The organism is Halomonas litopenaei, assembly GCF_003045775.1.
Lineage (GTDB): Bacteria > Pseudomonadota > Gammaproteobacteria > Pseudomonadales > Halomonadaceae > Halomonas > Halomonas litopenaei.
In genome coordinates this window covers 1-91,652 of record NZ_PXNS01000008.1, presented here as the reverse complement: position 1 = coordinate 91,652, position 91,652 = coordinate 1, and the positions used below count along the sequence as shown (strand labels likewise).

86 protein-coding genes, 4 tRNA genes, 1 pseudogene and 1 riboswitch are annotated in these 91,652 nt (G+C 64.6%); of the genes and pseudogenes, 50 read left to right on the top strand and 41 right to left on the bottom strand.

Annotated features, from left to right (window positions below; translation table 11 throughout):
• Window positions 1-169 precede the first annotated feature (169 nt).
• Window positions 170-844, top strand: coding sequence for a 2-dehydro-3-deoxy-6-phosphogalactonate aldolase (locus tag C6W88_RS14850; protein ID WP_045995289.1), 675 nt, complete (start codon window positions 170-172; stop codon window positions 842-844).
• Complete coding sequence (locus C6W88_RS14845) at window positions 841-1,749, top strand: 2-dehydro-3-deoxygalactonokinase (RefSeq protein ID WP_045995290.1); 909 nt, start codon at window positions 841-843, stop codon at window positions 1,747-1,749. The genes C6W88_RS14850 and C6W88_RS14845 overlap by 4 nt, the downstream gene beginning before the upstream one ends.
• Window positions 1,750-1,853: 104 nt before the next feature.
• Here the strand turns inward: C6W88_RS14845 and C6W88_RS14840 are convergent, their stop codons facing one another.
• Window positions 1,854-2,717, bottom strand: a complete 864-nt coding sequence (locus C6W88_RS14840) for a LysR substrate-binding domain-containing protein (protein ID WP_108133019.1) — start codon at window positions 2,715-2,717, stop codon at window positions 1,854-1,856.
• Between the two features lie 121 nt (window positions 2,718-2,838).
• Between C6W88_RS14840 and C6W88_RS14835 the strand changes: the two genes are divergently transcribed.
• Entirely contained in the window at window positions 2,839-3,759 is a 921-nt protein-coding gene (locus C6W88_RS14835) for a DMT family transporter (protein ID WP_231498661.1), read from the top strand.
• Window positions 3,760-4,039: 280 nt separating this feature from the next.
• On the opposite strand, the gene C6W88_RS14830 is transcribed toward C6W88_RS14835, so the two are convergent.
• The 10 genes from C6W88_RS14830 to C6W88_RS14790 form a co-directional block, all read right to left on the bottom strand.
• Window positions 4,040-4,363, bottom strand: a complete 324-nt coding sequence (locus C6W88_RS14830; protein ID WP_108133018.1) for a hypothetical protein — start codon at window positions 4,361-4,363, stop codon at window positions 4,040-4,042.
• A gap of 353 nt (window positions 4,364-4,716) precedes the next feature.
• Window positions 4,717-5,202: a gluconokinase gene (locus tag C6W88_RS14825; RefSeq protein WP_331281211.1), complete on the bottom strand. Its 486-nt coding sequence runs from the start codon at window positions 5,200-5,202 to the stop codon at window positions 4,717-4,719.
• A 198-nt stretch (window positions 5,203-5,400) separates the two neighbouring features.
• Window positions 5,401-6,258, bottom strand: coding sequence for a nitrilase-related carbon-nitrogen hydrolase (locus tag C6W88_RS14820; protein ID WP_108133016.1), 858 nt, complete (start codon window positions 6,256-6,258; stop codon window positions 5,401-5,403).
• Window positions 6,259-6,318: 60 nt separating this feature from the next.
• Entirely contained in the window at window positions 6,319-6,495 is a 177-nt protein-coding gene (locus C6W88_RS21515) for a hypothetical protein (protein ID WP_156088604.1), read from the bottom strand.
• Between the two features lie 140 nt (window positions 6,496-6,635).
• Window positions 6,636-7,385, bottom strand: a complete 750-nt coding sequence (locus tag C6W88_RS14815) for an SDR family oxidoreductase (RefSeq protein ID WP_108133015.1) — start codon at window positions 7,383-7,385, stop codon at window positions 6,636-6,638.
• A gap of 154 nt (window positions 7,386-7,539) precedes the next feature.
• Window positions 7,540-8,847, bottom strand: coding sequence for an MmgE/PrpD family protein (locus C6W88_RS14810; protein ID WP_108133014.1), 1,308 nt, complete (start codon window positions 8,845-8,847; stop codon window positions 7,540-7,542).
• Between the two features lie 274 nt (window positions 8,848-9,121).
• The gene (locus C6W88_RS14805) at window positions 9,122-10,015 is read right to left on the bottom strand and encodes a glycine betaine ABC transporter substrate-binding protein (RefSeq protein WP_108133013.1); all 894 of its coding nucleotides are present in this window, start codon (window positions 10,013-10,015) and stop codon (window positions 9,122-9,124) included.
• A 45-nt stretch (window positions 10,016-10,060) separates the two neighbouring features.
• Window positions 10,061-10,792 (bottom strand): ABC transporter permease, encoded by a 732-nt coding sequence (locus tag C6W88_RS14800; protein ID WP_108133012.1) that lies wholly within the window; start codon window positions 10,790-10,792, stop codon window positions 10,061-10,063.
• 4 nt (window positions 10,793-10,796) lie between these two features.
• Window positions 10,797-11,957, bottom strand: coding sequence for an ABC transporter ATP-binding protein (locus C6W88_RS14795; protein WP_108133011.1), 1,161 nt, complete (start codon window positions 11,955-11,957; stop codon window positions 10,797-10,799).
• 187 nt (window positions 11,958-12,144) lie between these two features.
• Window positions 12,145-12,810, bottom strand: a complete 666-nt coding sequence (locus tag C6W88_RS14790) for an ABC transporter permease (protein WP_045995115.1) — start codon at window positions 12,808-12,810, stop codon at window positions 12,145-12,147.
• A 428-nt stretch (window positions 12,811-13,238) separates the two neighbouring features.
• Here C6W88_RS14790 and C6W88_RS14785 point away from each other — a divergent pair, with 428 nt between their 5' ends.
• The 7 genes from C6W88_RS14785 to C6W88_RS14755 all read left to right on the top strand — a co-directional run bounded on the left by C6W88_RS14785 (window position 13,239) and on the right by C6W88_RS14755 (window position 20,131).
• Complete coding sequence (locus tag C6W88_RS14785; RefSeq protein WP_045995116.1) at window positions 13,239-13,700, top strand: SUF system Fe-S cluster assembly regulator; 462 nt, start codon at window positions 13,239-13,241, stop codon at window positions 13,698-13,700.
• A 79-nt stretch (window positions 13,701-13,779) separates the two neighbouring features.
• Window positions 13,780-15,222, top strand: a complete 1,443-nt coding sequence (sufB, locus tag C6W88_RS14780) for a Fe-S cluster assembly protein SufB (protein ID WP_108133010.1) — start codon at window positions 13,780-13,782, stop codon at window positions 15,220-15,222.
• 75 nt (window positions 15,223-15,297) lie between these two features.
• Complete coding sequence (gene sufC / locus C6W88_RS14775; RefSeq protein ID WP_045995118.1) at window positions 15,298-16,050, top strand: Fe-S cluster assembly ATPase SufC; 753 nt, start codon at window positions 15,298-15,300, stop codon at window positions 16,048-16,050.
• Entirely contained in the window at window positions 16,047-17,393 is a 1,347-nt protein-coding gene (gene sufD, locus C6W88_RS14770; protein WP_108133009.1) for a Fe-S cluster assembly protein SufD, read from the top strand. The genes sufC and sufD overlap by 4 nt, the downstream gene beginning before the upstream one ends.
• A gap of 2 nt (window positions 17,394-17,395) precedes the next feature.
• On the top strand, window positions 17,396-18,637 hold the full coding sequence (locus tag C6W88_RS14765) for a SufS family cysteine desulfurase (RefSeq protein WP_108133008.1): 1,242 nt from the start codon (window positions 17,396-17,398) through the stop codon (window positions 18,635-18,637).
• An 86-nt stretch (window positions 18,638-18,723) separates the two neighbouring features.
• Window positions 18,724-19,296, top strand: a complete 573-nt coding sequence (sufT, locus tag C6W88_RS14760; RefSeq protein ID WP_045995121.1) for a putative Fe-S cluster assembly protein SufT — start codon at window positions 18,724-18,726, stop codon at window positions 19,294-19,296.
• A gap of 58 nt (window positions 19,297-19,354) precedes the next feature.
• Window positions 19,355-20,131, top strand: a complete 777-nt coding sequence (locus C6W88_RS14755) for a SanA/YdcF family protein (protein ID WP_071211162.1) — start codon at window positions 19,355-19,357, stop codon at window positions 20,129-20,131.
• A 100-nt stretch (window positions 20,132-20,231) separates the two neighbouring features.
• Here the strand turns inward: C6W88_RS14755 and C6W88_RS14750 are convergent, their stop codons facing one another.
• The 4 genes from C6W88_RS14750 to C6W88_RS14735 form a co-directional block, all read right to left on the bottom strand.
• Complete coding sequence (locus C6W88_RS14750; RefSeq protein ID WP_045995122.1) at window positions 20,232-20,708, bottom strand: hypothetical protein; 477 nt, start codon at window positions 20,706-20,708, stop codon at window positions 20,232-20,234.
• Window positions 20,709-20,996: 288 nt separating this feature from the next.
• Complete coding sequence (rimK, locus tag C6W88_RS14745) at window positions 20,997-21,911, bottom strand: 30S ribosomal protein S6--L-glutamate ligase (RefSeq protein WP_045995123.1); 915 nt, start codon at window positions 21,909-21,911, stop codon at window positions 20,997-20,999.
• A gap of 33 nt (window positions 21,912-21,944) precedes the next feature.
• Window positions 21,945-22,382, bottom strand: coding sequence for an ATP-dependent zinc protease family protein (locus tag C6W88_RS14740; protein WP_045995124.1), 438 nt, complete (start codon window positions 22,380-22,382; stop codon window positions 21,945-21,947).
• A gap of 91 nt (window positions 22,383-22,473) precedes the next feature.
• Window positions 22,474-23,511 (bottom strand): DUF3549 family protein, encoded by a 1,038-nt coding sequence (locus tag C6W88_RS14735; protein ID WP_045995125.1) that lies wholly within the window; start codon window positions 23,509-23,511, stop codon window positions 22,474-22,476.
• Window positions 23,512-23,990: 479 nt separating this feature from the next.
• Between C6W88_RS14735 and C6W88_RS14730 the strand changes: the two genes are divergently transcribed.
• The 5 genes from C6W88_RS14730 (at window position 23,991) to C6W88_RS14710 (ending at window position 27,244) form a co-directional block, all read left to right on the top strand.
• The gene (locus C6W88_RS14730) at window positions 23,991-24,737 is read left to right on the top strand and encodes an amino acid ABC transporter substrate-binding protein (RefSeq protein ID WP_045995126.1); all 747 of its coding nucleotides are present in this window, start codon (window positions 23,991-23,993) and stop codon (window positions 24,735-24,737) included.
• A gap of 17 nt (window positions 24,738-24,754) precedes the next feature.
• Window positions 24,755-25,429 (top strand): amino acid ABC transporter permease, encoded by a 675-nt coding sequence (locus C6W88_RS14725; protein ID WP_045995127.1) that lies wholly within the window; start codon window positions 24,755-24,757, stop codon window positions 25,427-25,429.
• Window positions 25,426-26,175: an amino acid ABC transporter ATP-binding protein gene (locus C6W88_RS14720; RefSeq protein ID WP_045995128.1), complete on the top strand. Its 750-nt coding sequence runs from the start codon at window positions 25,426-25,428 to the stop codon at window positions 26,173-26,175. Before C6W88_RS14725 ends, C6W88_RS14720 begins: the two co-directional genes overlap by 4 nt.
• Before the next feature lie 183 nt (window positions 26,176-26,358).
• Complete coding sequence (locus tag C6W88_RS14715; protein WP_108133007.1) at window positions 26,359-26,703, top strand: YqcC family protein; 345 nt, start codon at window positions 26,359-26,361, stop codon at window positions 26,701-26,703.
• Between the two features lie 40 nt (window positions 26,704-26,743).
• Window positions 26,744-27,244 (top strand): gamma-glutamylcyclotransferase family protein, encoded by a 501-nt coding sequence (locus C6W88_RS14710; protein ID WP_108133006.1) that lies wholly within the window; start codon window positions 26,744-26,746, stop codon window positions 27,242-27,244.
• 299 nt (window positions 27,245-27,543) lie between these two features.
• Here C6W88_RS14710 and C6W88_RS14705 read toward each other — a convergent pair whose 3' ends face one another.
• Both C6W88_RS14705 and C6W88_RS14700 read right to left on the bottom strand, forming a co-directional pair.
• Window positions 27,544-28,185, bottom strand: a complete 642-nt coding sequence (locus C6W88_RS14705; RefSeq protein ID WP_108133005.1) for an OmpW/AlkL family protein — start codon at window positions 28,183-28,185, stop codon at window positions 27,544-27,546.
• A 266-nt stretch (window positions 28,186-28,451) separates the two neighbouring features.
• Entirely contained in the window at window positions 28,452-29,060 is a 609-nt protein-coding gene (locus tag C6W88_RS14700; RefSeq protein WP_108133004.1) for an OmpW/AlkL family protein, read from the bottom strand.
• 299 nt (window positions 29,061-29,359) lie between these two features.
• On the opposite strand from C6W88_RS14700, the gene C6W88_RS14695 reads away from it, so the two are divergent.
• Entirely contained in the window at window positions 29,360-29,680 is a 321-nt protein-coding gene (locus C6W88_RS14695; RefSeq protein WP_108133003.1) for a hypothetical protein, read from the top strand.
• 143 nt (window positions 29,681-29,823) lie between these two features.
• Here C6W88_RS14695 and putP read toward each other — a convergent pair whose 3' ends face one another.
• From putP to C6W88_RS14675, 4 genes are all read right to left on the bottom strand, one after another.
• On the bottom strand, window positions 29,824-31,302 hold the full coding sequence (gene putP, locus C6W88_RS14690; protein WP_045994400.1) for a sodium/proline symporter PutP: 1,479 nt from the start codon (window positions 31,300-31,302) through the stop codon (window positions 29,824-29,826).
• Window positions 31,303-31,511: 209 nt separating this feature from the next.
• The gene (gene putA / locus C6W88_RS14685; RefSeq protein WP_108133002.1) at window positions 31,512-34,703 is read right to left on the bottom strand and encodes a bifunctional proline dehydrogenase/L-glutamate gamma-semialdehyde dehydrogenase PutA; all 3,192 of its coding nucleotides are present in this window, start codon (window positions 34,701-34,703) and stop codon (window positions 31,512-31,514) included.
• A 180-nt stretch (window positions 34,704-34,883) separates the two neighbouring features.
• On the bottom strand, window positions 34,884-35,708 hold the full coding sequence (locus C6W88_RS14680) for an AraC family transcriptional regulator (RefSeq protein ID WP_108133001.1): 825 nt from the start codon (window positions 35,706-35,708) through the stop codon (window positions 34,884-34,886).
• A gap of 68 nt (window positions 35,709-35,776) precedes the next feature.
• The gene (locus tag C6W88_RS14675) at window positions 35,777-36,148 is read right to left on the bottom strand and encodes a hypothetical protein (protein ID WP_045994420.1); all 372 of its coding nucleotides are present in this window, start codon (window positions 36,146-36,148) and stop codon (window positions 35,777-35,779) included.
• Between the two features lie 385 nt (window positions 36,149-36,533).
• On the opposite strand from C6W88_RS14675, the gene C6W88_RS14670 reads away from it, so the two are divergent.
• Complete coding sequence (locus tag C6W88_RS14670) at window positions 36,534-37,457, top strand: YeeE/YedE thiosulfate transporter family protein (protein WP_108133000.1); 924 nt, start codon at window positions 36,534-36,536, stop codon at window positions 37,455-37,457.
• Between the two features lie 115 nt (window positions 37,458-37,572).
• Here the strand turns inward: C6W88_RS14670 and C6W88_RS14665 are convergent, their stop codons facing one another.
• From C6W88_RS14665 to C6W88_RS14640, 6 genes are all read right to left on the bottom strand, one after another.
• The gene (locus C6W88_RS14665; protein WP_045994404.1) at window positions 37,573-37,980 is read right to left on the bottom strand and encodes a DUF1090 domain-containing protein; all 408 of its coding nucleotides are present in this window, start codon (window positions 37,978-37,980) and stop codon (window positions 37,573-37,575) included.
• A 231-nt stretch (window positions 37,981-38,211) separates the two neighbouring features.
• Window positions 38,212-38,285, bottom strand: a tRNA-Gly gene (locus C6W88_RS14660).
• 164 nt (window positions 38,286-38,449) lie between these two features.
• A complete protein-coding gene (locus C6W88_RS14655) occupies window positions 38,450-39,703 on the bottom strand; it encodes a methyl-accepting chemotaxis protein (protein ID WP_108132999.1) in 1,254 nt (417 codons plus the stop codon).
• A gap of 355 nt (window positions 39,704-40,058) precedes the next feature.
• Window positions 40,059-40,403 carry a branched-chain amino acid transport AzlD family protein gene (locus C6W88_RS14650; protein WP_108132998.1) on the bottom strand — a complete coding sequence of 115 codons (345 nt, stop codon included), beginning with the start codon at window positions 40,401-40,403 and terminating at the stop codon, window positions 40,059-40,061.
• Window positions 40,400-41,125 carry an AzlC family ABC transporter permease gene (locus tag C6W88_RS14645; protein ID WP_108132997.1) on the bottom strand — a complete coding sequence of 242 codons (726 nt, stop codon included), beginning with the start codon at window positions 41,123-41,125 and terminating at the stop codon, window positions 40,400-40,402. Before C6W88_RS14645 ends, C6W88_RS14650 begins: the two co-directional genes overlap by 4 nt.
• The gene (locus tag C6W88_RS14640) at window positions 41,122-41,688 is read right to left on the bottom strand and encodes a helix-turn-helix domain-containing protein (RefSeq protein WP_108132996.1); all 567 of its coding nucleotides are present in this window, start codon (window positions 41,686-41,688) and stop codon (window positions 41,122-41,124) included. The genes C6W88_RS14645 and C6W88_RS14640 overlap by 4 nt, the downstream gene beginning before the upstream one ends.
• A gap of 116 nt (window positions 41,689-41,804) precedes the next feature.
• Between C6W88_RS14640 and C6W88_RS14635 the strand changes: the two genes are divergently transcribed.
• Window positions 41,805-42,479, top strand: coding sequence for a metallophosphoesterase (locus C6W88_RS14635; RefSeq protein WP_108132995.1), 675 nt, complete (start codon window positions 41,805-41,807; stop codon window positions 42,477-42,479).
• A gap of 545 nt (window positions 42,480-43,024) precedes the next feature.
• Here C6W88_RS14635 and C6W88_RS14630 read toward each other — a convergent pair.
• A complete protein-coding gene (locus C6W88_RS14630; protein ID WP_045994411.1) occupies window positions 43,025-43,447 on the bottom strand; it encodes a CBS domain-containing protein in 423 nt (140 codons plus the stop codon).
• Window positions 43,448-43,497: 50 nt separating this feature from the next.
• The gene (locus C6W88_RS14625; RefSeq protein ID WP_108132994.1) at window positions 43,498-44,964 is read right to left on the bottom strand and encodes a dihydrolipoyl dehydrogenase; all 1,467 of its coding nucleotides are present in this window, start codon (window positions 44,962-44,964) and stop codon (window positions 43,498-43,500) included.
• A 194-nt stretch (window positions 44,965-45,158) separates the two neighbouring features.
• Between C6W88_RS14625 and C6W88_RS14620 the strand changes: the two genes are divergently transcribed.
• From C6W88_RS14620 to C6W88_RS14585, 8 genes are all read left to right on the top strand, one after another.
• Window positions 45,159-45,785 carry a YqaE/Pmp3 family membrane protein gene (locus C6W88_RS14620; protein WP_108132993.1) on the top strand — a complete coding sequence of 209 codons (627 nt, stop codon included), beginning with the start codon at window positions 45,159-45,161 and terminating at the stop codon, window positions 45,783-45,785.
• Between the two features lie 90 nt (window positions 45,786-45,875).
• The gene (locus tag C6W88_RS14615; protein ID WP_108132992.1) at window positions 45,876-46,745 is read left to right on the top strand and encodes a DMT family transporter; all 870 of its coding nucleotides are present in this window, start codon (window positions 45,876-45,878) and stop codon (window positions 46,743-46,745) included.
• 121 nt (window positions 46,746-46,866) lie between these two features.
• A complete protein-coding gene (locus tag C6W88_RS14610) occupies window positions 46,867-47,748 on the top strand; it encodes an NAD(+) kinase (RefSeq protein WP_108132991.1) in 882 nt (293 codons plus the stop codon).
• Between the two features lie 13 nt (window positions 47,749-47,761).
• Window positions 47,762-48,748, top strand: a complete 987-nt coding sequence (locus C6W88_RS14605; protein ID WP_108133024.1) for a metallophosphoesterase — start codon at window positions 47,762-47,764, stop codon at window positions 48,746-48,748.
• 271 nt (window positions 48,749-49,019) lie between these two features.
• A complete protein-coding gene (locus C6W88_RS14600; protein ID WP_045994416.1) occupies window positions 49,020-49,865 on the top strand; it encodes a rhomboid family intramembrane serine protease in 846 nt (281 codons plus the stop codon).
• 9 nt (window positions 49,866-49,874) lie between these two features.
• A complete protein-coding gene (locus C6W88_RS14595; RefSeq protein WP_045994422.1) occupies window positions 49,875-50,171 on the top strand; it encodes a YeaC family protein in 297 nt (98 codons plus the stop codon).
• Window positions 50,155-50,991 carry a DUF2797 domain-containing protein gene (locus C6W88_RS14590; RefSeq protein ID WP_375038064.1) on the top strand — a complete coding sequence of 279 codons (837 nt, stop codon included), beginning with the start codon at window positions 50,155-50,157 and terminating at the stop codon, window positions 50,989-50,991. Before C6W88_RS14595 ends, C6W88_RS14590 begins: the two co-directional genes overlap by 17 nt.
• Before the next feature lie 51 nt (window positions 50,992-51,042).
• On the top strand, window positions 51,043-51,723 hold the full coding sequence (locus tag C6W88_RS14585; protein WP_108132989.1) for a glutathione S-transferase family protein: 681 nt from the start codon (window positions 51,043-51,045) through the stop codon (window positions 51,721-51,723).
• Between the two features lie 118 nt (window positions 51,724-51,841).
• On the opposite strand, the gene C6W88_RS21670 is transcribed toward C6W88_RS14585, so the two are convergent.
• The 4 genes from C6W88_RS21670 to C6W88_RS14565 all read right to left on the bottom strand — a co-directional run bounded on the left by C6W88_RS21670 (window position 51,842) and on the right by C6W88_RS14565 (window position 56,704).
• Window positions 51,842-52,300, bottom strand: coding sequence for a hypothetical protein (locus C6W88_RS21670; protein ID WP_197037127.1), 459 nt, complete (start codon window positions 52,298-52,300; stop codon window positions 51,842-51,844).
• Window positions 52,301-52,314: 14 nt separating this feature from the next.
• Window positions 52,315-53,631 carry a sulfite oxidase gene (locus C6W88_RS14575; protein ID WP_108132988.1) on the bottom strand — a complete coding sequence of 439 codons (1,317 nt, stop codon included), beginning with the start codon at window positions 53,629-53,631 and terminating at the stop codon, window positions 52,315-52,317.
• 191 nt (window positions 53,632-53,822) lie between these two features.
• The gene (locus C6W88_RS14570; protein ID WP_108132987.1) at window positions 53,823-54,956 is read right to left on the bottom strand and encodes a PA0069 family radical SAM protein; all 1,134 of its coding nucleotides are present in this window, start codon (window positions 54,954-54,956) and stop codon (window positions 53,823-53,825) included.
• 179 nt (window positions 54,957-55,135) lie between these two features.
• Entirely contained in the window at window positions 55,136-56,704 is a 1,569-nt protein-coding gene (locus tag C6W88_RS14565) for an arylsulfatase (RefSeq protein WP_083970615.1), read from the bottom strand.
• Window positions 56,705-57,333: 629 nt separating this feature from the next.
• Here C6W88_RS14565 and gltS point away from each other — a divergent pair.
• The 15 genes from gltS (at window position 57,334) to C6W88_RS14490 (ending at window position 72,452) form a co-directional block, all read left to right on the top strand.
• The gene (gene gltS / locus C6W88_RS14560; protein ID WP_108132986.1) at window positions 57,334-58,542 is read left to right on the top strand and encodes a sodium/glutamate symporter; all 1,209 of its coding nucleotides are present in this window, start codon (window positions 57,334-57,336) and stop codon (window positions 58,540-58,542) included.
• A gap of 437 nt (window positions 58,543-58,979) precedes the next feature.
• A complete protein-coding gene (cobT, locus tag C6W88_RS14555) occupies window positions 58,980-60,014 on the top strand; it encodes a nicotinate-nucleotide--dimethylbenzimidazole phosphoribosyltransferase (protein ID WP_108133023.1) in 1,035 nt (344 codons plus the stop codon).
• A 58-nt stretch (window positions 60,015-60,072) separates the two neighbouring features.
• A complete protein-coding gene (gene cbiB / locus C6W88_RS14550; RefSeq protein ID WP_108132985.1) occupies window positions 60,073-61,053 on the top strand; it encodes an adenosylcobinamide-phosphate synthase CbiB in 981 nt (326 codons plus the stop codon).
• On the top strand, window positions 61,050-62,243 hold the full coding sequence (gene cobD / locus C6W88_RS14545) for a threonine-phosphate decarboxylase CobD (protein ID WP_108132984.1): 1,194 nt from the start codon (window positions 61,050-61,052) through the stop codon (window positions 62,241-62,243). The genes cbiB and cobD overlap by 4 nt, the downstream gene beginning before the upstream one ends.
• Complete coding sequence (locus C6W88_RS14540) at window positions 62,240-62,860, top strand: bifunctional adenosylcobinamide kinase/adenosylcobinamide-phosphate guanylyltransferase (RefSeq protein ID WP_108132983.1); 621 nt, start codon at window positions 62,240-62,242, stop codon at window positions 62,858-62,860. Before cobD ends, C6W88_RS14540 begins: the two co-directional genes overlap by 4 nt.
• Before the next feature lie 13 nt (window positions 62,861-62,873).
• Window positions 62,874-63,659, top strand: coding sequence for an adenosylcobinamide-GDP ribazoletransferase (gene cobS, locus C6W88_RS14535; RefSeq protein ID WP_108132982.1), 786 nt, complete (start codon window positions 62,874-62,876; stop codon window positions 63,657-63,659).
• The gene (locus tag C6W88_RS14530) at window positions 63,611-64,249 is read left to right on the top strand and encodes a histidine phosphatase family protein (protein ID WP_108132981.1); all 639 of its coding nucleotides are present in this window, start codon (window positions 63,611-63,613) and stop codon (window positions 64,247-64,249) included. The genes cobS and C6W88_RS14530 overlap by 49 nt, the downstream gene beginning before the upstream one ends.
• The gene (locus C6W88_RS14525) at window positions 64,201-64,716 is read left to right on the top strand and encodes a bifunctional adenosylcobinamide kinase/adenosylcobinamide-phosphate guanylyltransferase (RefSeq protein ID WP_108132980.1); all 516 of its coding nucleotides are present in this window, start codon (window positions 64,201-64,203) and stop codon (window positions 64,714-64,716) included. Before C6W88_RS14530 ends, C6W88_RS14525 begins: the two co-directional genes overlap by 49 nt.
• Window positions 64,717-64,829: 113 nt before the next feature.
• Window positions 64,830-65,108, top strand: a riboswitch (cobalamin riboswitch).
• A 152-nt stretch (window positions 65,109-65,260) separates the two neighbouring features.
• A complete protein-coding gene (locus C6W88_RS14520; RefSeq protein WP_108132979.1) occupies window positions 65,261-67,180 on the top strand; it encodes a TonB-dependent receptor domain-containing protein in 1,920 nt (639 codons plus the stop codon).
• Complete coding sequence (locus tag C6W88_RS14515; protein ID WP_308812424.1) at window positions 67,177-68,094, top strand: cobalamin-binding protein; 918 nt, start codon at window positions 67,177-67,179, stop codon at window positions 68,092-68,094. The genes C6W88_RS14520 and C6W88_RS14515 overlap by 4 nt, the downstream gene beginning before the upstream one ends.
• Window positions 68,072-69,091, top strand: a complete 1,020-nt coding sequence (locus tag C6W88_RS14510) for a FecCD family ABC transporter permease (RefSeq protein ID WP_108132978.1) — start codon at window positions 68,072-68,074, stop codon at window positions 69,089-69,091. The genes C6W88_RS14515 and C6W88_RS14510 overlap by 23 nt, the downstream gene beginning before the upstream one ends.
• 8 nt (window positions 69,092-69,099) lie before the next feature.
• Window positions 69,100-70,005, top strand: coding sequence for an ABC transporter ATP-binding protein (locus C6W88_RS14505; protein WP_108132977.1), 906 nt, complete (start codon window positions 69,100-69,102; stop codon window positions 70,003-70,005).
• Window positions 69,947-70,597, top strand: coding sequence for a cob(I)yrinic acid a,c-diamide adenosyltransferase (gene cobO, locus C6W88_RS14500; RefSeq protein ID WP_108132976.1), 651 nt, complete (start codon window positions 69,947-69,949; stop codon window positions 70,595-70,597). Before C6W88_RS14505 ends, cobO begins: the two co-directional genes overlap by 59 nt.
• Window positions 70,598-70,650: 53 nt before the next feature.
• Window positions 70,651-72,114, top strand: a complete 1,464-nt coding sequence (locus tag C6W88_RS14495; RefSeq protein WP_108132975.1) for a cobyric acid synthase — start codon at window positions 70,651-70,653, stop codon at window positions 72,112-72,114.
• Window positions 72,115-72,212: 98 nt separating this feature from the next.
• Complete coding sequence (locus C6W88_RS14490; protein WP_108133021.1) at window positions 72,213-72,452, top strand: DUF2188 domain-containing protein; 240 nt, start codon at window positions 72,213-72,215, stop codon at window positions 72,450-72,452.
• Window positions 72,453-72,515: 63 nt separating this feature from the next.
• Here C6W88_RS14490 and C6W88_RS14485 read toward each other — a convergent pair whose 3' ends face one another.
• Both C6W88_RS14485 and C6W88_RS14480 read right to left on the bottom strand, forming a co-directional pair.
• On the bottom strand, window positions 72,516-73,340 hold the full coding sequence (locus C6W88_RS14485) for an alpha/beta fold hydrolase (RefSeq protein ID WP_108132974.1): 825 nt from the start codon (window positions 73,338-73,340) through the stop codon (window positions 72,516-72,518).
• Window positions 73,341-73,517: 177 nt separating this feature from the next.
• Window positions 73,518-74,273 carry a glycerophosphodiester phosphodiesterase family protein gene (locus tag C6W88_RS14480; RefSeq protein WP_108132973.1) on the bottom strand — a complete coding sequence of 252 codons (756 nt, stop codon included), beginning with the start codon at window positions 74,271-74,273 and terminating at the stop codon, window positions 73,518-73,520.
• A 246-nt stretch (window positions 74,274-74,519) separates the two neighbouring features.
• On the opposite strand from C6W88_RS14480, the gene C6W88_RS14475 reads away from it, so the two are divergent.
• Window positions 74,520-75,173, top strand: a complete 654-nt coding sequence (locus tag C6W88_RS14475) for a hypothetical protein (protein WP_045994595.1) — start codon at window positions 74,520-74,522, stop codon at window positions 75,171-75,173.
• 299 nt (window positions 75,174-75,472) lie between these two features.
• Here C6W88_RS14475 and azu read toward each other — a convergent pair whose 3' ends face one another.
• Window positions 75,473-75,967, bottom strand: a complete 495-nt coding sequence (gene azu, locus C6W88_RS14470; RefSeq protein WP_108132972.1) for an azurin — start codon at window positions 75,965-75,967, stop codon at window positions 75,473-75,475.
• Window positions 75,968-76,252: 285 nt separating this feature from the next.
• Between azu and C6W88_RS14460 the strand changes: the two genes are divergently transcribed.
• A complete protein-coding gene (locus C6W88_RS14460) occupies window positions 76,253-77,230 on the top strand; it encodes an NADPH:quinone reductase (RefSeq protein ID WP_045994597.1) in 978 nt (325 codons plus the stop codon).
• Between the two features lie 161 nt (window positions 77,231-77,391).
• Here C6W88_RS14460 and C6W88_RS14455 read toward each other — a convergent pair whose 3' ends face one another.
• Complete coding sequence (locus tag C6W88_RS14455) at window positions 77,392-78,357, bottom strand: MurR/RpiR family transcriptional regulator (RefSeq protein ID WP_108132970.1); 966 nt, start codon at window positions 78,355-78,357, stop codon at window positions 77,392-77,394.
• A gap of 155 nt (window positions 78,358-78,512) precedes the next feature.
• Between C6W88_RS14455 and C6W88_RS14450 the strand changes: the two genes are divergently transcribed.
• The 3 genes from C6W88_RS14450 (at window position 78,513) to C6W88_RS14440 (ending at window position 82,710) form a co-directional block, all read left to right on the top strand.
• Entirely contained in the window at window positions 78,513-79,847 is a 1,335-nt protein-coding gene (locus C6W88_RS14450; RefSeq protein WP_108132969.1) for an aspartate aminotransferase family protein, read from the top strand.
• 98 nt (window positions 79,848-79,945) lie between these two features.
• A complete protein-coding gene (locus C6W88_RS14445; RefSeq protein WP_045994599.1) occupies window positions 79,946-80,506 on the top strand; it encodes a carboxymuconolactone decarboxylase family protein in 561 nt (186 codons plus the stop codon).
• A gap of 164 nt (window positions 80,507-80,670) precedes the next feature.
• A complete protein-coding gene (locus tag C6W88_RS14440) occupies window positions 80,671-82,710 on the top strand; it encodes an SLC13 family permease (protein WP_108132968.1) in 2,040 nt (679 codons plus the stop codon).
• 60 nt (window positions 82,711-82,770) lie between these two features.
• Here C6W88_RS14440 and C6W88_RS14435 read toward each other — a convergent pair whose 3' ends face one another.
• The 4 genes and pseudogenes from C6W88_RS14435 to betI form a co-directional block, all read right to left on the bottom strand.
• The gene (locus C6W88_RS14435) at window positions 82,771-85,221 is read right to left on the bottom strand and encodes an acyl-CoA dehydrogenase (protein WP_108132967.1); all 2,451 of its coding nucleotides are present in this window, start codon (window positions 85,219-85,221) and stop codon (window positions 82,771-82,773) included.
• A gap of 355 nt (window positions 85,222-85,576) precedes the next feature.
• Window positions 85,577-87,244 (bottom strand): annotated as a pseudogene (gene betA / locus C6W88_RS14430) (choline dehydrogenase); the annotation flags it as partial.
• 78 nt (window positions 87,245-87,322) lie between these two features.
• Window positions 87,323-88,792, bottom strand: coding sequence for a betaine-aldehyde dehydrogenase (gene betB / locus C6W88_RS14425; RefSeq protein WP_108132966.1), 1,470 nt, complete (start codon window positions 88,790-88,792; stop codon window positions 87,323-87,325).
• Window positions 88,793-88,953: 161 nt separating this feature from the next.
• Window positions 88,954-89,574: a transcriptional regulator BetI gene (betI, locus tag C6W88_RS14420; RefSeq protein ID WP_181248622.1), complete on the bottom strand. Its 621-nt coding sequence runs from the start codon at window positions 89,572-89,574 to the stop codon at window positions 88,954-88,956.
• Window positions 89,575-89,896: 322 nt separating this feature from the next.
• On the opposite strand from betI, the gene C6W88_RS14415 reads away from it, so the two are divergent.
• The 4 genes from C6W88_RS14415 to C6W88_RS14400 all read left to right on the top strand — a co-directional run bounded on the left by C6W88_RS14415 (window position 89,897) and on the right by C6W88_RS14400 (window position 91,595).
• Window positions 89,897-90,778 (top strand): choline ABC transporter substrate-binding protein, encoded by an 882-nt coding sequence (locus C6W88_RS14415; RefSeq protein ID WP_231498662.1) that lies wholly within the window; start codon window positions 89,897-89,899, stop codon window positions 90,776-90,778.
• A 227-nt stretch (window positions 90,779-91,005) separates the two neighbouring features.
• Window positions 91,006-91,082: transfer RNA gene (locus tag C6W88_RS14410), tRNA-Met, on the top strand.
• Between the two features lie 315 nt (window positions 91,083-91,397).
• Window positions 91,398-91,473 (top strand) — tRNA-Asn (locus tag C6W88_RS14405).
• A gap of 46 nt (window positions 91,474-91,519) precedes the next feature.
• A tRNA-Asn gene (locus C6W88_RS14400) sits at window positions 91,520-91,595 on the top strand.
• Window positions 91,596-91,652: the final 57 nt, after the last annotated feature.

Sequence of the window (91,652 nt, the reverse complement as noted above, 5' to 3'; positions counted from 1 at the left end):
CCTTTATCGCCCTGCAGCTATGCGTACTCGCGGCGCTGCTGGTGTGGCCCGAGATGGCCATGTGGCTAGTCAACTAGGTCTGAACCCTGACGGCGAAGGGCGGCAACAGCCGCCCTTCGCTTTATCATGGGGCTGAGTTTTCCTTCTTTTCGACTTCGAGGACTTTGCGATGAACGACGCTCAACGTCGCGTGCTGGACGCTGCCATGGCCGAGACGCCGCTGGTGGCGATCCTGCGTGGTATCACGCCGGACGAGATCGAGCCGGTCTGTCACGCCCTGGTCGAGGCCGGTTTCCGGCTGATCGAGATTCCGCTCAACTCGCCTGAGCCCTGGGTCAGCATCGAGCGCGCCGTGGCCTGTTGTCCCGACGACGTCTTGATCGGTGCCGGCACGGTGCTCGACGAAGACGATACCGCTCGGCTTGCCGAGCTCGGGGCGCCGTTGATGATCACCCCCAACACGGAGGCCGAGCTGGTGGCGCTGGGCGCCGAGCGTGGGCTTGCGCCGATGATCGGCTGCATGACCCCGACCGAAGCCTTGGCCGCGGCGCGGGCAGGGGCGACGGCACTCAAGCTGTTCCCGGCGGCACGCCTGGGTACCGGCTACTTCAAGGACATCAGTGCGATCCTGCCCAAGGGCCTGCCGGTGCTGGCGGTGGGCGGTATCGATCGCTCCAACATGGCCGAGTGGCATGCCGTCGGCATCGCCGGCTTCGGTTTCGGCAGCAACCTCTACAAGCCCGGACGCAGCGCCGTCGAGGTGGGGGAGATCGCACGCGAGCTGGTGGCCGAATGGCAGCGTCTGGCGGCTGACCAGGCAGGCCAGCAAGGGGGTGGCGCATGAGCCGGCGGCTGATCGCCATTGACTGGGGAACCAGCAACTTTCGGGCCTTTCTGGTGGACCGCGACAGCGGCGAGTGTCTCGATAGCGTGCGCTCGGATGCCGGGCTCAAGTCGTTGAGCACGGACGAATTCCCGCATTACTGCGAGGCCCAGGTCGGGGCCTGGCGAAAGGGCGGTGAAGTGCCGGTCTACCTGTCGGGCATGGTCGGCTCGGCGCGGGGCTGGAGCGAAGCACCGCAGCTCGAGGTGCCGCGTTCGGCCACCGACCTGGCCGACAATGTCGTAGCGGCGCCGGGGCTGGACAACGCCTGGATCGTGCCTGGCCTCAAGGTGGTGCGCGAGGATCACGTCGACGTGATGCGCGGCGAGGAGATCCAGGCCTTCGGTGCACTGGCGCTGCTGGGCTTGTCCGCCGGGGTCTGCTGTCTGCCGGGCACCCACAGCAAGTGGGCCCGTCTGGAAGGAGAGCGGCTGATCGACTTCTCCACGGTGATGACCGGCGAGCTCTATCATGCGGTGCGGTTTCATACCCTGCCGGGAGAGCCGGCCAGGGGCAGCGACGCCCACGACGCCGATGGCTTTGCCCAGGGGCTGGCGGCGGCGGACCATCCGGCGGGCTTGATGCACGCCCTGTTCGAAGGCCGAAGCCGCCACCTGTACGCAGGACTTGGCGCCCACCAGGTGGGCAGTTTTCTGTCCGGGGTGCTGATCGGTGCCGAGGTGCTGGCCCAGCGCGAGCATCTGCTGGACCACCAGGGCGCGGTGGTACTGGTCGGCTCGTCCAGTCTCAATCCGCTCTACCGCCAGGCGCTGGAGCGCCAGGGCATTCGCGTCGAGGAAGTCGACAGCGACAAGGCTACCCTGGCCGGGCTGGTTGCCTTGGCCGAACGCCACCGCGCGGGCTGATCGCAGGCAGCGGACGGACGCTGGCGGGGACGTCGGTACGGCCCTTTCCGGGCCTGGGAGCGACGCCCTGCGAGGAAGGGGGGAGTCGAGTCCAGCGTGCTCTGTCAGCTGGCCAGTTGAGTCGATAGCCAGGGCAGCAGGACTTCACTGGCTTCTCGCTGACGCGAGTCGGGATACACCAGATAGAAGCCCTGCTGGTCGTCGTCAAAGGCGCACAGTTCGACCAGCTCGCTACGTTCGAGGTGCGCGGTTGCCAGCAGTCGAGGGGCCAGCACCAGCCCCTGGCTCGATACCGCCGCGTCGATGGCCAGGCTGGTGTGGCTGAAGCGCAGTTGGCGTGCTTCTTGCTGCCCCGGCAATCGATCTGCGAAGCGGCCCCAGAGGCGATGCACATCGCTGCAAAGCGTTTGCGTCGACAAGTCCGTCAGGTCGATCGTGCCGCCTTGCCTTGCCAGGTAGTCCGGACTGCAAAGGGCGCAAAGCCCGATGCCGGCGAGACGGTGATGCTGCAAGCCTTCACCGAACGGTGGGCGGCCCATTCGGATAGCGAAGTCGACACCGTCGACAAAGAAATCCGCCAGACGTTCGCTGGCCTCGAGTTCCAGGTTGACCTCCGGGTAGGTGTCGCGAAACAGCGGGAGACGAGGCAGCAGCCACTTGCTGGCGAAGGAAGGGGTGACGCTGATCTTCAGCGGGCCTGCGCCAGCGAAGAGCTGTCGCGTGGCCTCATCGATCATCGCCAGTGCTGGCTTGAGTCGGCGGTGGTACTGCTGGCCCTTGCGAGTCAGGACCAATCCCCGCGCCTGGCGGACAAACAGGGCGACGCCCAGGTCGTCTTCGAGCTGACGGACACGTTGGGCCACGGCACTCTGGGTCAAGGTCAGTTCTTCTGCGGCCCGCCGGAAGTTCAGGTGGCGTGCCGCAGCGTCGAACATGCGCAGGGAGTCGAGCCTGGGTTGTCGTGTCATCGCGCCATCAGCCTGTAGTTTTTCTACATCCTGAAGCAAGGAGATAACGTTTTCGGCGTGAGGTCAATGCCGCCATCCTTGAACGAATCACAACGCACTTGATTCGCCGCAAGGAGGCCTCATGGCCAGACCGTACACGCTCATGACTGACCGTACCCGCTTGGCAGCGAGTGCCTATCTGGCGTTTATCGCTCTCGGGGTGATCTGGGGCAGCAACTTCGTGTTCATGAAATGGGCCTCCGAGTGGATCACCTCCTCTCAGGTTGCGCTGCTGAGGGTGGGCTTTGGCTTCCTGCCGATCCTTATTGTCGGCCTGGTCACCCGTTCTCTGCATTGGTCGCACCTGCGCCATTTGCATCACTTCGTGGTGATGGCGCTGTTGGCAACGGTGATCTACTACGTTGCCTTCGCTCAGGGGACTGCGCTTCTGCTGTCCAGTCTTGCCGGCATGCTCAGTGGTGCCATCCCGCTCTTTACCTTTGTCGCCGCCTGGCTCTTCCTGCGCAGCGAGCCGCTGAACCCTCGCTCCATTGGCGGTACCTTGCTGGGCTTTTTCGGCATTCTACTGATTGCCAGTCCTTGGGGAATGTCGGTCAATGAAGTGTCACCCGCCGGCGTTGGTTATATGGTGCTTGGGTCCGCCTCCGTGGGACTGTCGTTCGTTTACGCGCGCCGTTTCGTCAGTCCACTGGGATTACCACCACTGGCACTGGCGACCTATCAGACGGGCCTCGCCCTGCTTGTGCTATTGCTTGGCGTCGACCTTGGCGGGGTGAGCACGCTGTTCGACCATCCTCGCGCAGCCTGGGCGATGGCGGTCGGGCTTGGACTGCTCGGGACAGGGGTCGCCTATGTCCTTTACTACTTCATCGTCGATCGGTTGGGGGCGGTCGTAGCCTCGGGAGTGACCTATCTCCCGCCGGTCGTGGCGTTGATGATTGGTGTTCTGCTGGTGGGGGAGCCGGTGCGAGCACTGGATCTGGTAGCGATGGTCGCCATTCTGGCAGGGGTCGGTCTTCTACAGTCCGGTCGTCGCCAGTGACAGGCGCTGCACCTGTACAGCGCTTGCCGCTTGAACGGCAGGAAGACAGGGAGGCATATCCTCGTCTGGAACAGCATCTTGGCCGGACGGTGTGCCAGGTCCAGAAACCCAGATTCAGAAACCCAGGTCTAGAACCCCAGGTCTAGAACCCCAGGCATCAAGGACCGGTGACCGCTGGAGCTGCAGGACGGTCCTTGATGTCCGCTGGTGCTTGATGCCTTTCTAGACTGTTGCCCAGTGCCTGGTGAGAGATGGTCATACAAGGCGCGGCCGCCAGGCTTCAGGACGGGCGGAACTCGCCACTGGCGGTGGAGGACAGACCGTCAAAGGCACCATGACCGACAAAGGTCATGTCGTTGAAATCCAGCACGTAGCGCAGCGCCAGCTGTTGCTCCTCGAGCCCGTAGACGAAGATCCGGTGCTCATCGACCGGGGTCGCCAGGTAGGCGCAGCTGATGTCCTGGCACTCCTGGTTTGATGAGGCGTCACCCAGGGAGGTGCCGCCCAGACGATGGCGCATGCGAGTGGCATTCTCGAAGACGACGCCCCAGGTGGTGCCGTCACAGCTGAATTCAAACGTCTTGCCTACCATTGGATCTGTCATGGGAGCCTCCTGTCTGCTGATATCGACGCGCTGACGAGTTACGTACTGACCAGCGACGCGCTGATGTCGACGTTCCATTGTCGACGGCCGTTTGTTGCCGCGATTTACCGTGATTTACCGTGATTTGCCGGGATGCGGTCAACGCTGTTCGCCGTCGGTGCTGGTGGTCGACCAGAGTTGCAACATGACGACTTGGTGACAATTCTACGGACTTCATTACTGCTGCATGGGCGAGAAACTTTGCCTGTGCGGTATCACCGAGAAAAAAGCTGACAGTAGCCTGTGAGGGAAGGGCGACGCCGAGGTCAGGTGGGGTCTCCCTGCAACAGGTCGTTCAGCGCTGGCATCCAGGACTACCGGCGGCGCGCCAGCTGTGCCAGGAAGTCATCGATGATGGCATCGGGTGTCATCTGGATGTCGCAACGGATGGCCTCGTCATCGCCTGGCATTTCCAGGGTGGCGAGCTGACTCTTGAGCATATGCTCGCCGGCGAAGAAGTGCTGGCCACGGCTGTTCAGCCGCTCCAGCAGGACCTCGTGGCTGCCATGCAGATAAAGAATCTCCAGCGCGGGTGCTCCTTCGCGCAGCAGGTCCCGGTACTGGCGCTTGAGCGCCGAGCAGCCGATGACAAGCGATTGCCCCTGCTCGTGGTGCTTCCGGTAGAGCCCTGCCAGGGTGGCAAGCCAACCCTGACGATCCTCGTCGGTGAGCGGTTCACCGCGGGACATCTTGGCGATGCTTTCGGGGCTGTGATGGTCATCACCGTCGATAAACGGCGCGCCGGTTCGATCGGCCAGCAGTTTGCCGATATACGATTTTCCCGAACCGGAAACGCCCATGACGAGCAGGCAAGAAGGAGAGGGAAGGCCGCTGGATTGAGCCGATGTTGTCATAGGTGGCGCCGAAAATTGTCTGCAAGATGGAAGCGTTATCCTAGCATTTTCACCTTGAGAATTCTCGGCGCCTGGCGTCTCGATACCGTTGTCGAAAGCGCTGTCGATACCGTTGTCAAAAGCGCTACGCGAACCGGCGCTCTATCAGCGATAGCCGTTCATCAGTTCGCGAATCAGGGGGCTGTCGGCGTCACGCAGGGTCGGCAGTTCGAAGCGTGCCCTGGCGATGGCGGTACGTGACAGTTCGGCGCAGATCAGGGTCTCGCGATCCTCGGCCTCGGCCAGGCTCTCGCCGCGTGGGCCGAGGATCCGCGACCCACCCCAGAAGTGGCTGTCGCCTTCGGGTCCATAGCGGTTGGCCATCAGCACCGGCGTGCCGTAGGTCATGGCGTAGAAGCGCACGTTGAGTGCCCAGTTTTCCTCGTTGGAAAAGTCCTCGGAGACGATGCCGGAGGCCGAATTGATCGGTGCGCACAGTACCGTCGGCCGTGCCAGCAGGGCGGCATGCACCAGCGCCGGATTCCACAGGTCGGCGCAGATCATCGAGGTGGTGCTCCAGCCGGGGCGTACCGCCACCTCGGTCAGCCTGGCGCCATGGCTGAACCACTTGCCTTCCTCGAGTCCGCCGTAGGTGGGCAGGTTGAGCTTGCGGTGGACCGCCGCGATGCGACCGTCCTGAAGGATCGCCAGGGCGTTGTAGATCTCGCCGGGGCTCGCTTCCTCGACGAAGCCGACGATGACCTGCATGCCGGCGGCCGCCTTGGCCAGCTGGACCAGCCGCGGGTCTTCCGATGGCATGGCCACCTCCAGCACCCGCGGGCCCAGGCCGTAACCGGTCAATGAGAGCTCGGGAAAGACCAGCAATTCCACGCCACGACGGCGGGCGTCATGAATCACGTCGAGGTGATGGGCGAGATTGGCCTCGACGTTACCAAGGCGCGCGTTGATCTGGGCGCAGGCGACCTGTAGCTGGTCCTGATGCTGCGTGGCCTGATGCTGCATTGCTGGAATTCCTGAGGGTGGGGGAAGGGCGCCACAAGGTGCCGCAATTTGCCCGGCGGATCAACGTTCCTCACTGCTGTCGCTGTTGTCTCTGCTGCGTCCGGGCGTTGCGTCGCGGATGGCATCGCTTTCGTGGGGCGGCTGCAGCTTGCGCTTGAGCAGGCGAAAGCCGATCCAGTGGATGACGGCCAGCCCGACGAGGACCGCGGCGATAAGGAGATAGAAGCGAGTGTCCATAGAAGCGGCTCCGTTTGAGGCCCCGGACAACCCGGGGCCGAAATAATGCCTGACAGCAACATCTTCTATACGCCATTGAGACAGACGGCGAGACGACCTGGGTCAAGCGCCGACGAAAGCAGGCGCTTGTCAGACGAGCCTTAGCGCCCTCCGGCGGGGTCGATAAAGGCCCCAGTGACATAGGAGGCCGCGTCGGACAGCAGCCAGACGATGGCCTCGGCGACCTCTTCCGGACGACCGGCACGCCCCAGCGGACAGCCGGGCCCGAGTTCAGCCAGCCGCTCCGGTCGACCTGCCCGGGCATGGATATCGGTCTCGATCAGCCCTGGACGTACGGCATTGACGCGAATGCCACGGGGGCCCAGTTCCTTGCTCAAGCCGATGGTCAGCGTATCCAGTGCGCCCTTGCTGGCGGCGTAGTCGACGTACTCGTTGGGTGAGCCCAGGCGAGAGGCCATGGAGCTGACGTTGACCAGGGCACCATGGTCGACCAGAGCGCGCGCGGCTTCCCGGGCGACCAGCAGGGCGCCGAGCACATTGGTGTCGACCACCTGACGCAGGCGCTCCACTGACATGTCTGCCAGTGGCATGGAGGACGCTACGATACCGGCGTTGTTGACCACCCCGGTGATCGGGCCCAGGCGTTGTCGCGTACTGGCGAACAGCGCCATCACCTGGGCCTCCTCGACCACGTCGGCCTGAAGGGCAATGGCGCCGTCTTCGCCGGTCAACGCCTGACAGGCTGCCAGGGTGTCCCGAGCGGCAGCGTCATCGCTGCGGTAGCTGAAGGCGACTCGCGCACCGGCACGGGCGCAGGCCAGGGCGGTGGCGCGGCCGATACCGCGGGAGCCGCCGGTGATCAAGATGACGTCGGAGGGGGCGAATGGCATGTCGAATCCTCGGGTAGCGGTCTCATCTGCCTATCCTTGGCGCTTTCTCGGCGCTTGTCACCCTTGCCACCTTTGTCACCCTTGGCACCTTTGTCACCCGAGCCACCTCCCGTCATGTTCGACACCCTGGGCTCGCGTGTTCAAGCTCGCGCGTTCAAGGTTGTCCCAGCAACCTCAGCAGATCGCCGATGGGGCGTGTTTCCAGGGTGCCGACGACCTCCTCGATCTCCTTGGCGCGTGCACCCAGCACCGGGCTTGCCAGGGCCTGAAACTTGGCCGCGATCTCGCCATCGCTCAGCGGATTGTGGGGGTTGCCGCGGGCTTCCATGGCGGGGCTTTGAATACGTCGACCATCGCGCAGGTGCAGCGTCGCGCTGGCCCAGCGCTCGGCCGGAAAGCGTGCGTTGCAGTCATCGCATTCGGTGATCGTCACCCGCCGTGACAGCGCCACGAGATCGTCGTCACCGAGATCCCGGCTGATGGCGGCGACGTCGATGGTGCCTCGATCGAGAGCGCAGGCGACCGACCAGGGCAGGCTGTACTGGGCCTGTTCGGTCGTGGTCGGGGCGATGGTGTGCAGGCGTCTGGCCTCGTGGAAGGTGGTGATCTCGATGCGTTCGATATTGTCCACCTGGCGTTCGGTGGCGGGTATGGCGAGTACCGCCTCCACCGCCGGCTGGGCCCAGCGGCATACCGGATAGGCCTTGAAGTACTGCTGTGACAGGTAGTCACGCCGTCCCAGATCACCCCATACCGCGGCTTGCTGCTCGTCGCACAGGGTCACCGCCGGGGCGCCGGTGAAGCCGTCCTCGGCCAGCAGCGTGGCCGCGACGCCGGCCTGGGCACCCCAGCCGCTGCCATCCTTGAGCATGGTGGGGTGATCGATGCAGCGCATCATCTGGCTGCGTGGACCATAGAATTCGGCGATGCCGAGGGCGTGTTCCAGCTGGGCCGGGTCGAGGCCCTTGAGGCGCGCGGTCACCGCTGCCACACCGAGGGCATTCCAGGCCCCCGAGGTGTGGTAGTCGGGGCTCGAGGCGTGCAGCGCGATGCCGGCCCGGGTGGCGATCTCGTAGCCCATCGCCAGCAGGCCGAGAAAATCCCTGCCGCTGACCTTGTCGATCTCGGGCAGCGCCAGCAGTCCCGGCAGGATGGCGACGCCGGCGTGGCCCTTGGTCAGCACCTGACCGTCGTGGGCGTCGAGTGCATCGATCAGCCAGGCACCGTGCAGGGCGACGCCGGTAGCCGACGCCGTTGACGACGCGAACAGCAAGGGGCGATCCCCCGCGTGCTGCACCCTGACGTAGCGGCGTGCGTGCTCGGCCAGGGCAGTGTCGGTGGCGCCGGCGGCGACGCCGATCAGGTCGACCAGGCAGCGCTTGGCGTGGCGGCACTGAGCGTCATCGAGGCGGTCGAGGGGAGACGTGAGGATCCAGTGGATGACGTCCCGGGAAGTGCTCATGGGGAGGTCCTTTGTCGAACATGGGGAGCAGCAAGGGAGGAGGTGGGGCGACCGGTTGTTGCTGGTTGAGTGCCCGGTTGCCGCACGCTGGCGAGCTAGGGCTTGTCTGAAAAGTGCCTGCGCTCGGTAATACGGCGTTAAAAATCGGATCAACATGCTCATTTACACCCCGTAAACTGCGCTGTCTCACCGATTTTTGCCTTGTCTAACCTTCGCTCGTCGACTTTTCGGACAGCGCCTAAGAAAAAGGCCCCCGAACGGGGGCCTTGAAGGGTCACAGCAGGTCGTTGTCCTCGAGGAAGGACTCGGCGACGTCCTCGATGGTCTCGCGCTCGACGTCCACTCGGGCGTTGAGGCTCGCCATGGTGTCGTCATCGAGCAGCGCCGACAGCGCGTTCATCTGCTCTGCGAGCTCCGGGTTGGCGTCCAGGGTGTCCTGGCGGACCACTGGGGTCAGGGCGTAGGCCGGGAAGAAGCCCTGGTCGTCTTCGAGGATCTGGAAGTCGAAGGCGGGCACACGACCGTCGGTGGCAAACACCAGGCCGATATCGACCTGGCCGTCGCGCAGCGCCTGATAGACGAGGCCGGAGTCCATGCGCTTGACGGCGCCACGCTCGACGCGGAAGTCGTAGGCGCGCTGCAGCGGACGCCAGCCGTCTTCGCGGGCGTAGAACTCGGCGTTCATGGCAAAGGCAAGCTCTTCACCGTCATTTACCGCGGACGCCAGGTCGGACAGCGTACTGATGCCCGTTTCCTCCACGCTCTCGGCGCGCATGGCCAGGGCGTAGGTGTTGTTGGCGGCGGAAGGCTCGAGCCACACCAGGCCCTTCTCGCCGTCCAGTTCCTTGACGCGCTGGTAGGTCTCGTCGGCGGACAGCGATTCGGTGACGTCGTTGTAGTTGATCAGCGAGGTGCCGGTGTACTCCCAGTAGAGGTCGATCTGGCCGTTTTCCTGAGCCTGGCGCAGTACCGCCGAGCCCATGCCGGCGCGGGTGTCGACGTCGTAGCCGAGCCCGTCCAGATACTGGGTGGTCATGCTGGCCAGCAGTTGCTGCTCGGTGAAGTTCTTGCCACCGATCACGATCTCGTCGGCACTGGCGGTCGTCGTGGCGGTAGCCGTAGCGGTAAACAGGGCCAGGCCGGTCAGGGTGGTCATCAGGGTCTTCATGCGAATATCTCCTTGCAGGGTGTCGTTGTTGGAAAGCCCAGGTGTTCAGGCCCGCGCCGGATTGACGCCGCGCGGCACCACGATGAAGGCCACGCCGGCCACCAGGGCGTCCACCAGGATCGCCAGCAGGGCGGTGGGGATGGCCCCGGACAGCATCATGATCGGATCGTAGAGATCGATGCCGGTGAAGATCAGCTCACCCAGTCCGCCTGCGCCGATCAAAAAGGCCAGGGGCACCGTGCCGATGTTGATGGTCAGGGCGGTACGGATACCGGCGAAGATGACGTAGAGGGCATTGGGCAGTTCCACCTTGAGCAGGCGCTGGGTCGGTGACATGCCGATCCCGGCAGCGGCCTCCTTGAGCGCCGGTGAGACGCCCTTGAGTCCGGCGTAGGTGTTGCGCGCGATGGGCAGCAGGGTGGCCACGAACAGGCCAAACACCGCCGGCACGGTACCGATGCCGAGAAAGCTCATGGACAGCGCCAGCACCGCCAGGGTGGGGATGGTGGTGCCGACGTTGAGCACCTGCATCATCGATTCCGCGGCCTTGGCCATGCTCGGGCGCGACAGCCACACCCCCAGCGGGATCGCGACCAGGATCGCCAGGCTGCCCGACAGGAAGGTCAGCCACAGGTGCTGGACCACCAGATACTGGACGTCGGGCAGGTACCACAGGAAGTCATCGATGGCGCCGCTGGCCTGGGCCCATACCCCGAGCAGGAAGATGACAATCAGGGCAAGGACGAGTCCGGCGCTTTTCAGGCTTCGAATCAGCATCGGCTCACTCCTTGGGCTCGGCGGCCACGGCGGACGTCTCGCGCTGCTTGGTACGGAAGCGGGCGCCCAGGTGGTGGGTCATGGCGCGCTGGGTGATCTGCCCGCAGACGCGGCCCTCCTCGTCGACGCAGGGCAGCCAGGTGATGTCCTGGGCGAACATCAGCGAGGCCACCTTGCGCAGGTCGTCGTCGAGACTCACCGTGGCCGGCACGTTCTGGAAGTGGTCGCGGCAGTAGCCCTTGGTGGTGCGGGCGAGGGAGCGGCTGATCAGGCCCACCGGCTGGCGCTTGTCGTTGATCATCAGGATCGAATTCTGGTAGCCGAAGTCGTCGATGCGCGCGAGCGCCGTGGTCAGGGTGTCCTCGGGCTTGACGGTACCGATCTCGTCGCTGACCACTTCGGCGACCTTGACCAGATTCAGCCGCTTGAGCGCGCGGTCCTCGCCGAGGAAGGACTCGACGAAGGCATTCTTCGGCGCCGCCAGCAGGTCGTCGGGGGACGAGTACTGCACCAGCTTGCCCTCGCGGAACACCGCGACCCGATCCCCCATCTTGATCGCTTCGTCGATATCGTGGCTGACGAACATGATGGTCTTCTTCAGGTCCTGCTGCATCTTCAGGAATTCATCCTGGATCACCGCCCGGTTGATCGGGTCGATGGCGCCGAAGGGCTCGTCCATCAGCATCACGGGGGGATCGGCGGCCAGTGCCCGGGCCACACCGATGCGCTGCTGTTGACCACCGGACAGCTCGGACGGATAGCGCTTGAGAAAGGCGTCGGGTTCCAGCGCGATCATGTGCATCAGCTCGCGGGCACGCTCCTTGTAGCGCGCCTTGTCCCAGCCCAGCAGCTTGGGCACCACCGCGATGTTCTCCTCGATGGTCATGTTGGGGAACAGGCCGATCTGCTGGATGACGTAGCCGATGTTGCGGCGCAGGTCCTGGGTGTCCATGCCGGTGGTGTCATCGCCATTGATGAACACCTTGCCGGAGGAGGGCTTCACGATCCGGTTGATCATCTTGAGAGTGGTGGTCTTGCCGCAGCCGGAGGGGCCGAGCAGGATGCAGATCTCGCCGCTGGGGACCTCCATGTTGATGTGGTCGGCGGCGACGACCGCGCCCTTGGGCGTATCGAAGACCTTGGTCAGGTTTTCCAGACGAATCATGAGCAAATCCTTGTATGCAAGTCGGCGTCGGCGAGCTCCGGGTCGTCGATGGGCGTCGACGGTGCCGCTGTCGAGGCGGCGGCTCACCTGTTGTCGTGTCGACGTTCCGGCTGCGCTCGGGCGGTGTGGCGTGCAGGACGCGAGCCGCCGCAGCGGTATTTTCCCGACGCTGCCGGAACACAAATGGTCAGGCGGCGTTGGCGGCGCCTTCCATGCCCTTGGGCGTGAAGCGCTTCTGCACCGCCAGCAGGCCGTAGTCGACGATAATCGCCAGCAGGCTGACCGCCACCGCGCCGACGATCAGCTGGCGCGGGTCGGACTGGGAGATACCACGGCTGATAAAGGTGCCGAGACCGCCGGCGCCGATATAGGCGGCGATCGCCATGACACCGATATTGAGCACCACGGCGGTGCGCACCCCGGCCATGATCACTGGCACCGCCAGTGGGATCTCGACCATCCGCAGGCGCTGGCGGTGGCTCATGCCGATGCCACGGGCAGCCTCGCGCAGGGCCGGGTCGACGTTGTTGATGGCGGTGTAGGTGTTACGAATGATCGGTAATTGGGAGTACAGCAGCACCGCGATCACCGCCGGCAGGTAGCCGATGCCCTGACCGATCAGCGACAGCACCGGAATCATGATCCCGAACAGCGCGATGGAGGGCACGGTGACGATGATCGACGCGGCGTAGAGCACCGCCTGGGCGACGCGCTCGTTGCGGGTGATGGCGATGCCGATGGGCACCCCGGTGAGGGTGGCGATGCCGACGGCAACGCCCACCAGCGAGATGTGCTCGAGGGTCCGGGACAACAGCAGGTCGGCGTTGTCCAGGGCGTACTGAATCAGTTCCAAGGCAATAGCTCCTGTCGAGGCCTCGCGGCGGGTGAGTCGGGCCTGTGAACGACCCTGGGCCAGGACACACGTCATCGGCTCGGCCTGACAAGAGGCGAGGCGTTGCGTTCACTGGCCGTTGATACGGCACAAGCTTAGCAGAATGAAGTATCTATTTGGTTTGTTCATGAATGACGATCTGCAATGACGGGAATTGATGGATCTGATGCTTGGGGTGAGGCTGTCAACCCGGACGCATAGTTAAAGTAAATGAGAATGATTGGTTTTATTGTGTCTATCGGCGGCGATCGTGCCGAGAACGTGAGGACTATCGACGTGATAGATGTGTGCCGCTCTTCACATGGAGGTTATACAGGACTAAAATGGTCCCCAATCGAAGCAGGGGCTGAGCCCTGCACCGACGAGGGGAACTCCCCGAGGAGATGGGCATGCTGAAGCTTTCCCGGTTGACGGACTATGCGGCGGTGGTGATGGCACAGATCGCACGTCACCCCCAGCAGCCGCACGCCGCCGGAGAGCTCGCCGAAGCGGTGCAGTTGCCTCACCCCACGGTGAGCAAGACGCTGAAGATGCTGGTGCGCGCGGGACTGCTGGTGTCCCGGCGCGGCGCCCAGGGTGGCTACTACCTGGCGCGTCCTGCCTCGGAGATCACCGCCAGCGACATCATCGCGGCCATCGAAGGGCCGGTGGCGGTGACCGAATGCAGCCACGCCGATGGCGAATGCGACCTGGCCTCCACCTGCGGGGTGGCCGACAACTGGCAGCGAGTGTCGCTGGCGATCCGCGAACTGCTCGACAGCATTACCCTGGCGCACCTGGCCGACAGCGCGCCGCTGAAGCTGCCGATTCGCCTGCCGATCCAGAGCATCAGCCTGGCGGCGGAAGCCTGACCAGCGCCTCATCGACATCGACTTCATTACCCTGGGCGGGTAACGCCCGCCGACCGAACCGTCCGGGAGGGGACACATCATGGCAAGTCAGGAAATGGAACAGCTCGTCCGTCGCGAATATAAAGAAGGATTCGTGACCGACATCGAGAGCGACACGATCCCGCCGGGGCTGGATGAAGACACCATCGCCTTCATCTCCAAGAAGAAGGGTGAGCCGCAGTGGATGCTCGATTGGCGCCTTGACGCCTACCATCAGTGGCTGAAGATGACCGCGCCGTCCTGGGCCCATCTGGACTATCCGCCCATCGACTACCAGGCGATCTCGTATTTCAGCGCGCCCAAGCGTGAGGAAGACAAGCCCCAGAGCCTCGACGAGGTGGACCCCAAGCTGCTCGAGACCTACGAGAAGCTGGGCATCCCGCTGCATGAGCGTGCGGCCCTGGCTGGCGTCGCCGTGGACGCGGTGTTCGACTCGGTGTCGGTGACCACCACCTTCAAGGACAAGCTGGCCGAGGCCGGCGTGATCTTCTGCTCCATCTCCGAGGCGATCCGCGACTACCCGGAGCTGGTCAAGCAGTACCTGGGTACCGTGGTGCCGACCAGCGACAACTACTTTGCCGCGCTCAACTCGGCGGTGTTCACCGACGGCTCGTTTGTGTTCGTGCCGGAAGGCGTGACCTGCCCGATGGAACTGTCCACCTACTTCCGCATCAACGCCGCCAACACCGGCCAGTTCGAGCGCACCCTGATCGTGTGCGAGAAGGAGGCCCAGGTGTCCTACCTGGAAGGCTGCACCGCACCGATGCGTGACGAGAACCAGCTGCACGCCGCGGTGGTGGAACTGGTGGCGCTGGAAGACGCCAGCATCAAGTACTCCACGGTGCAGAACTGGTATCCGGGTGACGAGGACGGCAAGGGCGGCATCTACAACTTCGTCACCAAGCGTGGCGACTGCCGTGGCGACCGTTCCCACATCAGCTGGACCCAGGTCGAGACCGGCTCCGCCATCACCTGGAAGTACCCGTCCTGCATCCTGCGTGGCAAGGACTCCATCGGCGAGTTCTACTCGGTGGCGGTGACCAACGGTCGCCAGCAGGCCGATACCGGCACCAAGATGATCCACCTGGGCGAGGGCTCCAAGTCCACCATCGTCTCCAAGGGTATCTCCGCCGGGCGCTCCAACCAGTCCTATCGTGGTCTGGTCAAGGTCGGCCCGCGGGCCAAGGGCGCGCGCAACTTTACCCAGTGTGATTCGCTGCTGATCGGCGATACCTGCGGTGCCCACACCTTCCCGTACCAGGAGATCGGCAACTCGACGGCCACGGTGGAGCACGAGGCGACCACCTCCAAGATCGGCGAGGACCAGCTGTTCTACTGCCAGAGCCGCGGTATCTCCGAGGAAGACGCGGTCAACATGATCGTCAACGGCTTCTGCAAGGACGTCTTCCAGGAGCTGCCGATGGAGTTTGCGGTCGAGGCAGAGGCGCTGCTCAACGTGACGCTCGAAGGCGCGGTGGGCTGACCCCCGGCGCTATATACCACCCTTATTCGTTTTTCTCCCGCCGCCCGGCGCGGCGGGCATCGCAAAGGTGTCTACATGCTCGAAGTCAAGGATCTCCACGTCACCGTCGAGGGCTCTGAAATCCTCAAGGGTCTGACCCTGTCCATCCAGCCTGGTGAAGTGCACGCCATCATGGGTCCCAATGGCGCCGGCAAGTCGACCCTGTCCGCCGTCATCGCGGGCAAGGACGGCTACGAGGTGACCGCGGGCTCGATCACCTTCGAGGGCAAGGATGTCCTCGAGATGGAGATCGAAGAGCGCGCCCAGGCCGGTCTGCTGCTGGGCTTTCAGTACCCGGTGGAAATCCCGGGGGTCAAGAACATCTACCTGCTCAAGGCGGCGCTCAACGCCCAGCGCGAGGCGCGCGGCGAGGGCGAGATTCCGGCACCCGAGTTCATGAAGCTGATCAAGGAAAAGGTGTCCTTCATGAAGATGGACAACAGCTTCCTGCAGCGTGCCGTCAATGAAGGCTTCTCCGGCGGCGAGAAGAAGCGTAACGAGATCCTGCAGATGCTGGTGCTGCAGCCCAAGCTCGCGATGCTCGACGAGATCGACTCCGGCCTCGACATCGACGCCATGAAGGTGGTGGCCGATGGGGTCAACTCGCTGCGCAGCGAAGATCGCGGCATCCTGCTGGTGACTCACTACCAGCGCCTGCTCGACTACATCGTGCCCGACCACGTCCACGTGCTGGTGAACGGCCGGATCGTCAAGAGCGGCGGCGCCGAGCTTGCCCATGAACTCGAATCCCGTGGCTACGACTGGGTCGTAGAGGAGCCCGCTGCATGAGTGATGTGCAACGCTTTCTCGATCGTCTGAACGAGCGCAGCGAGGCGCGCCGCGGCGAACCCACCTGGATCGCCGCACGGCGCCAGGCCGGTGCGGCCCGCTTCGAGGCGATGGGCTTTCCCGATCGCCGCGTCGAAGAGTGGAAGTACACCGACGTGCGCGCCATCAGTCGCACCGACTTCCAGCTCACAGGCTCTGCCGAGTTTTCCCAGGCCAGCGCCGCTGCCCTGACGCTGCCGCTGGACGCCCACCGTCTGACCTTCGTCGACGGCGTCTTTTCCAGCGCCCTGTCGGACCTGTCCGAGCTGCCGGGTGGCGTGCAGGTGCAGCCGCTGTCCCAGGCCCTTGAAGAGAACCACGAGGCCGTCGGCGGCCCGCTGGGGCGCCTGACCGGGGTCGAATTCTCGGCCTTCTCGGCGCTCAACACCGCCTTCTTCGAGGAGGGCGCGCTGGTGCGCCTGGCGCCCGGCACCGTGGTCGACAAGCCCATCGTGCTGCAGTTCCTGTCCCGGGCCAACGAGGCGCCGGTGATGAGCCACCCGCGTATCCTGATCGAGGCGGGCGGGCGCAGCCAGGCCACCGTGATCGAACACCATGTGGGTGAAGAGGGCGCCGCCAACTTCACCAACCTGGTGGAAGAGGTGATGCTCGATCGTGGCGCCAACCTGACCCACTACAAGCTGGTGGAGTCGCCCGAGCAGGACCTGCACGTGGCCAGTATCCACGTGGAGCAGTGCCGCGACGCTCAGTTCACCTCCTTCAACATCACCCTCGGTGGTGGACTGGTGCGCAACGACCTGGTCAGCGACCTCAATGGCCAGGGCGCCGAGGTGACCTTCAATGGTCTGTTCTACGGCCAGAATCGCCAGCACGTGGACAACCACACCCTGGCCAACCACAACGCGCCCCACACCTTCTCCCACGAGAACTACAAGGGCATCCTCGATGACCGCGCCCACGGCGTGTTCAACGGCAAGGTGATCGTCAAGCGCGACAGCCAGAAGATCGAGGCCGACCAGAGCAACGCCAACCTGCTGCTCTCCGATCGTGCCCAGATCGACACCAAGCCCGAGCTCGAGATCTACGCCGACGACGTCAAGTGTTCCCACGGCGCCACCACCGGTCAGCTCGACGAGGAAGCGGTGTTTGCCCTGCGTACCCGCGGGCTGGACGAGGCCACCGCACGTGGACTGCTGACCCTGGCCTTCGCCGGTGAGGTGATGGATCAGGTGAATCTGGACGCGGTGTCCGAGCGGGTCGAGCTGACCGTGGCCGGCAAGCTGCCCGAGCGCTTCCACCTGGCCGGTCTGGTGGAAGCCGCCGTGGCCCTCAACGAGGACTGAGCATGACCCACTTCAGCGATCTGCTGCTCGATGTGGCGAGGGTGCGCAAGGACTTCCCGATCCTCGATCGGGAGGTCCACGGCAAGCCCCTGGTCTATCTGGACAACGCCGCCACCAGCCAGACGCCACGTCAGGTGATCGAGGTGTTCGATCACTACTACAGCCAGATGAATGCCAACATCCATCGTGGCCTTCACACCCTGGCCGACGAGGCCACGGCGGCCTTCGAGGGCACCCGGGAGACCGTGCGTGCCTTTGTGAACGCCGCGAGCACCCGCGAGATCGTGTTCACCCGTGGCACCACCGAGGCGATCAACCTGGTGGCCCAGAGCTGGGGGCGCGCCAACCTCGGTCCCGGTGACGAGGTGCTGATCTCCCAGCTCGAACATCACTCCAATATCGTGCCCTGGCAGCTGCTGGCGGCCGAGCGCGGCTTCACCATCAAGGTGATCCCGGTGGATGAGCGTGGCGCGCTGGATCAGGACGCCTACCGTGACCTGATCGGCGAGCGCACCCGGCTGGTGGCGGTCAATCACGTCTCCAACGCCCTCGGTACCATCAACCCGGTGGCCGAGATGGCCCGGGTCGCCCATCAGCACGATGCGCTGATTCTGGTGGATGGCGCCCAGGCGGCACCCCATGAGCCGATCGATGTTCAGGCCATCGGTGCCGACTTCTACGCATTTTCGGGGCACAAGGTCTATGGTCCCACCGGCGCCGGCGTGCTCTACGGCCGCGAGGCGCTGCTCGAGGCCATGCCGCCCTGGCAGGGTGGCGGCGAGATGATCGCCACGGTGTCCTTCGAGACGCCGACCACCTTTGCCGCCATTCCCCACAAGTTCGAGGCGGGCACGCCGGCCATCGCCGAAGTGATCGCCCTGGGCCGTGCCATCGAATGGGTCAATTCGATCGGCCTTGAGCACATCAGTGCCTGGGAGCATCGCCTGCTCGAGCACGCCACCGAAAGCGTGGCGGCGGTGGATGGCCTTCGCGTGCTGGGCACCGCGCCGGACAAGGCAGGCGTCTTGTCCTTTGTGGTCGACGGCGTGCATAGCCAGGATATCGGTCTGCTGATCGACCAGCTCGGCGTGGCGATTCGTACCGGCCACCACTGCGCCCAGCCGCTGCTGGCCCAGTTCGGCGTCGATGCCACCTGTCGCGCTTCCTTTGCGGCCTACAACACCCCGGAGGAAGTCGACGTGCTGGTCGAGAGCCTCCAGCGGGTGATCAGCATGCTGCGCTGAAGCAGCAGGGCGGCTCGGGGCGGCGCGTACCGCCTCGAGCCCTGGTTGGCAAGGGAGTCATTCGGCGTACCCGCCTAAGGAATTGCATGAGCGAACACGATCAGATTGCTCAACTGAGCAAGGGCCAGCAACTGCCGTTGCAGCGGGACGTGGAGGTCATCTCCATTCCCTTCGGCAAGACGGTGACACTTGACGAGGACAGCATCGTCTCGGTGATGCAGGCCAAGGGCAGCACCCTGAGTGTTGCCTACGAGGGACGTCTGTACCTGATCGAGGGATCCAACCTGGACGCGGTGGGCCTCGAGCCGATGCCACGCCCGACACTGGACCCCGAGGCCGACGATGCGGCGATCGAGGCGTTTGTCTGGGATCAGCTCAGGACTTGTTTCGATCCCGAGATCCCGGTCAATATCGTCGATCTGGGACTGGTATACGGTTGTCGTATCGAGCGCCTGATCAGTGGTGAGCGCATCGTCACCATTCGCATGACTCTGACAGCCCCCGGTTGTGGCATGGGCGATGTGATCGCGGCGGATGCGCGCAACAAGATTCTGGGAGCACCGCAGATTTCCAAGGTGCATACCGAGATCGTCTTCGATCCCCCCTGGAGTCGTGAGATGATGAGCGACGAGGCCAAGCTGGAACTTGGCATGTTCTGACCCGGCCCTCTCTGGCCCGCGCAGCGGGTCCTGACCTCCGCTGTCAATTGGAATCGTCATGCGCGAGCCGCTGTTCACGATGTTTCGTCGCCTGCTGCTGTGTCTCGGTAGCCTGGTCCTGTTGCTCGCCCTGGCCTTCGTCGCGGCCAACGCCTGGGTGGTGGCCACCACCCGCGATCGCATCGCTCCTCGCCTCGTCGAATGCCGCCCCCACCAGGTCGGCATCGTCTTCGGCACCTCCCACTGGACCCGCAGCGGTACCCGCAATCCCCACTTCGAAGGGCGCATGATCGCCGCCGCCCGGTTGATGAACGAGGGACGTCTGCGCCACCTGCTGGTGTCCGGTGACAATGCCACCCGCTACTACAACGAGCCGGTGACCATGTGGCGCGATCTCAAGGCGCGTGGCGTGCGCGAGGTCGACATGACGCTGGACTACGCCGGTTTCAGCACCTTCGATACCCTGGCCAGGGCCCGCGACGTGTTCGAAGTGGAGCGCGCGCTATTGATTACCCAGGACTGGCACCTGCCGCGGGCGCTGTTCATCGCTGATGCCCTGGGACTTGAGGTCGAGGGCTGCCCGGCGCCCGAGAGGGAGGGTTCTCGCTGGCTGATCCTGCGGGAGTGGGTGGCCCGGGTGGCGACTCTGGGGGATCTCTACCTGTGGCAGCGCGAGCCGCGCTTTCTTGGCCCGCTGGAGCCTTTGAAGATCGCGGCGCCGGCAGCTCGCATCGAGGCTCGGAGTCTTCACGAGATCATCGATGAGGTGTTGACCAGAGGCGACGCCAGTGTGGCGCCATTGCTGCTGCGCACGCCCGACGCCGACAAGAACTGAGAGCAGTCGCTTTCCCCAGGCATCCGCTTCACCAATAAAAACGCCTTGCCGGCAGAGCCTGGCAAGGCGTTTTCGTGGATTGGCGTTGTGGTCGGCGGCGTCAGCGTTTGACGGTTCGACGGCCTGCGCCACGCTTCTGGGCGGTCGACTTCTGCAGGTCGTAGAGCTCGCGAATCAGCGCGCGGCAACCCTTCCATACCTCTTCGATTACCGGCTCGATGGGGCCCGGCAAGGGATGGGTAAACAGGGTGGAGAGGGACTGCATCAGCACCCGCTCCTGCTCGAGCAGCTCGTTGATCAACACCTGTGAGTCGTTGCCGACAAAGCTCTTGAGACGACTCCACAGCCACATGTAGTCGTCGCGTTCGACGTCGGCATCACGCGGCAGCAGGTCGAGGTGTTCGCGCGCCAGCTCCTGGAGCTCGCGCATGGTCTTCTGGCGCGTCTCGAAGTGGGGCTCCAGAGCGTCGCGCAGCGAGGGTCGCAGGCGCTCGAGATTGTCCTGGAAATAGTCGACGCTGTCGGCCAGGGCCTCCAGCAGGCTGTCCATCGCCACCTGGCGATTATCGAGAAACATGCGCGTCACCTCCTCCGGTGACGCAAATTGTGGGGCTCCAGCAGGAGTTTTGCCACCCCTAAAGTGGCAAATATTTATGATTCTTGCGGTGGGGTGGTCGATCGCTTCGACCTTGGTCGAAAAGCGCTGACAAAGTTGGCCCGGTTGCGGCGAGATATCGTCGTCGGCGAAGGGCCGCCTCGCGCTTGTGAGCGGTAAGTGAGCGCCAATGACAAGACGGGCGACCGTACTATCGGTCGCCCGTCGGCGTCATCCTTTACGGGGCTTTTATCTTGAGCCCTTGCCACTTCAGCCCTTGGGTTTGGCCGGCGTACGGGTCCGTGGACGCGCCGTGGCGCTCTTTTCCAGGTGTTCGATGACCAGGCCGGCGATGTCCTTGCCGGTGGCGCTCTCGATGCCCTGCAGGCCGGGCGAGGAGTTCACCTCCATCACCACGGGGCCATGGTTGGAGCGCAGCAGGTCGACACCGGCCACGCGCAGCCCCATGGACTTGGCCGCGCGGATGGCGGTGGAGCGTTCTTCCGGGGTGATACGGATGACGCTGGCGCTGCCGCCGCGGTGCAGGTTGGAGCGGAACTCGCCTTCGGCCGCCTGGCGCTTCATCGCTGCCACCACCTTGTCGCCGATGACAAAGCAGCGGATGTCGGCGCCCTTGGCTTCCTTGATGTACTCCTGAACCATGATGTTGGCCTTCATGCCCATGAACGCCTGGATCACCGATTCCGCCGCCTGGTTGGTCTCGGCCAGCACCACGCCGATACCCTGGGTGCCTTCCAGCAGCTTGATCACGAGCGGGGCGCCCTTGACCATGGTGATCAGGTCCGGGATGTCATCGGGGGAGTGGGCGAAGCCGGTCACCGGCAGGCCGATGCCCTTGCGAGACAGCAGCTGCAGTGAGCGCAGCTTGTCGCGGGAGCGGGTGATGCCGACGCTGTCGTTGAGCACGGTGACGTTCATCATCTCGAACTGACGCAGCACGGCGCAGCCGTAGAAGGTGACCGAGGAGCCGATGCGCGGGATGACGGCGTCGAAGGGCTCGAGTTCCTCACCCTTGTAGTGAATCGACGGATGGTGAGAAGCGATGCTCATGTAGCAGCGCAGCGTATCGACCACCCGGGCCGTATGGCCGCGTTGTTCGGCGGCTTCCACCAGGCGACGAGTGGAGTAGAGATTGCGGTTGCGGGACAGCAGCGCGATATGCATGTGCGAGTCTCCAGGTCAGGGGCGGTGGATCCGTCAGGGTTCGCCGTGCAGAAAGGTAGCGCCGGGCGCCACCAGCAGGCGGCGCAGTGCGCGGCGACCGAGAAGCATGGGGTGGCGCATGTTGCGCCGGTCGGTCAGGGATAGCTCGACGGGAAATTCCAGATCCCCCATCTGCATCTGGGTGCGAATAAAGTAGCGCCACTCGGCCTGGCCGTTGGAGCTGGTAACCTTGCGCCGGTCATGCAGGTGCATGCGGTACTGATGTGACGGACTGTCGGGGCCGCCGGCACGGGTGACGAAGCTGACCCACAGGATCTCGTCCTCCTCGAAGGACTCGATCTCCTCGGCGTGCAGCGCCGAGGTGCGAGCGCCGGTGTCCACCTTGGCACACAGATGCAGGTGCATCTGCGGCAGGATCACCATCTCGCGGCGACCGACGACGGCCTGAGCCTGAAAGGGCAGGTCCTTCATGTCTTCTCCTTGTCGCGGGATGCTGCTTGTTATTCAGGCGACGTCCGTTGTCGAACTGTCAGTGGCAACGAACGTCACACGGGCAAGCGAATCAATGACCGCCTGTGCCCTTGACCGCCGCCAGTCGGCGAGCGGTGGCGGAGTCCTTCGGGGCCTGACGCAGCGTCATCAGTACCGGCAGACGCAGCCGGGGGATCTGCGCCAGGTCCCTCGCAACGGCCAGGAAGTCGGCCCCGTCGCATTCGGCGACCCGCTCCAGAAACAGCGGCAGGCGCTCGGCGTGCTCCAGGTGTTGCCAGCCCCGTGCGGCGATTGCCGCGAGGGTGTCCGGGCCGCAGGCATCGCTATCGGCCAGCAAGGCGTCGAACCAGTCACCGGCCAGGCTGTCGGGCGCGTTGCCCACGGCGCGTACACAGGCGCAGAAGGTCTCGATGTCGCCCTGGCTGGCCGCCTGTTCGCCGCGCTGACGCAGCGCCTCTGCAAGCTCTGCTGATAGTGCTACATGTTCCAGACAGTAGCATAGCGATGTCAGCACTTCGCTGTGCAGCTGCGGGATAGCGGCTACCAGCGAGGCCTCAGTCTCGGGGGTGAGACGCGCCACATGGTCGGCTAGCCCCTGCAGGCCCAGCGCCTGCCAGTCGTGGCCACCCTGGCCCGACAGGAAGGCTTCGACCGGCTCAAGGTGCTCGCTGGCGGGACGCTCCAGATCGGCGCTGGCTCGGGCGTGCAGCATCGCCTGAAAGGTCAGGGAAGGGGTGAAGGCCAGCGGGTTGTCCTTCATCAGGTTGTCGATCTCGCCGCCGTCGGACTGCTCCAGCGCTTCTGCGCTGCGGCCCAGGGTGGACAGCAGGCGCTCGAGGAAGGCGTCCCGCTGGGCGGCATCCAGAAGGCCCTGTTCGTCCACCGGCAGCGCCAGGAACCAGATCAGCGGGTCGCTCATGTCACCCAGGCGAAACACCAGCGCCAGGCGGGCACGACCCTGCCAGGGTTCCGGCCAGGGGACCTGGCCGCTCTCGAAGTCTGCCAGGGTCTCGAGCGCGCAGGGGTGCACACGCCGTCCCATATGATAGAGACGCACCTCGGCACCGGTCAGGGTGAAAAAGTCGTGAAGACGATGGATCGCTTGCATGGCCCCTCCGAAAGATCAGCGTGCACTCTATCGTGCCGCTCGAGGAGTGTCAGCCGTCCACGGCGGAAATTTGTGCATCCCTCGCACTGTATTTTGCTGCACCGCTGGTGAATTTTTGATCAAGCTCCGCAAAAGAGCGTCAGAAGCGGCTCGCCGTCATCTGTCAAAGGGTTATCCACAGGGACATTCAGCGCTTCTGTGAATGAATGATGGTGGGGATAAGTCGGTGAGGTGACAGTTAGCCGACGGCTGTCGGCGGTTGGTCCCGGAAAGGACGGTCGCAATAGCAGGAGGCTATGGTTCACCCTGGGATTTTTCACTGCGTCTGCTATCGATTTGGAATATAATGGCGGTCGTTTATTCCAAATCATGCTGAGCCATCGAGCAGCCCAGGGTTGAAGTGGCGATGGATGCCTCCACCTGTCACCCTCCCGGGCCATGCCGCACTGGCCGCCCCAATCGTTTTCAAGGAGCCGTCCATGGTTCGTCATCTGGCTGTTTCTCTTGCCGCCGCAGGTGCCATCGGTCTCGCTGCCGGTGCCCACGCCGACACCCTGAAAGTCGGCATGTCCGGTGGTTACTTTCCCTTTACCTTCGTCGAGCAGGACACCCTCAAGGGCTTCGAGGTCGACGTGATGGAAGCGGTGGCCGAAGAGATGGGCACCGAGGTGGAGTTCGTCACCGCCAACTTCTCAGGGTTGTTCGGCATGCTCGAGTCCGGGCGCATCGACACCATCGCCAACCAGATCACCATCACCGAGGAACGTGAGCAGAAGTACCTGTTCACCTCGCCCTATGTGTATGACGGTGCTCAGGTGGTGACCAAGGAAGGCAATGACGAGGTCTCCGGTGTCGAGGATCTGGCGGGCAAGACCGTGGCCGTCAACCTGGGCTCCAACTACGAGCAGTTGCTGCGCGAGCTGCCCTACGCCGACGAGATCGATATCCGCACCTATGAGAGCAACATCGAGCAGGACACCGCGCTGGGTCGTGTCGATGCCTTCGTCATGGATCGCGTCAGCGCCACCCAGGTGATCAAGGAAAAGCCGCTGCCGCTGGCGCTAGCCGGCAAACCGTTCTCCGAGATTCGCAATGCGCTGCCGTTCCGTCAGGACGACCAGGAACTGCGCGACGAGGTCGACCAGGCGCTAGACACCCTGCGTGAAGATGGCACCTTGAGCGAGATCTCCGAGCGCTGGTTCGATGCCGATATCACCACGCCCTGAGCGGTGATCGACTCTCCATGAGCATTCTCGACCTCGACTACATGGTTGGGCTGGTGCCCATCCTGCTCAGCTACCTTCCCCTGACCCTGGGGATGGCGCTGGCCGGGATGGCGCTGGCTCTGGTGCTGGCCTGTGGCCTGGCGGTGATCCGGGTACTCAAGATCCCGGTTCTCAACGGCCTGACGCTGTGGTTCATCTCGTTCTTTCGCGGTACGCCGCTGCTGGTGCAGCTGTTCCTGTTCTACTACGGGTTGCCCCAGGTGCTGTCGTTTCTGACCACTATCGATGGCATCACCGCCACCATCATGGGGCTGACGCTGCACTTCTCGGCCTATATGGCGGAGTCGATCCGCGCCGCCATCGTCGGCGTGGATCGCAGTCAGACCGAGGCGGCGCTGTCCATTGGCATGACCAACGGCCAGTTGATGCGCCGGATCGTGCTGCCCCAGGCCACTCGCATCGCGGTGCCGACGTTGATGAACTACTTCATCGACATGATTAAGGCCACCTCGCTGGCGTTCACCCTGGGCGTCACCGAGTTGATGGGGGCGACCCAGAAAGAGGCCGCCGGTAGCTTCCTGTACTTCGAGGCCTTCATCACCGTGGCGCTGATCTACTGGGCCATCGTCGAGGCACTGGCCTGGCTGCAGCGGCGCCTGGAATCCCGACTCAACGAGGCCTATCGTCGATGATCAAGCTAGAGCGACTGACCAAGCGCTTCGGTGATACCACCGTGCTTGACGGTATCGATCTGGAGATCCAGCAGGGCGAGATCATCGTGGTAATCGGCCCCTCCGGGACCGGCAAGTCGACGTTGCTGCGCTGTCTCAACTTTCTCGAGCAGCCCGATGGTGGCCGATTGACCTTGGGTCCGCTGAATCTGGACCTGACCCAGGCCAGCAAGTCCGAGATCCTGGCTGCCCGTCGACACACGGCCTTCGTGTTCCAGAACTACGCGCTGTTTGCCAACAAGACGGCGCTTGAGAACATCGCCGAGGGCCTGATCGTGGTCAACCGCTGGCCCAGGGCCAAGGCCCACCAGCGAGCGCGTGAGATCCTCGAGCGCATCGGCATGTCGGACAAGGCGAACGCCTATCCGGCGTCGCTGTCCGGGGGCCAGCAGCAGCGGGTGGGGATCGGCCGCGCCATGGCCGCCCAGGCCGAGGTGATCCTGTTCGACGAACCCACCTCATCGCTGGATCCCGAGTGGGTCGACGAGGTGCTGGCACTGATGAAGCAGTTGGCGCGTGAACGCCAGACCATGCTGGTGGTCACCCACGAAATGGCCTTTGCCCGTGACGTGGCCGACCGGGTGGTGTTCATGGAGGGCGGGCGCATCGTCGAGCAGGGGCCTCCCTCGGAGCTGTTCCATGCACCGCAGGACCCGCGTACCCGGGACTTCCTGCGCAAGGTACTGCCCGCCGCCGAGCCCCTGTAGGCCGAATCGCTCATCCAGCCGGCGAGATCCTCGTTCGAGAAAGTCTGCACGTCGAGTCGTGCCCTTCGAGGTGCCGCGTTTGCAGCGGATCCTCAGGCGGCGCGTGTTGCTGCCGGGCTGGCCCTTGCTGGTCCGGCACGCGACAATGACGTGCACCAAGCCCATTTTCAAAGCGGAGGCATCATGCCCACCGAACCTTCCGTCCACGACGCCCTGGGCGCGGCCCTGCGCGAGCTCGAGGCGACCATGAAGGCCGCCAACATGTGGCGTATGGACAAGCCGGAGGCCGCCGCCTTCAACAGTCGGCAGCCGTTCTGCATCGATACCATGTCGCTGCCCCAGTGGCTGCGCTTCGTGTTTATCGCCAGGCTCGATACCCTGGTCGAGCAGCGTGCGCCCCTGCCCGCCAGTTGCGATGTGGCCCCGGCGGTGGACGCCTACCTGATCCAGGAAGGCGCGCGCGCCCAGGACCGGATGCTGTTGCAGAAGGTTGTCGAGGATATCGATCGGCTGATCACCGAAAACTGAATCGCCGGTAACGGAAGAAGTCCCCAGCGAGGAGAAGGCGATGCCCTGGTACTTTGCCTATGGCAGCAACATGAACATTGAGCGTGTCGCTGCGCGCATCGGCGAGACCCGGCGTGTGCTGGCCGGCAGCCTGGAAGGCTACGCGCTGCGCTTCAACAAGGCCTCCCGGGTGCCGGGCATTGCCCACGCCAATGTGGTGCCGGCGCCAGGCGATCGGGTCGAGGGCGCGCTGTTCGAACTCCTCGAACCCGAGCAGATCCGGCAGATGGATCCCTTCGAAGGTTACCCGCACGAGTACGACCGTCATCGTCTGCCGGTGATTACCGAACAAGGGCCGATCGAGGCCTGGGTCTATATCGCCGGCGCCGAACGCCAGGGGGAGGGGCTGCGGCCCGCCCGCGAGTACCTCGAGCACCTGCTGGCCGGTCGTGACTTCCTCAGCGAGGGCTATCACCAGGCGCTGGCGGCGGTAGAGGCCGTCGAGCACCTCGACGATGCCACTCTGGGGCGACTGGGGCTGTCACGTTATCATCCCCGCTAAGGCTTGTACGAAAAGTGCCTGCGCTCGGTAATGCGGCGTTAAAAATCGCGTCAAAATGCTCATTTACACCTCGTAAACTGCGCTTTCTTACCGATTTTTGCCTTGTCTAACCATCGCTCGCCGGCTTTTCGTACTAAGCCTAGGCCTCTGCTTGCCCTGTTACCGCAGCCCCTCCCTCGAGAATTGCAGTGGCAACTGCCACGCGAGCGACCACAGAAGCCATCTTGTGACGGTGACAGCACAGCGCCCGCTCCTGCCAGGCAGGAGCGGGCGCTGCGTGTTAGCGGTCGAGCCCTGGATCAGAAGCGGTAGCTGATACCGGCCATGATCACGTAGGGGTCCACCTCGATCTCGCCGATGTCCTCGCCGTTGAGGTCGACGTCGCTGTCGATATCCAGATACCACACCGCCATGTTGGCCGCCCAGTGGTCGTCGATGACCAGGTCGAGGCCCGCCTGGCCGGCCCAGCCCCAGGACTCTTCCAGATCGAGATCGGCACCGTCCAACGCGATATCCTCGTCGGAGAAGTGGGTGTAGTTGACCCCCAGGCCGACGTAGGGCTGTACCCGCGCCTCGGTGCCACCGAAGGGGTAGTACTGCACGGTCAGAGTCGGCGGCAGGTGCTCGACGCTGGCGCCGATATCGCCTTCTGCCGTACTGAGGTCGACGTCGTGCTCGAAGGGCTCAGCGGCCAGCAGTTCGACGCCGAACTTGTCGTGGAAGCGATAGCCCAGGGTGAAGGCGAAACCATTGTCGTCATGGACGTCGGTGTCCATGTCGCCACCCAACAGCGGGCCGTTGTCGGAGTCGGGCTTGACCTTCGCCACCCCGATGCGGGTGTAGATGTCGCCCTTGCCGTAGGCGGCAAAGGCCTGGCTGCTGATGAGGGCGCTGCCGGCGATGGCGGCGACCAGGGCGGTGGTGATCAGGGGATGGCGCATGGTGTTCTCCTTGCGTACTGGCAAAAGTCGGCGAGCCATTCGGCGAGCCCGATTGCCAAGCAGTGTATGCCGCATCGAGAACGTGGTTATTGATCTACCTCAATACCTCCTTTGGTCGACAAAAATGAACCGGCAACGCACCAGAAAAGGCGCCTGGCAAAGCCAGACGCCTTCGATGCTGCGGTTGGAATGCGGCGCGATCGAGCTGACCGTTCAACCGCTTATTTCAAGATCGCGCAGGCGTTTTCTCAATACAGCGCAAGCGCTTAGAAACGATAGGTGACGCCGGCACCGATGGTCATCGGATCGATCTCGGCCTCGCCGACATCGTGGCCGTTGACCTCGATATCGGAATCGACATCGGCGTAGCGGGCGTAGGTGCCGACCAGCAGGTTGTCGGTGACGCTGAGGTCGAGACCCACCTGGGCTGCGGCGCCGTAGGAGCTATCGAGGTCGGCGTTGAAGCTCTCGTCGGAGAAGTGGGTGTAGTTCATGCCCACGCCAACGTAGGGGTGGACGCGAGCGTTTTCCACGCCGCCCAGCGGGTAGTAGTTGAGCATCAGGTTGACCGGGGTACGGTCGACGCTGCCCACATTACCGCCGTTGACCGCGATATCGTGCTCCATAGCCTCGGAGCCGTTGAGCTCGACACCAAACTTGTCGTGGAACAGGTAGCCGGCGCCGTAGGCGAAGCCGTTCTCCTCGGAGACATCGAGATCCTGGTTGGCGATATCGCCGTTGTCCGAGGTGGGATCGGCTTTCTCGAAGCCACCGCGCACGTAGATGTCACCTGCCTGATAGGCCAGGGCAGACTGGGCGGCGAAGGTGGTGGTAGCGAGCAGGGCTGCGGTGCCCATCAGTCGAGTCATGTTCATGCGGGACCTCCTTGATGATCCGATGGCATCCTTCCCGAGGGAAGTAACCTTGTACGCTTCGCAGTTTACGAACAGTGTTTCTAAATGTCTTGTAGAAATATTTAATTGGCCAGATAGCAGTAACTAGCCAGAATTTATGGAACTAAATCGACTTGGGCGGGTAGGTAATGTAAATGCTGTACAATTTTTTTGCACATTGTGGCGTAGACATCGATGCGCGCTTGTGCACTGCATAAACGCTCGCCGTCCGGCGATAAATCGTCTTCACTGTGGGAGAAGACTCCGGAGGAGAGTGCGGGATGGTGGCCAGACGAAGGCGTGAGAGGTTGCTCGGCATGTCGCCGCTGCCCTGGGGCGGGGCGGCACTGGTGCTCGCACTGACCGCTCTGTTGGCGGTGTGGCTGCTGCTGGAACCCTGGCTGATTCGTGATCTCCCGACGCCGGCGAGGCTGGCCATGGTCGTTCTGGGCGTGTGGGCGCTGGGCGGGGGGTTGTCCATGCCGCTGCACTTCTCACCGGTACCCGGCTGGTGGCGTCTGGCGGGGGCCATGCCCTGGTATCCGCTGGCACTGGTCAGCTTTATCGTGCTGCTGCTGTGTCGCTACGCCGGCCTGTTTTGAACGGGGCTGATGTGCACGGCTAAGGTGGGCAGGGCGGTTCGACCGTCAGTGAGCGTTGAGCGCCAGGTGCGTGCTGGATGTGTCCCGTAACGAAGAAGGCCGCCCGAGGGCGGCCTTCTTGCGTGGCAGACGATCACTGACGATCAGGCGTCTTCCAGGGTGTCGAACTGCTCGGTGATCTCCTTGCTCGGCTCGGCGGTCATCAAGCTCACCACCACGATGGCGATGTAGGCGAAGATCACGCCGGGCACGATCTCGTAAAGATCGAACAGCCCGCCGGACATCTCGGCCCAGGCCACCACGGTGATGCCACCGACCACGATACCGGCCAGCGCACCCCACTGGTTCATGCGACGCCAGTACAGCGACATGATCAGTGCAGGACCGAAGGCGGCGCCGAAACCGGCCCAGGCGTAGGACACCAGTCCCAGTACCGTGGAGTCCGGGTTCATCGCCAGCAGGTAGGCGATGACGGCGATGCCGATGACCGCAAAGCGGCCGACCCAGACCAGCTCGGACTGGCTGGCGTCGGGGCGGAACAGCGCCTTGTAGAAGTCATCGGTCAGGGCAGAGGACGACACCAGCAGCTGGGAGTCGGCGGTGGACATGACCGCAGCCAGGATGGCGGCGAGCAGCACACCGGCGACCAGCGGATGGAAGATGGCGTTGACCATGACCATGAAGATGGTCTCGCCGTCACCCAGGTCGCGGGTCATGTAGACCAGGCCCAGCAGACCGACCGCCATGGCGCAGACCAGGCACAGGCCCGACCAGGTCACGGCGATGCGGCGGGCGGCGGGGATGTCGGCTTCGGAGCGGATGGCCGCGAAACGCGCCAGGATGTGCGGCTGGCCGAAGTAGCCAAGGCCCCAGGCCAGCGAACTGATGATGCCGATGGCGGTCAGGGTTTCACCGGTGGACGCATCGACGAACCAGCTCAGCATGTCGGGGTTCTCGGCCAGGATCTGCTGGCCACTGCCGCTGAAGCCACCCAGTTCGGTCAGGGCGATGACCGGCACGACCAGCAGCGCCGCCGCCATCATCAGACCCTGGATCAGGTCGGTCCAGGAGACCGCCAGGAAGCCGCCAAAGAAGGTATAGGAGATGATGGCCAGCGTACCGACGGTCACCGCGATGGTGTAGTCGAAGCCGAATACCGTCTCGAACAGCTTGCCGCCGGCAACCAGGCCGGAGCTGGTGTAGAACAGGAAGAACAAGAGGATGAAGACCGCCGAGATCACCCGCAACAGCGGTGCCTTCTCGCGAAAGCGCTTGGCGAAGAAGTCCGGCAGGGTCAGGGCGTCATTGGCCTTGAAGGTGTAGACGCGCATGCGCCGGGCGACGATCAGCCAGTTGAGCCAGGTGCCGATCAACAGGCCCACGGCGATCCAGGAGGCCGACAGACCGCTGACGTAGGCCGCACCGGGCAGACCCAGCAGCAGCCAGCCCGACATGTCCGAGGCGCCGGCAGATATCGCCGACGTCCAGGGGCCAAGCGAGCGGCCACCAAGGATATAGTCGGACAGATTGGTGGTGCGCTTGTAAGCAATGATACCGATGACCAGCATCAATATCAGATACAGCGCGAACGTGATGCCAATGGTGGCGTTGTTTTCGACCATGGGAGCGTTCCTTGTGGTTTTTGTCGTGGGTGGTTGGCGTTCTCAAGTCACCGGCCCTGTGTCGAGCGCGATGATCTCCCCGTGTGGGCGCGGTCGTCACGCGCGTCCCTGCGATCCGGCGCTCCCCTCGGGGTAGTGGGTGAGCGCCGGTTGCCGACGGTGCGCCGACCGTCGGGTGAGTGCGTTGGACCAGCAGGCCAGGGCCTGACTTACTCGTCCCCTAGCGCCAGCAGCGAGGCGTTGCCGCCGAGTGCCGCCGTGTTGTTGGTCACCGTCTTCTCGGTGGCGAAACGCAACAGGTAGTTGGGGCCGCCGGCCTTGGGACCGGTGCCGGAGAGCCCCTGACCGCCGAAGGGTTGAACGCCTACGACAGCACCAATGATATTGCGGTTGATGTAGACGTTGCCAACGCGCACTTTCCGCGCTATTTCATCGGCAAAGGATTCGTTGCGGCTGTGCACGCCGAAGGTCAGGCCATAACCACGCGCGTTGATCGAGGCGATCACCTTGTCGAGCTCGTTGGACTTCCAGCGCACCACGTGCAGCACCGGGCCGAACTGTTCACGCTCGAGCGCATCGATACCATCGATGGTGAAGGCCGCCGGGGCGACAAAGGTGCCTTCACTGGTGTGCTCGGGCTTCAGCGGCGTTTCGCTGATCAGACGTCCTTCACCCTTCAGCCGATCGATATGCGCCTGCAGGTTCTTGCGCGCGTCCTCGTCGATCACCGGGCCTACGTCGGTGCCGAGGTCGCGTGGGTCACCCACGTGGAGTTCGGCCATGGCGCCGTCGAGGATCTGTAGCACACGGTCGGCGACGTCGTCCTGCAGGTAGAGCACCCGCAAGGCCGAGCAGCGCTGTCCGGCGCTCTGGAAGGCCGAGTGGATGACGTCGGCGACGACCTGCTCGGGCAGGGCGGTGGAGTCGACGATCATCGCGTTCATGCCGCCGGTCTCGGCCACCAGTGTCGGCAGCGGCGCATTCTCACGCTCGGCCAGGGCGCGGTTGATGATCTGGGCGGTATCGGTACCGCCGGTGAAGACCACCCCGGTGATCCGCGAATCGCCGGTCAGCACGCTGCCCACGGTGGGGCCGTCGCCGGGCAGCAACTGCACCACTTCACGCGGCATGCCGGCCTGGTACAGCAGCTCGACCACCCGGTGGGCAACGATCGACGTCTGCTCGGCGGGCTTGGCCAGCACGGTATTGCCGGCCACCGCGGTGGCGACCATCTGGCCGCAGAAGATTGCCACCGGGAAGTTCCACGGGCTGATCGCGGCGAACACCCCCTTGCCGCCCATGTGCAGACGATTGGACTCGCCGGTGGGGCCGGGCAGCTCGGTGGGCTCACCGAAGATCTCCTCGGCGCGCACCGCATAGTAGCGACAGAAGTCCACCGCTTCGCGGATCTCGTCGACGCCGTCGGTCAACAGCTTGCCACCTTCACGCGAGCACAGCGCCATCAGCTCCGCCAGGTGCTCTTCCATCAGGTCGGCGAAGCGCCTCAGGATGTCGGCGCGCTCCTTGACCGGGGTGACCTCCCATGCCGGGAAGGCAGCCCAGGCCGCGTCCACCGCCCGCTCGGTCTGTTCGCGGGTGGTCCACTGCACGCTACCGACCACCTGGCGACGGTCGTAGGGACTGGTGACTTCGTGGGTCTGGGCGGGGTCCTCGGCGACCTCGAAGGCCAGCAGCGGACGCGCCTGGTAGCGGGTATCCATGTGCTTGCCCATGGCCTCCATCAGCGGCTGGTACTGGCTGTTGATGGTCAGGTTGACGCCGCGGGAGTTGGGGCGGTGCTCGCCATAGATGTCGCGAGGCAGCGGAATCTGGGGATTGGACAGGCTGTCGAACTGTCGCAGTGTCTCGATGGGATGGACGCACAGCGACTCCACCGGCACCTTGGGGTCCACCAGCTGATGCACGAAGGAGGAGTTGGCACCGTTCTCGAGCAGTCGGCGAACCAGGTAGGGCAGCAGGTCCTTGTGGGCGCCCACTGGGGCGTAGATACGGCAGTAGGTGCCTTCAGGTGCACGCTTTAGCGCGGCATCGTAGAGTGCCTCGCCCATGCCGTGCAGGCGCTGGAACTCGAAGGCTCGGCTGGTGTGGTTGGCCTGCTCGAGGATGGTGGTGATGGTATGGGCGTTATGGGTGGCGAACTGCGGGAAGATGCGACCCTTGGTGGCATCGGACAGCAGGAAGCGCGCGCAGGCCAGGTAGGCCACATCGGTGGAGGCCTTGCGGGTGAACACCGGATAGCCGTCGACGCCGAGCTGCTGGGACTCCTTGATCTCGGTGTCCCAGTAGGCGCCCTTGACCAGACGCAACGGGATCTCGTCACCCTGGAAGTCGGCCAGACGGTTGAGGTAGTGCAGCACCGGCAGGGCGCGCTTGGAGTAGGCCTGCACCACCAGACCGAAGTGGCCCCAGCCGCGGCAGATGTCGCTCTCGTAGACGGCGCGGAAGACCTCCAGCGACAACTCCAGGCGGTCGACCTCCTCGGCGTCGATGGTCACCGCCACGTCATTGTCCCGGGCCAGCTTGGCCAGCTCCTTGACGCTGCCCACCAGCTCCTCGAGGACCTGTTCGCGGCGGCCAAACTCGTAGCGCGGGTGCAGCGCGGACAGCTTGATCGAGATCGACGGTGCCGGCGTCCTGTCGCCCAGGTTGCGGCTGGTCTTGCCGACCTGGCGGATGGCGGTGGCGTAGTCGTCGAAGTAGCGGCCGGCATCACGCCGGGTACGGGCGGCCTCGCCCAGCATGTCGTAGGAGTAGGTATAGCCCTTGTCGAACAGCGGCTTGGAGCGCTTGAGCGCTTCGTCTATATCACGCCCCAGCACGAACTGCTTGCCCATCACCTTCATGGCTTCGACCATGGCCCGGCGAATGACCGGCTCGCCCATGCGGTTGACCATCTTGTTGATGAAACCGCTGGGCTTGCCATCCTTGGGCTTGTCCAGGCTCACCACCCGGCCGGTCATCAGAAGGCCCCAGGTGGAGGCGTTGACCATCCAGGACTCGCTCTTGCCGAGGTGGGCCTTCCAGTCGGCCGGGCCCAGTCGATCTTCGATCAGTGCATCGGCGGTGGCCTTGTCGGGGATGCGCAGCATCGCCTCGGCCAGACACATCAGCATCAAGCCTTCGTGGGTATCCAGGCTGTACTGCTGCAGCAGCTCGTCGATGGTATCGACGGCGGTGTCCATCTCGCGCACTTCGCGCACGAGAGAAGCCGTCTTGTCGGCGACGCGCTCGATGTGCTCGTCCTTGCCATCGATCAGCTTGATCAATTCACTTACGAAGGCGTTTTCTTCGACCACGTAGTGATCGCTGATGCGCGCAAAGAGTGTATCCAGATCCTGCTGCCAGGTGGAGTTGTCGAGCATATTGTTGGCGTTGAGCATGTCAGTCCCCAAATGGTGAACCGCCGCGGGCGGAGAAAGGGCTTGCCGCAAAGTCGATCGCGGACGTGCAGTCGCGCAATCCGGGCATGTTGGCAAGACTAGGTTGCATGCCTCTTCCATGCTTGCCAAATGCACCGAAGGATTTGGCAAATCCACGGGCGTTATCGACTAACCCTAGCTTTAATGTGCCGATTTGGCAGTCAGATGGTGGAGATTCGGTGACGAAATCTCGCTGACATGACGTCGGGTCTGGCTGGGGGGATGGCCATAGTGCTTGCGGTAGGCGCGGGACAGGGCGCTCTGATGGGCGAAGCCGGTGAGGGCGGCGATTTCCGACAACGGCAGGCGACTGCGCATCAACAGCTGACGTGATGCCTCCAGGCGTCGACGCATCACGTATTGCCAGGGTGACATGCCCGTCTGGGCGCGGAAGCGTTCGGTAAAGTGGGTTTCGCTGAGGCAGGCAAAGGCTGCCAGGTCGGCGACCTTGAAGCGGCGCGCCAGGTGATCGTCGATGTAGCGATCGAGCGCGCGCAGGTCGATGCGCCGGTGGTGCATCTCGCCGGTTTCATCGCCGGCCAGACGCGCATGCAACGAGCCCAGCAGGGTGGTCGCCAGGCGCTCCTGATGCAGGGCAGGGACGGGGCCCTCGAGCGCCAACTGGTTCATTTCGGCCACCACGAAACCCAGGAACTGTTTCAGAGGTGCGTCCAGGGTGAAGAAACGTGGCGCGTCGAACAGCCTGGCCAGTTCATGATGATGGCCGGTGAGCGCCAGGGCGTCATCGGGAAGGTCGAGGATCAGTTGGCGGTTGTTGCCGGTGCCGGCGTAGTAGTGGAGGTGGTTGGCGGGCACGATGCAGCCGCAGAATGCCTCGATGGTGCCGCCAAGGCCTTCGATGTCGAAGTCGGCGCGCCCGGCCAGGGCGATCACGATCTGATGGTAGTCGTGGGAGTGATGCCGGGTCGCGGTGTCCAGAGGGATCTGCCTGATGGCGCTGCTCATCGGGGGGCTCCCGCAGGCGGTAACGAGGACGTCATCATACCCGATGGGTACAGGATTCTCACTGACTGTCAGTCCCCCCTGGGCTGCTCCCTGAGGCGGATACGAGCGGCCAGGTGGTCGCGCAGTGCACGCAGGTCCTCCTGTCCGGCGCTGTCCAGCAGGGCCTTGCCCCGGGTCACCCGGCCAAAGCGCCCGTGTTCATCGACCAGGCTGCGAGCGCGGCGTCGGACGCCGTCCAGGTACTCGTCGTGGCGGATCGGATAAAGGATGACGGCATTCCATTCATCTTCGCCAACTGTGCTGTCGAGAGCACGGTCGAACAGGTCAAGCAGGTGCTGTGGCTCGGTGCGGTATCGTGGCGTGCCGGACAGCATCAACACCGCGAGCACCGCGACGAAGACGACCAGACAGACGACGAACACGAGCAGAAACAAGGACAAGGTCATGGCACGGTAGATCGCTTGAAACGGGAAAGGACGGCTGATCGCAAGGCTCTCACATCCAGCCGCACATGTCGCGGGTCCCGATCTGCGTTGACGCTGGTGTGGTGGCAGGGGCGTTCATTGCATATTGTTACATTATGGATGGATGTGAGGCCGCACGACCTCGAGATCGTCGTCGGGGTGACGGCCTGTCCGGCCATCCGCCGCGACACCAGCTCTGACCCCCGTTCTGAACAGACAGGAATGCAGAGAGGAATGCCGAAAGTAGAGGCACACCGGGCAATAGCATGGCGTGCCGGCCAGTATCGCACCATCGCCGGCCATGATCGTCAGATAGTGTTCCGCCCTTGTATTTCCGGAACCGTGTAAACGAGGAGATGTGATGGCTCTGTTGGTCTCCCTGCTGCTGGCTGTCGCGCTGGGGTGGCTCGCCCAGCGTACCGGTCTTTGCATGGTGCGTGCGGTTCAGGGGATACGCATGTGGCGGCCGGGTCTGTTGCTGACCATCGTCGGCTGCGGCGTCTGGTTCTGGCTTGCCAGCCCCCTGTTCATCCATTTCCCTCTTGGCGAGGTGCTCAGACGTCACGCGATCGGGTGGCCCTTCGCCGTCGGTGGGCTGCTGTTTGGCCTGGCCGCGGCGGTCAATCATGGCTGTTCGATCTCGACCCTTTCCGCCCTGGCGCGGGGGCAGTGGCACATGCTCGCCACCATTCTGGGCTGGGTTCTGGGGTGGTGGATGCTGTATCTGGGCGCCCCTGATATCTCCTACACCCGTCTGACGACGACCTTCACGCCGGCTTGGTGGCTGGTACTGAGTATCGTCGCAGTCTCGCTGCTGGCGATCTGGCGGCTGTCGCCGGCTCACCGCCGTATCTACGCGGGTGTCATGGTGTTCGGCGCGGTAGGCGGTCTGTTGGGCGTGCTGGAACCACTGTGGTCACCGAGCCAGTTGATTCGAGACGTCACCGAGCGGCCGCTGGCGATGGACATGGCCGTCGCCTGGCCTAGCCTCGGACGCGTCCTGATCAGCGTCGCGATCCTGGCGGGAATGCTGGTAGCGGCGCGAGCCCACTTCCGACCGGGCGAGTATCAGGGGTCCCTGGGGCGCTGGGTGAAGCATCTGCTGGCCGGAATCGTGATGGGCATCGGCGCCTCGCTTGCGCTGGGTGGCAACGATCTGCAGTTATTGATCGCGCTGCCGGCCGGCTCGCCGGGAGCGGTCGTCGCCCTGGCCTGCATGATCGCCGGCATCTGGATAGGGCTCGCCGTCGAGGAGCGCTGGGAGCGACGCCAGGACCGGGACTAGGCGCGGCCAATGGCGGTCGGCAAGCATCCCGACAGCCGATTGTCAGACTGGCGGTGCTACCAGCGCTTGACGCTCTGCGGCTGGCACTGTCCCTCGAATGTCAGCCGTACAAGGTTCAGCTGGCCGACGGCAGCAGCACCTTGAGCGCGGCGATGCGAGCGTTGAGCACCTCGATGGCGACCTCGAGAGCCTCGCGTTTACGCGTTATCTGGCCGATATCACCTTCGTCGAAGGCCTCGTTCAACTCCTGCTGGCGCTGTTCCACCATCTGCTGACCCTCACGTACGCGTGACTCGGCCTGGCTGAGCACGTCTTCGCTGGTGCAGCCGCTTCGGACACCATCCAGGGCGAGTTCCAGTTCATTCACCCGTGCGGTGTCCTCGGCATGACGAGCGAAGGCGAGGTCATGCTCGAGTGCCTGCGCGCGCTGATCGCAGCTATCCCTCGAACCATCGGCCATGGCAAGTGTGCTCAGCAGCAGCCAGACAGGCGTCAGCAGCAGGGTGTGGCGATAAAAAGGCATACGGCGTCCCCACGACTTTATGATTGTGGCGCCAGCCTAGCGTGCGAAAACCGAGCTTGAACAGGGGCCCATCGAAGGGGGGGCGTAGTCTTTAAGTATGAGGCCGATTCAGCGGTAGCGGCATGAATGGCGACATGCCGGGGCCCGCAGTACCCGGGACGCTGAACAGGCAAGGCCAAAGCACGAGACAGTGCTCGAAAACGACGCCTGATCGCAGGATGGGGGGAGGTCTGGAGCGGGTGAAGGGAATCGAACCCTCGTCTTAAGCTTGGGAAGCTTCTGCTCTACCATTGAGCTACACCCGCAAGGCGTTTTTGATAGTAATCTCCGTTGGTTACGCCTTGCAAGCAAAAGGCTCGCGCGGCGTGATTTTCGTCAACCGGACGAGCCCGGAGCCACGCCGCAGTCATCTGGCTTGTGGTGGCGACAATGACTGCGGTGCGGTAGTGGTGCCCATCACACGCCACGATCAGAGCTTGCGAATCGCCGCCGAGACGTTGTGGGCGCCGTCCAGGATCTCGCGTATCACCAGTTGCGCCTCGCCGACCCGTTGCTGGCTGAGGTCACTGCGGGTGGCCACCTCGGTGATTTTCTGGTTGGCCAGTCGAATGCGTTGGTTGTTGTCGTTGAGCACCTGGGTGATCTGCTCGGCGGCGCGGGTGGAGCCCTGGGACAGTTCGCGAACCTCCTGGGCCACCACCGCAAAGCCGCGGCCATGCTCGCCGGCACGCGCCGCTTCGACCGCCGCATTCAGCGCCAGCAGGTTGGTCTGCTGGGCGATCCGCGAGATGGAGTCGGTTATGTTGTTGATCGCTCGCGTCTGCTCCTCCAGGGCGGCCACGATGGCTTGGGTCGCCTTGATCTCGTCGGCGGCCTGGCGCGACGACTCGACAGCCTCTTCGAGCTGGACCAGACCATTGTCGGCGATGGTCTCGGTCTGCTCCGCGGTGACTCGGGCGGACTCCACGGCACTGCGAGCGGCATCTTCGGCCTCGACAGAGCGGGTGATGTCGGTGGCAAACTTGACGACGCGTGTCACCCGGCCGGTTTCGTCGATCACCGGGTTGTAGGTGGCCTCGAGCCAGACGGTGCGCCCACTGGCGGTTATGCGTCTGAAGCGTCCCTGCTTGAAGGTGTTGGCGGCCAGTTCCTGCCAGAAGTCGGGGTGATCTCGATAGAAGGTGTCGTCGCAGAACATCCTGTGATGCCGTCCAAGGATGTCGTCGAGACGATAGCCCATGGTGGTCAGGAAGTTGCCGTTGGCACGCAGTATTTCGCCTTCCGGTGTGAATTCGATCACCGCCATGGACGCGTCGAGGGCGCTGAGCACAGCATCCTGACCGGACGCCGCAAGGCGATCGTCGGTGACGTCATTGGCAATCTTGAGAATGTAGTGAATCTTGCCTCGAGCGGAGCGCACAGGAAGGTAGGTCGCCTCCAGCCATAACGGATTGCCATTGGCGTCGATGCGGCGAAAGGTGCCGGTTTTCGACTGGCCGTCCGCCAGCCCCCGCCAGAATGCCTCGTAGGCGGGGTCCTGATGCACCTCTGGCGGGCAGAACATGCGGTGGTGCTGGCCGCGTATCTGATCGAGCCGATAGCCGACGGTGGCAAGAAAGGCATCACTGGCTTCGCGGATGGTGCCGTCGGGACGAAAGACAATACAGGCGGTGTGGCTATTCAGTGCGCGATACAGGGCGCTTATTCTTCTGGCCGATACCATCAAGTTACCTCGGGAGTGGAAGGTGCTGGGAGCAAGGTCGAAGCAGGTTCTTGTTTTTTCTTTTTAAAATGCCTTTTCCATCCTGGAGCCGGCACTGGAGCCGAACGAGTATCGGCCGATATCGCGCGAGCTTTAGTATCTTGCGCGCATAAATGAGGGAGAGCGCCTGGCCGCGCAGGAAAAGCCTGCGGGTCAAACGATGGAACACGGCGAGTTGGGGGCAGGAAGGCAGCGGCCCGCCACCATTCGGTGCGGGCCTGACGGAAATAGGCACAGGGAAAGGAAAAGGCAAGACCGCTTGGGTTGCGGACAGCAATACCCGGTAGGCCTTTTCGGGTCAGCGTCGACTTGAGTGTCAGAGCGAACCGGCCAATACCAGCGTCAGTCCGTAGGCGGCCACGCCGGCAGCGACCGGCCAGCCCAGCGATCGCGTTCGATACCATACCGCCAGCGTCGCCAGTACCCCCACGCCAGTGGCGCTCCAGCTGGCGATGCTCGGCTGTGCCGGTACCAACGAGACGCCCAGCACGGCGGCGATCATCAAAGGCCCCAGCACCGACAGCCACTGCGGCATCGGTTCGACGCTGTCTTCCGTCTGGCGCTCGGCGAGACGACGGCGCATCCATATCAGGGGCGCCATTCTCATCAGCAGGGTGCCCAGGGTGGTCGCTACCACCGCCATCCACAGCATAGTGGTCATGATCGACTCCTTGTGACCGGTGAACGTTTGACCATAAAGAAGCAAAGTGCGCCGCACAGAGCCGCCAGGGGGATGCCGGCATTGGCCACCCCCAGCACCGCCAGCAGGGCGCCTGCGGCGATGGTCACCAGGGTCGCCAGGCCCCAGCGGAAGCTGGACAGGCGAGGCACCACCAACACGAGAAACAGGGCAGGCAGGGCAAAGGGCATCACCTCTCCCAGCAGCGGCCAGCGTTCCACCACCCATTCGCCCCCCAGTGCACCCACGGCGGTACCGGCGATCCAGGCCAGCCAGGCCAGCAGGGCGGCGCCGGTGTACCAGCCAAGCCGAGCCGCCTCCGGCAGTTGCGGCAGACGCGTCAGCGCCAGGGCGAAGACCTGGTCGGTCAGGCCGTGCATCAGTGCAGGCCACCAGCGGCTCGTGGTCATCGAGGCGGCAAGGTTCGGGGCGTAGACCACGTGACGAACATTGATCAACAGGGTCATGGCGACCACCAGCCACAGAGGGGCGCCACCTGCCACCATGCCGACGAACACGAACTGGGAGGCGCCAGCATAGATCAGGGTAGAGATGGCGACGGCTTCCCAGGCACTGAAGCCCGCCTGGACGGCGACCAGGCCAAAGGAGATGGCGATGGGGATATAGCCGCCGAGCAGCGGGATCGCCTCGCGGACGCCGGTCACCCAGGGGCTGGCACGCAAAGGAGTCGTCGTGGTGGTCATCGAGAGGTTTCCGGTGGATGGTAGACGATGGTCAGGATGGCGGAAGTGGCCTCGTTGTCGGACGCGTAGAGGTGTGGACGATCCGCCGCGAAGGTGACGCTCTGGCCCGGGCCCAGGGTGTGGCTCTCGTGCTCGGGGCCGGTGGTCAACCGGCCGGAGATCACCGTGACGGTCTCGTGCACGCCAGCGGGGTGGGCTTCGCTGAGCCGATAGACGTCAGGGTCCAGGCGCATCCAGTAGACGTCGACGGCCGGTTGGCTATCGCCCTGATCGATCAACTGGACCTGCACGCCCTGGTCATCCAGCGCCGTGGTCACTGGCTTTATCAGGGTGCCGAAAGGCACCTCGAGACAGCTCGCCAGGCGCCACAGGGTGTCCAGGGTAGGGTTGCCGTTGCCCTGCTCCAGCCGAGACAGATTCGACTTGGCGACACCGGCGTCGCTGGCCAGGCGGGATAGCGACCAGCCACGCAATTGGCGCAGATGCTGAAGATGCCGGCCGAGTGCTTCGGCATGCAGCGTGTCGTCGCTTGAGAAGCTAGCTTGGGAGAAGGGCTCGATCATGAGGTTACTGTTCGGTTGAGCTGTTGTTCCATTTATCGAACGTTCTGTAAAAGGAACATAGGACGAATGTTGCGATGGCGTCAAGCCTGAGTTTGCACTGAGGCGGGAGAAGACTCATGCGCTGTACCCGTCATGGACCAAACCGCAAGGGGCGTGATTACGTCGTCGGTGACGTGCACGGCCAGTACGCCCAGTTGATGGAAGCGCTGGAGAGGGTCGACTTCGATGTCGCCCGGGACCGGCTGTTCTGCGTCGGTGACCTGGTCGACAGGGGAGAGGCATCGCTCGCCTGTCTGGCGCTGGCGCTCGAGCCCTGGTGCTTTGCGGTGATGGGCAATCACGAACAGATGGCGATCACCGCCCTGGCCGAAGGCGGAGGAATGGCCTGGGATCTGTGGCAGCGCAATGGCGGCAACTGGGTCTTTCTCGATGGTGTCGAGGAGGCCCGTAGCACCATGAACGCCGCCCGCCCGCATCTTCCGCTGGCTCGGGAAATCTGTGCGGGACAGCGTCGCCTGGGCGTGGTGCACGCCGATCCACCCGACGACTGGGGCCAGATCGAGCAGACCCCGGCCGAGCACCTGCTATGGTCGCGGCGTAGATTCCGACGTGACAGCGGCGGCAGCCTGGACTCGACCCGCGTCGAGGGCGTCGATGCGGTGGTGGTGGGGCACACCATCGTCGAGGCACCGCTGTGGCTTGGCAATGTTCTGCATCTGGATACCGGTGCCTGTGCCGGCGGGCGCCTCACCCTGGCCGCTGTCGACGACATCCTTGATGCCATTCCCTGATCGACCTGGCCGGCGGTGCCCATTGATAGCCGTCGCGTAGTGGCAGCGTCGAGCTCTTGCCACAGACCTTGGAACCGACGCAGAACGCTGTGGTCAGTAGGGCGCTTCTCTCACCGCTGTGCACCGCCGGGCCCAGGGGAGGAAAAAAAATTTTCGATGAAAGGAGAACTTTTCTGGTGACGACTGTCATATGTGGTACAGACAGCATGCGCGATGGCAGTCGTTAGCAGTGTTGATCTGGTTTGCTAAATCGATCGTTGCGCCTCATGGCTTCCATGGGGCGTTTTTTTTGCTTTGGCAAAGGCGCTCTCCCTCTCTTCCCTATCCTGTGGGCCGAGGCATATCAGACATGCTCCATGAACGCCCTTACGGTTTGCACAAGCGCCAGGGGCATCTGGAGGATCGGGGAGGCCGATGCACGGCGGTGTGCCAGGCGATGGAGCCAGGCAGTGGTGTCAGCGTTGGCGCTACCGACAGCACGCACACCGCCGGCATCGTGATGCCGGCGGTGTGCGTCTACAGAAGGTGCTACGCAACAGGAGGGGTCAGGCGCTTCGTTGATGGCGTCGCATGGTGAGCACGGCGGTAAGCACGTCGCGGCGGGTGACGATACCCACCAGTCGGCCCTGTTCGGTGACGGGATACACCTTGGGTTTTGCTCCCAGCATTTCCTGGGCCAGGTCGACGATGCTCTTGGTGGGAGACACCGACAGCACCTCGTTACGCATCATTTCATGGACCAGCGGTGCCTCGTGATCCAGATAGAGGCTCTCGATCACCTTGCCCAGCACGTCCTGCTCGGAGATGAAGCCGATCAGGTGATCGCCGTTGTCCACCACCGGGGCCCCTGGCAATCGGTGCAGAGCGAGACCTTCCGCCAGGGTGGAAATGGAGGTCTTGCCGCTGACGCGGTAGCAGTCCTTGGACATGATGTCCCGGACGATCGATGGAGGTGCCTTGTGTGGCATAACCGCTCTCCTTTGAAGCGGCCCGGCGCCATGCGTCGGGCCCTTGACCGTCAAGCGCCTGGACCGCACTCCAGGCAGCGTTCGGTGATCGCCGGACCCCTGCGCAGATTCACGTTGAGGTCCCTCAGTGCTGTTCTCAGGCCTTCTTCGACCACCGGGTGGTAGAAGGGCATTTCCAGCAGGCGATCCACGGTCAATCGTTGGTCGATGGACCAGGCCAACAGGTGGCCCAGGTGTTCCGCCCTTGGGCCGAACATTTCCGCGCCGAGAAGAATTCCCGAGCCGTGCTCTGCGTAAAGCCTCAGCATGCCTCGGTTCTGCCGCATCACCGTGGACCGTCCCTGATCCTCGAACGAGACCTCGCCGATGGCCACGTTGGTCAGTTGTTCATCCCGACGCTTGAGTTCAGCGTAGCCTACTCCAGCGCTTGCCATCTGCGGATCGGTAAACACCACCGCCAACGGAGTACGCCTGCGACCGGCGCGAATATCCGGGTAGCGTCCGGCGTTTTCGCCTGCGATGCGTCCCTCGTCGGACGCCTCGTGCAGCAGGGGAAGATCCTGGTTGGCATCACCGGCGATAAAGATCGGTGCGGGCGAACCGTCATCGAAGCGACACTGCATGGTCAGCCGGTCGAATACCGGCACACCGCGGTCGTTGAGTTCCAGCCCGGTCTTCGGCAGGTCCAGCTTGTCCACGTTGGGCCGGCGTCCGGTGGCCGCCAGCAGGTAGTCGAAACGCTCGGTCTTCTCGGTGTTGCTGTCGCGACAGTGGAAGGTCACCACCACCTGATCGCCGTCCCGGTCGACCTTCTTGACGGTGGCGTCGGGGTCCAGCGGAAACCCTGTGTTGAATTCCTTGTCGGCGAGGGCCTTGAGATCGGGGTCGCCGAGAGGACCGATGGCGCCGCCGACGCCGAACATGCGCACTCGCACGCCCAGGTGGTGCAGCGCCTGACCGAGTTCGAGGCCGATGACGCCGGGCCCGAATACCACCACCGACTCGGGCAGGTCATCCCATTCGAACAGGTCGTCGTTGATGATCAGGCGATCCCCGGCGGCATTGAGAAAGTCGGGCCAGGAGGGGCGGGAGCCGGTGGCGATGACGATGCGCTTGGCCTTGATACGCGTATGGTCGCCCACCACCAGGGTGTTGGCGTCTTCGAAGCGAGCGGCACCGACGATGCGGTCGTCTTCCTCGATGCGGGCCATCGAACTCAGTACGCTGCCGACGAAACGATCCCGCTCCCGCTGGAGGCGTTCCATGACTGCGGGGCCGTCGACGCTGACGCCGCTGACCTTGACCCCGAAGCCCTCGGAGTCACGTGCCTGCTGGGCCACGTCGGCGGCGGAAATCAGCAGCTTGGACGGCATGCAGCCGACCCGTGCGCAGGTGGTGCCGTAGGCGCCGGATTCGATCAGCACCAGCTTGTCGGTATGTTGTCGCGCCGCGTGCCAGGCACCAAGGCCGGCGCTTCCTGCTCCGATAATGGCGATCTCGACCTGTCTTTCCTGCATGATGTCTCTCCTGGGAGCTGAACATGGCGCTGTGGGGAACCCGTGGGGGTGACCTCTATCAAAACAGTAGGACAGTTGAGGCGGGTTTCTCTATCAATCAGGCGTTGCTGTTACATCAAAGCCTGTATTGGCACACTGAAATGGGCCATCGGAGATACCGGTGGCGTCATTCGACCCTGGAGGTAAGTTCTCTGATGGACGCGCGAGAGTATCTGGCCCGCAAGGGGCTCGACGGTGAGCGAGACAAGGAAAGGCCCAACACCCTCGAGGAAAAGGCCTGGGACCGAGCGCGGGAGTCCCACGACCATCGTCCCAGGGCCGGGACACCCCATGACTGGGAAGACTGGGAGCGTTACCACGATGTCCTGGCCGAAGGCGCGGAAAGCCTGGAGCAGAAGATTGACGCCGAGGCCCATCGCCAGGCCCAGGAGCAGGCAGCGCGTGACGCGCAGCCGCAGCGTGCGCAGGCTGGGGCGATGGATAACACTGCAAATAGCCCTGCGCATAGCCCGGCAGATAGCCCGGCGGTGGAGCACTTCACCCCACCGCCTGCGCCCGAGCAGAAGGAAGGCACCGATGCGCATGCGTCCAGAACCAGTGACGAGACCGTGACATCCTCGCCCCAGGTGGCGTCGGCGTTGATGGCGTCGCCAGCGGCCCGGCTCGCCTTGATGGTGCTGGTGCTGCTGATGCCCCCGCTGGCGGTGGCGGTAGCCGAAGGTGGTTCGCGCCGGATCGCGATTGCGTTCCTGCTGACCCTGCTGGGCTGGCTGCCTGGGGTGGCGTACGGGGCCTGGTGGTTGAAGCAGGTCAATCATTGAGGCGAGCAGGGCTCAGAGGGGGCAAGCGTTGGGCCGGAGAGGGTGTTCGCGTATACTGCCGTAAACCTTTTTGACTAGTGGGAGTTTACGGTGGGCTATCTGGTGGTGGTCACCGCCCTGTGGGCGTTCTCGTTTTCGCTGATTGGCGTCTATCTGGCCGGTCAGGTGGACAGCTATTTCGCGGTGATGATGCGGGTGGGGCTGGCGGCGCTGGTGTTCCTGCCGTTGTTGAAGCCCGGCCTGCTCGATCTGCGCCACAAGCTCGCGCTGATGGCACTTGGTGCCGTCCAGCTTGGCATCATGTACATCTTCTTCTACCAGTCCTTCGTGCTCCTGTCGGTGCCGGAAGTGCTGCTGTTCACCATCTTCACGCCGCTGTACATCGCCCTTCTGGATGACCTGGCGTTTGGTCGTTTCACGCCCTTCCATCTGGTCACTGCAGGGCTTGCGGTGATCGGCGCGGCGGTCATTCGCTACAAGGGTGTCAACGACGACTTCTGGCTGGGATTCCTGGTGGTGCAGGGGGCCAATCTCTGCTTTGCCATGGGGCAGGTCGGCTATCGGCGCCTGTCGGCGGCACTGCCCCCCTCGTTGCCTCGCCACCATGTATTCGCCTGGTTCTACCTGGGTGCGGCCTGCATCGCGCTGCCGGCCTTCGCGCTGTTGGGAAGCACCTCGGGGCTGCCGACGACACCCCTGCAGTGGGGGGTGCTGCTGTGGCTGGGACTGGTCGCCTCGGGGCTCGGCTACTTCCTGTGGAACCTGGGCGCCGTGCGGGTGGATGCCGGCGCCCTGGCGATCATGAACAACATGCTGATTCCTGCTGGCCTTGCGGTGAACCTGGTGATCTGGAACCGCGAGGCTGATCTGGTTCGTCTGGCCATGGGAGGCGCCATCATCGCCGGTTCGCTGTGGCTCAACGCCTGGTGGCAGCGGCGTCACAGGACGGCGCCGGTCTAATTCATCGTCAGTCTGGGTGATCATCGATCTGGGCCATGCGTTGGCCTGAGGCGCCGGGCGCGGTTTGCTCCGCCAGGCCCCCCTCGCCATAATGAGCGGTCGCCAAGGGAAGGATGCGTGGATGCAATCGTTCAAGAACATCGGACTGATCGGGCGCCTGGGCAGCGCCAAGGTGGTCGAGACCCTCAAGCGGCTGATTCGTTTTCTGGATGACGCCGGCTACCACGTGATCGTGGAAGACCGTACCGCCTCGGCGTTGCTGGAACGTGGCCACGCCGAGGCCAGTCGCCGCATGCTCGGCGAACTATGTGATCTGGTGATCGTGGTCGGGGGCGACGGCAGCCTGCTGGGCGCGGCCCGCACCCTGTGTCGCAGCGGAACCCTGGTGCTGGGGGTCAATCGCGGACGGCTGGGCTTCTTGACCGATATCTCGCCGGATGAGCTCGAGGCCCGTGTCGGTGAGGTGCTGGCGGGACAGTACGAGGTCGAACAGCGCTTTCTGCTCGACGCCGAGCTCTACCGCGGGGATTCCCTGGTGGGCAGCGGCGATGCCCTCAATGAAGTGGTACTGCACCCGGGCAAGGCGGTGCGGATGATCGAGTTCGAACTGTTCATCGATGGCCAGTTCGTCTACAGCCAGCGCAGCGATGGCCTGATCATCGCCACGCCGACCGGTTCCACCGCCTACGCCATGTCCGGCGGTGGCCCTATCATGCATCCGAAGCTCGACGTGGTGACGCTGGTACCGATGTTCCCGCACACCCTGTCGAGCCGGCCCATCGTGATCGACGCCGGCTGCGAGATACGCTGTCATATCGGTGAGACCAACCAGACCTATCCCCACATCAGCTGTGACGGCCAGACCCGTGCCGTGGCCAAGCCCGATGATGTTCTGGTGATCCGGCGCAAGCCCCAGAACGTTCAACTGGTGCACCCTCTGGGTCACAACTTCTATGACGTCCTGCGCAGCAAGCTGGGCTGGAGCAACAGGCTGGGAGATTGACGTGAGCAGGCGACTGGACGGCTACGACCTGATCGGTGACGTTCATGGCTGCGGCGCCACCCTGGCGGCGCTGCTGGAACGGCTGGGGTATCACCTGCGCGGCGGTGTCTATCGTCACCCCCAGCGCAAGGCGATCTTCCTCGGGGACCTGATCGACCGTGGCCCGCGTATCCGCCTGGCGGTCTCCATCGCCAGACGCATGGTGGAAGAGGGCGAGGCCTATATCGTGCTGGGCAATCACGAGATCAATGCCCTGACGTACACCCAGAAGGCCCCGCCTGAGCACGGCAGGGAATGGCTACGCCCGCATACACCGCGTCACAACCGCATCATTCGTGAAACCCTCGAGCAGTACCATGACCACCCTCAGGAGTGGGATGATGCCCTGGCATGGTTTCGCCAGATCCCCCTGTGTCTCGAGATCGACGGCATCCGGGTGGTCCACGCCTGCTGGGACGACCGCCTGATCGAATCCTTCAGGCAGCTCCGGCCCGACGGCTGTCTGGACCACGACTTCCTGCTCCAGGCCTCGAGCCCGGGTACCGAAGAGTCGAGGATCCTCGAGCGCCTGACCCGCGGTGGTTCCATCGACCTGCCCGGGGACACGGTCATCCATTCCGGAGACGGTTTCACTCGACGAAGCTTTCGGACCCACTTCTGGGCACGAGACCCTCGCACCTGGGGGGACGTGGTGTTCCAGCCGGACAATCTACCGGGAGACCTCGAGGACCGGCCGTTGAGCGACAGCGAGCGGGCCAGCCTCAGCTACTATGGCCCCGACCAGCCTCCGCTGTTCATCGGCCACTATTGGTGCGAAGGCGTCCCGGCCTTGCCGGCACCGAATATTGCCTGTCTCGACTACAGCGCGGTGAAGTTCGGTCGACTGGTGGCCTATCGCTACAGCTTTGAATCCCGCCTCGACGCCAACCACTTTGTATGGGTGCCGGTGCCCAGGGACGTGCGTGCGAGGCCCTTGCCCCGAGAGATCGTCTTCGATTGATACAAAACGTTACATTAAAGTCTAGCACCCGACTGAACCCTTTATCAAAAGCGGCGTCTGAGTAGGTGTTCCCTTGAATGATCCCTTGCTCTTGTCCGGCGGCCCCCTCCGCCGGACTTTTTCTGTGTGGATGAAAAAGACATCCTGCCATGCCCGGCTTGCCGTCGGGCCTTTCGCCCATCTGCGCCGCGTGTGACCGCTGCCCCTACCGGCCAACGTCATTTCAGGCCATCATCTCTGGGCCGCCACCCTTTTTCGCGCTGGAGACGCCATGTTCCGGGTCATGCTGATCCCCCACGATATCGATACTCGCGAGCTGCGACAGGCGCTCTGGTCGCACCGCATCGGACACCGTATCACCGACGAGGACGACGGCCAGGTACTGTGGCTGATGGACCCGAAACAGCAGGACGCTCTGGCCGAGGTGATCACTCGCTGGCAGCGGGGAGAGGCGATACCCGCGCCGAGTGCCTCGAAGCCGAGACCGGCACGTCACTGGTGGCCGCTGCTGCGCCAGCATCCGGTCACCTTGTCGGTGCTCGGGCTGTGTCTGCTGGTGTTTGGTGCCATCGCTGTGTGGGGAGACATGGTGCTGGCGTGGCTGGCGATCGTGCCTGTGGGCATCCGTGGCGGGGCGCTGGCCGTCGGCAGTATCCCCGATGCGCTGGCGGCGGGGCAGGTATGGCGCCCGCTGTCGCCGATCTTTCTGCATTTCGGCTGGATGCACCTGATCTTCAACATGATGTGGTTGTGGTATTTCGGCCGTCAGGTGGAGACCCTGCATGGCCCATTGCGCATGCTGACGCTGGTGGTGGTGGCGGGGCTTGCCGGCAACCTGGCCCAGTACGCCACCGGCACGGTGCTGTTCGGTGGCATGTCGGGCGTCGACTTTGCGTTGCTTGGCTACGTCTGGTTGATGTCCCGTCGCGCGCCGGCCAGCGGCTTCTTCGTGCCGCAGATGCTGGTGCTGTTCATGCTCGGCTGGATGGTCTTCACCATGACCGACGTCGCCGGGCTGGTGGGCTTTGGCAATGTGGCCAACGAGGCGCACCTGGGCGGTCTGCTCGTGGGGCTGGTGCTGGGCTGGTATCATTCCCGCAAATCACGTCTTCACTAGAGCGATGCCATGAGCGACATGACCTTCGAGCGAATGATTTCCCAGATGACGCCGTCGATCTACCAGAGCCTCAAGCAGGCGGTGTCGCTGCGCAAGTGGCCGGACGGGCGAATGCTGACGGCCGAGCAGATCGAGCTGTGCATGGAAGCCGTGATGCGCTACGAGCACGACAACAATGTGCCCGAGGAGAGCCGCATCGGCTACCTGGAGCAACGCACCTGCGGCGCTGGGCCCGGTGGGCCATCGAGCAGTGCCGGGGTTTCCGAAGACATGGCGGGGCTCGCCCGGGATGCCAGTCGTGACTGAAGTACTTGCCCACGGATGTCTGTCCAAGATGGGGGTCGAACCCGACTCCCCCGCGCGTTACACCCTCAAGGCCGGCGAGAACCGTCTGCCGCTCAACGACTACCTGGGCCGCACCCTGCGTCTCGAGTGGAGCGGGGCGATCGCCTGTACCCACTGTGGGCGTGCGACCAGGAAGAGCTTCGGGCAAGGCCACTGCTATCCCTGCTTCAAGCGCCTGGCCCAGTGCGACAGCTGCATCATGAAGCCCGAGCTGTGCCACTTTTTCGAGGGGACCTGTCGCGAGCCCGAGTGGGGCGAGCGGTTCTGCTTCCAGCCTCACGTCGTCTACCTGTCCAACGCTTCCGGGCTCAAGGTCGGGATCACCCGCAATACGCAGATGCCGACGCGCTGGCTCGACCAGGGCGCGATCCAGGCGTTGCCGATCCTCGAGGTGGACAGTCGTCAGCAGTCTGGCTTCGTCGAGGTGCTGTTCAAGAACGAGGTGTCGGATCGCACCAACTGGCGGGCGATGCTCAAGGGGCAGGTCGAGGAACTGGATCTGGCCGCAGAGCGCGACCGTCTGCTGGAGAGGCTGTCGGCGGGGCTGGGCGATCTACGTGAGCGCTTCGGCGCCGATGCTATCCGTCCCCTGGACGGCAGCCCACGACGCTTCGACTACCCGGTACTGGAGTACCCCACCAAGGTCACGTCCCACAACCTCGACAAGAATCCGCGAGTCGAGGGCACGCTGATGGGAATCAAGGGCCAGTATCTGATCTTCGATACCGGAGTGATCAATCTTCGCAAGTACACCGGCTACGAGATGTCGCTGGCGGCTTGATCAACGTCACCGGCAGCGACAGGCGCTGTCAGCGACCCAGGGAGCGCTGTCATGTACGTGCTGCATATCGCCAATCGACAGACGTCGTCGTGGTCGCTGAGGGCCTGGCTGACCTTGCGCCAGCTCGAGATTCCCTTCGAGCTGGCCTTTCACCCCTTCGATGAGCAGGGCAACAGTCACGCCGACTTTCGTCGGTTTTCGCCCTCGGGGCGAGTGCCCTGTCTGCATCATGACGAACGGGTGGTGTGGGACTCGCTGGCCATCATCGAATACCTGGCCGAGCGTCATTCTGGGATCTGGCCTGAGCATGTGGACGCCAGATGCTGGGCCAGAAGTGCCTGTGCCGAGATGCATTCAGGTTTCAGCGCGCTCAGGCAGCAGTGTGCGATGCACTGCGCGCTGCGCGTACGCTTGAACGAAAAGACGCCCGAGCTGCTGGATGACCTGCATCGGCTGAACGAACTGTTTGAAGACGGCTTGACGCGCTTTGGTGGACCTTACCTGTGCGGCGAGCGGTTTACCGCCGCAGACGCCTTTTTCGCCCCCATCGCCTTCAGGATGCGAACCTACGACCTGCCCATGGGTGGCCCGTCTCGCGACTACCTCGAGCGACTCCTCGCCTTGCCCGCCATGCGCCAATGGCAAAGCGAGGCGGTTTGCGAGCCGTTCCGTGAGTTACCTCTCGAGGCGCAGATCCTCGCCAGCGGCACTGTACTCAAGGACTTGCGCTGAAGGATCTGCGCTGAAGGATCTGTGTTAGGGCATCTGACTATCTGTCAGAGCATACGGTGCCCGATTCCGCTGTCGCAGAACCGGGCCGATCAGCCGCCTTTCGACCGCGTCCGTTGTTTCAACCTTCTGCGCTGGTCTCGCTGGCCTGTGGTGCCGGCGGCATCAGATGCTTGGGCAGGTTCTGCCGCCTGGCATCGGTCCTCGGGCCGTAGTGGGTCGACAGGTAGTCGAGGATGGTGGCTTCCATTTCGGGATTGAACTGCCACAGGCCCTGAGTCTCCTGCATCCAGTCGATCAGGTAGGCCCAGTGCTCGCGTGACCCCCTGTTCTGGGTGACCAGGGCGGCGGAGTGGCAGACGGTGCAGTTGCCCTTGACCGTCTGCCAGCCCTCGGCCATCACGAACCCGCTGTCCGGATCGGTCTCGAGGGGGGCATCTGTGGCTTGCCCAGAGGCCTCGCCTGTCGATTGAGCCAGGCCAAAGGGGCTGAACAGCACTGCGCCGAGCAGCAGGCCGGTCATCAAGATCGGGCGGGCCGACGACCACGCCCTATGCCTTCTGGTGGTACGAATTCCCATGCCAGTCTCCTCCCTCAGCCGACCTGAACCGCGATGCGGTGACAGGCGTTGTTGAGGTAGCCCTTGGGGTTCCAGCCGGGCACCACCATGGGCTGGGACTGGCCGTTTTCGTCCACCGCCCGGGCCCACACCTCGTAATAGCCTGGCTCGGGGAACTCGACCTGGGTGGTAAAGCGCTGCCAGGCGAGGCGATTGGGTGCGTCGTTGAGGCTGGCCTTCTGCCAGGTGGCACCGAAGTCGATTGAGGTGTGTACCTCGGATACCGACAGATCCCCCGCCCAGGCGTGGCCGCGCACCTCCATCGGCTGGCCCTGGGCGTGCTCGATCCCTGATCGCGGGTAGGTGATCAGGGACTTCACCGGCATCGACTGGATGGTGACGAAGTCTTCCTTGGCCACCTCAGTGCCCGGTGCCACCGGGTTCGCCGGCACGCTGTAGGAGGGAGGCGCCATCTTGGCCCCATCGTGCTTCTGGTTGCGTACGGCGATCTGCTTGAGCCACTTGCCCGAGACCGAACCCGGCCAGCCGCCGCACACCAGGCGCAGCGGGTAGCCGTTCTGGTAGGGAATGTCCTCGCCGTTCATCGCCCAGGCGATCAGCGACTCGTCCTCCAGGGCCTTTTCCATCGGCACACCGCGAGAGATCGCTTCCTTGTCGGCGGCGCCGCTGGCATGGCGATCGGCGCCGTAGTAACCGATATAGACGGCGTCGTCGGCGATGCCACAGGCCTCCAGCACATCGCGAAGTCGTACCCCGGTAAAGGTCGGGCAGGCCACCGCACCTGTGGTCCACTGGTTGCCGCTGGCGGCGGGGACGTACTCGCTGCGACCATTGCCGCCGCACTCTACCTGAAGTTGGTAGGTGTGCTCGGAGAAGCGCTCCTTCAGCTCGGCGATGGTGAAGGTGGTGGGGTTCTGGCACGACTCGCCGGTGATTTCCAGCGTCCAGGTGGCGGGATCGATCTCGGCTCGCTCTGGGGGCAGGCCGTTGTTGCGCACGAACATGTAGCGCGCCGGGGTAATGTCATCGTCGAGCAGATGGGCCGGTGTCTCGGCGTTGATCGGACGGTCGTTGAGGACCCTCAGCCCCTCCTTGCCCTCGATCTCGAAGGCTTCGTCGCTCTGGGCCAGGGCTGCGGGTATCAGGCCTCCCGGCATGAAGCGTGCGAAGGGAATGCTGGCGCCGAGTACCGCGCTCATGGCCAGCAGGCTGGAGCCGGTGAGAAATCCGCGACGGCTGACGGGATCCACCTGCCGCCCCCACAGCTTGCGATCGGCGTCCACGGGATCCTTGGCGTAGAGGGCGTGCAGGCCCTTGGTCTGGCGGCGCATGCAGAACTCCTTATATTTTAATTGTAGGTCGTTATTCCAGAGGATCCTTGTAGCGTAGGTGGTGGCACCGGCGGCAGCCAGGGACAGTTGGAAGGCGGCAATGGGACCAGCGCTGGCGCATAGCGGCCTGGAGGCGGTGGCGTCTCGCGAGGCTTTATCCGAAACGTCGACGAGCGAAGGTTGGACAAGCCTCAGAATAGTGACCCCTGACGGTGGGGCGGCCTGAAGCTCTCGGTATCAAGCTCACTATCAGTTTCAAGACCGCTATCAAGGCCACTATCAAGGCGACTATCACTACGTCGTGACAGGCCCAGGCGACGGCAGGCCTTACGGAAGCGTTGGTCGAGCAGTTCGGCGAAGACGCCCTGGCCGCGCATGCGGTGGCCGAAGCGACTGTCGTAGTCCTGGCCGTTGCGACACTGGCGAATCAGGCTCATGACCTTGGCGGCGCGCTCAGGATAGTGGGCCTCGAGCCAGGCCTCGAACAGCGGCGCGACCTCTCGTGGCAGGCGCAGCAGCATCCAGCCGGCGGTGCTGGCGCCGGCGTCCCTGGCGGCCTGGAGCAGACGCTCGAGTTCATGGTCGGTAAGCCCGGGAATCACCGGCGAGACCAGGGTGCCCACCGGTACACCGGCATCGGCAAGCTCGCCGATGACCCTGAGTCGGGCCCGGGGTGAGGCGGTGCGCGGCTCCAGCTGACGCTTGAGTTCAGTGTCCAGGCTGGTGAGGCTGACCATCACCCGCACCAGGCGGCGGCTTGCCAGTTCGCTCAACAGGTCCTTGTCGCGCAGGATCAGCGCGCTCTTGGTCACCAGGGTGACCGGATGACGCCACTCCAGCAGCCGTTCGAGCAGTGCCCTGGTGGTTCGGTGTTCGGCCTCGATGGGCTGGTAGGCGTCGGTGTTGCCGGACAGGTTGATCGGACGGCAGACGTAGCCGGGCTTGCACAATTCCTCGGTGAGGCGTTCCACCAGGCCGGTGCGGGCGATCAGGCGGGTCTCGAAGTCGAGACCGGGTGACAGGTCCCAGTAGGCATGACTGGGCCGCGCGTAGCAGTAGATGCAGCCATGTTCGCAGCCACGGTAGGGGTTGATCGAGCGATCGAAGGGCAGGTCTGGCGAGCGGTTCCACGACAGCGCGCTCTTGGCGCTCTCGGTGGCGGTGACGGTGGCGATGCGATCAGGCGTTGCCTCTTGCCACCAGCCGTCGTCCACCTGTTCGCTACGGGTGAGAGCAAAACGATTGGCGGGATCATAGGTCGCGCCGCGGCCCTTCAAGGGGCCCGCAGCGCTTCTTTGCTGGCCGTCGTCGTGATAGTGATCCATGCCGGCAAGGCTAGTCGAATACTGTCTATATATCCAGCAATGTGATATCTCGAACGAACGCGGAGCAGAGCTAGGGGCTGAATAAGGAGATAAACGGGGGCTGAACAAGAGCTGAACGGGGAGCACAACGGCAAGAGGCCGCCCAAGGGCGGCCTCCTGTCGACTTGCCGGTGGAAGCGTTATTGCTTCGGCGTAAAGGAGCCGGCTTCCTGACGCTGGGGGTATTCCTCGAAGGTGGCCATGAAGTCCGCCACGATCTTGCCTACAGGGGAGAAGGCATACATGCGGCGCAGCTGCCAGTCGTCGTAGTAGGAAGAGTCTTCCGGGGCCATCTCGAACGGATCGGCACGCAGGTCGATCAACAGCGGTGCCTTGAGCTGCGTCTGCTGACGGCGCCAAGCGTCCATGCCCTCGTGCTCCTGGATGCTGAAGTGTGCCTTGTACTGGCCGAAGCGCACGGCACCCAGGGAACCATCATCGACGAAGGCGAAGAAGGTGTCGCGCGGCCACTCGCCGGCGTCCTCGGCGCCGGTCAGGTGGGGCAGCACGTTATAGCCATCGATGTGCACGTTGAATTCCTTGTCACCGGCGGTGTAGCCGTCAAGCAGCTGCTCCTTGATGTCCGGCTCGCCAGCGGCGGCGATCAGGGTCGGGAACATGTCCTCAAGCGAAAGGATCTCGTTGGACACCTGGCCCGGTTCGATCTGCCCCGGCCACCTCATCATGAACGGCACCCGAATGCCGCCTTCCCAGGTAGTGGCCTTCTCGCCACGGAAGGGCGAGGTGCCGCCATCCGGCCAGGTGAACTTCTCGGCGCCGTTGTCGGTGGTGTAGATGACGATGGTGTTCTCGTCGGCACCCAGTTCCTCGAGCTTGTCGAGCAGTTGGCCCACCAGGGCGTCGTGCTCGGTCATGCCATCGGCGTAGATGCCAAGTCCGGTGCGGCCTTCACTCTCTTCCTTGAGGTGGGTGAAGATGTGCATACGGGTGGTGTTGTACCACACGAACCAGGGGGTGTCGGAAGATTCCTGGCGCTCGATGAAGTCCTCGGCGGCGGTCAGGAATTCCTCGTCGATGGTCTCCATACGCTGTTTTGTCAGCGGGCCGGTGTCCTCGATCTGGCCATCCGCGGAAGAGCGAATGACACCACGGGGGCCGAACTGTTCACGGAAGCCAGGATCGGTGGGGTAGTCGGCGTTCTCCGGCTCTTCCTCGGCGTTCAGGTGGTAGAGGTTGCCGAAGAATTCGTCGAAGCCGTGGTTGGTCGGCAGGTACTCGTCGCGATCGCCGAGGTGGTTCTTGCCGAACTGGCCGGTAGCGTAGCCCATCGGCTTGAGGATCTCGGCGATGGTCGGATCTTCCGGCTGCAGGCCGAGCGGATCGCCGGGCATGCCGATCTTGAGAAGACCGGTACGCTTGGGTGACTGCCCGGTGATGAAGGCCGCGCGCCCAGCGGTGCAGCTCTGCTGGCCATAGGCGTCGGTGAAGCGGATGCCTTCTTCGGCGATGCTGTCGATGTTGGGCGTGGTGTAGCCCATCATGCCGCTGTTGTAGGCGCTGGTGTTAAACCAGCCGATGTCATCGCCCATGATGACCAGGATGTTGGGCTTGTCTGATGACGCCTCGGAGGAGGTTTCTTCTTCAGTCGCGGACGCTGGCTGAATGCTGGCTGCCAGGCCGACCGCAGCAATCGATGCCGCCACGATGCCCTTCCAGGGCGAAGGTATTGCCGACGAATACACTTTCATGATCGTTCCCTTAAATTAAATGATGTCATTGACATGGCATTGATACAGCGGAGTGATGTGTTGGCCTGCTCTCCTTGCTGGTCGACGTACGGCTTGCTGGTCAGGTCCTGACAGCCGGCGCATGAAGGCCGGCGGTATCGTTGTATTTCCTCCGATCCTCGCCCGCTGGGCTGGAACCAGGGGGAAGGAAGGCTGAGTCTGCTGGCTCAGCTAAAAGTGTGCCTTGATGGGCGTGCAAGACAGCATAGTAAACGATCATTGCTTGTGCATGACCAACTTCCTCGAGCCTGCCCAAAGGGCGGTCTCATTTGCTTTGCCATCGTCGACTCGACCGTCAGGGTGCCAGTGACCTCGCCCTCTGTGTCGTTGGTCATCGCCCTCTGTGTCATTGGTCGTGGCCCTTGGCACCTTCTCCCTTGGCTGAGTGTGAACCGCTGTTTCTGCCTGGACCCTCCCTCGGGTGGGGCGGACCTCTGAGGACACAAGAGGGAGCAAAAGCTTGCTCCACGACAAATAGGCCCCTCTCATGCCTGAATGTTTGTCCAGTAGTCTAAGGGCGGACACCTGGCGTAGCCGCACCGAGAGTCACCAGGAGGGTGTCCTTCGAGGGCGAAGGAGAGCGAAGGCAGATGAATATAGGCTTGAACGCAGTGGAAACAATGGCGCTGGCGCTGGTCCTGCTGATGGTGGGCATTCAGCTTCGGCGCCGGGTGGAGTGGCTCGAGCGCATGTGCGTACCGACGCCGGTGGTCGGGGGCATCGGCTTCGCCGTGCTGGTATGGCTGCTACGATCGATGGACGTGCTGACGCTGGACCTGGACACCAGCGTTCAGGATCCGATGATGATCGCCTTCTTCGCCACGGTAGGGCTCGGTGGCAGCCTCTCGGTGCTGGCCAGGGGCGGGCGTTCGCTGGTGATCTTCCTGTTGACCTGCTGGGCCCTGGTGCTGGTGCAGAATGGTATCGGTATCGGCGTCGCCTCGATGATCGGGCTCGACCCCCTGATCGGCCTGATGGCGGGCGGGCCTTCGCTGGAAGGCGGCTTTGGCGGTGCGGCGGCCTTCGGGCCAGAGGCGGAAGCGCTCGGTGCCGACGGCGCCCTGACCGCCGCCATGACGGCGGCCACCTACGGTGTCATCACCGGTAGCCTGCTGGGCGCGCCTCTTGCCCGCTGGTTGATCGAGCGGTTCAAGCTTCGCATCGAGGCCGAGGAGGTCGGCGGGCTTGCCGATCTGCACGAGGAGCACCTGAGCGAAGATGATCAGACGCTGACCCCGCATCGGGTACTGAAGGCCATGGCGGTGGTGGTGCCGGTGATGGTCATCGGCCTGGCCTGTCGCGAACTCATGAAAGAGAATCTCGGCATCGTGCTGCCAAGCTACGTCGGGGCCATGTTCGTGGCCATCGTGTTGCGCAACCTGAACGATCACCTTCGCCTGGTCGAGGTCTCCGAGCGCGCCATCAATCTGATCGGAGAAGTCAGCCTGGCGATCTTCCTGACCATGGCCATGATGAACCTGAAGATCTGGCAGCTGCAGGGCATGGGACTTGGCCTGGCGCTGATCCTGATGATCCAGACACTGGTGATCATGGCCATCGCAGCGCTGGTGGTCTTTCGTTCGCTCGGCAGCAACTACGACGCCGCCGTACTCTCCGCCGGCTTCATCGGCTTTGGCCTGGGCGCTACGCCCAACGCCTTCGCCAACATGGGCGCCGTCTGCGACCACTACAAGGTGGTATCGAGCAAGGCCTACATCATCGTTCCGCTGTGTGGCGCCGTCCTGATCGACATGGTCTCCGTGCCCGCCATCACCTGGTGTCTCAACGTCTTTGCCTGAGGTCACGCTCGAGCGGTATCAGCAGTAGATCTGCTTCATGAATAGATACCGACGCCGCGCCCACCCGGGCGCGGCGTCGGTCGTCCTGTCGAATCATGATGAATGCGGGGGTCTCGAACGGGGCTCGAACAGGGCTTGAATGAGGCAAGGCGACCCGCAGCACGACCTGCAGCACGACCTGCCGCATAGATGCTCGATCTCGGATCCGTTCCCGAAGGAAGATCGCCTTTCAGTGATCTGCTAAGCTCGGCGGCTTGTTGCCCGCCTGTTCGCGTGTCTGAAGGCTCGGGCGGTCTTTTTCTTATTCGCCGCCTGGGCGGCGTTAGTGCCATCAGGATATCGCCGTGCGTGACCAGCCCTCGTCCTCGTCTTCTACCCCCGCCTCGACGCTTGACTCGACCCTTGAGTCACCCCTTGTTTCAACTCTTTCCTCCAATATTGGCCGCATTCCTTCGCTGGATATTGAGGCCCGCCGCCAGGCCTGTGCTCGTCTCGATAGCCTGACCAAGCCCCCCGGCAGCCTGGGTCGACTCGAGAAGCTGGCAGCGGATCTGGCGGCGATGACCGGCGAGCCGTTACCCCGGGTCGACCCTGCGGCCATCATCGTGCTCGCCGCAGACCACGGGGTGGCGGCGGAAGGCGTGTCGGCCTTTCCGGCCTCGGTCACCGCCCAGATGGTCGCCAACTTCGCCCGCGGGGGCGCCGCCATCAACGTTTTCGCCCACCAGATCAATGCCCGGCTCGAGGTCGTCGACGTTGGGGTGGCCACGCCCAGCGACCAGGTGCCGGGTGTGGTGCTCGATCGGGTGCGCGCGGGCAGCGGCAATATTGCCTGCGAGGATGCCATGAGTTCCGACGAGGTAAAGGCGGCGCTTGAGGTCGGCATTCGTGCCGTCGAGCGCGCCCGCGCTGCGGGTGCCCGCTGTGTCATCCTGGGGGAGATGGGCATCGCCAACACCACCGCAAGCAGCGCTCTGCTGGCCGCCTTTACCGGCCTTTCCGCCGAGGAGGTGGTGGGGCGTGGCACCGGTATCGACGATGCGCGTCTGGACCACAAGCGCAAGGTCATCGCCAGGGCGCTGGCACGGGGCACTGGCGATACCGCCCTCGATACCCTGGCGCGTCTGGGCGGGCTCGAGATCGCCGCCATGGCAGGGGCCTGCCTGGGCGCAGCGGCGGGTCGCACGCCGGTGCTGGTGGACGGTTTTATCGCCACGGTGGCGGCCCTTGCGGCGACTCGGCTGGCGCCTGGCGTGCGCGACTACCTGGTGTTTGGCCATCGCAGCGATGAGGCCGGTCACGGCGAGGCGCTGGCCGCACTCGGCGGTGAGCCGCTGTTGTCGCTTGGCCTGCGCCTGGGCGAAGGCAGCGGCGCGGCCCTGGCCTATCCGCTGCTCGCCAGTGCCTGCGCCATGCTCAGCGAGATGGCGACCTTCGCCGACGCCGGGGTCGAGGGTGGCCCGTCGGCATGAGGCGAGCAGACGTCGTGAGAGTCGATGACGACAGCGCGGCCAGGGGGTGGTGGTTCCCATGACGCTGCCGCCACTGAGTCCCGAGTTGCTGGCGTTGGTGCTCGCCGCCCTGGTGCTGGACCTTTGGCTGGGGGATCCACGCTGGTTGCCGCATCCGGTGGTCGGCATGGGCCGACTGATCGGCGCCCTGGAAGCGCGGCTTAACCGTGGCAGGCCGCAGGCGCGTCGAGCCAAGGGCGTGGTGCTCACGCTGGTGGTGGTGGGGCTTGCATGGACGCTGGCCACTTTGGCGATTGGCCTTGCCGGTGTCGTCTCGCCCTGGCTGGCGCTGATGGTGGAGGGCTTGCTTTTGTGGACCTGCCTTGCCTGCCGGGGCCTGGTGCACGCGGCCCGCGCGGTGGCCACACCGCTGGCAAGGGGCGATCTGTACCAGGCGCGGCGCGCGGTCTCGGCCATCGTCGGGCGCGATACCCGGGCGCTTGACGAGGCAGGGGTGAGCCGAGCGTGCGTCGAGAGCGTGGCCGAAAATACCGTCGATGGCATCACCGCACCGTTGTTCTGGGCTCTGCTCGGCGGTGCGCCCCTGGCCTTGGCCTACAAGGCCGCCAATACTCTGGATTCCATGGTCGGCCATCGCAGTGATCGCTACCGTGAGTTCGGCTGGGCCTCGGCTCGCTTCGACGATCTGGTCAACCTGCTGCCGGCTCGGCTGACGGCGCTGGCCATGTGGTGTCTTGCTGCGGTGGTTCCGGGGCTGCGCAGGCGCGGCGCCTGGTCGGCGACGTGCCGACAGGCACCGGCTCACCCCAGTCCCAACGCCGGCTGGCCGGAGGCCATGGTGGCCAATCTGCTCGGCGTCGAGCTGGGCGGGGTAAACCGCTACGGCGATCAGATCAGCGACCGAGCACGTCTGGGCACGCCCACCGAGACGTTAAAGGCGCGTCACATCGACGCCGCGATTCGCTGTCTCTACGCCGGCACGGCGGGCGTGCTGACACTGCTGGCCTTGATCATCCTGGTGCTGGAGGCCGTGCGATGACATCGACCCACAATCAGCACCTGAACGACACAAGCGCGAGCCAGACGCCAACGCAGGGCCAGGGCTCTTGCTGGCCTGATCACGGCGGCCAGGGCGCGGCGCTGCTCGACAGACTTGGCCTGTCGTCGGTGACACCGACCATGGATGTGAGCGCGAGCCTCAATCCGCTGGGCCCGCCGGTCTGGCTTTCTGATTGGCTCGCCCGCGCCATGAGTGATGTGCGCCACTATCCTGACCCCGAGCACCGGGACGCCGTGGCGGCCCTGGCGGCGTCGCTGGGGATAGCGCCACCGTCGGTGGTGTTGACCAACGGCGGCGCCGAGGCGATCCACCTGGTGGCCCGGGCCTATCGTCGCACCCGCGCCTTGATCATCGAGCCGACCTTCGGCGAGTACGCCCGGGCATGCCGCCTCAACGACATCGAGATCGAGTGTTTGCAGCTCAGCGGAGATGACTTCCGGCTGGACGTCGAGGCGCTCTCGGCGCGCCTTGCCGCTGTCGATCTGGTGTTTGTGTGTCGCCCCAACAATCCCACCGGCACGCGCCTTCCCAGAAGTGACGTGGAAGCGCTGGTGGCGGCGGCCAGGCGCAGCGACACCCTGGTGGTCATCGACGAAGCCTTCGTCGACTTTGCCGACGACGAAGCCCCGCTCACCGATCTGGTGGAGCAGGGCGAGCCGCTGGTGCTGTTGCGCTCTCTGACCAAGTTTTACGCCCTGGCGGGGCTGCGGCTTGGCTATCTGGTGGCGTCCCCGCAGCGCTGTCGGGCGCTGCAACACCATCAGGTGGCCTGGAGCGTCAACGGCCTGGCCGCGGCGGTGGTGCCTGAGCTGCTGGCCGATAGTGACTTCGCACGTCGCACGCGCGACTGGCTTTACTCCGAGCGCGCCTACCTGACGGCCGGCCTACGCGATCTGGGCCTGACGGTGGTGGACTCCCTGGCCAATTTCGTGCTGTTCAGGCCGCCGGGCCAGGCGTCGCAGGCCAATGGCGAAGCCTTGTTAGCGTATCTGGCCCGTCATGGCTGTCTGGCTCGCCACACCCACACCTTCAGTGGGTTGGACGGCGCCTGGATTCGCGTGGCGCTGCAGCGCCGCGCCGACAATGATCGCCTGCTCAGATGGCTCGGCGACGGGCTCGAGTCCCTGCCGGAGCAGGGCGACGCCCCGTCTCGTGGAGAGCACCGATGATCGTCTTTGTCAGCGGTGGCGTGCGTTCTGGCAAGAGTCACGTGGCCGAACAGGCGGCGCTGGCGCTTCACGCCGACACGCCCTGGGGGCAGCTCTGGTACCTGGCGACCGCCAGGGCGGAGGAGGGCGAGATGGCCACGCGGGTGGCGCGCCACCAGGCCAGGCGTGAAAGCCGCTGGCATACGCTGGAGGCACCGCAGGACCTGTTGGCCGCCTGGTGTCAGGTGGGTACAGGCGACACCGTGCTGCTGGATTGCCTGACGCTGTGGTCGAGTCAGCGCCTGTTTGCCGACGGCCTCGAGCGTGACGCCCGGCGCGCTGCGGCGAGAGACGCCTTCAACCAACTAGCAGCGCTGCTCGCGGACGCTCGCCGACGTGACATCGCGCTGGTGGTCGTCTCCAACGATCTCAACGAGGAATTGCCGCCGAAGGACGCCCTGGTGCGCTGGTACCTGAGCGAGCTCCAGCGTCTGCACCTGCTGTTGGCGCGGTGCGCCGATCGGGTGGTGGAGGTGGTCGCGGGGCAGGCCATCGAGTGGAAGCCGGCGGGAGAACGTCCCGCTGACGTGAGGCCAGGGGCGGGCAACTGGCTGGGTAGAGGAGAACCGAGTGAGTGATCTACGGCCGCGAATGCTGCCGGCGCTGGCCGGGCTGGGGTTGGCGATCCAGTTTCTTACCCGAATACCGTTGCCGGTGATGATCGACTGGAACGGCGCCAACCGCCGCTGGGCGGCGCGTTGCTACCCGCTGGTGGGGCTCTTGATCGGCGTGCTGCTGGCCGTGGCCGCCGCGCTGACCTCAGCGCTGCCGACACCGATCCAGGCACTGGCGCTGCTGACGCTGTGGGTGGCGCTGTCCGGTGGGCTGCATCTGGACGGCGTGATGGACCTGGCCGATGCGTTGGGCAGCAATGCGCCGCTCGAGCGCCGCTGGCAGATCATGAAGGACCCGCAGGTCGGCAGTTTTGGCGTGCTGGCGCTGGTGTTCCTGCTGGCCTGGAAGGCGGTGCTGTTGTGGTGGTGGCTCACGACCGATGGGGCTCTGCTGTGGCTGGTCGTGGTACCCGCCCTGGCCAGAGCCAGCGCGGTGACTCTGCTGATCGGCGTACCCGCTGCTCGGCCCGAGGGACTCGCCCATAGCTGGCAGCAGGGCCTTGGCTGGCACGACCTGGTGCTTGCCCTGGTTCCTCTTCTGGTGGTGATTTCCGCGGGACTGCTGCTGACGCCGGACGGGACGAACGTAGCCGGGCTGGTGGGAGTTCTGCTCGCCAGCGGGGGCTTTACCTGGGTCTTCGCCCGGGGGATGATCCGAGCCTTTCACGGCATCAACGGCGATATGCTGGGCAGTGCCATCGAGGGAGGAGAACTATGGCTTCTGATGTGTGTCTCGAGCTGGTGGTGGTTCGCCACGGGCTGACCCAGTGGAACCTGGACAAGCGCTACCAGGGCCAGCGCGATATCGAGCTGTTGATGCCCGACGCCCTGGCCGATATGGATCGGCTACGCCTGGAACTGGAAGGCGAGCGCTTCGACGCCGTGGTGTCGAGCGACCTGACCCGCTGCCGCCAGACCCTGGCCCATATCGCCGAGGGACGTGGCTGGCCGGAGCCTCGCCTGGACGAACGCCTGCGCGAGAACGACTTCGGCGAGTTCGAGGGGCGCAACTGGGAAGAGCTCGAGGACGATCCGGTCTACCGGGCGTGGATCGACAGCGCCGGGGAGCTGGCGCCTCCCGGTGGGGAATCCGCCCAGGACCTGCGTGACCGGCTGGCGCTGGCCCTTGGCGCCATCTTCGATGCTGCCGTCGAGGCCGGCCACCGGCGCGTGCTGGTGGTCACCCACGGCGGGGTGATCCGCGAGCTGCGCCGAGAGTTCGAGGGCGTGCCATTCTGGGAGGGCGTCGTCGGTCAGGCCGCAGGTCGGCGCTGGACACTCATTCGACAAGCAGAGGGCATCACATGCACGTCTTCATCGGCGGTACCGCGTCAGGCAAGCGTCAGCGGGTAGCCGAGCGCTACCCCGAGGCACGCTGGCGCGACGCCGACGAGATGATGAGACGGGTGCCCGGTGCTGGCGTCGGTCCCAGCCCCGGTGCTGGCGCTGGTCCCGCCATCGACGATGGCGACACCGTCGTCATCAGCGGCTGGCTTGCCTGGCTCGAGGCCGAACTTGGGGCCGGACGTGAGAACGAACGTGAAAACGAGTCAGCAAGCGCCGACGATGACCGGCTGGGCCAGCGCTGGCGCCAGGCCTTCACTGGCTGGGCCAGTTCGCCGGGACGGCGCGTGCTGGTGCTTGACGAGGTGGGGCGCGGCATCGTCCCGGTGGACCCGGCCCAGCGCCGTCTGCGTGATCTGATGGGCTGGCTGTCCCAGGACGCAGTGCGCCTGGCAAGCCAGGTACACTACGTTCGCCATGGCCTGACCATGCGACTCGATGGGAAGGATGCTGCCGCAGCGGGCCGAGCGGACTGAGCGAACTGGGCCGGCATGGCCCCCATCGAACAAGCCGAACGGCGCTTTTCGTTGACGCCCGCTGTGCCGATTGCTAGCTTACGCGCACTCTCAGGTGCCCCGAAACGTGCCAGCATGACCATGGCGTCAGTCCTCTGTGACGCAAGACGCCGTGGCCAGAAATAGACACGAGGGGTGAAACGGGAAGTCGGTGCCAATCCGACGCTGCCCCCGCAACGGTGATCGAGTCAAGCGCGCTCACCACGCCACTGTGACAGGGTCCTTGACCCCTGATGCGACCGGACCCTGTGTCCCGCTCAGCCAGTCACGGGAAGGCGAACGCGCCGAACCGTCGAAACGCTTCGATGGTTCATCTCGTCAGCCCGGAGACCGGCCTGAAGAGCCATGCCAAGGGGCGGTGGGGTCCCGACGCGCAGCGCTTGCCTGTCAGTTTGGTGTTCTTGACGCTCCCGGGTGTCCTGTCCAGCGTTCTGTGTCCCCTGTTCGCTCCTCGGCCTTCGAGGGTCTACGCCGTGCGGGTGCGCACGGTGCCAAGGGATACACCATGTCGTCTGCTTTCTTCGCCCCTGCTCGTCTTTCTGTTGCCTGCCGCTCCCGTGGCCTGCGTCTGTGCGTCGGCCTTGCCGCCGCCCCTTGGCTACTGGTGAGCCAGGCCAGCGCCCAGCAGTCCGCTTCCTCCGACGTGACGACCGCCGAGCCGTCCTCCGTCGAACAGGCCTCTATTGAGCCCACCACCGAGCCCGCCACCGAACTCGACCCGTTGGTGGTGTCGGCGACGCTTTCGCCGCGTACCGCCAGTCAGTCGCTGTCCTCGGTCAGCGTCATCGATGAAGAGGCGCTAAGACGCCGCGATCCGGTCAGCATTCCCGACGCCCTTCGCGGCGTGCCCGGTGTGGACGTGTCCACCAGCGGTGGCTTCGGCAAGCAGGCGAGCGTCTTTATTCGCGGAACTGACAGCTCCGCTACTGTGATGATGATCGACGGTATCCGCCTGCGCTCGGCCACCACTGGAGCACCTGCCTGGCAGTACCTGGAGCCGCGCATGTTCGAGCGCATCGAGGTGGTCCGCGGGCCTCGTGGTGCGCTCTACGGTGCCGACGCGGTGGGCGGGGTGGTTCAGCTGTTCACCGACAAGCCCGATGAACAGGGACCGACGCCCAGCGTGCAGCTCGGTACCGGCTCCTTCAATACCCAGCGGGCCTCGGCCAGTCTGTCGGGCCGCGAGGGCGGCACCTCCTACCAGTTCAGCGCCACCCGCCTGGACAGCGACGGCACCGAGGTTCGCGATGGCGGCGAGGACAAGGCCTACGACAACACTTCGGGTCTGGTGAGCCTGTCTCACACCTTCGACAACGGCGCCAACCTCGGACTGCTGGGACTACGTGCCCGTGGCAACAACGAATACGAAGGTGGTGACTCCGACTATGTGCAGCAGGTGGCCGGTGTCTACGCCGAGATGCCGGTGACCGATATCTGGTCGTCGCGTCTTACCCTGAGCGAGGCCCGCGATGAGCTGGAGTCGCATTCTGAATCCTTTGGCACTTCGGTGATCGATACCGAGACGCGTACCGCGCGCTGGGACAATACCCTGCTGCTGGGCGCCCATGAGTTGATCGCCGGCGCCGAGTATCAGGAAGACAAGGTCGATGGCACCACCGAGTACCAAGAGACCAGTCGCGACAATGTGGCGGTGTTCGCCCAGGCGTTGATGGACTTTGAGCCATTCTCGATGCAGGCGGGCCTGCGCCACGACGACAACGAGGCGTTCGGCGATGAGGTCACCGGCCACCTGGCACTGGGCTACGCCTTCGACGATCAGCACACCCTGCGTGCTAGCTACGGCACCGCCTTCCGTGCCCCGACCTTCAACGACCTATATCTTCCAGAGTTCTTCAATTACAGCAATAGCGACCTTGACGCCGAAGAGTCCGAAACCTGGGAGCTCGGCCTGCGCGGCCAGTACCAGCGAATGTTCTGGGATCTGGCGCTCTACCAGACCAACGTCGATGATCTGATCGCATCGGGGGACGACGGTCTGGTCAACGTGGATGAGGCTCGAATTCGTGGGGTGGAGCTTGCCACCGGGCTCGAGCTCGACCAGTGGACCCTGGCCGCCAGCGTCGCCTATACCGACCCGGAAGACCGCGACACGGGCAAGCAATTGAGAAGGCGCGCTTCCCAGACCCTGCGCCTGGACGCCGATCGTCAGCTGGGTGACTGGAATCTGGGGGCCTCCTTCGTCGCCCAGGACCACCGCTACAATGACGTCGACAACGACGAGCGTCTGGCCGGCTACGGCACCCTGGACCTGCGCGCCGGCTGGGCCTTTGCGCCGGACTGGAAGGCCAACCTGACGCTCGAGAACGTCTTCGATCGCGAGTACGTGACCGCGAGCAATGGCACACTCTGGGACTACGAAAACCCGGGACGTGCCGCCTACCTGAGCGTCGGCTTCAACCTGTGATCATCTGCCGCTCGCTTGTCTCGGCCAGCGCTGGCCTGGTGCTGTCGGCGCTGGCCAGTGCCGCCATGGCGTCCTCTTCGCCCGGCGGGTACGAGGACATCTGCGTGGTCGATGACACCGAGCGGGAGCTATGCCTGTCGGCGCCGGCAGAGCGTATCGTGGCGCTGTCGCCCAGCGTCACCGAGATGCTGTTCGCGGCGGGGGCCGGCGAGCGGGTGGTGGGGGTAGTCAGCTTCAGCGACTATCCCGAGGCCGCGCGCTCGCTGCCCCAGGTGGGCAGCTACGATAGACTCGACCTCGAGTCGTTACTGGCGCTTGACCCCGACCTGGTGGTGGCCTGGGCCGGCGGTAATCCTGGCCAGCAGGTCGAACGCCTGGATGAACTCGGCCTGCCGGTGTTCCGCTCGGACGCCGCCAACTTCGAGCAGATCGCCACGACGCTTGAGCGGTTCGGCCGCCTGGCCGGTTCGGCGGATATCGGCGACACCGCGGCCCGAGAGCTGCGAGAATCGGTAGCGGCCCTCGGCGAACGCTACGTTGACGCAGCACCGGTCGAGGTCTTCTATCAGGTATGGGAGCAGCCGCTGATGACCGTCAACGGTGAGCACTGGATCAGTCGGGCGCTGTCACTTTGTGGCGGCGTCAATCTATTCGCCGACGAGGCGCCACTGGTGCCTCGACTGTCGCGGGAGGCGGTGCTGGCCGCGGACCCGGAAGTCATCATCACCGGCGGCATGGGCAAGGCGGACTCCACCTGGCTCGATGCCTGGCGCCAGTGGCCGCAGATGACCGCGGTGGCCCGCGACAACCTCTATTTCATCAACCCCGACCTGGTGCAGCGGGCGACGCCGCGCCTGGTCGAGGGCACCCGAGCCCTGTGCCAACATCTGGATGCTGCCCGTGAACGCCGCTGACTCCAGCGCTACCTTTCGGCCCACCCGGCGAGGTCGGCCGCTGGGCCTGCTGGCGCTGCTCGGTGTGGTGTCGGTGGTGCTGGCCGTGTCGGTGGGCAGCGTCGCGCTGTCACCGATGGAGCTGTGGCTGACGCTGACCGGGCAGGGCAGCTCCCTCCACCAGACCCTGGTGTGGGAGCTGCGCCTGCCCCGTGCGCTGGCCGCCTTCGGTACCGGTGCCTTGCTGGCCCTGGCCGGCGCCTTGATGCAGGTACTGCTGCGCAATCCATTGGCCGACCCCTATGTGCTCGGGCTCTCCGGCGGGGCCTCGGTGGCGGCGCTGTGTGCCATGCTGGCTGGCCTTGGCGCGGCGCTGGTCTCGGCCTCGGCCTTTGCCGGTGCGCTGGTGTCGATCCTGGTGGTATTTGGCCTGGCCCATGGCAGCGGCAGCTGGTCGCCGGCCCGCCTGCTGCTGACCGGGGTCGTCATGGCCTCCGGCTGGGGCGCGATCATCACCTTCCTGCTGGCGGTCAGCCCGGTGGAGGAGCTGCCGGGCATGCTCTACTGGCTGATGGGCGATATGGCCTACGCCCGCAGTCCCTGGCCGGTACTGGTGATCGCCGCGCTGTCAGCGCTGGTGCTGGTGCCATTGGGGCGGACCCTCAACGTGCTGGCCCGGGGTGGTCAGCAGGCGCTGGCGCTGGGCGTGGCGGTGCGCCCGCTGGAATGGGGGCTGTATCTGGCGGCGAGCCTGGCCACCGCCACCGCGGTGACCACCGCCGGATCGGTGGGGTTCGTCGGCCTGATGGTGCCGCATATGCTGCGCCTTCGCCTGGGTGCCGACCAGCGCTTGATCCTGCCGGCCTCGCTGCTGGCCGGAGGCTGCCTGTTGACCCTGGCCGATACCCTGGCGCGAACCCTGATCGCCCCCCAGCAGTTGCCGGTAGGGGTGATCACCGCGCTGATCGGGGTGCCGAGCTTTCTCTACCTGCTGCATCGCAGCCACGGCAAGGGATAGGGGCGCTCATGGCTGTCAGACCCGCATCCACCGACCAGGCGCTGCCATCCTGTTCGCTGTCCTGCGAAGCGCTGGTGATCGACGTGCCCGGCAGGGCGGACGGTCAGCCGCTGTCGTTTTCCATCGAGCCCGGCAGTCGCTGGGGCATCCTCGGGCCCAACGGCGCCGGCAAGAGCACGTTATTGCACACCCTGGCAGGGCTCAGGGCGCCACGCCATGGGCGCTTGAGGCTTGATGGCCAGCCGCTGACCGACTGGCGCCGGCGCGCCGTCGCCCAGCGTCTGGGCGTGGTGTTCCAGGAGCGCCATGACGAGTTTCCCGCCAGCGTGCTGGAGACCGCGCTGATCGGCCGACATCCCTTCCTCCGGGCCTGGCAGAATGAAAGCGAGGACGACGTCCAGCGCGCCTTGGGCGCACTTGAACACCTCGATATCGCTCATCTGGCCCACAGGCCGCTGGCGACCCTGTCCGGTGGTGAACGTCAGCGGGTCAGCCTGGCCACGGTACTGACCCAGGCGCCGCAGATCTGGCTGGTGGACGAACCCACCAACCACCTCGACCTGCATCATCAGGTGGCCACCATGGCGCTGCTCGACGAACAGGCAAGCCAAGGGGCCGCCGTGGTGATGTGCCTGCACGATCTCAATCTGGCGGCGCGCTGGTGCGACCATCTGCTGCTTTTGTATCCCGATGGCGCGGCCTGCTGGGGACCACGCGACGATATGCTGGTGACGTCTGCCCTGGAGCGGCTCTACGACCAGCCGCTGAGCGTCGCCGAGGTCGATGGCGCCGCCGTCTTCATGCCGCGGGTGGCCTCGTCGCTCAATTCGCCGCGCCCCACCAAGGAAGTTTCCCATGACGCACACGTCCCCTACGACGCCGTCCCCCACGACACAGACTCCGAAGAACGTTGATCCCGAGCGCCACGCCCGGCGCATGGCCGCCAAGCAGCGGATCATGGCCGAGCGCATCGCCAGTGCCGACAAGGAACAGGGCGTGCTGCTGGTGCTGACAGGCCCCGGCAAGGGCAAGAGTTCATCCGGCTTCGGCATGCTGGCCCGGGCGCTGGGCCACGACATGAAGGTGGGCGTGGTGCAGTTCATCAAGGGCGCCTTTTCCACCGGGGAGGAGGCCTTCTATCGCCGCCAGCCCGGAGTGGCGTTCCACGTCATGGGCGAGGGCTATACCTGGGACACCCAGGACCGGGAGCGCGATGTCACCGCCGCCGAAGCCGCCTGGGACAAGGCCCGCGAGTTGCTTCAGGATCCCGATATCGCGCTGGTACTGCTCGATGAGCTGAACATCGCCCTGCGCTACGGTTATCTGGATCTCGACCGGGTACTGGACGACCTGCAGGCCAGACCGGCGATGCAGCATGTGGTGGTGACCGGGCGCCACGCGCCTCAGGCGCTGATCGAACTGGCCGATACGGTCACCGAGATGAAGGTGGTCAAGCATGCCTTCAAGGATCAAGGGATCAAAGCCCAGAAGGGTATCGAGCTTTGATCGAGCATTGATTTAACTCCAGGAAGAGCATTGAGCTGTAAGGGAGCGCTAGCATGGCAACGCTGATGATCCAGGGCACCACCTCGGATGCCGGCAAGTCCACGGTGGTCGCCGGTCTGTGCCGGATGCTGGCACGGCGCGGGTTCAGCGTAGCCCCGTTCAAGCCCCAGAACATGGCGCTGAACAGTGCCGTCACCGTGGATGGCGGCGAGATCGGTCGCTCAACCGCGCTGCAGGCCCAGGCTGCCCGCGTAGCGCCGCACAGCGACATGAACCCTGTGCTGTTGAAGCCCGAAAGCGACAAGGGCGCCCAGGTCATCCTGGCCGGGCGGGTACACGGCAGCATGGCCGCGTTGGACTACCACGCTTACAAGACCACCGCCCGACAGACGGTGATGGACTGCCATCGCCGGCTGTCCGAGCGCTTCGACGTGATCATCGCCGAAGGGGCGGGCAGCCCTGCGGAGGTCAATCTACGCGAAGGTGACATCGCCAACATGGGCTTCGCCGAGGCGGTGGACTGCCCGGTACTGCTGGTCGGTGATATCGACCGAGGCGGCGTCTTTGCCCAGCTATGCGGCACCCTGGCGCTGGTCAGCGCGTCCGAAAACGCGCGGATCAAGGGCTTCGTGATCAACCGCTTTCGCGGCGATATCGGGCTGCTGGAGCCGGGGCTTGAGTGGCTGGCCGAGCGCGAGGCGAGGCCGGTGCTCGGCGTGCTTCCCTACCTGCAGGGGCTGTGGCTCGACGCAGAGGACAGCCTGTCGCTGGAGCAGCGGCTTGATCACGCAGGGGGCGACATGCTCAAGGTGGTGGTGCCGGCCCTGCCGCGCATCAGCAACCACACCGACCTCGATCCGCTACGCCTGCATCCTCGCGTCAGCCTGAGCCTGGTCGGCCCCGACCAGCCGATGCCCGATGCCGACGTCATCCTGTTGCCGGGCAGCAAGAACACCCGGGCGGACCTGGCCTGGCTGCGCAGCCAAGGGTGGGATGAGCGAATCCAACGCCATCTGCGTTACGGCGGGCGGGTGCTGGGTGTCTGCGGCGGTTTTCAGATGCTGGGGGAATGGATCGACGATCCTGACGGCATCGAGGGCGAGCCCGGCGGCGTCGAAGGGCTCGGGTGGCTTGCCATGTCCACCACCATGCGCCCCGACAAGCGCCTTAAACGCGTCAGCGGGCGCATCGACACCGCCGACGGCTGCTGCAGCATCCACGGCTACGAGATTCATCAGGGCGTCAGCCGGGGCGAGGCGCTTTCACGGCCATTAATGCGTCTCGAAGGACGAGACGAAGGTGCCGTCAGCCAGGATGGCCAGATCATGGGTACCTATCTGCACGGGCTGTTCGACGGCCCCGACGCCTGCGAAGCATTGCTCGCCCGCCTCGGGCTCCCGGCCGAGGACACTCGCTGGGTAGACCTCGATGGCCACCGCGAGCGACAGCTCGACCGGCTTGCCGACAACATCGAGGAGCATCTGGATATGGAGATGGTTCTGCGCCTGATCGGTTGAGGAAGATGGTCCGATATCGGCGCCCGGCGTAAACTGTGGGGGTGCCACTGCTTTCCCTGTACAGATGGCACCATGGCAACTGCGTCGAGGGCTTGGTCATGAAGGTGACATCCAAACATGTGGTCAGTAGAGACAAGGGATGGGCAGTAAAGACCAGCGGCACGTCTCGTGCCGGCAAGGTTTTCGAGAGCAAGGCTGAAGCCGTGGAATACGCGCGCCGCGTGGCCAGGAAGGAGCACGGTGAGCTATACGTCCATGGGCTCGATGGCACTATCCAGGAGCGCAAGAGCTATCGGCGCGCATCTGAGGCAACCAAGTCTCTGCGCTCGAAGAAGTGATGGCGTATGCCATTTGAGCGCAATGTCTTTGTCAATTGCCCGTTCGATGAGGCGTACTATCCGCTATTGCGTCCCTTGCTCTTCACCATCATCTACGTTGATTTGCTCACTCAGCAGGCTCGTGATGTAGTCAAGGACTCTGTCAGGCTGCTCGCGATGGGGCACGTGGCCACATCCCTCCAGCAACACCATTCGTGACGGCCCTTGAGGTAGTTGCGCGTAGCGTTCGGTCTGCTGTGGTGAGCCGTATTCGTCCTGGTCACCGTGCAGCGCCAGTACAGGACACCGGACCCGTCTGAGGGTGTCATCCAGCGTCCAGCCCCGAAAGTCGGGGTCCAGCCAGGTCTCTACCCAGGCGTCGAGCACCCAACGGGCCTTGTCCCCATGGTACTTCTCCAGGCGCTCGATCTGGCCGGGCAGGGCGAACGTATCGCGGGCCTGTCGGATGCCCGAAAGCGTGCGTTCTTCCACAAAGGCCTGGGCCGCCAGGGTAATCAGCGCCTGGCAATCGTCGTAGTGGGCAGCGATACCGGCAGCCATGCAGCCGCCCACGCTATGGCCCAGAACAACGAAACCCTCGAGCTTTAACGCGCGATGAAGCGCGGCAAAGCCCTGGTGCGCTTCGTCGGCGATAAAGGTGTGGGTCAGTCGGTCTGGGTGGCGCGTGGATTGGCCGAAGCCCAGTCGATCGTAGGCGATCACTTCGCGGCCGGTAGTCTGGCACAGGGCTTCGGGGAAGTCGCGCCACAGCTCAACGCAGCCCAGCGAGTCATGTAGCAACACGATGGACGCGCCCTTGGTATCAGGCTCGGGACGCCATCGACGAACAAACAGCGATTGCCGGTCTGTGTCGTGAAGTGACACCTGAAGGTCAGATACCTGGGGCATGAAGTGGCTCGCTGGCAGCAACGTATCAAGCCCACTCTAGCGAGTGGCCGCTGGCCTGCCAAGCAAGCGCTAGGTTTGGACGGGTCGCTTTCAGGACAGGTCGCTTTTAAGACAGGTCGTTTTGTAATACAGGGCCATGCCAGTGCGAGAGCCGCTTCAAGGATACGCCTTGGCAAGTCACGTCTTGTCGGCAAAGCGTTCGGGGTCATCGGAAATGACGGTGGTCACGCCCCATTTCCAGTACTTGGCGAAGGCCACCGGATCATTGGCGGTATAGCACAGCAGCGGTGTGCCGCTCTGTGTAACCTCCCGAGCCCGCTCTTCCTTCAGCTTCTTCCAGTCGCAGTGCAGACTGTAGGCCTGCACCGCTTCCATGTCGTGCCGCCAGTTCTTGCCGATCTTGTCGACCAGCACCCCAAGGGCGAGCTGGTCGGGCGTGGCGATGCTTCGCGCGTGATCGAGCGCCGCCGGGCTGAAGGAAGACACCAGTCGACGTTCGAATGGCAGCGCTTCCAGCAGACGCGGGATCACCGATTCGGCCAACGCTTCCGGGTCGCGCCCCCGGGTCACCTTGAGTTCCAGGTTGACCGCCATACCGCGTCGATCGATCAGATTGAGCATGTCGTCGAGTGTCGCCATGCGCTCACCGCGAAAGCGCTCGGCGTACCAGGCGCCGACGTCGTATTCCCTGGCCTGTTCCAGACGCAGCTTGCTTAACTTGCCGCGCCCGTTGGAGCAGCGCCGCATGCCGGGGTCGTGCCAGATCACCGGGGTGCCATCACCCAGCAATTGCACATCGAGCTCGACCCAGGTGATACCGGCTTCCCAGGCAAGCTGGACGGCGCTCAGGGTATTTTCCGGTGCATGGGCCGACAGGCCGCGATGCGCCATCAGGCGGGGCAGGTCGATAAGGGGCGTGCGAGATGTCGTCATGGGCTCTCCTTGGCGTGGCGTCACAACATGGCACCGGCTTTCGTCATCATCGGACATGACCGTCCTGCAAGCTAGAGGCTGCGCGCCTCCATGTTGGGCCACAAAGATGACCGAACGGCGACGACATGAACACCCCGTCTGTCGCAGCGGTACGCCGAGGGCGGTGTCGCTGCCTGGAATATGCTAGTCTCGCCGGTTTCGACAAGTGGGTCAGCGCCGGTCGGCGCCAGCAATTAGAGGTCAGTGATGAAGGTCGTCAAAATCAACGAGCCCCAGCAGCGGGAAGCCTGCCTGGCACGCCTGTGTGCGGAAGCCTACGGTCACCAGGCGGGTATCGCCCCCCTGGTCACCTTCGCCGGCGTCATCGGGGTGCTGTTCAAGCAGGAAGCCGCCCGGCTTCTCGCTCTGGTGGACGATCAGTCCCGTCCCATCGCGCTGGCCCTGCTGGTCAGCGACGAAGCCGGCACCAGCATGAATGTGGCCCAGTTGACGTCGCTGGATCCTGACGCCGAAAGTGCGGTCGACGGCGGTAACAAGACCGGCGCGGAAAGCGATAGCCAGGGCGAGGCACAAAAGCCGGCCGGCAAGGGCAAGCTGAATCCCGCCCTTCGTCTGGTGGCGGAACTGGCGCTGCGGGCGCCGCTGCGGGTGGACGTGGTCAGTGATGCCCAGAAGGCCGAGTTTAGCGCCGCCGGTATCCAGCGCTGGATCAAGGGCCCGGGCGAGCTGCAGATCGGTCTGGGGCCAAAGCATACGGCCACCAGCCTCGACAATCTGCCGCGTACCCTGACCGTGGACGAAGCCTCGGTGGTGGCCAACTTCAAGCAGGACAAGGCGCTCTTTGAGGATTACAAGAACCGCTTCGTCAGAGGCCTGGAGTCCTTCCCGCGTACGCTTTGAGCAACGATGGAAACGAACTCTCGAGGGAATGGCGCTCTTTGAACGATTGATCTGGCAAGAACCGCTTCGTCAGAGGGCTGGAGTCGTTCCCGCGGACGCTATGAACTAGTAGAAGTGGTAGCAACAACGAAGCCCCGGCCCTTACCTCTTTTGGAGGCGAGGGCCGGGGCTTCGTCGTTGGGCAAAGGGTCGGCGCTTGCCGGGCCGAGGTGGTTGTTGATCCGCTCGCGGGCAGCATGAACGGAGGTGGCTCGGGTCACGCCGTCAGGGATCGATGCCCGTCGATCCGTATAGGTTGCTCAGCCCTCGCTGGTGAGGCTGAACGATCCCTTCATCATCGAGGAGTGGCCGGGGAAGGAGCAGAAGAAGGTCAGATCCTGGTCGGCGAGTCCTTCGGTGTCGAAGGTGATGCTGGTGGATTCGCCGCCGCCGATGATGTCGGTGGCGGCCAGGATGCGGTCATCCTCCGGCAGGTAGTTGCTGTCGAGTCCCGCCTGCATGCCGGCGGAGGCGATCTCCTGATAGGCGTCGGTAGGGGCCAGCACCCAGTTGTGTCCCATCACGTCTTTCGCCATGGAGCCCGAGTGGGTCAACGTCAGACTGACGGTCTCGCAGCTGGCGGGTACGCTCAGCTCGCTCTTGTCGTACTGCATCTGGTCAGTGGAATCGATGGTCAGCCGGCACTCTTCGGCGACGTTGTCCGCGGCGCCGTCACCCGCCACCGCCACGGCAGAGAACAGCGGCACAGCGGTGATTGCGAGGATGGAGGCGGAGGAAAGCAGGGCATGTTTCATGACAGCGTCCTTTTCGTTGCTGGATAGGGTGGGTGCAGGGTTTGCCACGACCGTTCACGGCGTTCAGCAAGGGGAAGCACGGTGCACCACACAACTTGTATCCATGTTTATATTTTAACTGTATACAGTTTATGAGTCTCGTAGACATCAATGGAGCTGTCAAGCGCCGACAGTGATCCCGTGGCCACGGCTGTGCCGACGGCAAATCCAGTTTGGACTTGACCGAGGTCGAGCAGAGCGCTTGACTGGGCGTACATACCCGTTAGCAGCGTAAGGAAGCCTTTCATGGCCAAGCGGATTCAATTCGCACGCACCGGCGATTCCGAGGTGCTGGAACTCGTCGATACACCGGCGGCCGAGCCGGGCCCCGGCGAGGTACGCGTCGCCAATGAGGCGGTGGGCCTCAACTTCATCGATATCTACTTCCGCACCGGTCTGTATCCGGCGCCGTCCCTGCCGTCGGGCCTGGGAACCGAAGGCGCTGGCGTGGTCGACGCCGTGGGCGAGGGGGTCGATCATCTGCAGGTAGGCGACCGCGTGGCCTACGCACAGGGGCCCCTGGGCGCCTACGCCGAACTGCACACCCTGCCGGCGGACAAGGTGGTGGCGCTGCCCGAGGGGATCAGTTGCGAGACCGCAGCGGGGGCCATGCTCAAGGGGCTGACGGTGCAGTACCTGCTGCGTCAGACCTACCCGCTGCAGGGTGGCGAGACCATCCTGTTCCACGCCGCCGCCGGTGGGGTGGGATCGATTGCCTGTCAGTGGGCCAAGGCCCTGGGCGTCAAGCTGATCGGTACGGTCAGCTCGGTCGAGAAGGCGGAGCTTGCCAAGCGCAACGGCGCCTGGGCGACCATCGACTACACCAAGGAAGACGTGGTCGAAAGGGTGCGCGAGCTGACCGGTGGCGAGATGGTCGACGTGGTCTACGACAGCGTCGGCAAGGACACCTGGGAGACCTCGCTGGACTGCCTGAAGCCGCGCGGCCTGATGGTCAGCTTCGGCAACGCCTCCGGACCGGTCGAGGGGGTCAACATCGGCATCCTCAACCAGAAGGGCGCGCTCTACGTCACTCGGCCGAGCCTCAACGGCTACGCCGACAGCCCGGAGCGGCTGCAGGACATGGCCGACGAGCTGTTCGACATGATCGAGAGCGGCAAGGTGAAGATCGACGTGGCCCAGCGCTTCGCCCTGGCGGAGGCCGGCAAGGCCCAGGACGCCCTGGCGTCACGCAAGACCACCGGGTCTACCGTGCTGCTGCCCTGAGCGATCGATCGCCGATCCCTGTCTTCCTGATCGAACCTGTCCTCCGGACAGAGCGGGCCCGCCAAGTTGGCGGGCCCGCTTGCATTTCAGGGAGGCGTCGGCCTGACGGCGGAGTGGCTTGCGTACCGGCTGCCCTGGTCGCCGACTGTTCTGCCTTGGCGCTACAGCGACGCCCCCAGCTCGCGAATCATCCTCTCGCGCCGCTTGAGGGCGGCCAGTCCCTCGTCGCCAAGGCGATCGGCCACCTCGGTCAGCAGGCCCTGGGCCAGCAGGAAGAAGGCGCCCATGGCGTTGGAGAAGAACAGGCTGTCGGTAGGCACCAGGAAGCGGTATTCGGCGACCCGGGCAAGCGGAGACGACTCGCTGTCGGTCAGGGCGACCACCCGAATCCCCGCCCGCGCCGCCACCCGGGCGGTTTCCAGCACGCTGGTGGTGTAGGGAAAGCAGCTGATCACCACCAGCAAGTCCCCTTCATCCAGTTGCGCCAGGGCATCGGCCACCCCCTGGTGCCCCGCATCCAGCTCCCCGGTATCGGCACGCAGCATGCCAAGCCCGTAGGCCATGAACTGCGCCAGCGACGCAAACTGGCGTTGCCCATGGACCCTGACCCGACGGGCGAGGGCCAGCAGCTCGACCACCCGGTCGTAGTCATCGGCGTCGAGTCGCTCGAGCAGGCCGGCGAAGTTGGCGCTCTCCTGGCGTCCGAGCCGGGCCAGCCGGGCGACACCCTGGCCCTGGTCGCGATCGGTCGAAAGCCTCGAGGCCAGGTCGCTGTAGAAGTGCTCGCCGCCATCGGCCAGATCCCGCCGAAACACCGCCTGCAGCTCGCCGAAGCCGTCGAAGCCCAGGCGCTGGGCCAGCCGGGTCAAGGTCGAGGGGTTCACCTCGAGCCGCCCGGCCAGCTCGCTGATCGAGGCCACCGCACTCGCCTGCGGCGACTCCAGCAGCGCCATCAGCACCCGCAACGATCGTTTGCCCAAACGAACCTCGCCGTCACCGGCCTGGATCTGCGCCGCCAGTTCCTGCAAGTCGCCGAGGGTGCTCGATTCGCCGAGGCGAACTGGGCGGTGCCGAGCGCTCCGCTCGGTCGATGGCTTGGTGGCGGGCTTCGAGTCGCGAGAGGGCATGGCGTCTCCTTGAATGACGAGCGGGCCAGTGTGCCAGCTTGGCGGGCGTCTGTCCGGTGAGGCGTAGACACGATTTGCAAATATGCATTGTGTAAAAATAGAATGCATTTAATATTTGCATTTATGCGATGTCGTATCTACCTGCTGGAGGTTCCATGAGCCGCGTCTTTCACCGCCACCTCAAGGCGTCCTATCCCACCGCGGTGGCAGGCGATGGGCCCTATCTGATCGATGCCGCAGGCAAGCGCTACCTCGATGCCTGTGGCGGCGCGGCGGTGTCCTGCCTGGGGCATAGCGATCCCGAGGTGCAGGCCGCGATCAGCGAACAGGTCAAGCGTATGGCCTACGCCCATTCAAGCTTCTTTACCTCGGAGCCGATGGAGGCGCTGGCCGACTTCCTGGTCGATCGCGCGCCCCAGGGCATCGGCAGCGTCTACTTCGTCTCCGGCGGTTCCGAAGCGGTGGAAGCGGCGCTGAAGATGGCGCGCCAGTACTTTCTCGAGATCGGCCAGCCAGAGCGCACCCAGGTCATCGCCCGGCGCCAGAGCTACCACGGCAATACCCTGGGGGCGCTGGCCACCGGCGGAAACGCCTGGCGTCGGCGTCCCTTCGAACCGCTGTTGGCCGACACCACCCACGTCAGCCCCTGTTACGCCTATCGCGGCCAGCGCGCGGACGAAAGCGCCGAAGCCTACGGCGAGCGACTCGCGGTGGAACTCGAGGACACCATCGAGCGGCTGGGGCCACGCCGGGTCATGGCCTTCGTCGCCGAGCCGGTGGTGGGGGCGACCCTTGGCGCGGTGCCGGCGGTGCCCGGATACTTTCGGCGGGTGCGTGAGATCTGTGATCGTCACGGCATCCTGCTGATTCTCGATGAGGTGATGTGCGGCATGGGGCGCACCGGTAGCCTGTTTGCCTGCGAGCAGGAAGGCGTCAGCCCCGACCTTCTGACCGTGGCCAAGGGCCTGGGCGGTGGCTACCAGCCCATCGGCGCCACCCTGGCCAGTGCGCGTATCCGCGACACCATCGCCGAGGGCACCGGCTTCTTCCAGCATGGCCACACCTATATCGGCCACGCCACCGCCTGCGCCGCGGCGCTGGCGGTGCAGCGCGCGGTAGAGAAACGCGGCCTGCTTGAGCAGGTGCGCGCCAGGGGCGAGGCGCTGCGTGCTCGCCTCGAGCAGCGCTTCGGCGACCACCCGCACGTCGGCGATATTCGTGGACGCGGGCTGTTTCTGGGACTCGAGCTGGTGGCGGACCGGGCCAGCAAGGAGCCCTTCGACCCCGACCGACGCCTCAACGCCGCGGTCAAGGCCGCCGCCATGGACCAGGGGCTGATGTGTTATCCCGCCGGCGGTACCCTGGACGGACGCCGTGGAGACCATGTGCTGCTGGCGCCGCCCTATATCGTCGAGGAAGATCATCTCGACGAGATCGTCGACAAGCTCGACGCCGCCTTGCAGCAGGCGCTTGGCCAGGTGGGCCATTGAGTTCATGCCTGGCGCTTCGGCCCGCGCAACACCACTGACACAGCAGGCCCGCCAAGGGGCGGGCTTGCTACCTTTTTTCCCACGTACAGGATGACAGCATGACCCTTCGTTCCCGCTTGCCCGAGCTTGACGACGCCACCATGAGCGCGGAGCAGCGCCGGGTGCTCGACGATATCCTCAGCGGCCCCCGCGGCAACCTCGATGGTCCCTTCCTGGCCTGGGTGCACAGCCCGCAGCTTGCCGACCATGCCCAGCGCCTGGGCGCCTTCTGTCGCTACCATACCTCGCTTCCGCTGCGCCTCACCGAGCTTGCCATCCTGACCACCGCGGCCTGGTGGAAGTCCCAGGCTGAGTGGCAGATCCACGCCCCCATAGCCCTCAAGGCCGGCCTGTCCGAGTCGGTGGTCGAGGCCTTGCGAGAAGGCCGCCAACCGACCTTCGAGCGCAGCGATGAAGTCATCGTCCATCGGCTTGCCAGCGTGCTGTATCAGCACCGGCGCGTCGATCAGGCCACCTACGACAGGGCAGTGGAGGCCTTCGGCGAGGAGGCCGTGGTGGAACTGGTCGGGGTGCTTGGCTACTACGCCCTTGTGGCGATGACGCTGAACGTGTTCGAGGTCCGTCGCGGCGATGAACCGCTGCCCTTTGACGAACCCTAACCCTTTGCCGAACCCCAGCCTGTTGACGAAGCTTCCTGGGCGCGCTGATGAGGTGTTTTAGGCTACGCTGAATCAGCGGTACCCTGGCGCTTTCTCGGTGACGCTTTCGCGACCTCCAGCACTCTGCAATCGCCCGTCAGGGCGCCGCCCAGGGAGGGGCCGGCATGGACGACAGTCTTCTGGTATTTATCGTGCTCGGGCTGACGCTGGCGGCGTTCGTCTGGGGGCGGTTTCGTTTCGATCTGGTGGCGCTGGCGTCCTTGCTGGCCTCGGTGGTGCTGGGGCTGGTGCCGGCCGACCAGGCCTTTTCCGGTTTTGGCCATCCGGCGGTGATCACCGTGGTGGCGGTGCTGGTGCTTTCCCGTGGCTTCGAGCGGGCCGGGGTGGTAGACGTGATCGCCGCCCAGGTGCTCAAGGTCGGCGACAGGCTCCTGTATCAGCTATTGGCGCTGACCGGCCTTGTCACCGTGCTGTCGGGCTTCATGAACAACGTGGGGGCGCTGGCGTTGCTGCTGCCGGTGGCCCTGCGGATGTCGCGCGAACACGATACCTCGCCGTCGATCCTGCTGATGCCGCTGGCCTTCGGCTCGCTGCTGGGTGGCCTCACCACCCTGATCGGCACCCCGCCCAACATCATCATCTCGAGCTACCGCGCCAGCGTCGCCGGCGAGCGCTTCAGCATGTTCGACTTCTTCCCGGTGGGCGGCGCCGTGGCACTCGCCGGGGTTGCCTTTATCGTGCTGCTGGGCTGGCGACTGGTGCCAAGGCGCACCGGCCAGGCCAGCCGCGACGCCATGTTCGATACCGCCCACTATCTGGTGGAGGTGCGGGTCGACGCCGATGCCCAGGCCCTGGGCTGGTCGCTGCACAAGCTCAGGCGCAAGCTCGACGACAACGTGCCCGTGCTGGCGCTGGTGCGGGGCGGTCATCGCTACGCCGGTCACTCTTTCTATGGGGTGCTCAAGGAGGGCGACATCCTGCTGCTGGAGGCTGGGCCCGAGGAGCTCAAGGCGCTGGAAGATCGTGCCGGACTGCGGGTCGGTCTGACACCCGAGGAGGCGCCGGATCCTGATGCCGAGCCTACCGATACCGAGCAGAGCAACACCGAGCAGGCCGACAGCGATGACCCGGTGCGGTCCTCGGACAACGCAGCGGCCGCATCGACGTCGGCCCAGCCATTGAACGCAGACGGCGACGCCGGGTCCGCTTCACTGGCCCAGCGTACCCGCCAACTGGTCGACGAGGACGAGCAGGCGCGAGAGCGCCGCATCACCCTGGACGAGACCCGTGAGGCGGCGCGGGGCACCGAGGACGGCGACGAGCGCCAGGACGACAAGGCCCCCGAAGACTTGCACCTGATCGAGGCGGTGGTGCGCAACGACGCCGCCATCAGTGGCCGCACCGCCGCCGAGCTGCGCCTGCACCATCAGTACGGCCTGCACCTGGTGGCGGTGGCCCGTGACGGTGGGCGCCTCAAGCAGCGTCTGCGCGATATTCGTTTTCGGCCCGGCGACGTGCTGCTGCTGCAGGGCGATCCCGAAGGGCTGGGCGAGAGCCTGACGGTGCTTGGCTGCCTGCCGCTGGCAGACCGGCGCCTGACCCTCGGCCAGCCGCGCCAGCTTGCGCTGTCGGTGGGCATCTTTGCCGTCGCCATCACGGCCATGCTGTTCGATCTGCTGCCGGCGGCGGTGGCCTTGTCGCTGGCCGCGCTGGTCACCCTGCTGGTGGGGGTGCTGCCGCTGCGCGAGGGCTATCGCGCCATCGACGGCCCGGTGGTGGTGTTGCTGGGCGCGATGATTCCGGTGGGGCAGTCGCTGGAGTCCAGCGGCGGGGCCGGCCTGATCGCCGATGCGATGCTCGGGCTTGGCAGCCAGTGGCCGCCCATCCTGGTGCTGGCGGGGCTCTTCATGGTCAGCACCTTGCTGTCCAACGTCATCAACAATGCGGCGGCGGCGCTGTTGATGGCGCCCATCGCGGCGAGTCTCGCCAGCGGTTTCGAGCTGTCGCTTGACCCCTTCCTGATGGTGGTGGCGATCAGCGCTTCCTGCGCCTTTCTGACGCCCATCGGCCACCAGTCCAACACCCTGGTGATGGGCCCCGCGGGCTATCACTTCAGCGACTATTGGCGCCTTGGCCTGCCGCTGACCCTGGTGGTGATGGTGGTCGCCATCCCGCTGATCATGCTGGTCTGGCCGCTGCAATAACGGCCAATGAAAACGCCCGGGCTGGGCCCGGGCGTCGTGGTGGTGCGCGAAACGTCGGCGTTACGCGGTGACGTTGTGGTGGTTCATCTTTTCCTTGTCGGTGACGAAGGCGTCGAAGGCGAAGTCGTCCACGCTCAGCATGTCGAGCACCTCGGCCTCGCGCTTGCGCATGAAGTCGGCATCCTCCTCGCTGATCAGTCCTTCCTCGAGCGCGGCTTCCAGGCGTTCTTCCGGGTGCAGCGCCTGCACCGGCAGCTTGCCCTTGGAGTACGCCTTGTTGATCTGGCGATAGAGCACCTCGGCGCGGTCCTGGGTTTCCAGCAGGGCGTTGTAGCGCGCCACCGGGTTGTCCTGGACCTGGTCGTTGCTGTCCCAGGCGCCGACCAAGAGCTTCTTGCGCAGGGCGCTGTCGGTGGACACCGCACGGGCGATGGACCGGGCCAGGTCGTCGTGGGGGCGTGCCCAGCGGCGGCCCAGCGGCATCACCAGCACCTTCAGGGTCTTGCCCAGCGCCCGGTTGGGCAGGTTGTCGAAGACCTCGACGAAGGCGGTCTCGGCGCGGTTGAGCAGGAAGCGGCAGGCGTAGTGCATCAGTTCCGCCTCGCCCTCGACCTTGTCACCCTCGTGCCACTGCTTGATCACCATGCTCACCAGATAGAGGTTGGAGAGCACGTCACCCAGACGCGCCGAGAGCATCTCGCGCTGCTTGAGCTCGGCGCCCAGGCTCGCCATGGCGGCGTCGGCGCACAGGCTGAAGCCGGCGGACAGACGGGCCACGTCCTGGGCGTAAGGGCGGGCGACCTCGTCGAAGGGGCAGGACGGCTTGCCGATGCCCAGGCCCATGGTGAGGGCGCGGGCGGCGTTGCCGAAGATCAGCCCGGCATGGCGGAAGAACGCCCGGTCGAAGGCCTTGGCGTCATCGGCGTCCTTGGCCGCCAGTTCCTCCAGCACGTAGGGATGACAGCGGATCGCGCCTTGACCGAACACCATCAGGTTGCGGGTCATGATGTTGGCGCCTTCCACGGTGATCGCCACCGGGTTGGCGCTGTAGCCGATGCCCAGGTAGTTGCGCGGGCCCAGGGTCACCGCCTTGCCGCCGTGGATGTCCATGGCGTCGGCCAGGATGTCACGCTGGAACTCGGTCAGCTGGCTCTTGAGGATGGTCGATGGCACCGCCGGCGCCTGGCCGTGGTCGATGGTGTTGGCGGTCTGGTAGACCGCCGCCTGGGCGATGTAGGCCTTGGCGGTAAGACGTGCCAGCGGCTCCTGAATGCCCTCCATCTCGGCTACCGGCACATTGAACTGGCGACGGATGCGGGCGAAGCCGCCGGCCCAGCCGATGGCGTAGCGGCCGGTGCCGGTGGCGCCGGAGGGCAGGGTGATGCAGCGACCAACCGACAGGCACTCGATCAGCATGCGCCAGCCTTCGCCGGCCATCTCGGGGCCACCGATGATGGTGTCCAGCGGCACGAACACGTCCTTGCCACGAATCGGACCGTTCATGAAGGGGCTGCCGATGGGGTGGTGGCGGCGGCCGATCTCCATGCCGTCGGTGTCACGCGGTACCAGCGCGCAGGTGATGCCGAGGTCTTCTGTGTCGCCCAGCAGGTGGTCCGGGTCGAACATGCGGAAGGCCAGGCCGACCACGGTGGCGATGGGCGCCAGGGTGATCCAGCGCTTGTTGAAGGTCAGACGCAGGCCCAGCACTTCCTTGCCGTCGATTTCCTGCTTGCACACGATGCCGACGTCCGGCAGCGAAGTGGCGTCGGAGCCGGCGCGGGGGCCGGTCAGGCCGAAGCAGGGGATCTCGCGGCCGTCGGCCAGGCGCGGCAGGTAGTGGTCCTTCTGCTCCTGGGTGCCGTACTTGAGCAGCAGCTCACCCGGACCCAGCGAGTTGGGGACACCCACGGTGGACATCAGGGTCTCGTTGACCGCGAGCTTCTGCAGCACCGCCGACTGGGCCTTGGCCGAGAAGCCGAGACCACCGTACTCCTTGGGAATGATCATGCCGAAGAAGCGTTCCTTCTTCAGGTAGTCCCACAGCTCCGGCGGCAGGTCGGCTCGCTCGCGGGCGATGTCCCAGGCGTTGCACATGCCGGCGGCCACGGTGCACTGATGATCGATGAAGGCGCGTTCCTCGTCGCTGAGGCCGTCATCCTTGAAGTCGAGCAGGCGCTGCCACTGCGGGCGGCCGGAGAACAGCTCACCGTCCCAGGCCACGCTGCCGGCCTCAAGCGCAGTACGCTCGGTATCCGATACGCGGGGGGCGACCTTCTTGAACATGGCGAACAGACGTGGCGACAGCCAGCCATGGCGCAGCGCCGGCAGGCCGCAGACGGCGATGACGGCGGCGGTGATCAGCAGCAGTACGCCGACGAATTCGGCGTCGAGGACCAGGCCCGCGACCCCGAGAATGGCGGGCAGGGCGGCGGCAGGCGCGGCCCCGGCCTCGCGGCGGGCGATGGCGATCAGGCCAACGACCGCAAAGATGAGCAGGAGCAGGCTGAGCATGGGCGGTTCTCCTTGGAGAGCGATGAGAGGAAGTGTGGTTGTAATAAAACGCCTGTTTGAATTCTTGCAGATTAGCCCATCGCCTGACAACCGGCCATCGAAAACCTTGCCTCTTGCACCATGGTCGAACTAGAGGTCTCTTAGCTGCACAAAAAAGGCCCCGTGAAAGTCACGGGGCCAAGTCGATGTCGTCTAAATCGTGTCGCCGCCAGCGGCAGCGTTTCCGGCATCAGCCAGGCTGCGCTGTGCTATCAGCACCAGTACCAACACCAGCACCAGCACCAGCATCGGCGCGCGCGGAGAGGCGCCGCTCGCTCTGGGTCGGATGGGCCTCATCGAGCCGCCGCTGCGGCGGCTTCTGGGCCGGGGCGCCGTTGGCCACGTAGTAGGGCGCCTGGCTCGGCGGCAGCGGCTCGCGGCCACGGATCTTGTCGGCCATGCGCTCGGCCAGCATGATCGTCGGCGCGTTGAGGTTGCCGGTGGGAATCACCGGGAACAGCGAGGCGTCGACCACCCGCAGGCTTTCTACCCCGTGCACGCGTCCGGCGCCGTCGACCACGCAGTCGTCGCCGTCGCCCATGCGGCAGGTGCCACAGGGATGATAGGCGGTCTCGGCGTGGCGGCGCACGAAGGCGTCGAGCTCATCGTCGCTCTGTACGTCCGGCCCCGGCGAGATCTCGCGGCCGCGGAACTCGTCCATGGCCGGCTGGGCGATGATCTCGCGGGTCAGGCGAATGGCGTCGCGGAACTCTTCCCAGTCCTTTTCGGTGGACATGTAGTTGAACAGGATCGAGGGGGCGGCCTTGGGATCGACCGAGGTCAGGCGCACGCGGCCTTCGCTCTGGGAGCGCATCGAGCCGACGTGGGCCTGGAAGCCATGGGCCTGCACCGCGCTCTTGCCGTTGTAGCTGATGGCGATCGGCAGGAAGTGGTACTGCAGGTTCGGCCAGGCTTCCTCTTCGCTGGTGCGGATGAAACCGGCGGCCTCGAACTGGTTGCTGGCGCCCACGCCGCTGCCCTTGAACAGCCACTCGGCGCCGATCGCCGGCTGGTTGTACCACTTCAGCGCCGGGTACAGCGAGATCGGTTTCTTGCACTCGTACTGGATGTACATCTCCAGGTGGTCCTGCAGATGGGCACCGACGTTGTCGTTGACGTGGACCGCCTCAATGCCGAGTTCCGCCAGCAGGTCCGCCGGGCCGATGCCCGAGCGCTGCAGAATCTGCGGCGAGGCGATGGCGCCGGCGCACAGCAGCACCTCGCGACGGGTGCGCACTTCCTGGGTCTGGCCCTTGCGCTGATAGCGCACGCCCACCGCACGCTTGCCCTCGAACAGGATGACGTCGGTAGTGGCTCGGGTCTCGATGGTCAGGTTGGGGCGCTTCTTGGCCTCGTCCAGGTAGCCACGCGCGGTGGAGGCGCGGCGTCCCTGGGGCGTGACGAAGCGGTCCATGGGGCCGAAGCCTTCCTGCTGGTAGCCGTTGACGTCCTCGGTGGCCGGGTAGCCCGCCTGCTGTCCCGCCTCGATAAAGGCGTGGTAGAGCGGGTTGTTGCCGGGCTTCGGGGTGGCCACGCACACAGGGCCGTCGCCGCCATGGTAGTCATTGGGGCCGATATCGCGGGTCTCGGCTTTCCTGAAGTAGGGCAGGCAGTTGGCGTAGTGCCAATCCTCGAGCCCGTCGCGCTTGGCCCAGCCGTCATAGTCCAGGGCGTTGCCACGGATGTAGCACATGCCGTTGATCAGCGAAGAGCCGCCAAGGCCCTTGCCGCGACCGCACTCCATGCGGCGATTGTCCATGTGCGGCTCGGGGTCCGTCTCGAAGGCCCAGTTGTAGCGCTTGCCCTGCAACGGATAGGCCAGCGCTGCCGGCATCTGGGTGCGGAAGTCGAAGCGGTGGTCCTTGCCGCCGGCTTCCAGCAGCAGGACCTGGACGTCCGGGTCCTCGGTCAGTCGAGTGGCGAGGACGTTGCCGGCGGAGCCGGCGCCGATGATGACGTAGTCGAATTCACGGAGCTGTGACATGTGACGCCTCCCTGAAGGCAATGGGGTGACCGGGTCAGGCGTGACGCGGTGTTCGAGTGCTGTCGCGACGGGCCGGCCTTAGAAGACCGACTCGAAGGGGCCCATCTCGACCTGGACCGACTTGGTCTGGGTGTAGTGGGCCAGGGTCTCGATGCCGTTCTCGCGGCCGACGCCGGACTGCTTGTAGCCACCCACCGGCATTTCGGCCGGGGACTCGCCCCAGGTGTTGATCCAGCAGATGCCGGCTTCCAGGCGATGGATCAGGCGATGCGCACGGTTGAGGCTCTCGGTGAAGACGCCGGCGGCCAGGCCATAGGTGGTGGCGTTGGCGCGCTCGAGCACCTCCTCGTCGGAGTCGAAGCCGAGCACCGACATCACCGGGCCGAAGATCTCTTCACGCACGATGCGCATGTCATCGGTGCAGTCGGTGAACACCGTGGGGGCCGCCCAGGCGCCCTTGGCCCAGTCGCCCTGGTCCCAGGCGTCGCCGCCGGCCAGTACCCGGGCGCCTTGCTGCTTGCCCAGCTCGATGTAGGACAGCACTTTCTGTTGGTGTTCGAAGCTGACCAGCGGGCCGAAGTTGACCGAGGGGTCCATCGGGTCGCCGGCCTTGATGCGCGCCACGCGCTCCTCGAGCAGTGCCTCGAAGTCGTCCTTGACGGCGTTGTCGATGAACACCCGGGTGCCGTTGGTGCAGATCTGGCCGCTGGAGTAGAAGTTGGCCATCATCGCCGCGTCGGCGGCACGGACCAGGTCGGCGTCACGGCAGACGATCAGCGGCGACTTGCCGCCAAGCTCCATGGTGACGTCCTTGAGGCTGGAGGCGGCGGAGGCCGACATCACCTTCTTGCCGGTGCCCACCTCGCCGGTGAAGGACACCTTGGCGATATCCGGGTGGCCGGTGATCGCCTGGCCCACCTCGGCCTCGCCGTGGACGACGTTGAACACGCCATCGGGCAGACCGGCTTCGGTGAACACCTCGGCCAGGATCATGGTGGTCAGCGGGGTGACCTCGCTGGGCTTGAACACCACGGCGTTGCCGGCGGCCAGCGCCGGGGCGGACTTCCAGCAGGCGATCTGGATCGGGTAGTTCCAGGCGCCGATGGAACCGATGACGCCCAGCGGCTCGCGGCGGGTGTAGACGAAGCTGTCTTCACGCAGCGGAATCTGGCTGCCTTCGATGGCGGCGGCGAGGCCGGCGTAGTATTCGAGCACGTCGGCGCCGGTGACGATATCGACGGTGGACGTCTCGCTGAACGGCTTGCCGGTGTTGCGGGTCTCGAGCTCGGCGATCTCGTCGTTACGCTCGCGCAGCAGCGCCACGGCGCGGTTGAGGATGCGTCCGCGCTCCATGCCGGACATCGCGCCCCACACCTTCTGGCCGCGCTGAGCCGCGGCGACAGCGGCGTCCACGTCGGCCTGGCTTGCCACCTGCACGTCGGCCAGGTGGCTGCCATCGTAGGGGTTGGTGACGCTGAAGGTCTCGTTGGAGGTGGCGTCGGTCAGACGGCCGTCGATGTAGAGCTTCTGGAGTTCGAGAGTTGCCATGGCATCCTCCTGTCGAAAGGGCATGTGTCAGCAAGCTGACAGCGATGTCGGGGCGATAAGTGAAGAGCAAGAATGTGCGCGTGAGTGGCGCAGGTGTTGAGCCTGCCCACTCGGTCTGCCTGAGATCCGGCTCGAGGCTCGGGGCCTGAGCCGGAAGAGACTCAGGCCGGTTCGGGTTCGTGAGCCGCAGCGGGCGCGTGGCTGTCGAGCAGTCGATTCAGGTACTCCCGCGCCAGCTGGCGGGCCTGGACCGCGTCCAGGCCTTCCGGCGACAGGGTGCCGCGCAGCCACAGACCGTCGATCATCGCGGCCAGGCCATTGGCGGCGCGCTGGGCCTCGTGTCGGGGCATCAGCCGGCGAAACTGGTAGCACAGATTGGCGTACAGCCGCCGGTCGTTGATCTTCTGCAGCCGCTGCAGGTCGGCCTTGTGCATCGAGTTGGCCCAGAAGGCGAGCCAGGTGCCGGCAGCGCGGGCGTTGGTCTGGGAGGCGTCGAAGTTGCCGTCGATGATCGCTTCCAGATGGGCACGGGGGCTTGAGTCGCTCAGCGCCTTGCGCCGCGCCGCCACGGCCTGGCCCAGGTCATGCTGGATCTGGCGCATGGTCGCCTCCAAGAGGCCATCCTTGCCACCGAAGTAGTGGCTGATGATGCCAGCGGAGACCCCGGCGTGGCGGGCGATGCGCATGATGGTGGCATCGGCAAGCCCCACCTCGTGGATCGCCGCCATGGTCGCCTGGATCAGCTGCTGGCGGCGGATCGGCTCCATTCCTACCTTGGGCATGACAGACCTCCGTGCCGTTCGCCCTCGAACATTGAGGTGCCCGAGAGGTGAATCTGTTGATGCGCGTCCCGAGCGGTATCGAGCTCAAGAGTTGAATCTAGTGACTTGCTCCTCGAGGCATCCCCGAGGTTAGGATGTAGAGAGTATGCCTTTTATTGATTGGACGTTCAATCAAAATCTGGTCGATTCAACGGCACAGTCGTGAACAGGCCACCATACTGAAACCGATAACCTCAACAAGGAGTGCATCATGACGACCCCGACGATTCCCGCTCTGTCCGTGCTGGCGGCTGCCATCGCCGGCCTTGCCGCCCCCCAGGCGATGGCCGCCGATGACAGCTGCCAGCCGGTGCGTTTCGCCGAAGTCGGCTGGACCGATATCACCGCCACCACCGCCTTGACCACCGAAGTGCTGAAGGCCATGGGCTACGAGACGCGTATCGACACCGTCTCGGTGCCGATCGCCTACTCGGGCATGAAGAACGACGACTTCGATGTCTTTCTCGGCAACTGGATGCCGTCCATGGCGTCCATCAGCGACCCCTACGTCGAGCAGGGTGATGTCGACCGCCTGGGGGCCAACCTGGAAGGGGCCAAGTACACCCTTGCGGTGCCGCAGTATGTCTACGACGCCGGTGTCACCTCGGTGGCGGATCTCGACGAGCACGCCGACAAGTTCAACAGCGAACTCCACGGCATCGAGGCCGGAAATGACGGCAACGAGCTGATCCAGCAGATGATCGACGATGACGCCTTTGGGCTCGGCGACTGGTCGCTGATCGACTCGAGCGAGGCCGGCATGCTGGCGGAGCTGCGTGCCCGCGTCCCCGACGAGACCTGGATGGTTTTCCTCGGATGGGAGCCGCATCCCATGAACACCAACTTCGACATGGCTTACCTGGAAGGCGCCGACGACTACTTCGGCCCCGACCTGGGCGGCGCCACCGTTTACACCAACACCCGTGCCGGCTACACCGACGCCTGTCCCAACGTCGGTGCGCTGCTCAACAACCTGAGCTTCACCCTGGAGATGGAAAACCAGCTGATGGGCACCATCATGGATGACGGCACCGCCCCGGACGAGGCCGCCCGCGACTACCTCAAGGCCAACCCGGCGCTGCTCGCCTCCTGGCTCGAAGGCGTGGAGACCGCCGATGGCGAGCCTGCCCTCGAGGTGGTCAAGGCGGAGCTGGGTGTTGAATAAGGCAAAGCTGGGCGTCGAATAAGCCAGAGCTGGGTGTCGAATAAGCCAGCACTGGGGCGCTGAACAAGCCTGAGCTGACTGTCTAACAAGCCCAGAGCGTTCCAGGCCGGGGGAGAGCAGGGCAGGCCCGTCGTCGAAAATTTCGCGGGCGGGCTTGCCAAGTTCATGAACGGTGTGCATAATTCTCCCCCGTCGACACGGCGCTTTTGCCGCATGACGACCCAAAAGGCTACGTAGCTCAGTTGGTTAGAGCACATCACTCATAATGATGGGGTCCCCTGTTCGAGTCAGGGCGTAGCCACCAGGATTTAGAAAGCACCCGCTGACCTCGGTCAGCGGGTGCTTTCGTATGCGGCGGGTTTTTTGCCTCCCGTCAGCCATCGTCTGGCACTGCCTTTCAGCGTTTGTGACCCGCCCGCACCTGCCCGGTGGGCGAGGGACCAGCGTTCAGGGCAGGGCTTTAGGACAGGGCAGAGCACCGTGACGGCAGCCAGAGCCTCCCAGAACCGAGGTTACGAGGCGGATCAGCGGGTTAAGCCAGTCCTTGGGTCAACAAAAGCGCAACCGGGCTTGACGATCTCGGAGCGATCCGTATACTACGCCCCGTGCTTGAGGCGATTCCCCGATAGCTCAGTTGGTAGAGCAAATGACTGTTAATCATTGGGTCGCAGGTTCGAGTCCTGCTCGGGGAGCCAACCGCAACGGTTGATCCCGCGTCATGCACCGACAATTCAAGGTAATTCCCCGATAGCTCAGTTGGTAGAGCAAATGACTGTTAATCATTGGGTCACAGGTTCGAGTCCTGTTCGGGGAGCCATCTGGCCTTGCAGCATTACTGACATTGTCGCCTAGCTTGAAGTACTGCACATTGTTG

Coding starts and splice junctions, on each gene's coding strand:
- C6W88_RS14850 (WP_045995289.1), top strand. CDS start 170: ATGAACGACGCTCAACGTCGCGTGCTGGACGCTGCCATGGCCGAGACG.
- C6W88_RS14845 (WP_045995290.1), top strand. CDS start 841: ATGAGCCGGCGGCTGATCGCCATTGACTGGGGAACCAGCAACTTTCGG.
- C6W88_RS14840 (WP_108133019.1), bottom strand. CDS start 2,717: ATGACACGACAACCCAGGCTCGACTCCCTGCGCATGTTCGACGCTGCG.
- C6W88_RS14835 (WP_231498661.1), top strand. CDS start 2,839: ATGGCCAGACCGTACACGCTCATGACTGACCGTACCCGCTTGGCAGCG.
- C6W88_RS14830 (WP_108133018.1), bottom strand. CDS start 4,363: ATGACAGATCCAATGGTAGGCAAGACGTTTGAATTCAGCTGTGACGGC.
- C6W88_RS14825 (WP_331281211.1), bottom strand. CDS start 5,202: ATGGGCGTTTCCGGTTCGGGAAAATCGTATATCGGCAAACTGCTGGCC.
- C6W88_RS14820 (WP_108133016.1), bottom strand. CDS start 6,258: ATGCAGCATCAGGCCACGCAGCATCAGGACCAGCTACAGGTCGCCTGC.
- C6W88_RS21515 (WP_156088604.1), bottom strand. CDS start 6,495: ATGGACACTCGCTTCTATCTCCTTATCGCCGCGGTCCTCGTCGGGCTG.
- C6W88_RS14815 (WP_108133015.1), bottom strand. CDS start 7,385: ATGCCATTCGCCCCCTCCGACGTCATCTTGATCACCGGCGGCTCCCGC.
- C6W88_RS14810 (WP_108133014.1), bottom strand. CDS start 8,847: ATGAGCACTTCCCGGGACGTCATCCACTGGATCCTCACGTCTCCCCTC.
- C6W88_RS14805 (WP_108133013.1), bottom strand. CDS start 10,015: ATGAAGACCCTGATGACCACCCTGACCGGCCTGGCCCTGTTTACCGCT.
- C6W88_RS14800 (WP_108133012.1), bottom strand. CDS start 10,792: ATGCTGATTCGAAGCCTGAAAAGCGCCGGACTCGTCCTTGCCCTGATT.
- C6W88_RS14795 (WP_108133011.1), bottom strand. CDS start 11,957: ATGATTCGTCTGGAAAACCTGACCAAGGTCTTCGATACGCCCAAGGGC.
- C6W88_RS14785 (WP_045995116.1), top strand. CDS start 13,239: ATGCTGAAGCTTTCCCGGTTGACGGACTATGCGGCGGTGGTGATGGCA.
- sufB (WP_108133010.1), top strand. CDS start 13,780: ATGGCAAGTCAGGAAATGGAACAGCTCGTCCGTCGCGAATATAAAGAA.
- sufC (WP_045995118.1), top strand. CDS start 15,298: ATGCTCGAAGTCAAGGATCTCCACGTCACCGTCGAGGGCTCTGAAATC.
- sufD (WP_108133009.1), top strand. CDS start 16,047: ATGAGTGATGTGCAACGCTTTCTCGATCGTCTGAACGAGCGCAGCGAG.
- C6W88_RS14765 (WP_108133008.1), top strand. CDS start 17,396: ATGACCCACTTCAGCGATCTGCTGCTCGATGTGGCGAGGGTGCGCAAG.
- sufT (WP_045995121.1), top strand. CDS start 18,724: ATGAGCGAACACGATCAGATTGCTCAACTGAGCAAGGGCCAGCAACTG.
- C6W88_RS14755 (WP_071211162.1), top strand. CDS start 19,355: ATGCGCGAGCCGCTGTTCACGATGTTTCGTCGCCTGCTGCTGTGTCTC.
- C6W88_RS14750 (WP_045995122.1), bottom strand. CDS start 20,708: ATGTTTCTCGATAATCGCCAGGTGGCGATGGACAGCCTGCTGGAGGCC.
- rimK (WP_045995123.1), bottom strand. CDS start 21,911: ATGCATATCGCGCTGCTGTCCCGCAACCGCAATCTCTACTCCACTCGT.
- C6W88_RS14740 (WP_045995124.1), bottom strand. CDS start 22,382: ATGAAGGACCTGCCCTTTCAGGCTCAGGCCGTCGTCGGTCGCCGCGAG.
- C6W88_RS14735 (WP_045995125.1), bottom strand. CDS start 23,511: ATGCAAGCGATCCATCGTCTTCACGACTTTTTCACCCTGACCGGTGCC.
- C6W88_RS14730 (WP_045995126.1), top strand. CDS start 23,991: ATGGTTCGTCATCTGGCTGTTTCTCTTGCCGCCGCAGGTGCCATCGGT.
- C6W88_RS14725 (WP_045995127.1), top strand. CDS start 24,755: ATGAGCATTCTCGACCTCGACTACATGGTTGGGCTGGTGCCCATCCTG.
- C6W88_RS14720 (WP_045995128.1), top strand. CDS start 25,426: ATGATCAAGCTAGAGCGACTGACCAAGCGCTTCGGTGATACCACCGTG.
- C6W88_RS14715 (WP_108133007.1), top strand. CDS start 26,359: ATGCCCACCGAACCTTCCGTCCACGACGCCCTGGGCGCGGCCCTGCGC.
- C6W88_RS14710 (WP_108133006.1), top strand. CDS start 26,744: ATGCCCTGGTACTTTGCCTATGGCAGCAACATGAACATTGAGCGTGTC.
- C6W88_RS14705 (WP_108133005.1), bottom strand. CDS start 28,185: ATGCGCCATCCCCTGATCACCACCGCCCTGGTCGCCGCCATCGCCGGC.
- C6W88_RS14700 (WP_108133004.1), bottom strand. CDS start 29,060: ATGAACATGACTCGACTGATGGGCACCGCAGCCCTGCTCGCTACCACC.
- C6W88_RS14695 (WP_108133003.1), top strand. CDS start 29,360: ATGGTGGCCAGACGAAGGCGTGAGAGGTTGCTCGGCATGTCGCCGCTG.
- putP (WP_045994400.1), bottom strand. CDS start 31,302: ATGGTCGAAAACAACGCCACCATTGGCATCACGTTCGCGCTGTATCTG.
- putA (WP_108133002.1), bottom strand. CDS start 34,703: ATGCTCAACGCCAACAATATGCTCGACAACTCCACCTGGCAGCAGGAT.
- C6W88_RS14680 (WP_108133001.1), bottom strand. CDS start 35,708: ATGAGCAGCGCCATCAGGCAGATCCCTCTGGACACCGCGACCCGGCAT.
- C6W88_RS14670 (WP_108133000.1), top strand. CDS start 36,534: ATGGCTCTGTTGGTCTCCCTGCTGCTGGCTGTCGCGCTGGGGTGGCTC.
- C6W88_RS14665 (WP_045994404.1), bottom strand. CDS start 37,980: ATGCCTTTTTATCGCCACACCCTGCTGCTGACGCCTGTCTGGCTGCTG.
- C6W88_RS14655 (WP_108132999.1), bottom strand. CDS start 39,703: ATGGTATCGGCCAGAAGAATAAGCGCCCTGTATCGCGCACTGAATAGC.
- C6W88_RS14650 (WP_108132998.1), bottom strand. CDS start 40,403: ATGACCACTATGCTGTGGATGGCGGTGGTAGCGACCACCCTGGGCACC.
- C6W88_RS14645 (WP_108132997.1), bottom strand. CDS start 41,125: ATGACCACCACGACGACTCCTTTGCGTGCCAGCCCCTGGGTGACCGGC.
- C6W88_RS14640 (WP_108132996.1), bottom strand. CDS start 41,688: ATGATCGAGCCCTTCTCCCAAGCTAGCTTCTCAAGCGACGACACGCTG.
- C6W88_RS14635 (WP_108132995.1), top strand. CDS start 41,805: ATGCGCTGTACCCGTCATGGACCAAACCGCAAGGGGCGTGATTACGTC.
- C6W88_RS14630 (WP_045994411.1), bottom strand. CDS start 43,447: ATGCCACACAAGGCACCTCCATCGATCGTCCGGGACATCATGTCCAAG.
- C6W88_RS14625 (WP_108132994.1), bottom strand. CDS start 44,964: ATGCAGGAAAGACAGGTCGAGATCGCCATTATCGGAGCAGGAAGCGCC.
- C6W88_RS14620 (WP_108132993.1), top strand. CDS start 45,159: ATGGACGCGCGAGAGTATCTGGCCCGCAAGGGGCTCGACGGTGAGCGA.
- C6W88_RS14610 (WP_108132991.1), top strand. CDS start 46,867: ATGCAATCGTTCAAGAACATCGGACTGATCGGGCGCCTGGGCAGCGCC.
- C6W88_RS14600 (WP_045994416.1), top strand. CDS start 49,020: ATGTTCCGGGTCATGCTGATCCCCCACGATATCGATACTCGCGAGCTG.
- C6W88_RS14595 (WP_045994422.1), top strand. CDS start 49,875: ATGAGCGACATGACCTTCGAGCGAATGATTTCCCAGATGACGCCGTCG.
- C6W88_RS14590 (WP_375038064.1), top strand. CDS start 50,155: ATGCCAGTCGTGACTGAAGTACTTGCCCACGGATGTCTGTCCAAGATG.
- C6W88_RS14585 (WP_108132989.1), top strand. CDS start 51,043: ATGTACGTGCTGCATATCGCCAATCGACAGACGTCGTCGTGGTCGCTG.
- C6W88_RS21670 (WP_197037127.1), bottom strand. CDS start 52,300: ATGGGAATTCGTACCACCAGAAGGCATAGGGCGTGGTCGTCGGCCCGC.
- C6W88_RS14575 (WP_108132988.1), bottom strand. CDS start 53,631: ATGCGCCGCCAGACCAAGGGCCTGCACGCCCTCTACGCCAAGGATCCC.
- C6W88_RS14570 (WP_108132987.1), bottom strand. CDS start 54,956: ATGGATCACTATCACGACGACGGCCAGCAAAGAAGCGCTGCGGGCCCC.
- C6W88_RS14565 (WP_083970615.1), bottom strand. CDS start 56,704: ATGAAAGTGTATTCGTCGGCAATACCTTCGCCCTGGAAGGGCATCGTG.
- gltS (WP_108132986.1), top strand. CDS start 57,334: ATGAATATAGGCTTGAACGCAGTGGAAACAATGGCGCTGGCGCTGGTC.
- cbiB (WP_108132985.1), top strand. CDS start 60,073: ATGACGCTGCCGCCACTGAGTCCCGAGTTGCTGGCGTTGGTGCTCGCC.
- cobD (WP_108132984.1), top strand. CDS start 61,050: ATGACATCGACCCACAATCAGCACCTGAACGACACAAGCGCGAGCCAG.
- C6W88_RS14540 (WP_108132983.1), top strand. CDS start 62,240: ATGATCGTCTTTGTCAGCGGTGGCGTGCGTTCTGGCAAGAGTCACGTG.
- cobS (WP_108132982.1), top strand. CDS start 62,874: ATGCTGCCGGCGCTGGCCGGGCTGGGGTTGGCGATCCAGTTTCTTACC.
- C6W88_RS14530 (WP_108132981.1), top strand. CDS start 63,611: ATGGCTTCTGATGTGTGTCTCGAGCTGGTGGTGGTTCGCCACGGGCTG.
- C6W88_RS14525 (WP_108132980.1), top strand. CDS start 64,201: ATGCACGTCTTCATCGGCGGTACCGCGTCAGGCAAGCGTCAGCGGGTA.
- C6W88_RS14520 (WP_108132979.1), top strand. CDS start 65,261: ATGTCGTCTGCTTTCTTCGCCCCTGCTCGTCTTTCTGTTGCCTGCCGC.
- C6W88_RS14510 (WP_108132978.1), top strand. CDS start 68,072: ATGCTGCCCGTGAACGCCGCTGACTCCAGCGCTACCTTTCGGCCCACC.
- C6W88_RS14505 (WP_108132977.1), top strand. CDS start 69,100: ATGGCTGTCAGACCCGCATCCACCGACCAGGCGCTGCCATCCTGTTCG.
- cobO (WP_108132976.1), top strand. CDS start 69,947: ATGACGCACACGTCCCCTACGACGCCGTCCCCCACGACACAGACTCCG.
- C6W88_RS14495 (WP_108132975.1), top strand. CDS start 70,651: ATGGCAACGCTGATGATCCAGGGCACCACCTCGGATGCCGGCAAGTCC.
- C6W88_RS14490 (WP_108133021.1), top strand. CDS start 72,213: ATGAAGGTGACATCCAAACATGTGGTCAGTAGAGACAAGGGATGGGCA.
- C6W88_RS14485 (WP_108132974.1), bottom strand. CDS start 73,340: ATGCCCCAGGTATCTGACCTTCAGGTGTCACTTCACGACACAGACCGG.
- C6W88_RS14480 (WP_108132973.1), bottom strand. CDS start 74,273: ATGACGACATCTCGCACGCCCCTTATCGACCTGCCCCGCCTGATGGCG.
- C6W88_RS14475 (WP_045994595.1), top strand. CDS start 74,520: ATGAAGGTCGTCAAAATCAACGAGCCCCAGCAGCGGGAAGCCTGCCTG.
- azu (WP_108132972.1), bottom strand. CDS start 75,967: ATGAAACATGCCCTGCTTTCCTCCGCCTCCATCCTCGCAATCACCGCT.
- C6W88_RS14460 (WP_045994597.1), top strand. CDS start 76,253: ATGGCCAAGCGGATTCAATTCGCACGCACCGGCGATTCCGAGGTGCTG.
- C6W88_RS14455 (WP_108132970.1), bottom strand. CDS start 78,357: ATGCCCTCTCGCGACTCGAAGCCCGCCACCAAGCCATCGACCGAGCGG.
- C6W88_RS14450 (WP_108132969.1), top strand. CDS start 78,513: ATGAGCCGCGTCTTTCACCGCCACCTCAAGGCGTCCTATCCCACCGCG.
- C6W88_RS14445 (WP_045994599.1), top strand. CDS start 79,946: ATGACCCTTCGTTCCCGCTTGCCCGAGCTTGACGACGCCACCATGAGC.
- C6W88_RS14440 (WP_108132968.1), top strand. CDS start 80,671: ATGGACGACAGTCTTCTGGTATTTATCGTGCTCGGGCTGACGCTGGCG.
- C6W88_RS14435 (WP_108132967.1), bottom strand. CDS start 85,221: ATGCTCAGCCTGCTCCTGCTCATCTTTGCGGTCGTTGGCCTGATCGCC.
- betB (WP_108132966.1), bottom strand. CDS start 88,792: ATGGCAACTCTCGAACTCCAGAAGCTCTACATCGACGGCCGTCTGACC.
- betI (WP_181248622.1), bottom strand. CDS start 89,574: ATGCCCAAGGTAGGAATGGAGCCGATCCGCCGCCAGCAGCTGATCCAG.
- C6W88_RS14415 (WP_231498662.1), top strand. CDS start 89,897: ATGGCCGCCGATGACAGCTGCCAGCCGGTGCGTTTCGCCGAAGTCGGC.